Source organism: Streptomyces sp. NBC_01474, from assembly GCF_035918215.1.
GTDB classification, from domain to species: domain Bacteria; phylum Actinomycetota; class Actinomycetes; order Streptomycetales; family Streptomycetaceae; genus Streptomyces; species Streptomyces aureus.
In genome coordinates this window covers 7,091,777-7,205,536 of sequence record NZ_CP109449.1, presented here as the reverse complement: position 1 = coordinate 7,205,536, position 113,760 = coordinate 7,091,777, and the positions used below count along the sequence as shown (strand labels likewise).

Genomic DNA, 113,760 nt, shown 5'->3' with positions numbered 1-113,760 from the left:
TCGCCCGGCCTTTCCCTCACGGCCCCTCACCCGTCTTCCGGGTGGGGGGCCGTTGTCGTACAGTCGCCCCCGTACCACGAACTGACACCGCGTCAGGAATGGGAGCGGCCATGCGACTCGGACTCGCGCTCGGCTACTGGGGCCGCGGCCCCGATCCGCGCCACCTCGAACTCGCCCAGGAGGCCGAGCGGTTGGGGTACGACTCGGTGTGGACCGCCGAGTCCTGGGGCAGCGACGCGTTCACGCCGCTGACGTGGATCGCGGCGCACACCTCCCGCATCCGCCTGGGCACGGCGATCGCACAGATGGCGGCCCGCTCCCCCACGACGACCGCGATGCACGCGCTCACCCTCGACCATCTGTCCGGCGGCCGCATGATGCTGGGGCTCGGCCTGTCGGGGCCGCAGGTCGTGGAGGGCTGGTACGGACGGCCGTTCCCGAGGTCGCCGCTCACGGCGACCCGCGAGTACGTCGACGTGGTGCGGCAGGTCCTGCGGCGCGAGGGCCCGGTCGAGACGGACGGCCGCTTCCACGCGCACCCGTATCGCGGCGAGGACGCCACCGGCCTCGGCAAGCCGCTGAAGCCGATCACGCATCCCCTGCGCGCCGACCTGCCGGTCCTGCTCGGCGCCGAGGGCCCGAAGAACATCGCGCAGACGACCCGCATCGCGGACGGCTGGCTCCCGCTGTACTGGTCGCCGACGCGCACGGACGCGTACGAGGCCTCCCTCACCGACCTCCCCGAGGACTTCGTGATCGCGCCCATGGCCCGCGTCACGGTCTGCGACGACGTCGCCGAGGGGCTGCTGCCGGTGAAGGCGATGCTGGGCTTCTACATCGGCGGCATGGGCCACGCGAAGCGCAACTTCCACGCGGACCTGATGGCGCGCATGGGGTACGCGGACGAGGCCCGCCGGGTCCAGGAGCTCTTCCTCGCGGGACGGCGCGAGGAGGCCGTGCTGGCCGTGCCGGACGCCTTCGCCGACGAGATCTCGCTGGTCGGCCCGCGCGGGCGCATCGCCGAACGTCTTGAGCTGTGGCGCAAGGGCCCGGTCACCGACCTGCTCGCCCTGGCCCCGGACCCGCACACACTGCGGGTCCTGGCCGAGCTCAACTCCTAGTCGAAAAGGCTCAGTTGGCAGGGCGTTCAAAGACAGGCACTACGACCCCGAGGACAGTTCCTTGGCCGACGGCACCTTGTCCTTCACCTCGGCGCCCGCGCTCTTGCCCGCGTCCTTCACCGAGTTGATGACGTCGTCGAAGGAGTTGACGGCGGCACCGTCGCCCTTGCGCAGCTTGGACGGCAGGTCCTTCAGCTTGTCGATGCCCACGGCGAGCGGCGCGACGGCCTTGGACAGGAGCGGGTCACCCTTCGCGTTCTTCACGGCCGCCTTCAGCCTGTTGTACGCGAACGCGCCCGCGACACCGGCCTTGACTAGGGCGAGCTTGCGCCCGCCGGCGCCCTTCTTGAACTTGCCCTTGCGGTACGGCTTGATGATCCACTGATAGGTCGCGCCGGCTGCGAGCCCCGCGTTGGCGACGAAGCGCGTCTTGGCGAACTTCTGCTTCTCGGCGGAGGTGGTGGCGGTCGGCTCCGCCACAGCCGCGGCCACGGTGCTGCCCGACTTCTTGGCCTTGGTGTCGTTGCCGCCGCACGCCGTCCCGCCCACGAGGAGCGCGGAGCTGACGATGAGCGCCACGACAGCACGGCGTATGGGCAGGGTGGAACCGGTCACGACAAACCTCCAGGGCACGGTGCCTCTTCTCCCTGGCAGCGTCCCCCGGCCCCTACGACTGCGCGACCCGGGCGAGCCCGTACGGGTTTCACCCGCCGTGGAGCGGTAACCAGTGCTTCATGTCTCCCAGCCAAGCAACGCGAGGCTCCAACCAAGCCGCGACGATCGTCATGGTCGTCGCAGACATCCTGGCCGCCATCCTCGGCCTGTGGATCCTGATGTACCTGCTGGAAGCCAACCGCGGCAACGATCTCGTGCAGTTCATCCACGACGCGGCCCGCTGGCTCGCCGGCTGGTCGCACGACCTGTTCACGTTCGACGACGAATGGGCGCGGGTGGTCGCCGGCTACGGCCTGGCGGCGGTGGTGTACCTGTTCGTCGGGCACTTCGTCGCCGGCCGGCTGCGCCGCTACTGAGCGGGGCTCTCCTCGCAGCAATCCGGTTCGAAGCCCGCCGGGAGGCGGCCGCCGAACACCGAGCAGGTGGCCTCGTCGCCGCCGAGCGCGGCGACGGCGAGCAGCACCGAACCGGCCGTCCACGCGGTCAGTTCCCTCGGCCAGACGGCCCGGTCGTCGAAGACGTAGCCGGTCCAGTACAGGCCCGACTCCGGGTCGCGCAGGTGCTGGATCGACTGGAGGATCTCCAGAGCGCGGTCGGACTCGCCCACCGCCCACAGGGCGAGGGCGAGTTCGGCGCTCTCGCCGCCGGTGACCCACGGGTTGGGGACGACGCAGCGCACGCCGAGTCCGGGGACGACGAAGCGGTCCCAGGACGCCTGGATGCGCTCCTGGGCCTCTGAGCCGATGAGGGCGCCGCCGAGGACGGGGTAGTACCAGTCCATCGAGTAGCGGTCCTTGTCGAGGAACCGCTCGGGGTGGCGGCGGATCGCGTGCCGCAGGCTGCCGGCCGCCAACTCCCAGTCGGGCTGGGGCTCTTCGCGCTGTTCGGCGATCGCGAGGGCGCACCGCAGCGCGTGGTGCACGGACGAACTGCCGGTCAGGAGCGCCTCGTCGACGGGTGTCCCGTCCGGCTCGCGCTTCCAGCCGATCTGCCCGCCCGGCTGCTGGAGCCGCAGCACGAACTCCATGGCCGCGTACACGGTGGGCCATATCCGGTCGAGGAAGGCGTCGTCGCCGGTGGAGAGGTAGTGGTGCCAGGCGCCCACGGCGACATAGGCGACGAAGTTGGTCTCGCGGCCGTGGTCGGTGACGTCACCGGCGTCCCCGTCGGCGTAGGCCGCGTACCAGGAGCCGTCCTCGTTCTGATGGCGGGCGAGCCAGGTGTAGGCGCGTTCGGCGGCGTCGTGCTCGCCGGCCGCGTCGAGGGCCATGGCGGCCTCGGTGTGGTCCCACGGGTCGAGGTGGTGGCCACGGAACCAGGGTATGGCGCCGTCCTCGCGCTGCACGGCGAGGAGCCCGCGGACGGTCGCTGCGGCCTGCTCGGCGGTCAGTACGCCGGGCAGGACGAGTTGTTCGGTCTTCTCCGGGCTCGTCACGCCTCGGCCTTGGGCAGGTGCGGCTTGGTGGCGTAGGCGACGAAGCTCTTGCCGACGACCGGGTTGAGCAGCTGCTCGGTGACGCGGGTGAGCGCCGGCTTCTTCATGATGTCCCAGACCAGGAGCTTGTGGTACGCCCGCACGGGCAGCGCCTTGTCGTTGTCGACGCCGAAGGCGCACTTGAGCCACCAGTACGGCGAGTGCAGGGCGTGCGCGTGATGGGTGCCGTACGGCTTGAGGCCCGCCTCGCGCATCTTGGCGAGGAGTTCGTCCGCCTTGTAGATGCGGATGTGGCCGCCCTCGACCTCGTGGTAGGCGTCGCTGAGGGTCCAGCAGACCTTCTCGGGGCCGTAGCGGGGCACGGTCACGGCGATGCGGCCGCCCGGCTTGAGCACGCGGACCATCTCGGCGAGCACGCCCTTGTCGTCGGGGATGTGCTCCATCACCTCGGAGATGATCACGACGTCGAACGAGGCGTCCGGGAAGGGGAGGTTGAGGGCGTCGCCCTCCATGGCGGTGGCCGTGGCGCCCGCGGGGGCTTCACCGGCCTCCTTCATCGCGGCGAACCACTTGGCGACCTCGCGGATCTCCTCGCCGTTCTGGTCGAGGGCGACCACCTGGGCCCCGCGCCGGTAGCACTCGAACGCGTGCCGCCCGGCTCCGCAGCCGAGGTCGAGGACGCGGTCGCCTGCGGCGAGCGGGAAGCGGGTGAAGTCGACGGTCAGCACGTGGCCCTGCTTTCGCGGTCGGATCCTGCACGTTCGAGGGGGGTGGTGGCCGCGGCGCCGATGGTCCGGACCGCCGGGCGGGCGATGGACTCGCGGTAGAGCTCGGCGGTGCCGAGCGCCGCGCGGGCCCAGGTGAAGTTCCTCAGTACGCGCTCGCGTCCGGCGGCGCCGAGCCGCGCCCGAAGCCGCGGGTCGTCCAGGAGTCTGCTGAGCGCGGCGGCCAGCGCGCCCGCGTCGCCGGTGGGCACCGCGAGGCAGGTTTCGCCGTCGGGCCCGGCGACCTCGGGGATCGCTCCGCCGGTGGTGGCGACCAGGGGGGTGCCGGTGGCCATGGCCTCCGCCGCGGGCAGCGAGAAGCCCTCGTACAGGGAGGGCACGCAGGCGACCTCCGCCGACCGTACGAGGTCGACGAGTTCGGCGTCGGTGATGCCCTTCACGAAGGAGACGGCGCCTTCGAGGCCGTACTTCTCGATGGCCGCGGCGACGGGCCCGTCCTCGGCGCGCTTGCCCACGACGACGAGGTGGGCGGCCGGGTTCTCGGTGCGGACCTTGGCGAGGGCCTCGACGAGGAAGACGAGCCCCTTGAGGGGGACGTCGGCGCTGGACGTCGTCACGATGCGGCCGGGCACCTCGGCGACCGAGGGGTCCGGCGAGAAGAGGTCGGTGTCGGCGCCGATGTGCACGACGCTGATCCGGTCCTGGCGTACGCCGAGGTGGTCGACGATCTCCTGGCGCGAGGTCCCGGAGACGGTGAGCACGGACGGCAGGCGGCGGGCGACGCGCTTCTGCATCCGCGTGAACGCGTACCAGCGGCGTACGGAGGCGCGCCGCTTCCAGTCGGGCGCCGCGTCGATCTCCAGCTGCCGGTCGACGGTGATGGGGTGGTGGATCGTGGTGACGAGGGGGGCGCCGAGCGCGGCGTGCCCGCCCAACAGGCCGTAGCCCAGGGTCTGGTTGTCGTGCACGATGTCGAACTCGCCGCGCCGTGCCCGCAGATGGCGCCGGGCGCGCAGCGAGAAGGTGAGGGGTTCGGGGAAGCCGCCGGTCCACATGGTGCCGACCTCGAGCGCGTCCACCCAGTCGCGGTACTCGTCGCGCTTGGGGGTGCGGAACGGGTCGGGGCTGCGGTACAGGTCGAGGCTGGGCAGCTCGGTGAGCCTGAGCCCCTTCAGGTCCTCGCCCTCGTCGAGGACGGGGTAGGGCTGGGAGCCTATGACCTCGACCTGGTGCCCGAGCCGCGCGAGTTCGCGGGACAGATGGCGTACATAGACGCCCTGTCCGCCGCAGAACGGGTTCCCCTTGTACGTAAGGAGAGCGATACGCAACGGACGGTCACCGTCGGCGGAGGAACCGGCCCGGGGGCCCGCCTCCATGGCCTCAGCGGTCACTCCTGGCCCCCTTCTCGCGGCACGTTCACGCGAGACTACGCGTGGGCGGTAATCTAGAACAAGTTTCAGAGTTGCCGGCTCTTTGATCCTTCAAGGAGCACAGAATCTACCGGCAGGTAGCCTCGCTGCAACGCTCGGATCAGGTGATTCGCGCCACGACGGGCCCCGGCTGCCCTGCCATGATGAGCCTCTCGAAAGCACCGGATTACGGCTTGACAGCCACGGAACGGGACACATGACAGCGGAAGCGAAGACAGCACATCCGGCGTCGCCGCCCCTCACCGAGCGCCAGGAGGCGCGCCGCCGCCGCATCCTGCACGCGAGCGCCCAGCTGGCCAGCCGCGGCGGCTTCGACGCGGTGCAGATGCGCGAGGTCGCCGAGTCCTCGCAGGTCGCTCTCGGCACGCTGTACCGGTACTTCCCGTCCAAGGTGCATCTCCTCGTGGCCACGATGCAGGACCAGCTCCAGCACATGCACGCGACGGTCCGCAAGCGCCCGCCCTCGTCCGACCTGCCCTCGGAGCGGGTCGCGGAGACCCTGATGCGGGCCTTCCGCGCGCTCCAGCGCGAGCCGCACCTCGCCGACGCGATGGTGCGCGCCCTCACCTTCGCCGACCGGAGCGTGAGCCCCGAGGTCGACCAGGTCTCGCGGCAGACGACGGCGATCATCCTGGACGCGATGGAGCTGGACGACCCGACCCCGCAGCAGCTCTCCGCGGTCCGCGTCATCGAGCACACCTGGCACTCGGCGCTCATCACCTGGCTGTCGGGGCGCGCGTCGATCGCACAGGTGAAGATAGACATCGAGACGGTGTGCCGGCTGATCGACCTCACGACGCCGGACGCCCAGAAGTAGGCGGCACCACGGCGGGCCCCGGGGCGCGAGCGGCACCGGGGCCCGGAAGAGGGCACGGAAAAGACCTACGAGACGGGTTCCCTGCGCCGGCATGGTCCGGATCAGGTGTTAGGGGTCGCCTTCCGGCTCTGCTACTGCCTTCCGGCCTCTCAGCCCTACCGTCGACGTCGGCCATGTCGGATGCCGTTTGCATCACGCCACAGTCGGCTACTCCGGTCGGACTCCCTCACTCGCCTCATAGGCCAATACCAGGATAGACCGCATGTGTCGTGATGCAACCCACCAAAGGGGACTTTTCTTCAGTCTTCTGGCGGGAAGACCGGCTCCCCGCTGCCCAGCAGCGTGATCATGACGGCTTCCACGGGGCAGCCCTCCGCCGCCGCCAGGACCTTCTCGTTGGCGTCGGCCTCCGCCTCGACCGGCCGGGACTGCATGCCGGAGTCGAGGCGGAAGGCGTCCGGAGCGTGGTGGATGCACTGGGCCGAGCCGATGCAGACACCCCGGTCGACCTCTACGTGCCAGCGGTCCCCCATCACGCCTCCCAGCCGGCCGGCAGGTGGATCATCTTGTGCTCCAGGTAGGCGCCGTACCCCTCGGGCCCGAACTCCCGGCCGAGACCGGAGTTCTTGTAGCCGCCGAACGGGCCGAGCATGTCGAGGCTGAAGGTGTTCACGCTGTACGTGCCGGTGCGCACCTGCCGCGCGACGTCGATGCCGTGCGCGACGTCGGCCGTCCACACGCTGCCGCTGAGCCCGTAGTCGGAGTCGTTGGCGATCTTCAGCGCCTCGGCCTCGTCGCCGTACGGGAGCAGACAGATGACCGGACCGAAGATCTCCTCGCGGGCGATGCGCATCGAGTTGTCGACGCCGCCGAAGAGGGTCGGCTCCACGTACCAGCCGCGGTCGAGCCCGGCGGGACGGCCGCCGCCGGTGAGGATCTTGGCGCCTTCCTCCTGGCCGATGCGGATGTAGTCGAGGGAGCGGCGCTGCTGGCGCTCGGCGACCAGCGGGCCGACCTGGGTCGCCGGGTCGAGCGGATCGCCGACGACGAGCGCGGCCGCCGCCTCCGTGAGGGCTCCGGCGAACTCGTCGTAGCGCGAGCGGGGCAGGAGGATGCGGGTCTGGGCGACGCAGGCCTGGCCGTTGTTCATCCAGGCGGACTGGACGAGGCCGGGGACGGTCGTCGCGAGGTCCGCGTCCGGCAGGACGACGGCCGCGGACTTGCCGCCGAGTTCGAGGGTGACGTGGGTGAGGTTGCGCGAGGCGACCTCCATGACGCGCCGGCCCGCGGCCACGGATCCGGTGAAGGAGACCTTGTCGACGCCGGGGTGCCCGACGAGGTACTCGCTGACCTCGCGGTCCGCGGGAAGGATGGACAGGACCCCGTCCGGCAGCCCCGCCTCCTTCGCGATCTCGCCGAGCAGATACGCGTCGAGCGGCGATTCCGGCGACGGCTTGAGGACGACGGTGCAGCCGGCGAGCAGCGCGGGCGCCAGCTTGGCCGCGGCCACGAACTGCGGGACGTTCCAAGGGACCACGGCCGCCACGACGCCGACCGGCTCGCGCCGCACCAGGATCTTCCCGAGCGCGCCGTCGCGCGTCTCCTCGTGACGGAAGTTCTTCGCGACGGTGATCGCGGAGTCCCACACCATCATCGCGCCGAGGGCCTGCGCGAGGACGCTCCATGAGTACGGGGAGCCGTTCTCCGAGGAGATGAGGCGGGCGATCTCCTCGTGCCGTACGGCGATCGCGTCCTTGATCCGGGTGACGACCGCGATCCGCTCGTCGAGCGGGAGTCGCGGCCAGGGACCCTCGTCGAACGCCCTGCGGGCGGCGGCGACCGCGCGGTCGACATCGGCGGGCGCGGCGTGCGGCACGCGCCCGAAGACCTCGCCGGTGTGCGGGGAGATCACCTCGATGACATCCGTGCCGGACGGCTGCGTCAACTCCCCGCCGATGTAGAGCTGTCCGTGCTCCACGAACTCGTGCTCAAGCCGTTCCTCATGCCCGGTCATGACCGACCGCCTCTCGCGGGACGTTTTCTGACACTGCATCAGAACCTATGGAAACTGATACCAGTTCCAGTTCCAGGAGTCCACGGATCGGCGGGGCGACCGTCGCCCGACAAGTCGACCCGGGCGACCATTGGAACAAGTTCTATTACAGTGGCGGGAGTTCGAGGTCGTCGTACGAGAGGTGGGGCCCGATGACGCAGGTGACCGACCACGGTGGAGGCGTCCGGTCCCTTCGGGTGCCCATCCCCGACAACCCGCTCGGCTTCACCCTGGTCCACCTCCTCGACACCGACCGCGGGCCCGTCCTCATCGACACGGGCTGGGACGACCCCGAGTCGTGGGACGCGCTCACCGAGGGCCTCGCCGCCTGCGGCACGAGCGTCGGCGAGGTGACGGGAGTCCTGATCACCCATCACCACCCCGACCACCACGGCCTGTCGGCCAAGGTGCGCGAGGCGTCCGGTGCCTGGATCGCCATGCACGAGGCGGACGTCTCCGTCGTGCGCCGCACCCGCGAGAACCCGCCGGAGCGCTGGTACGCGTTCATGGCCGCCAAGCTCGCCGCGGCCGGCGCCCCCGAGGAGCACATGGCGCCGCTGATCGCCGCCCGCGACTCGGGCAGGGCCCGCAGCCTCCCGGGCCTCGCCCCCGCGCTCCCCGACCGCACCATCACCCCCGGCGACCTGCTCGACCTGCCGGGCCGCCGCCTGCGCGCGATCTGGACGCCCGGCCACACCCCGGGCCATGTCTGCCTGCACCTGGAGGAGGACCATCCAGCAGGGCTCGCGGGCAACGGCCGTCTCTTCTCCGGCGACCACCTGCTCCCCGGGATCACCCCGCACATCGGCCTCTACGAGGACCCGGACGACGCCACGGTCACGGATCCGCTCGGCGACTACCTCGACTCGCTGGAGCGCGTCGGCCGCCTGGCCCCCGCCGAGGTGCTCCCGGCCCACCAGCACACCTTCACCGACGCCCCCGCCCGCGTCCGGGAGCTGCTCGACCACCACGAGGAGCGCCTCACCGGCCTACTCACCCTGCTCGCCCCCGCCCCGCTCACCCCCTGGCAGCTCGCCGAGCGGATGGAGTGGAACCGGCCCTGGGAACAGATCCCCTACGGCTCGCGCACCATCGCGGTCTCGGAGGCCGAGGCGCACTTGCGCCGACTGGTGAAGCTGGGCCGCGCGGAGGCCGTCGCCGGGAGCGACCCGGTAACTTATGCGCCGGTCTGACCTACGCACTTGACCTGAGCTTTGCCGGCGTTGCGCGATCTTTACCGGGTGTACGAAACAGCCTGCCCGGCGGGCCTTCCGCCGCATGGTCCGCGGGTGGCAACAGGCGTAATGTCTGGCATCTCAGAACTGGACCGACAAGGGGGCGGCCACCGATGGCGCCGGACGAGGCCGTGGTCGGCTGTACGGGGAAGCTGGTCATCGCCACGCGCGGAGCCGAGGGCCCGGGCGAGGTACTGGTGCGGGTGCGGGGCGGCAGCGAGACGTTTCTCGCGTGGTCCGACGAACCCCTGAAGCGCGGGGCGACGGTCCTGGTGATCGAGTCCCGCGGCACCCGGCAGGTCGTCGTCATGGCCTGGAGCGATCCGTCGCTCGACGAATGGGCCGACGGCTCCGGCGACACGGGGGACACCCGCTAAGGAGACTGAAGGATGTTCGGATATCGCGTTCCCGCTCCCGATGAGGCGATGCTGATCTCGGGTGGCAGGCGGGGACTTGGGGGAGCGCCGTTCCGGGTCGTGACGGGCCACGGAAAATTCGTCCTGCCCATCTTCCGCAAGACCCGCTTTCTGTCGTTGGCCATGTCCGAGGCCGAGGTCGTCGAGAAGTGCGTGACCCGGCAGGGCATCGGCCTGACCGTGCGCGCCGTCATCGCCTTCAAGGTCGGCAACGACACGGAGTCCATCGTCAACGCCGGCCAGCGGTTCCTGTCCGACCAGGATCAGATGTCGGTCCTGACCGGCCGGATCTTCGCCGGTCACCTGCGCTCCATCATCGGCTCGATGACGGTCGAGGAGATCGTCACGGAGCGGCAGAAGCTCGCCGCCGAGGTGCTCGACACCTCGAAGGCCGAGATGGCGAAGATCGGGCTGATCGTGGACTCGCTCCAGATCCAGTCCATCGACGACGGGAACACCGGCTACATCGACGCGATGTCCGCCCCGCACAAGGCGGCCATCCAGCGGCAGGCCCAGATCGCGCAGGCGCAGGCCACCCAGGCCTCGACCCAGGCGCAGCAGGAGGCCCAGCGCAACCAGGCCGAGTACGCGCGGCAGACCGCCGTCGTCCAGGCCGAGTACAAGGCCGAGGTGGACCGCGCGCAGGCGGCGGCCGCCCAGGCGGGGCCGCTGGCCCAGGCGCACGCCGAGCAGGAGGTCCTCGCGGCGCGCACCGAACTGGCCGAGCGGGCCGCCGAACTGCGCCAGCAGCAGCTGGTGGCCGAGGTCGTGAAGCCCGCGGAGGCGGACGCCGAGCGGATCCGCGTGATGGCCATCGCCGAGGCCGAGCGGATGAAGATCCAGGCCGCCGCCGCGGCGTCGTACGACCGGGTCGCACTCGACCGGATGCTGATCGACCAGCTGCCGCAGATCGTGAAGGAGGCGGCCGGCGGCCTCAAGGGCGCCAACGTGAACGTGCTCAACGGCGCGGACGGCCTCGGTGAGATCGCGGCCGGACTCGTCGGCCAGGGGCTGACCATCCTGGACTCGGTCCGCCGCAACCTGGGCGCACCGGACGGCGACGCCAAGAAGAGCGGCGGCGAGATGGAGATCCAGCGGTACCTGGGGGCGGCGTCGAGCCCGGTGGACGGCCGCGACGGCGGCGACGACGGGCCGGTCGACATCCGCTGAGCCCTGCCGCCGCCGGCGGGCGCACCCGTCCCGGAGGGCCGGGGCAGGCTTCGGTCCGCCCCGGCCCTTCGGGCACCCCGGGGGAGGCCACCTACGGGCCGGTACAGTGGGCGGGTCGTCATCATGCGCGCACGGGGGGAAGCCGGTGCGAATCCGGCGCTGACCCCGCAACCGTGAACCACGTAGGTGGTGAGCCGGACTGCCCCGTGCGGCGCGTGACCGGCTCGTGTCATCGGCCCCCGCCGGTGGCCGGCACCGTCGAGGCATACGGAGCCGGAGCCGCCCGGTGCCCGCGTGTGCCGTGCCGCCCGGCTCCCCGCAGGGAGAGGCACCCGCCCCACCATGAACATTCGCCGCAGCGCCGCGCTCGTGGCGGCCACCGCCGTCATCGGCATGGCCACCGCCCCGGCCGCCCTCGCGGACGACTCCGCGCCCTCCGCGTCCCCTTCGGTGGCGATCCCCTCCGGGCTCTACGGGAAGGCCGACCCGACGTACGACGGTGTCTGGCGGCAGTCGATCGCGCTGGTCGCGCAGGACACCGTCGGTGTGAAGCCCGCCGACAAGGCCGTGGACTGGCTGACCGGGCAGCAGTGCACGAACGGCGGGTTCGCCGCCTTCCGCGCCGAGCCGGGCAAGGAGTGCGACAAGAAGACGCTCGTCGACAGCAACAGCACGGCCGCCGCGGTGCAGGCCCTCGTCGCGGTCGGCGGCCGCGAGGGCGAGGTCACCCGCGGCGTGGACTGGCTGAAGAAGGCGCAGAACGGCGACGGCGGCTGGGGCTACAACGTCGGCATGGACAGCGACGCCAATTCGACCGCCGTCGTGATCGGCGCGCTCGTCGCGGCCGGTGAGAAGCCCGCCGACGTGAAGTCGGGCCGCGGCAAGACCGGCCAGGACGCCTTGGCCGCGCTCGCGCTCCCCTGCTCGGGCGCCAAGGACGGCGGCGCGCTCGCCTATCAGCCCGACAAGAAGGGCAAGCTGGCCGCCAACGCGGACGCCACCGCGGCCGGCGTGCTCGGCGCGCTCGGGACCGGCATGGCGCCCGGCAAGGGCAAGGCCCCGGACAGCTACGTCTGCAAGGACGGCAGGACGGCCGGGGACCTCGCGCACAACGCCGCTGTCTACCTCCAGGGCCAGCTCAGCACCCGCCTGTACCTGAAGGCCGTCACCCCGGGCAGCACCAAGTCGCAGCCCGACTACGGCAACACCGCCGACGCGGTCACCTCGATCGCGGCCGCCGAGGGCGTCAAGTACACGAAGGACCCGTACGCCTGGCTGGAGAAGAACGCCGGGGACTGGGCCGAGCAGTCCGGTCCGGCCGCCTACGCCCAGCTGATCTTCGCCGCGCACGCGACGGGCAACGACCCGCGTGACTTCGGCGGCACGGACCTGGTCAAGGCCCTGAACGCGACGGGCCCCGCGCCGTCCTCCACGAAGGCCGCCACGGCCGACGAGAAGAAGAAGGACGACGGCGACGGCGGCATCAGCGTCTGGTACGTCGTCGCCGTCGCGGCCGTCGCCGGCATCGGCATCGGCTTCCTGTTCAGCGGCCGCAAGAAGCAGCAGCTGTGACCACGTACCGCCGCCGAAGCCTGGCCGTTCTCATATCGGGCGTGCTGTGTGCGCTCGTCGCGGGGGCGGGCCAGGCGCAGGCCACCGGTTACCGCTACTGGTCGTTCTGGGACCGCGACGGCTCCGCGTGGGTGTACGCCTCGCAGGGCCCGTCGACGGCCCGCCCGTCGGACGGCGACGTACAGGGGTTCCGGTTCTCCGTGAGCGAGGACTCGCAGGACTCGGCGAAGCCGCGCGGAACCGCGTCCTTCGACTCCATCTGCGCGGCCACTCCGGCGCGGGGCGGCGAGAAGCGGGTCGCGCTCGTCATCGACTTCGGCACGGCGCAGGACGCGCCGTCCGGTGAGGCGCCGCCGAAGCCGCGTACGGCGTGCGCGCGCGTCGCGGACGACGCGACCAGCGCGGAGGCGCTCGCCGCCGTCGCCAAGCCGCTGCGCTACAACAACCAGGCGCTGCTGTGCTCCATCGCCGGCTACCCGAAGACGGGCTGCGGCGAGCAGGTGTCCTCTTCCGAGGGCACCGAATCCCAGGGCACCGAGTCCAAGGACACCGAGAAGGACGGCGCGGCAGCGTCCGACGGCGGTGGCCCCTCCGTCGGCCTGATCGCGGGCGGCGCCGCCGTCGTCGTGCTCGGCGCGGCCGCGGTCTGGCAGACCCGCCGCCGGCGCGGCTGACGGACACGGACACGACGACACGATGAGCAGCACCGGCGCAGGTTCCCCGCACCCCGCCCCGCGTCCGCGCCTCGCGCGTGACCCGGGGACGGGGCCGTCCGCGCGCCGTCGTCCCCTCGCCGCGCCCCGGGCCCACCGCTCGAACGCGCTGCATCCCGGCGCCTGGTGGTTCTGGGCGCTGGGGCTCGGCACGGCAGCGTCACGGACGACGAATCCGCTGCTGCTCGCGCTGCTCATCGGGGTGTCCGGGTATGTGGTGGCCGCGCGACGCACGTCGGCGCCGTGGGCGCGCTCGTACGGGGCGTTCATGAAGCTGGGGCTCGCGGTGATCGGGATCCGGCTGCTGTTCGCGGTGTTCCTCGGGTCGCCGATCCCGGGCACACACCTGCTCCTCACGCTGCCCGAGGTGCCGCTGCCCGGATGGGCGCAGGGGGTGCGGATCGGGGGCCGGGTCACGGTCGAGGGCCTGGTGTTCGCGCTGTACGACGGCCTCAAGCTGGCCGCGCTGCTGATCTGTGTGGGCGCGGCGAACGCCCTCGCGAGCCCGGCCCGCCTCCTCAAGTCCTTGCCGGGCGCGCTGTACGAGGCCGGGGTCGCCGTCGTCGTCGCGATGACGTTCGCGCCGAACCTGATCGCCGACGTACGGCGGCTGCGGGCCGCACGCAGGCTGCGCGGCCGGCCCGACAAGGGGCTGCGGGGCCTGGCGCAGGTCGGTCTGCCGGTCCTTGAGGGCGCCCTCGAGCGGTCGGTGGCGCTGGCCGCCGCGATGGACGCGCGCGGGTACGGGCGTACGGCCGAGGTCCCGGCCGCCGTTAGCCGGGTCACCGCGGTGCTGACGCTGGGCGGTCTGGTCGGGGTGTGCGCGGGGACGTACGGGCTGCTGACCGCGGACGGCGCGCGGTACGGGCTGCCCGTGCTGCTCGCCGGGGTGGCGGCCGCGCTCGGCGGGCTCTGGCTCGGCGGGCGCCGCTCGATCCGCACCCGGTACCGGCCCGACGTGTGGGGCGTGCGGGCGTGGCTCGTCGCCGCGTCGGGGGCGGCCGTCGCCGCCGTGATGATCCGGACCGGTTCCTACGATCCCTCGGCCCTGGCGCCCGGCGTCGTGCCGCTGGCCGCGCCGACGCTGCCGCTGTGGCCCGCGGCCGGGGTGCTGCTCGGACTGGTTCCCGCATTCGTGGCGCCCGCTCCGCCGCTCGCCGAAACACCCTCGAAGGAGGCTTCATGATCCGGTTCGAGGACGTCTCGGTGACGTACGACGGGGCCGCGACACCCACGGTCTGCAACATCGAACTCGACGTGCCCGAGGGCGAGTTGGTGCTGCTCGTGGGGCCGTCCGGCGTCGGCAAGTCGACGCTGCTCGGTGCGGTGAGCGGTCTCGTGCCGCACTTCACCGGGGGCACGCTGAGCGGGCGCGTCACGGTCGCGGGGCGCGACACCCGTACGCACAAGCCGCGCGAACTCGCCGACGTGGTGGGCACGGTGGGGCAGGACCCGCTCTCCCACTTCGTCACCGACACGGTCGAGGACGAGCTCGCGTACGGCATGGAGTCGCTCGGACTCGCGCCCGACGTGATGCGGCGCCGCGTCGAGGAGACCCTCGACCTGCTGGGCCTCGCCGACCTGCGCGAGCGTCCCATCGCGACGCTGTCCGGCGGGCAGCAGCAGCGCGTCGCCATCGGCTCCGTACTCACCCCGCACCCGCGGGTCCTGGTCCTCGACGAGCCGACGTCCGCGCTCGACCCGGCCGCCGCGGAGGAGGTCCTCGCGGTGCTGCAGCGCCTCGTGCACGACCTCGGCACGACGGTCCTGATGGCCGAGCACCGGCTTGAGCGAGTCGTGCAGTACGCGGACCAGGTCGCGCTCCTCGCAGGGCCCGGTGCACCCCTGCTGCTCGGCGCCCCCGCCGAGATCATGGCCGTGTCGCCGGTGTTCCCGCCGGTCGTGGACCTGGGCCGCCTCGCGGGCTGGTCACCGCTGCCACTGACGGTGCGGGACGCGCGGCGCGGGTCCGGGGAGTTGCGGGAGCGCCTGGCGGGGCACGAGCCGCGCCAGCCTCATGAGCAGCCGCAGACCGCCGCCTCCCCCGCCTCCCGCCGATCGCTGCTGCGTTCCGGCAGGCAGCCCGAGGTGCCCGCCGTCGCCGAGGTCGCGGGGCTCGCGGTGCGGCGGGGGCGTGTCGAGGCGCTGCGTCACGTCGACCTCTCGGTCGGACCCGGTGAGATCGTCGCCCTGATGGGCCGCAACGGCGCCGGGAAGTCCACCCTCCTGTCCACCCTGGTCGGCCTGGTCCGCCCGTCGTCCGGCACGGCCCTGGTGGGCGGCGCGGTCCCGCACCGCACGGGCCCGCGCGAGCTGATCCGCCGCGTCGGCCTGGTCCCGCAGGAACCGCGTGACCTCCTGTACGCGGACACGGTGGCCGCCGAGTGCGCGGCCGCCGACCACGACGCGGGCGCGGATCCGGGCACCTGCCGCGATCTGGTCTCGCGGCTCCTGCCCGGCATCGCGGACGACACCCACCCCCGGGACCTCTCGGAGGGCCAGCGCCTCACCCTCGCCCTGGCGATCGTGCTGACGGCCCGCCCCCCGCTGCTTCTGCTCGACGAGCCGACACGCGGCCTCGACTACGCGGCGAAGGCCCGCCTTGTCACGGTCCTGCGCGGTCTCGCGGCCGACGGGCACGCCGTCGTCCTGGCCACGCACGACGTGGAACTGGCCGCCGAGCTGTCCCACCGCGTCGCCGTCCTCGCCGACGGCGAGATCGTGGCGAACGGGCCCACCCCCGAGGTGGTCGTGGCCTCCCCCGCCTTCTCCCCCCAGGTCGCCAAGGTGCTGGCCCCGGGCAAGTGGCTCACGGTGGCGCAGGTCCGCGAGGCCCTCGAGTCCGCGGGCCTCGCGGAGGACGGGGCATGAGGACCGCACCCGAGACCCGGCGACCCGACCGCCAGGTCCGCGCCGTACGCCTCGGCCCCCGCTCCGTGGTGGCCCTGCTCCTCGTCAGCGCCATAGGGGTGGCCGCCTTCGGGTGGCCACTGCTCGCGGGCCCTTCGTCGCAGGTCAGCGCGCATGCGCAGGACGCGCCCTGGCTGTTCGCGGGGCTGCTCGTCCTGCTGGTGGGCGTGGTGGCGGCCGCCGTGTCCGAGGGCGGGGTCGGGCCCAAGGCGGTGGCGATGCTCGGGGTCCTTGCCGCGACGGGCGCGGCGCTGCGGCCGATCGGGGCGGGGACCGCCGGGATCGAGCCGATGTTCTTCCTGATGGTGCTGAGCGGGCGCGTCCTAGGGCCCGGCTTCGGGTTCGTTCTGGGGTCCGTGACCATGTTCGCGTCCGCGCTGCTCACCGGCGGGGTCGGTCCGTGGATGCCGTTCCAGATGCTGTCGATGGGCTGGTTCACGATGGGCGCGGGCCTGCTCCCCGGCCCGGACCGATTGCGCGGTCGCGCCGAGGTGCTGACGCTGGCGGCGTACGGGTTCCTGGCCGCGTTCGCGTACGGCACCGTCATGAACCTGGCCGGCTGGCCGTTCCTGGACTCGCTGTCGTCGAGCGTCGCGTTCCAGGCGGGCGCCCCGCTGCACGAGAACCTGGTCCGCTTCCTCGCCTACTGCCTGGCCACGTCGCTGGGCTGGGACCTGGGCCGGGCGGCCCTGACCGTCGTCCTCACCGTCACCGCCGGCCCGGCGCTCCTGAGGGCGCTGCGGCGGGCCACGCGCCGGGCCGCGTTCGAGGCCCCCGTCACCTTCGAGGGCACCGAGCCGTAGGGCTTCACGCGCGCTGCGTCACCGGGACGTGCCCGCGCGGTGAAGCACCCCACATGACCCAGGTCACCTACGAGGTGTGGCCGTAGATGCGATCGCCTGACGCGTCCCCACCAAAACACCCTCTGACCTGGCCCATGAGAGCCAGGTCACGTGAGGTACATTTCCCTCATATGCGACCTCAACTAGTAAAAGGGGCGATTGCGGCGAGGGTGCGAGCCTGATTCTCTGGAGGAGTCGCAAGGCGCCGACGGCCCCCGCCAGGGCCCCGGCGCCTCTGTACGCCGCAGGGCGTGCGAAGCGGCCCCCTGTCCCCCACGGAAGGTTCACGCTTTGTCCGTCACCATCCTCCGCCGCATCGCCGCCCCGAAGAAGGCCCTCGCCGGTGTCGCCCTGGCCGCCGCCACCGCCGGCATGGTCATGGCCGCCGCCCCGGCGTCGAACGCCGCCGCCACCTCTTCGCCGAAGACGATCGCCCAGCAGAAGATGAGCGCCGCACAGTTCGCGTGCTTCGACAAGATCGTGTCCCACGAGAGCGGCTGGAACCCCCACGCGACGAACGCGTCGTCCGGCGCCTACGGACTGGTCCAGGCCCTGCCCGCCAACAAGATGGCCTCGGCCGGCGGCGACTGGAAGTCGAACCCCGAGACCCAGATCAAGTGGGGCCTCAACTACATGAACGAGCGCTACGGCAGCCCCTGTGACGCCTGGAGCCACTGGCAGTCCGCCGGCTCGTACTGAGCCCGGCCGGCCCACAGCCGACCCGAGAAGGCGGCATCCTCCCCCCGTGGGAGGGTGCCGCCTTCGTCATGCGTTCCGGCCCGCCCGGCGCGGACCCCCGCTACAGCCGCTGGATGATCGTGCCCGTCGCCACCGCGCCGCCCGCGCACATCGTGATGAGCGCGAACTCCTTGTCCCGGCGCTCCAGTTCGTGCAGGGCGGTGGTGATGAGCCGGGCGCCGGTGGCGCCGACGGGGTGGCCGAGGGCGATGGCCCCGCCGTTCACGTTGACCTTCTCGAGGTCCTGCTCGAAGACCTGCGCCCAGCTGAGCACGACGGACGCGAACGCCTCGTTGATCTCGACGAGGTCGATGTCCTTGAGTGACATGCCCGCCTTGCCGAGCACGGCGCGGGTGGCGTCGATCGGCCCGTCCAGATGGAAGTGAGGGTCGGCGCCGACGAGCGCCTGGGCGACGATCCGGGCGCGCGGCTTGAGCTTCAGGGCGCGCGCCATCCGCTTGGACGCCCACATGATCGCCGAGGCGCCGTCGGATATCTGCGAGGAGTTCCCCGCGGTGTGCACGGCGGTCGGCATGACCGGCTTGAGGCCGCCGAGCCCCTCCATGGTCGTGTCGCGCAGGCCCTCGTCCCGGTCCACGAGCCGCCACATACCCTGCCCGGCGGCCTGCTCGTCCTCGTTCGTGGGCACCTGCACGGCGAACGTCTCGCGTTTGAAGCGCTCCTCGGCCCAGGCGGCAGCGGCACGCTCCTGCGAGATGAGGCCGAGCGAGTCGACGTTCTCGCGGGTCAGTCCGCGGTGGCGCGCGATGCGCTCGGCGGCCTCGAACTGGTTGGGCAGGTCGACGTTCCACTCCTCGGGGAACGGCTTGCCGGGCCCGTGCTTGGAGCCGGAGCCGAGCGGCACCCGCGACATCGCCTCGACCCCGCAGCTGATGCCGATGTCGATGACACCGGCGGCGATCATGTTGGCGGTCATGTGCGCGGCCTGCTGCGAGGAGCCGCACTGACAGTCGACGGTCGTCGCCGCCGTCTCGTAGGGCAGGCCCATGGTGAGCCAGGCCGTGCGCGCCGGATTCATGGACTGTTCGCCCGCGTGGGTCACCGTGCCGCCCACGATCTGCTCGACACAGTCGGCGTGAATGCCGGTCCTGCCGAGCAGTTCCCGGTACGTCTCGCCGAGGAGATACGCGGGATGAAGATTGGCGAGCGCGCCTCCGCGCTTGCCGATGGGCGTACGTACGGCTTCGACGATGACGGGTTCCGCGGCCATGAGCTCGTCCTCTCCATACATTCCCGGACCGAACCAGAAGACGTAAGAACTAGAACGCGTACCAGTTCTCTGTGCAGTCTCGACGGTGCTACTCCGGGTACGCAAGGGTCGTGCACGTACCGCGCGCGCAATCGGACGTACCACGGGTCTTGCCACTTGTAGAACCCGTTACTACGGTGCCGACAAGCTGACGCCCCGTCAGACCGTCACCGGGAGTTGCCCATGCCGTGCCCAGCGCTGCCCGAAGGGTTCGACTTCACCGACCCCGACCTTCTCCAGCACCGCGTCCCCTTCCCCGAGTTCGCCCAGCTCCGGCAGACGGAACCGGTCCGGTGGATCGCCCAGCCGACCGGCATCTCCGGCTTCGCGGACTCGGGCTACTGGGCCGTGACCCGGCACGCGGACGTCAAGTACGTCTCCACGCGCCCGGAGCTCTTCTCCTCGAACCTCAACACCGCCGTCATCCGCTTCAACGAGTCGATCAGCCGCGACCAGATCGAGGTCCAGAAGCTGATCATGCTCAACATGGACCCGCCGGAACACACCCGGGTCCGGCAGATCGTCCAGCGCGGCTTCACGCCCCGCGCCATCCGCTCGCTCGAGGACGCCCTGCGCAACCGTGCGGGCTCCATCGTCGAGGCGGCGCTCGCGAACGCCGCGCCCGACGGCTCCTTCGACTTCGTCACCAACGTCGCCGTCGAACTCCCGCTCCAGGCCATCGCCGAGCTGATCGGCGTCCCCCAGGACGACCGCACCAAGATCTTCGACTGGTCCAACAAGATGGCCGCGTACGACGACCCGGAGTACGCGATCACCGAGGAGGTCGGCGCCGAGGCGGCCATGGAGATCGTCAGCTACGCGATGAACCTGGCCGCCGCCCGCAAGGAGTGCCCGGCCAAGGACATCGTGAGCCAGCTGGTGGCGGCCGAGGACGAGGGGAACCTCTCCTCGGACGAGTTCGGCTTCTTCGTCATCCTGCTCGCCGTGGCCGGCAACGAGACGACGCGCAACGCCATCACCCACGGCATGCACGCCTTCCTGACCAACCCCGACCAGTGGGAGCTGTTCAAGCGGGAGCGCCCGGAGACGACGGCGGAGGAGATCGTCCGCTGGGCGACCCCCGTGGTCTCCTTCCAGCGCACCGCGACCCAGGACACCGAGCTCGGCGGCGCGCAGATCAAGAAGGGCGACCGCGTCGGCATCTTCTACTCGTCGGCCAACCACGACCCCGAAGTCTTCGACCGCCCCGACGAGTTCGACATCACCCGCGACCCGAACCCGCACCTCGGATTCGGCGGCGGAGGCCCGCACTTCTGCCTCGGCAAGTCGCTGGCCACGCTCGAGATCAACCTCATCTTCAACGCCGTGGCCGACGCCATGCCCGACCTTCGCCTCACCGGTGACCCGCGCAGGCTCCGCTCGGCCTGGCTCAACGGCGTCAAGGAACTCCAGGTCAGCACCGGCTGACCGCGGGCGGCCGCACGCCGGCCCAGGGAGGCAGGGGCCATCTCCCTACGCCACGCCCCTGCCTCCCTGCACACCTGCGCCGCGCCGCTCTACGCGCCCGGCTCCGGGCACTCCGACGGCGAGGGGGACCCGCCCGGGTCGGGCGACGGGGACATCGTGTCCGTGGGGCAGTCCGTCGGCGGGGTGGGGCTACCGGGGGCGGAGGGGGTGCCAGGGTCCTGCGACGACGGGGGGTCGCTCGGTTCGGGTGACTGGGTGGGCGCGCCCGAGGGGTCACCACTCGGGTCCGGGCCTGGGCTGGGGTCCGGGCTGCCGCCGTCCGATGGCCCGGAGGGGGTCGGATCGGGCCCGATGACGATCCCTCCCCCCTCGCCCCCGCCCTTGCCGGGGCCTTTGCCGCCGCCGACCGGGCCGGTCGCCTGGGTGTCGCCGCCCGCGCCGGGGCTCTTCGGGATCACACCCTTGCCGTCGGGCACGGTGTGCACGCCCTCGCGGTAGAACTCCATCCAGTACAGGACCAGTCGGAGATAGTCGCGCGAGTAGTTGTAGCTGAGGACGGCACGTTCGAGGCTGGCCGCGCGGCCCACGTCCCGGCTGCCGGCACACAGGTAGTGGCCCGCCGCCAGCGCCGCGTCGAAGATGTTGTTGGGGTTCTTGTCCCCGTCGCCGTTGCCGTCGGCGCCCCAGCGCCGCCACGTCCCCGGCAGGAACTGCATCGGGCCGACGGCCCGGTCGTAGACCGCGTCACCGTCCCACGCCCCGCCGTCCGAGTCCCTGATCAGGGCGAACCCCTGGCCGTCGAGGGCGGGTCCGGTGATACGTCCCAGGGTCGTGCCGTGCGCGTCGACGGCGCCGCCGCGCGCCTGGCCCGACTCGACCTTGCCGATGGCGGCGAGCAGCTCCCAGGGCAGATGGCAGCCCGCGTCGGTACGGGCGATCGCCGACTCGGCCCTGCGGTACGCGGCCAGGACGGTGGCCGGGATGCCGGACTGGGCGCTGATCTGGGCGGACGGGTAGACGTGCGTGGGTGCGTCCGGGCTGTTCAGGGGCGGCAGTTCGGTGTGGTACGAGTCGTCGCCCTGCGATTTCACGTACGGCAGCGGCGCCTCGGCCGACGCGGGGCGCTCCGCGCGGACGCGGTCCTGGCCGCCACCCGACTCCTCGACGATTCCCGGGGCCTGGGACGCCGTGAGCAGGGCCACCGCGGCCGCGGCGACGGCGGTGGCGCGCAGCCCGCGGGGCAGAACCCGTTCCTGTCCGACCACTGCTACATCGGCTCGTCCTCGGACCCGATCGTGCTGCGCCCGCAGAACCTCACCCAGCCCACCTTCAAGATCGAGCGGTTCGCCGCCGACGGCACCCCCGACACGGCCGGCACGATGTCGCGGATCGCCCTGACCGGCTCCACCCAGGGCGACTCGGGCTTCGCCGTGCCGGGCGCGAGCGGCTGCGGGCTCCTCGGCCTGATCGACCTGGCCGTCAACGCCAAGACGGGCCTGCCGTCCGCCGCCGGACACAACAGCGTCACCCTGAACGACACCCGGACGTACCTGGGCGGTCTGTTCGCACCCGGCACCCACTACCCCGACGCCGGCAAGGTCCTCGCGCAGAACTGGCACACGGCGGCCGGATGACACCCGGCACGTCACCCTCGAAACGCTGACATCGATATCCCGCCATTCTCCGGATGCGGCCCTTGCGGCGGAAATCTGGACCCGCCGCTCACCGCATCGCGCACAGGCCCGGGGCGGCACGTCGAAACAGTCCAGGTGAGGGATGCGAGCACCGGAAACGCCCGGCGACACGGGCCCCTCGCCGGACCTTCCGAAACTCCCCACACCACCTGCAACATGAAGCTACTTCTCCTTCAAGTGGTGCACATCACACATGAGTTGTTCTAGCTTCGGCAGTCCCACCAGGTACGCACCTGCGGCCCGTGGGAGCGCTTCCCCCCCCACCCCACCACCCCACCCAGGGCGGCGCGTCCGCGGCCCACCCCCACCGGGCGCAGGAGAGCAAGGGGAGCGTCATGCCCTCAGCCGCACCGTCCTCGGAAGTGGAAGAACCGCTCGGCCCTCTGCCCCCGGAATTCGCCGCCATCATGCGGCCCGAACTGCCCAGCCTGATCAAGGAGATCCGGGTCGAGGTGACCCGCACCTACCCGGAGTTCGCCGGGCTGCTCAACGGCCCCAACAGCGCGGTCGTCCGGCTCGGCGTCGAGCAGAGCCTCTCCGCCTTCGTGGACCGGGTGGCCGAGCCGACCGCCCCGGCCGGCGAACGCGACGAACTGTGCCGAAGATTCGGGCGGTTCGAGGCGTACGAGGGCCGCAGCCTCGACTCCCTGCACGGCGCGTACCGCATCGGCGCCCGCATCGCGTTACGGCGTGCCAAGCGCGTCGGCCGCCAGTACAACCTCTCCCCCACCCTGATCCTGACCTTCGCCGACGCGCTCTTCGCGTACGTCGACGAGCTGGAGGCCCTGTCCCGCGAGGGCTATCTGGAGGTGCAGTCGCACTCCGCCGCCCATGTGGACTCCCTGCACCGGCGCATCCTGCATCTGCTGCTCGCCGGTCATCCGCTGCCGGGCGGCGCGCTCGCCGAACTCTGCGACCAGGCCGGCTGGCGGGTGCCCGAGCAGGTCACGCTCGTGGCGCTACGGGCTCCCGCCCCCGCGCACATCAGGGCCGGCCTCGACCCCGACGTCCTGGCCGACCTCGGGGACCCCCAGCCGCACCTGCTGATCCCGGGACCCCTCGAAGACCCGGCCGCCCCGGACGGCGATGCGCGTGCCCGCCTCGACATGCTGACGGCCGCCCTCGGCGACACCCCGTGCGTGCTCGGCGTCACCGTGCCCACCGCACGGGCCTGCGACTCGATCCGCTGGGCCCGCCGGGTCCTGGACCTCGTCGACGAACAGATCATCGCCGACGCCCCCGCGGTGCGCTGCGCCGACCATCTCACGACACTGTGGCTGCTGTCGGACCCCGCTCTCCTCGACCGGCTCGCCGCCCGCGAACTCGCCCCGTTGTCCCGACTGACCGGCAGCCGCCGGGCACGGCTGATCGACACGCTGCGGGTGTGGCTGACCACGCGGGGGACGGCCGACCACGTCGGCGACATCCTGGGTGTGCACGCCCAGACGGTCCGATACCGGCTGCGCAATCTGGACGCGCACTTCGGGGACCGGCTCACCGACCCGGAGCACCGCTTCGCCACGGAGGCGGCGCTGCGGGCCCGGCATCTTCAGGGCCACCGGCACCAGTCGGAAGACGCCTGACCCGCGCCTCAGGACCGGTTGTGTCCGGCCGGCAGCCGCACGTGGTCCGGCTCGGCCTTCGACTGCTCGGGGACGGTTGCGCCGGTGAGGCGGGCGCGCGGGCCGCTCAGCAGGTAGGTGAGTCCGAAGCCCGCGCCGACGACCGTCGCGCCGCCCACCGCGTCGAGCACCCAGTGGTTACCGGTCGCGATGATCGCGGAGATGGTGAACAGGGGATGCAGCAGCGCGATCGCCTTCATCCACCACTTCGGGGCGAGGATCGCGATGACGAGCCCGCACCACAGGGACCAGCCGAAGTGCAGTGAGGGCATGGCCGCGTACTGGTTGGTGAGCGCGGTCAGTGTGCCGTAGTCCGGCTTGGAGAAGTCCTGGACGCCATGCACCGTGTCGATGAACCCGAGCGCGGGCATCAGACGCGGCGGCGCCAGCGGGTAGAACCAGAAACCGATCAGGGCGAGCACCGTGGCGAAGCCGAGCGCCGAGCGGGCCCAGCGGTACTGGGCGGGCCTGCGGACGTAGAGGATGGCGAGGACGCTCAGCGGCACGATGAAGTGGAACGACTCGTAGTAGAAGTTGAAGAACGACTTGAGCCACGGGACCTGCGCCACCGCGTGGTTGACCCAGTGCTCGATGTCGATGTGGAGGAACTTCTCCAGGGAGTGGACCTGCGTGCCGTGCGCCTCGGCGGTGGCCCGGCCCCCGGAGTTCGTACCGCCCGTCGCGGCGAGCCTGACCTGCTGGTACGCGTAGTAGCCGACACGGATCAGGAGCATTTCGAGCAGCAGGTTCGGGCGGGTCAGGACCCGGCGCCAGAACGGCAGGAGCGGGACCCGCGACCAGCGAGCAGGGACGGGCTTCGCGTACTCGGTGGGGACGGGCGCCCGGTACTCGGGCGCGGTGCGGGACAGGAAAGGGACGAACGTGGCCGCGGCGACCGCGGCGATCAGCACGACGTTGTCGCGCAGCGGATCGGCGAGCGCCGTGCCCGGCAGCAGCATCCTCGCGGGGAGCGTCATCACGAGGACGACCGCGACCGGCCACACGTACCGGTCGGACGCCTTCCTGCCGACGCGGCCGACCACGGCGAGCAGCACCCACAGGAGCTGGTGCTGCCAGGTCGTCGGCGACACGGCGACGGCGACGCAGCCGGTGAGGGCGACGGCGAGCAGGAGCTGTCCGTCCTGCGCGTAGCGCACCGCGCGCCGCAGTCCGAGCACCGTGACGGCGGAGCCCAGGACGAGGAAGAGCCCGATCTCCAGGGGGCCCTCCAGGCCGAAGCGCAGGAGCGCGCCGTGCAGCGACTGGTTGGCGAGCCCGTCGGGGCTCGAGCCGAGTCCCGCTCCCGCGACGTGGTGCACCCAGTACGTCCACGAGTCGTGCGGCATCGCGGCCCACGCGAGGAGCGTGCACGCCGCGAACGTGACGCCCGAGGACACGGCGGCGCGACGTCGCCCGGTGAACCACAGGAGCGGCGCGAAGAGGAGGACGGTCGGCTGGAGTGCGGCGCCGATGCCGATGAGCAGGCCCGAGCTCTTCTCGCCGCGGGCGGCGAAGCAGCCGAGCAGGACGAGAAGGACCGGGATGATGCTGGTCTGGCCGAGATGGAGGGTGTTGCGCACCGGCAGCGACAGCATCAGGAGGCTGATCGCGACGGGGGCGGCGAGCAGCGAGGTGCGCCGGGTGACGGGCCTGGGCAGGGCACGGGCGACGACGAGACCGAGGACGACGACGAGGCCGAGTGTGCCGAAGGTCCAGGCCCAGCCGAGCGCCTGTTCGGCGCCCCGGGCCAGAGGCTTCAGCACCAGTCCCCCGAACGGGGTACCGGTGAACCGGTCGGCGTCGTAGAGGGAGCCCGTCACGTGGAGGACACCTTCAGGACCGATCCAGGTCTCCAGGTCCGTGAGCCGCTCACCGCTGGGGGTGCTCAGGACGGCCACGACCTGCCGCACCGCGAGCACCGCGGCGATCAGCCAGAGGCCCGCCCGGACCATGCCCAACCGCGCTGTCGCGGCCCCCGCCACCAAGGCTTTGCCCGGTCCATGCTCCACGTTCGCCACGCGCCGTCGGCCCTCCCGCCATGCGTACTGTCCCAAGAGGCTCGCACCACCCCCGGGGTGAGACGCAGGCAACCCCTGCTTCACCTGTCTGTCCACCGGTATTTGACCGGATGACGATGATGCGGGGTCTGCGTGGTTGCGGTCGAGGGCCGCGACATAGGTCACAGATTTGTCCGTTTGCGCCGCGCCGGAACCGAGGCGTCATGCCTGGCCGGACCCGCTTTTCCCACGCTGTGCGACGCAGCGCACACTACCCGTAATGATCGCGGATGCACCTATGGTCGATTTCTGGCCGCCCCGCCGTGGGCGGCTTCGTCCGTCCCCACGCGGACATGTCCTTGTCCCCTTCGAAAGCAGGCGAGCAGACCCTTGTCGAGTGCTCTAAACGTCGCACCCAGGCCCACCGCCCCCGCGAAGGGCGCCTCCCCCGACGTCACCGTCACCGATCCAGCGCTGGTCAAGCGCGCGGTCAAGGCGGCGGCGCTCGGCAATGCGATGGAGTGGTTCGACTTCGGTGTCTACAGCTACATCGCCGTCACCCTCGGCAAGGTCTTCTTCCCGTCGGGCAACCCCACGGCCCAGCTCCTGGCGACGTTCGGCGCCTTCGCCGCGGCGTTCCTCGTCCGTCCGATCGGCGGCATGGTCTTCGGACCGCTCGGCGACCGCGTCGGCCGGCAGAAGGTCCTCGCCGTCACCATGATCATGATGGCGGCGGGCACGTTCGCGATCGGCCTGATCCCGTCGTACGCGACGATCGGCGTCTGGGCGCCGATCCTGCTGCTCCTGGCCCGTCTGGTGCAGGGCTTCTCGACCGGCGGTGAGTACGGCGGCGCGTCCACCTTCATCGCCGAGTACGCGCCCGACAAGAAGCGCGGCTTCTTCGGCAGCTGGCTGGAATTCGGCACCCTCGCCGGATACATCGGCGGCGCGGGCCTCGTCACCCTGATGACGGCGCTGCTCTCCTCCGACGACCTGCTCTCCTGGGGCTGGCGCATCCCGTTCCTGATCGCGGGCCCGATGGGCATCATCGGCCTCTATCTGCGGATGCGGCTCGAAGAGACCCCGGCGTTCGCGGCCGAGCTGAAGAACGCGCACGAGTCGGAGAAGGCCCGGCCCAAGGTGAAGGTGCGCGACATGATCGCCGGCCAGTGGAAAGCGCTGCTCCTGTGCGTCGGCCTGGTCCTCGTCTTCAACGTCACCGACTACATGCTGCTGTCGTACATGCCGAGCTACCTCACCAGTGAGCTCCACTACGACGAGACGCACGGCCTCCTCGTGGTCCTCGGCGTGATGGCGCTGATGATGATCGTCCAGCCGTTCGCGGGCGCGCTCTCCGACCGTGTCGGCCGCCGCCCGGTGATCGCCGCGGGCTGCGTCGGCTTCTTCGCGCTGTCCGTCCCGGCCCTGCTCCTCATCCGTGACGGCTCCCTGTGGGCCATCGCCCTCGGCATGGGCGCGCTCGGCCTGCTCCTGGTCTGCTTCACCTCGGCGATGCCGTCCGCGCTGCCCGCGCTCTTCCCGACCCGGGTGCGCTACGGCTCCCTGTCGATCGGCTTCAACATCTCCGTCTCGCTCTTCGGCGGCACGACCCCGCTGGTCGTCACCGCCCTCATCGGGGCGACCGGGAACATGATGATGCCCGCGTACTACATGATGGCCGCGGCCGTCATCGGCGGTATCGCGGTGTGGTTCATGACCGAGTCGGCGCGCCGCCCGCTGCCGGGCTCGCTGCCCGCGGTCGAGCCCGGCGACCTGCCGCGGACCGCGACGGCAACAGCCGCGTAACACCAGGAACCGCGCTCCCCCGCGCCCCGTCTGCTCCTTCGCCGCACACGGCACGGACAGACAGGGCGCGACATCGGGGGCCGGCATGAGAACCGCACAACCACTGACCATGAGGGCCAGGGCGCTGTTGACCGCCCTGGCCCTCATGGCGTTCCAGGTCGCCGCGCTCGTCTCACCGGCGTACGCGTGCGGATGCGGGGCGATGGTGCCGCACGCGGGCACGGACCTCACCGTGTACGACGAGACGTCCGCGGTGCGCTGGGACGGGCGCAGCGAGCAGATCGTGATGAGCCTGTCGGTGAGCGGCAACGTGCGCGACGCCGCCTGGATCATGCCCGTGCCGCACCGCGCGTCCGTCGAGCTCGGCGACCCGGGGCTCTTCTCGCAGCTGAGCGAGGTGACGGCGCCCGTCGAGCGGACCCGGCACCACTTCTGGCCCGGCGCCGACGACTGGCCCTTCGACGGCGGGAACGGCGACGGCGCCTCGGCCGCTGCCCCCGCACCCGGCGGCCCGGTCGAGGTGGTGGGCCGCGAGCACCTCGGGCCGTTCGACGTCGCCCGCCTCACCGCGACCGACCCCGACGCACTCGCCGACTGGCTCGACGAGAACGGCTTCCAGCTCCCCGACCGCCTCGACACCGCGCTGCGCCCGTACGTCGACAAGGGCTGGGAGTACGTGGCGATCCGCCTCGCGCCCGCCGACGGCGACAGCGTGCTCGGCGGCGCCCTCGACCCGCTCCACCTCACCTTCGCCAGCGACCGCCTCATCTACCCGATGCGGCTGTCGAAGCTCGCCCGCACCGAACAGCATCTGCGCCTGTACGTGCTCGCCGCCCACCGCATGGAGCCGCGCTCCACGATCGGCGGCGACACACCGAAGGTCACGTACGCGGGCCGGATACCGGCGAAGTCCGGCGGGCCGCTGCCCGAATTCGCGGGCGGCGAGCGGTACTTGACCGCGCTCACCCAGGACTTCCCACAGCCGTCGCGCATCTACGACGACCATGAACTGCGGCGCACCGCGAGCGACGCCACGCACCGCACCGTCGTGTGGGACGACGAACTCCTCACCGCCGGGGGCGTCCCGGTGTGGCTGCTCACCGTTCCGCTGCCCCCGGCCCTGCTCCTGATGGCGGCCGCCGTCCTGTGGTTCCGCCGGCGCTCCCGCCGGCCGGTGCCGCCCCCGCCGCCCGTGCACACCCCGCCGCCGTTGGGCTGAATCCCGCCCGGGCCGCCGCCGCGTGAGCCCATGATGGGGCCATGGCTGAGCACGCACCCGAAGACCAGTGGACCGCCGTCGACGACTACCTGACCGGCCTCCTCGCCCCCGGCGACGAGGCCCTGACCGCGGCCCTCGCGGACAGCGAGGCGGCGGGCCTCCCGCCCATCGCCGTCGCCCCGAACCAGGGCAAGTTCCTCCACCTGATCGCACAGATCCAGGGCGCCCGCCGCGTCCTGGAGATCGGCACGCTCGGCGGGTACAGCACGATCTGGCTGGCCCGCGCCCTCCCCGCCGACGGCGTCCTCGTCACCCTCGAGTACGACCCCCGGCACGCCGAGGTGGCCCGCGGCAACCTCGCCCGCGCCGGCCTCGACAAGATCGCCGAGGTGCGGGTCGGCCCCGCCCTCGACTCGCTGCCCGGCGTCGCGGCCGACCACCCCGACCCCTTCGACCTCGTCTTCATCGACGCCGACAAGGCCAACAACCCGCACTACGTCGAGTGGGCGCTGCGCCTGACCCGCCCCGGCAGCGTGATCATCGTCGACAACGTGGTGCGCGGCGGCCACGTGACGGACGACTCCGGCGCGGCCCCCGACATCCGCGGCACCCGCGCCGCGCTCCAGATGATCGCCGACCACCCGAAGCTGGACGGGACGGCGGTCCAGACGGTGGGCGCCAAGGGCTACGACGGCTTCGCGCTGGCCCGCGTACTCCCGTAGTGCCCCTGCCCGGCGTTGCCTGATGGACCGTCACAACTCGTGGTAGAAGCCCACGTTCACGCTGCGGGGCTCATTGCGGTCCAGGACCACGACCTCGCCGGACGCGCCCGGCGCGAGAGCCGCGGCCCCTCCGTACACGAGCGGCTGCGGCTCCCCGCCGGTCAGCGTGAGACGCACCTCGGACGAGGGCTCGTCGTGCGAGCCGCGCAGCCAGAAGACGGACCAGACGCCGTCCTGTCCGCACCGGAATTCGAGATGGACGCGCGAGACGAACAGCCAGTCGTCGGGCGTTGCCAGCCGGCACACGTTCCGGTCGCGCCCCACGCGCAGCACGGCTCCCGGCTCACTCGGCGCGTCGGCCATCAGCATCCCGGCCGTCGCACCCGAGTCCGCCCCCGTGACGGAGGCCATGGTCAGCTCCAGCACCCGCACAGCTCCTTCGGTCTTCGGCGGGCCCTTCGGCACCGGGTCCCCCGACGCCGCATCCTAAGTTGTCCCCTCCCTGTGCGGTATGCCCTCTGGGACAATGGCCCCATGACCGAACGCAAGCCACCCGACGTCAGCTTCGAGTCATGGGTCGACAAGCAGATCCGCGACGCGGAGCGCGCAGGAGACTTCTCCCACCTCGCCGGAGCCGGCAAGCCGCTGCCGAGCACGGCCGACACGACGTACGACGAGAACTGGTGGATCAAGCAGAAGATGGCCCGTGAGGGCTTCTCCGTGCTACCCCCGTCACTCGCCCTGCGCAAGGAGGCCGAGGACGCCCTCGCCGAGGCGGCGCAGGCCCCTTCCGAACGGATCGTCCGCAAAATCGTCACCGAGATCAACGTCAAGATCCGCGACATGATGTTCAAGCCCCCGCCGGGCCCGCCCCTCGGCCTGAAGCCGTACGACGTCGAGGAGATCGTCCGCGACTGGCACGAGCGACGCGGGACGCAGGGGACCTGACGCCGATCTCACGCGATGGTGAGCGAGGATGGGCGCCATGAGCATCGTGAAGATCAATGTCCTGACCGTCCCGGCCGAACAGCGCGAGATCCTGGAGAAGCGCTTCGCCTCGCGCGCGGGCGCGGTGGAGAACTCGGACGGCTTCGAGTGGTTCGAGCTGCTGCGCCCGGTCGAGGGCACGGACGACTACCTGGTGTACACGCGGTGGCGTGACGAGGCGTCGTTCACCGCGTGGATGGAGGGCTCCATGAAGGAGGCCCACCAAGGCGGCGCGGACCGCCCGAAGCCTGCGGCCAGCGGGTCCTCGGTGTGGTCGTTCGAGGTCGTCCAGCAGGCTTCGCCCAAGTCGTAGTGGAGTAGTGGAGTAGTGGACTAGAGGCGATCCGCCTCGCCGCCCTCGGTGAGCACCAACCAGCGCCGCCCGTCGATGAGTTCACGGGCGGCGTCCAGGTGCCCTGCGTGGCAGGCGGTCTCCGTGATGACGTGCAGCAGGACGTCCCGGTGGCTGTGCAGGTGCGGCGGCCCGAAGAGGTGGTGCGGCCACCAGGCCAGGGGCGCGCCCGCGGGCGTGGCGGCGATGATCGCGTCCGCGCGGTCCGTCTCGCGGCGGTACCGCTCCAGGATGTCGGCCGCCGGCAGCTCCGGGTCGGTCTGCCAGGCGTCCTCAATGGCGTCGAGGCTGTCGATGACGACCTGATCACCCGTCAGAACCGCCTGGAACCAGAAGCGTTCGACGTCGAGCGCCAGGTGCTGGACCAGTCCCAGACACGTCCAGCCGGACGGCAGCACGGGCCGCCGCAGCGCGTCGGGGCCGAGCCCTTCGATGATGCCCAGGATGTGGCGGCGCTGCCCGCGCAGGGCGTCGAGCAGCGCCTTGATCTCACCGGTCTCGGGGCTGGTTCCGGCACCGGTCTCGGCACCGGTCCCGTCGGTCACGGATACGTCGGTCACAGGTACCGAGGATGTCCGAACCCCGGGTTCCTGTACAGGTCGAAACCACTTGCGCCCGGCGCCGCCCCTTCGCCGACAATGCCCCCATGACTTCGTCGTGGACCGTCACCCCCGAGCCGTTCGACTCCGCCGTCTCCGCGGAGCTGTGGCGCGCGTACTACACGGAGGTCAGCGACCGCTGGTACCTGCTGCACGAGGGGCGCACCACCGACCCCGACGAGCTGGAACGCGAGGTCGCCGCCGACACGGGTGCCTATCTCGCGGCGCCGGGCGGGGTGTTGCTGGTCGCGCGGTATCGGGGCGAGCCCGCCGGGACCGCGGGCGTGCGGATGATCGATGCCTCGACCGGCGAGCTGAAACGCGTCTTCGTACGGCCCGGAATGCGCGGGAAGGGCGGCGGCTCCGTGCTGCTCGCGCAGGTGGAGAGCGCCGCGCGGGATCTCGGCGCCGAGCGGATCGTCCTCGACACCCGGGGCGACCTGGTGGAGGCCCGGATGCTGTACGCGCGGCACGGCTACCAGGAGACGGCGCCGCACAACGACGAGGAGTACGCCGAGCACTGGTTCACCAAGAAGCTCGTGCGGGACACGTGAGAGGCGTCAGGCGCCGGCCGCCAGTCCGTCGTGCGGGCGCTCCGCGTCGGACCCGCACAGCTCCGCGTTGAGCTCCTCCACGAGTTTCACCAGGTCCGTCGGCCGGTCCGGGCCCCACCAGTCGCCCAGCAGTTCGGCGAGCGACTCCTCGCGGGACGCGGACAGCCGGTCGGCGACCTCGCGGCCCTCGTCGGTGAGGACGAGGTCGAGGCCCACGCGCGCGGCGAGGCGCCGCCCCTCCACCTGCCGGGACGCGGCGATGATCACGGGCAGCGGTACGGCACTGTGTTCGGCGAGCGCCGACGGCTCCGCCCACCCGTAGCGCTTCATGCGCAGCAGGAGCCAGCTCGAGGCGGGCAGCAGGTCGTAGCCGGCCCGTTCGGTGATCTTCTCGTAGATCTCGCGGCGCCCCTCCCGGGTGCCGAGCACCGACAGGGCCCGCGCCACCTCGTCGCGCGATGAACGCTGTACGGGGTTGCTGGCCAGGGTCTCCGTCCCGTCCGGCGCTGTGACCGAGCCGCGCAGCTTGTCCTCGCGCAGGAACCAGGCCAGTACGAAGGCGACGAGGGCGACCGGGGCGGCGTAGAGGAAGACGTCCGTGATGGACGACGCGAAGGCGTGCAGGACCGGTCCGCGGGCGACGGGCGGCAGCTCGCCGATGCCTCTCGGGTCCGACTGGAGCGCGTTCACATCGACGCCTGGAGGCAGGCTGCGGCCGGCGAGGGCGTCCGTGAGTTTGTCGCCGAGGCGGCTCGCGAAGACCGTGCCGAAGATAGCGACGCCGAAGGAGGCACCGATGGAGCGGAAGAACGTCGCGCCGGAGGTGGCGACGCCCAGGTCCTCGTACGAGACGGCGTTCTGCACTATCAGGACGAGGACCTGCATGACGAGGCCGAGGCCCAGGCCGAAGACGAAGAAGTAGGCGCTCATCTCGCCGGTCGAGCTGTTCTCGTCGAGCTGGTGCAGGAGAAGCAGGCCGATGGCGGTGACGCCGGTGCCGACGATGGGGAAGACCTTCCAGCGGCCGGTACGGCTGACGATCTGGCCGGACGCCGTCGAGGAGAGCAGCAGTCCGATGACCATCGGCAGCATGTGCACGCCCGACATCGTCGGCGAGACGCCGTGGACGACCTGGAGGAACGTCGGCAGATACGTCATCGCGCCGAACATGGCGAAACCGACGACGAAGCTGATCACCGCGGAGAGCGTGAACGTACGGATGCGGAACAGCTTCAGCGGCAGGACCGGCTCGGCGGCCCGCCGCTCCACCTGGACGAACACGACCGCGAGGACGACGCCCAGTACCGCGAGGCCGATGATCTGCGCCGAGTCCCAGTCCCAGGTCGTCCCGCCGAGCGAGGCGACGAGGACCAGGCAGGTCGCCACGGAGGCGATCAGGAACGTGCCGAGGTAGTCGATCGTGTGCTTGGCGGAGCGTACGGGGATGTGCAGCGTGGTCGCGATGACGGCGAGCGCGACGACGCCGATCGGCAGGTTGATGTAGAAGACCCAGCGCCAGCTGAGGTGTTCGGTGAACAGCCCGCCGAGCAGCGGGCCCAGCACGCTCGTCGCGCCGAAGACCGCGCCGAACAGACCCTGGTACCGGCCCCGGTCACGCGGCGGCACGATGTCGCCGACAATCGCCATGGACAGGACCATCAGGCCGCCGCCGCCCACTCCCTGGAGTGCGCGGAAGCCGATCAGCTGCGGCATGTTCTGTGCCATGCCGCACAGCGCCGAGCTGATCAGGAAGATCACGATGGCGATCTGGAAGAGCTTCTTGCGGCCGTACTGGTCGCCGAGCTTGCCCCACAGGGGCGTGGCGGCCGTCGATGCCAGCAGGTACGCGGTCACGACCCAGGACAGGTGTTCAAGGCCGCCGAGGTCGCTCACGATGGTCGGCAGCGCCGTCGAGACGATCGTCTGGTCGAGCGCCGCGAGGAGCATGCCGAGCAGCAGCGCACCGATCGAGACCATCACGCTGCGGGGCGCGTGGCCGCCGCCGATCGTGGATCCGGTGCGGTCAAGGCCTGGGTCTGCCGTCAGGTCCGTACGGGGAAGGCCCCCGCTAGCGTCCTGGGTCATGGACACCTCCTGAGACACCACGCCGGACACGGCCGGCGGGGGCTCTGCCATCTACCAGAATGGTGGGTGCGTCCCGGTTTGGCCTGTTGAGGCCGGGGGCTCAGGAGGGATACGGCGGCACGGGCCCGGGGGGATGGTGCGGTGCCGGGCCCCGGCGGATGGTGCGGTGCCCGGCCCCGGCGGACGGGTGGGGGCGCAGGCCTCGGCGGACAGTGGGGCACGGGCCCGGCGGACGGTGCGGCGCAGGCCCCGGCGGACGGTACGGCGCCAGGCTCGCCGATTCAGGGCTGCGGGACTCGCCGATACAGGGGTTGGGGACTCGCCTGTGCAGGGGTGCGGGTCAGCCGATGTGCAGCAGGATCTCGCCGGCTGCGCCCGCTTCGACCCGTACCTGCGTCAGGTCGTCCACGACCACCGTGGGGCCGTGCGCGCCCGCGCGGGGGCCGACGCCGACGACGCGCATCCCGGCGGCGCGGCCGGCCGCGATCCCGGCCCCCGAGTCCTCGAAGACGACGCAGTCCGCGGGGTCGATACCGAGCTCGGCGGCGCCCTTGAGGAACCCCTCGGGGTCGGGCTTGCTGGCGCCGACGCTCTCGGCGGTGATGCGCAGGTCCGGCTGGGCGAGGCCGGCGGCGGCCATGCGGCGGGTGGACAGGGCCACGTCGGCCGAGGTCACCAGGGCGTGCGCGAGGCCGCCGTCGCGCAGGGAGGCCATGAATGCGGCGGCACCCGGCACGGGGACGACGCCGTCGATGTCGGCGGTCTCCTCGGCGAGCATGCGCGCGTTCTCGGCGTGGTTCTCGGCCATGGGGCGGTCGGGCAGGAGGAGCGCCATGGACGCGTAGCCCTGGCGACCGTGGACGACCTTCATGACCTCGACGGCGTCGAGCCCGTGGAGGGCCGCCCAGCGCTGCCAGCAGCGTTCGACCACCGCGTCGGAGTTGACCAGCGTGCCGTCCATGTCGAGCAGAAGGGCGCGGGCGGACAGAACAGTGGTGGCCGTCATCGGCAGGGTCCTCCAGGCGTAGGAACAAGGTGACCCCGCCCACCGGTCAGGGTGAGTGGGCGGGAGCCACTTTGTTCCTCAACTGTACAAAACGGGGTGGCGACTACGCCAGCGGCCCTGGTCAGGGCCGAATCCACGGCTTACGCCACCGCTTCGTAGAGGCTCCAGACGCCCATGCCGAGCATCAGGACCGCGGCGATCTTCGTGATGAGCGCCAGCGGCACCCGCTTCATCAGGGCCTTGCCGCCGACGATGCCGAGACCCCCGACGGCCCACAGAGCGAGGACGGCGCCGAGGCCGACGGAGAGCGGGTCGTCGTAGCGGGCGGCGAGGTTCGCGGTCATGATCTGCGTCAGATCGCCGAACTCCGCGACCAGGATGAGCATGAAGCCCGCGCCGGAGACCTTCCAGAAGCTCTGGTCCTTGGGCTTGCGGACCTCTTCCTCCTCCTCGTCCTTCTTCATCAGGAGGACGGCCGCGCCGCCGAGGAACAGCACACCGGTCAGGGCGTGCACGAGCTGCTGCGGCAGCAGGGTCAGGACGCTGCCCGCCGCGACGGCGAGCGCGACATGGACGGCGAAGGCGGCGGCGACACCGGTGAAGACGTACGAGGCGCGGTAGCGGGTTCCGAGGACGAGTCCGGCGAGCGCGGTCTTGTCGGGGAGTTCGGCCAGGAAGACGATGCCGAAGACAACCGCCATCACGCTGATGCTGATCAAGATTCCTCAATCGGTCGGGCTGCCCCGCCGAGAGTTCCGTAAGTCCTGTACGACACCTCGGCACGGCAGCGCTCAGGTGCGTACACGGGTGTGCACGCAGGTGAATCACTGCTTTGCCGAAGGTCTCGCTGGCCGGACCGGGTGTACGGGTCCTGCCTCCGGGCGCCGGCTCAGAACGAGCTGAGCAGTATGTCGACGGTCCGGCGAAGAGCTACTCCCCTTCTGCGCCGCCCATCGTACGCGAACTGCTGAGCGAATCGGCATGACCCGCGTCACGCCCGGACGCGCCACCCCGGTACCACCGGCCCGCACCCGAAGTCCCGCCCGCTCCACCAGAAGTCACGTCCGCCCCCTTGATGTGTACGCGTCGTTGACGCGACCCTGTCACTCGGCGCACATCTCCCGGAAACCCCGGGGCGCCAGCATGGCCGGGCCCGCTCGGCCAACTTCCCCCCACTTCAAGGGAGTTCACATGCGCATGTTCTACGCGCGTCGACGCGTCGCCGCACTCGGCGCCGTCACCGCCGTCGTCTCCGCCCTCACTCTGCTGAACGGCCCGGCCGCGCAGGCCTCTCCCCCCACCCCGGTCAGCGGGGCCACCGCCCGCACGTACCTCTCCGAGCTCACGGTCAAGGCCGAGGGCTCCTCCGACGGCTACAGCCGCGACCTCTTCCCGCACTGGATCACCCAGTCCGGCGCCTGCAACACCCGCGAGGTCGTCCTCAAGCGCGACGGCACGAACGTCTCGCAGGACTCCAGCTGCGCGGCCACGTCCGGCAGTTGGTACTCGGAGTACGACGGCGCTACCTGGAGCGCGGCGGCCGACGTCGACATCGACCACATCGTCCCGCTCTCCGAGGCCTGGAAGTCCGGCGCCAACGCCTGGACGACCGCCCAGCGCCAGGGCTTCGCCAACGACCTGACGCGACCCCAGCTCATCGCCGTCACTGACAACGTCAACCAGTCCAAGGGCGACCAGGACCCGGCCAAGTGGATGCCGTCGCGTGCCGCGTACAAGTGCACCTATGTCCGCATTTGGGTGCAGGTGAAGCACTACTACAACCTCACGGTGGACTCCGCCGAGAAGAGCGCGCTGACGTCCTACCTCAGCGGCTGCTGAACTCTCGTGCCGCGGATCTGAATCCCGGCCTGCCGGAACCTCCCCGCCGGCCTCCGTCGTTCCGTACCGTACGGGGCGACTGAGGAGGCTGATCAGGTGGCACGGCTGCGACTTGGACCGCTGCTGAGATACGTGGACGAGTCGTCGGCGACCGTCTGGGTCGAGGCGAGCCGTCCGTGCACCGCCGAAGTGCGCTGCGCGGACGGCTCGTCAGGCCGTGCCCGCACGTTCCAGATCTGCGGCCACCACTACGCGCTGGTCGCGGTGACGGGCCTCACGCCGGGCAGCGCGACGGCCTACGAGGTGCTGCTCGACGGCGCCCCGGTCTGGCCGCTCGCCGACTCGCCCTTTCCGCCGAGCACGATCCGCACACCCGCGTACGACGACGCGGCCCGCCCTGTCCGTATCGCGTTCGGCTCGTGCCGGTGGGCCGCGGCGCCCGCCGACGGCCACGATCCCGTCGGCCCCGACGCCCTGGACACGCTGGCCACCGAGCTCGCCTCCGCACCTGATGCCGAGCGCCCCGATGTACTGCTCCTGCTCGGCGACCAGGTCTACGCGGACGAGACCTCACCGGCCACCCGCCGCTATCTCGCCGCCCGCCGCGACCTGCGCGACGCCCCGGGCGACCAGGTCGCGGACTACGAGGAGTACACCCGGCTCTACTACGAGTCCTGGCTCGACCCCGATGTGCGCTGGCTGCTGTCCACGGTCCCCAGCTGCATGATCTTCGACGACCACGACGTCATAGACGACTGGAACACCAGCGCCTCCTGGCTCACGGAGATACGGGCCACCGACTGGTGGAACGAGCGGATTCTCAGCGGTCTCATGTCGTACTGGGTCCATCAGACCTTGGCAATCTGACACCCGCCGAACTGGCCGCCGACCCCGTGTACGCGGCGGTGCGCGCGGACCCCGACGGGACGGACACACTCAGGGGGTTCGCCGCCCGCGCCGACGCCGACGCGACCTCCGTCCGCTGGAGCTACCGGCGCGACTTCGGCCGCGTACGGCTCCTGATGGTCGACACACGGGCCGCCCGCGTCCTGGCCGAGACGGACCGGTCGATGCTCGACCCGTCGGAGGCGGCGTGGCTGCGGGAGCAGGCGCTGGAGGGGACTGGGGCGCCATCGGACGGCACCTCAGAGGCGTACGACCACCTCCTGATAGGGACCTCGCTGCCCTGGCTGCTGCCGCATCTCGTGCACGACGCCGAGGGGTGGAACGCCGCACTGTGCCGGGGTGAGCGCGGTGCGCGCTGGGCCCGGTTCGGCGAAAAGCTGCGCAGGCGGGCCGACTTGGAGCACTGGGCCGCGTTCCCCGCGTCGTTCGACGCGCTGACGGCGCTGATCGCCGAGGCGGGCGGCGGCGAGGGCGCACCGGCGACGGTGTGCGTACTCTCCGGCGACGTCCACCACGCATACGTAGCCGAACCCGCCTGGCCCGACCGCGCAGCGGCCCCGGCCGCGCGCGTCCTCCAGCTGACCTGCTCACCGGTGCACAACTCGATCCCCGGCTCGATAAAGATCGGATTCCGCTTCGGCTGGAGCCGCTTCGGCCGCGCTCTCGGACGGCGCTTCGCCCGACACGGCCGCCTCGCCGCTCCCCCGGTCTCCTGGCGCAAGACGGGCGGACCCTGGTTCGGCAACCAGCTGATGACACTGACCCTGCGCGGGCGCACGGCACGCCTGCGCCTCCAGCAGGCGCAGGCGGCGCCGGGCGGAAAGGCCGGACTGCGGGAGGCGGCGGACGCCGTGCTGAGTGAATGACCGTACTGAGTGAATGATGTGAATGACCGTGCGTGACCAGGGCTGTCGCCCACGGGGCCGCCCGGTGAAGATACGGCGCACACCCGGACTCCGCTCTTCCCTTGACAGGGCGACCCGGCATGATGAGCGGACGTTCCGCTTCCAGCAGCCCCCCATGCCCCTGGAGTCCCTCCTTGTCCGCAGTGTGCTCGGCGCCGGCCGCAGCGATAGTCGGCGCGGGCCCGCGCGGGACCAGCGTCCTCGAACGACTCTGCGCCTCCGCCGGCGAGCTCCTGCCGCCCGGCGCCCGCCTCACCGTCCACGTCGTCGATCCGGCGCCGCCGGGAGCCGGCAGCGTCTGGCGGACCTCGCAGGCGCCCGAACTCCTGATGAACACCGTCGCCTCACAGGTCACGTTGTTCACCGACGACAGCGTGGACTGCTCGGGCCCGGTACTCCGGGGGCCGAGCCTGCACGAGTGGGCCCAGCGCCAGGGCCTCACCCTCGGCCCCGACGACTACCCGACCCGTGCCCTCTACGGCCGGTACCTGGAGTGGGTGTTCGCCGAAACCGTGGGCTGCGCACCCGACGCCGTACGCGTCGAGGTCCATCGCGCGCGAGCCGTGCGCCTCGACGACGCGGACGACGGCCGCCAGACCCTCGTACTCGACAACGGGCGCGAACTGACCGGCCTGTCCGCCGTCGTCCTCGCCCAGGGCCATCTGCCCACCGCCGCGAGCCCCGCCCAGACGCGCCTCACCGAGTACGCGCGGCAGCACGGCCTGCGCCACATCCAGCCCGCGAACCCGGCCGACCTGGACCTCTCCCCCATCTCCCCGGGCGAACCCGTCCTGCTGAGGGGCCTCGGCCTCAACTTCTTCGACCACATGGCGCTGCTCACCGAGGGCCGCGGCGGACGCTACCGCCGCACATCCTCGGGGGAGTTGCGGTACAAGCCCTCGGGCCGCGAGCCGCGCCTGTACGCCGGTTCGCGCCGCGGCATCCCGTACCAGGCGCGCGGTGACAACGCCAAGGGCCCGTACGGGCGCCACGAACCCGCCGTCCTCACCCCCGAGGTCATCGCCCGCTTCCGCGAGCGCGCGGACTCCGGGGACGCGCCGGACTTCCTGGGCGAGATCTGGCCACTCGTCGCGAAGGAGGTGGAGACCGTCTATTACGAGACCCTGCTGCGCCGCGCGGGAGCGGGGGACGCCGGTTTCCGCGAAGGTTTCCTCGCCGCGCCGCACCAGAGCTCCGAAGAGGCCGACGTCCTGTACGAGTTCGGGATTCCGGAGGTTCTGCGCTGGTCCTGGGACCATGTCTCCCGGCCGCACGCGGAGCTCTCGTTCGGCTCGCCCGCCGAGTGGCGGACCTGGCTCCTGACCCATCTGCGCGAGGACGCGGCGCACGCCGCGCTCGGCAACACGGACGGTCCCGTGAAGGCCGCCCTGGACGTGCTGCGCGACCTGCGCAACGAACTGCGCCTGGCCGTCGACCACGGCGGGATCGGCGGCGCGTCGCGCCGCGACCACCTCGACCGCTGGTACACCCCGCTCAACGCCTTCCTGTCGATCGGCCCGCCCCGGCGGCGCATCGAGGAGATGAGCGCGCTCATCGAGTCCGGCGTCCTGACCGTGGTCGGGCCGCGCCTGGACGTGCGGACCGAGGACGGCGCGTTCGTCGCGCACTCGCCCGAAGTGCCCGGATCATCCGTGAGAGCCACCACACTCGTCGAGGCGCGACTGCCGGAGACGGACGTGGCGCGCACCGGCGACCAACTGCTCGCCGGGCTCCTGAAGACGGGGCACGTCCGGCCGCACACGCTCGACGGTTACGCGACGGGCGGGGTGGACGTAACACCACGCCCGTATCGCCTGATCGACCGTCAAGGCAGGCCGCACGCACGGCGGTTCGCGGTCGGCGTGCCCACGGAGGGGGTGCACTGGGTGACCGCGGCGGGGGCCCGGCCGGGGGTCGATTCGGTGACCCTCTCGGACGCGGACGCGGTCGCACGAGCGGCTCTGCGGACGGCTTCCGGGGAGCGCGCGGAACCCGGCACGGAGCAGCACTCCCGGCCAAATGTTGAACTTGCAAGCGTTGATTAGGGTCCCCTAACCTGTGGCCTCCATCGGTTCGTCCCCAACCGACACAAGGAGTCCCCCCATGACTGGACGTCTCAACAGCGCCCAGCCTTACGCCCTCGGCCTGTTCCGCATCATCGTGGGCCTGCTCTTCGCCTGCCACGGCGCCGCCTCGCTCTTCGGCGTCCTCGGCGGAGCGATGGGCGGCGGCACCGTCCCCGCCGGCACCTGGCCCGGCTGGTACGCGGCCGTCATCCAGCTCGTCGGCGGCACCCTCGTCACCCTCGGCCTCGGCACCCGCGCCGCGGCCTTCATAGCCTCCGGCTCAATGGCCTACGCGTACTTCAAGGTCCACCAGCCGGAGGCCCTGTGGCCGCTCCAGAACGGCGGCGAACCGTCCGCGATGTTCTGCTGGGCCATGCTGCTCCTGGTCTTCACCGGCTCCGGCGCGCTCGGCCTCGACCGGCTCTTCGCCGCCCGCGGCGAGAGCAAGGCGGAGCACCCGGCCGCCTCGGCGTCCGCCGCGGAGCGGGAGCCCGCCGCGGCTTGATGTGGTGACTGCTTGATGGGGGGGTACCGGTGCGCGCCGCGTGCCGGTGCCCCCTCCCCGCCGCTCACCTCCCCCGGTGAACCGGCGACTTGACCGGCACCGGCTCGACCGACACCCGCCCGAACGGCATCGACTCGACCGCCGCCGGTTCGAACGCCACCGTGAAGCACGCGATCCGGGCGCCCGCTCCGCCCGGCATCCCGTGCAGCACGACGGACCGCGCCTCGCCAGACCTCAACTCCCGGCTCTGCCGCACGCTCGCCGCCCCCGCACCGTGCGCGTCCGTGGTGAACCCGAGCCAGACCTCGCTCTCCGGGTTCGCACAGGCCGGGTCCATCGACGGCTGCACCGGATCCTCGCGGTGCTGGTAGTGCCCGCCCGCCGCGGCCGGATCCCCGCCACACTCCCCCCTGGTGCACATGCGCGCCGTACGCGCGCCCCGCGGCCAGCCCCTCGACCCGCACGCTCACGCTCACGCGACCGTGCCCGCCGCGCTGAACGACCTCGATCCGCGCCCCGGCGGGCACCAGGTTCATGTCGTACGTCAGCGCGCGCGACGCCACGAAGGCGTTCGGGGGCGAGAACCGCGCCGCCTCGCGCGCCCCATACCCACCCGGATCCACCGTCGCGCTGCCGGCACTCCCACCGCCCTCGGCCCCGCCGTCCGCCATCCCCCTGCCATGAGTCCCGCTGCCGGCCGTCCCGCCGCGAGCACGGCCGCCGCCACGGCTCCCGCCACGATTCCCGCCACCATCGTCCGCTCCTCCAGCTTTCGCTCACCCGCTCCGGGCCGGCTCTCCCGCCCCGTCGTTCGTATGGGGATACCGGGGCGTACCGCGCGTGCGACGCGGCACCCGGGTGAACGTGACCTGGAGAACACCTGAGCCCCTGGTGACCCTCCAGCCACAACCGAGGCGTACGCTGTACAGCTGTCATCAGCCGCCCCTGCCGCTCCCCACGACACCGCGGCGTCAGTCGCCGACCGGGGAATTCACGAACACGGATCACGGGGAGTCGCGGTGCTGGAGAGTGTGGGGTCGCTGACCGGCGGTCCGTGGATCTACGCGGTGGTGGCCCTCTCGGTACTGCTCGACGTGTTCCTGCCCGTCCTGCCGAGCGGCGTCCTGATCATCACCGCGGCCACCGCCACGGCGGCCGGCACGGGGGCGGCGGCCGGGCAGGTGACGCACGAGGTGCCGTCCATCCTGGCGCTGACCCTCTCCGCGGCCACGGCGTCGGTACTGGGTGACCTGGTCGCGTACCGCATCGCCTGGCGCGGCGGCGAACGCCTCGACCGCGCGATCGCCCGCTCCCGCCGCCTGACCAGCGCGCAGGAACGTCTCGGCGGGGCGCTGGCGCGCTCCAGCGGCGGCATCCTCGTGGTCATCGCCCGCTTCGCCCCGGCGGGCCGCTCGATCGTCTCGTTCGCGGCGGGCACGGCTCACCGCCGGGTCCGCGAGTTCCTCCCGTGGTCCGCCCTCGCGGGCGTGGCCTGGGCGGGCTACAGCGTGGCCCTCGGCTACTTCGGCGGCCAGTGGCTCGGCGCGAGCTGGCTGGCCACCGGGGTGTCACTGCTCGCACTGTTCGCGGCGGGAGCAGGGGCGGCGTTCCTCATGCGGCGGCCGGCGGAACGGGCGAGCTGACCCACCCAGGCCCACGCCGGACCCGGCCCGTCCCCTAGACCGCGGACTCCGGGGCCAACTGGCGCCCCTGGCCACGGATTTCGAGCCCGTCGAGCAGCTCGGCGGTCGCCTGGGCGACGACGTCGACGGCCCGGTCGAACACCTCCCTGTTGTGCGCGGCGGGCGCCCGGAAGCCGGACACCTTGCGCACGTACTGCAGGGCTGCGGCCCGGATCTCCTCCTCGGTGGCCTCTTCCGGGAGGACGGGCGGGCGAAGGGTCTTGATGCTGCGGCACATGCCTCCAGTCTCGCGCGCATCCCCGCCCTCGCGCACGCCTTCGGAAAGAACGTACGTTCGAAACACACGTACGAATGAACACGCCCCTCATCGCTCGCCTCAAGAAATCGAACAGGCGTAGCATTGCCGCGTGGCAGCGACCTATGACTTCCCGAGTGACCTCCTGGCGGGCCAGGAGGAGCTGCACCAGGTCAGGGCGGAGCTCCTGACCCTCCTGAAGCGGCTTCCCTGGTCGGTGGACCCTCTCGACGGGTTCAGCGACGACCACGGCTGGCGCAAGCGCGAGCGCCCCGCATCCCCCGGCTGGACACCGGACGAACAGGCCGAGGTCGAAAAGCTCCGCCGGCGGGAGCGCGAGCTGGCGGTCTTCGTGACGTGCCACCGCTACTGGAAGGACGTATCGGGCCCGGACACGGTGGACGCCCGCATGCACCTCAAGCGGGCCCACGAGACGGACATCCCCACCCCGGAGTAACCGAACCCGGCGCCGACCCCCTCACCCGGGACGGCGCTCGAGCGGGGTGCCGGTCAAGCGGCCTCACGCATGGCGGCGGCCCACTCGACCACGAGCGCCTCATACTCCACCCGTTCCTCCGCGCTCAACCGCCCTCCGGCACGAAGCCAAAGGGCACGTATCTGCTCGTTCACCTCGGCGGCAGGCCGCACGGTCGCGGATTCGGAAGTCGTGGCCATAACGTGAAGCCTACGTCCACTCTCGTGAAGGCCGCGTGAAACCCCCACAGAGTGACGGAAGTTACGACGTCAAGCACGCCGCCCGCCGACAACACACCCACCCCACACGGACATTCCGCCCCCCCCTGGGCTCACATAACGGAAGACTCCTTCACGTTCTCTTCACATGACACATAATGCCCTTTCTGTACACGCACCATCCCAGGGGGACTACGACATGGGCACGCGCACGACCGTCGCCGCACTCGCCGGCACCGCACTTCTCGCACTCACGGGCTGCGGAGCCACAACGGTCAGTGACAAACCGGCGGCACCTCGGACCACGCCCGGAACGCCCACCACCGCCACCCCCAGCAAGGCCACCGCCACCGAGACGGCAAGCCTGCCGAGCATGACCGGCAAGGGCCTCCAGTACGCCCAGGACCAGGCACAGGCCGCGGGTTTCTACGGACTCACGTCCCACGACGCCCTCGGCCGAGGCCGTATGCAGGCGTTCGACCGCAACTGGAAGGTGTGCTCGCAGACCCCGGCGGCCGGGAAGCACACCACGGACACCAAGATCGACTTCGCCACGGTCAAGCTGGAGGAGGAATGCCCGTCGAAGGACGCGGGCACGCCGCAGGCGGCCGGGGCCACGATGCCCGACTTCAAGGGCAAGTCGGTGAAGGCGGCCCGCGAGGCCCTCGACAGCGGCTACAGCATCACGGTGAACGACGCGACCGGACAGAACCGCATCGTGTTCATGGAGTCCAACTGGCAGATCTGCACCCAGAACCCGACGCCAGGCACCAAACTCGACGGCCGGCCGGTGAAGTTCGACGCCGTGAAGTTCAACGAGCCCTGCTGACACGGACCCCGGCCGCCGGGGTCCGTTCAGTCCAGGCGGTAGGAGCATCCGTCCTTGTCCGTACGGGAAACCCTCGCACCACGAACGGCCAAGGCAGCTTCCTCCCTGACGGTGCGTCTACTGCCATCGAGACGAGTCGAATTGAGTACGGATGCTCACGCCGGAGTCATGGTCCGCCAGGAGCATGGGGAGCATCACGTCTCCGGGGGGAAATCGATGAATGCTCGTACCCTGTCGCGTCTGACCTTTGACGGGATACCGAAACCGTCAACATCGTTGGCCGAAGCTCAGGACGATCGTGCTGCGCAGTAAGGCCGGGGATGCGCATCGCGCCATGTACTCGCGGATGACGTCCCCCCGTTGCCCGCATGCACGCAGCGCACCGCCGGGCGCGGCCGGCCGGGGCGCAGACGCGCCGTCCAGGACACGCAGCGCGGGGCGGTCCGCCACGTGGACCGGCTGCTCAGGAGACGGCTCGACGGTGAGAGACCATGGGCGTCGTCTACTCCGGCTGTAGCTGCAGCCCAGGTGAACGGCGCATCTCGACTGCGCCGAGCCGTCGTTGACCGTGGTTGCCTGCACGATGTGGCACGGGTATGGCACGTGACCTTCTGATCCGTAGCTCTAGCCGGATCGGTCAGCGGTGGTCATTCCGGTCACTACGAGGTCCCAAGGACGCTACTGGACGGGCGTTCGCTGCCATGCAGCTTGCTTCGCGCGCTGTTGGGTGTGTTCGGCGGAAGATTCGACGTACAGGGGCCGGGATCACAGCCGGGCTGCGTGTTCCGCCCAGGAACACCGCCCGAGCAATTCAGCACGTTCACGCCAGCCTGACAGTCACCCTTGGGCGTGTTCGACGGAAGATTCGACGTACAAGGCCCGGGATCACAGCCGGGCTGCGTGTTCCGCCCAGGAACACCGCCCGAGCAATTCAGCACGTTCACGCCAGCCTGACAGCCACCCTTGGGCGTGTTCGACGGAACATTCGACGTACAAGGCCCGGGATCACAGCTGGGCTGCGTGCTCCGCCCAGGAACACCGCCCGAGCAATTCAGCACGTTCACGCCAGCCTGACAGTCGCTGTTGGGCGCCACTAGCGCCGATACCGTCGTGGTCGGCGCCGTTGCGTGAGGCGCTGCTTCAGCGCTTGAAACGCCTATTGCTACAGCGAGCATCGCAGTAAAGAACGTCGCGCCGGTCATGCAGAGGATGCGTTTCAGGGTACCTGCCGTCATACCGATCACCTCTTTTTCCGCGGCCGGGGCAGTTTTCGCCCCACAAAACACGAGCGTTCCGCCGTAACCATGGGGGTGATTCAGCATGACCCCCGGTGACACGGCTCGGCGCCGGACGTGGGTCAAAATCGCTGGTTGAGCGAGCATCGCAGACAAAATTGGAACACTGCCGGGGCAGTGCCGATTTTCTACTCTACTGTCCTATTCCCTACTGCCCTATTGGGAGTTCGGCATCTACGGCGCTGGAACACCTTCATCAAGCGCTTCGTCTCTTCGAGCATTATCAGCGCAGGTGCTCACGCTGTCAGGGTGGCGGCTTTGGGCGGGAGGTGAGAGGGGGCGAGCAATCGCCCCCTCTCAACCCGCCACTCGCCCCGCTCCCATCCCGTCCGTCTTCGGCCCACACACTGTGGAGCGGGCGTGGTTCAGGGCGTCAAGGTGGAGCGCGCCACTGTACGAACGGCCTTGACGCCTGATGTCCGTCGCTTCCTCAATCGACTGGAGCGAGAGGCGACCGCGACAACTGCCAAGGAGTCTCACAAGGTTCTGCGCTCGGCCCTGTCGGCGGCCTGCCGCGAGGAACTGATCACGCGCAACGTCGTCTCGCTCGTCGAACCGCCCCAGGTCGAGTCGCGGGACCTGTCGCCATGGTCGCTGGATGAAACCCTCGACTTCCTCACCACGGCGCGCAAGGACCCGCTCTACGCGGCGTTCATGCTCGCCATCGCACTCGGCTTCCGTCGGGGCGAGATCGTGTGTCTCCGATGGCAGGACGTCGACCTCGAGAAGCGCGTCATCCGGGTTCGGAAGCAACGACAGCGCGTCGGCGGGGAAGCGTACGACGATGATCCGAAGGGACGGCGCCGCAAGCAGGCCTTGCCGCTTCCCGTGATCTGCGTCGCCCCTCTTCGTTGGCAGCGGCTGCATCAGGCGGCCTTGCGCGAGCGTGCCGGGGACCGGTGGGCGGAGAGCGACTACGTCTTCACGACACGCACCGGTCAGCCATCGAGCCGCGGAATGTGTATCGCTCTTTCACCCGCGTCGCCGGGCACGCCGGGCTGCGTGTGATCCGGCTGCATGACGCTCGGCACGACACCGCGACTCTGCTCGCCGCCGCCGGCGTGGCGCCCCGCGTCGTGATGGAGATCCTTGGGCACAGTCAGATCGCGGTCACCATGAACGTCTACACGCACGTCGTCCAGGACACGCAGCGCGAGGCTGTCAGCCACATGGACCGGCTGCTCAGGAGGCGGCTCGACCGCGAGTGACCATGGGCGTTGATGTCAGCCCTGGATGTCAAAGACCCCCGGCCGAGAACGGCCGGGGGTCTTCTCCCAGGTGGGCGCGGACGGTTTCGAACCGCCGACATCTGCCTTGTAAGGGCAGCGCTCTACCACTGAGCTACGCGCCCGGGATGATTCGACAGCCTACCTTGCCCGTGGTGGTACCCCGCAAACCCGTATCGTCCGGCAAAGTCCCAGGGCCCAGAGCGAACTATCCGGCCCGTGTGTTCGTCATTAACCGGTGGGAGAATGACAGCGGGCAGGGCGGATGAGTGCACGGGCGAGGGCAGCACGGGAGAGGGTAGTGACGGCGACACCACCGATGCGGCCGTATGCGTCGTCCATGCGACCGCGCGCCGCGCTTCGCGATCTGCTCGGGCTCGTCCTGCTTCCGCTGCCGCTCATCGCCGTAGCCGTCGCTGCGGCGCCGGCCGCGTTCGCCGGGGGCGGTACCCGGCGCTGGTTCGGGCGCGGGGAGGACCAGCGGGCGGAGGCGCAGGCCGCCAAGGACGCCGCCGCTGCTGCGTTCTACGAACTCGACACAGCCCAGCGCGATCTGCGGATCTCCATCGAGACCATCACGGCCGTCGACGACTCGCCCGCCGCGCGCCGCACCGTTTCCGACTTCGAGGCTCTCGGCCGGCGGATCGACGAAGCCAGCCTGCAGTACATCACCGCCGTGGACGCGCACGACCTCGACCGGGACGACCTGGAGGCGTCGGTCGCTTCGCGGGCACGCGCCGAGCTGAGCCGGGCCAAGGACGAGCTGACCAAGGTGAAGCTCGACCTCGACCGGTTCTCGCAGGGCCTCGGGCCGTTGCTCGGGAAGGCCGAGACGCAGCTGGCGCGGCTGGCCCCCGCCGTCGAGCGGGCACGGCAGGCGCTCCTCGCGGCGAGCAACTCCCTGGACGCCGTGCGCGGCGCCGGGCTCAAGGCCGACGATCTCGCCGCCCGTCTCGCAGCCCTCGGGCCCGAGCTCACCCGGCTCAACCAGGGCGCGGGCCAGCATGGTGTGCCGGAGACCCTGGAGCGCGCCGAGCGGGTCGCCCGGGATGCCGAGGCCGTGCGGGCCGAGGCCCAGCGGCTGCCGGAGCGCGCCTCCGAGATCGACCGCCGCCTCGTGTCGCTACGGACGCGCGCGCAGGCCCTGACCACGCGGGCCGGGCAGGTCGAGCCCATCCTGAGCGAACTGCGCAGACGGTTCACGGCCCCGTGCTGGCAGGACCTCCAGCATGTGCCGGAGCGCGCCGCGGAGAACGTACGGCAGGCGGAGCTGAAGCTCGGCGAGGCGCGTGCGGCGCGGGACGAGCAGCGCTGGCCGGACGCGACGTCGCGCCTGTCGACGGTCCGGGCCCTGCTGAACACGACGGACGAGGACGTGTCCGCCGCGTCCGACCGGCTCCAGCGGCTGAACGCCGTGGCGAAGGACCCGCAGCAGGAGATCGACCGGACCCGGTTCGCCATCCGGGACGCGCAGCGGCTCGCCATGTCGGGGCGCAGCACGCCCGAGCCGCGGCACGCCCGCCCCCTCGACGACTCCGTGGGCCGCCTCGACCGCGCCGTCGCCGCTCTCGAGGGGCGCCACCCCGATTACTGGCACTTCCTCACGGAGACGGAGGCCGTCCGGCAGACGGTCGCCCGAGTCGTCGCCCAGATCAGGGAGGAGCGGGGGGCCCACTCCTGAGCGGCACCCTCTTGAGCCGCGCGCACCTGAGCCGCCCGTCCTGAGCCGCACTCTCCCGAGCCGCCCGTTCTGAGCCGGCTCCTGAGCTGCCCGCCCCTACCTGGCCGCCGAGACGTCCCTGTTGGCGCCATCGGGGCAACGGGCGGATCCTTGAGGTACGTATGTGCAGGGAGGCGGTCATGGCCACGCATGCGCCCCAAGTCCGCCCGGCCCGGTTCCGGCATCAGCGCGTCGTCCTCGACGATCATCTGCCCGTCGACCACGGGCTCAGCAAGGTCTACCGGATAGGCGCGGGCCTCATGGGGCTCGTGCTGGTCGCCTTCGGCATTCTGGGGCTCATCGATCACATCGGATTCTTCGACACCGGCGGCGACAAGGTCGCCGGCCTGAACACCAACGGCGCCCTCAGCGTCCTGTCGATCTGCGTCGGTCTGATCCTTTTCGCGGGCATGGTCATCGGACGGAACGTCGCCTCGACGATCAACATGACCTTCGGCATCCTGTTCATCCTCAGCGGCTTCGTGAACCTCGCCCTTCTCCAGACCGACTACAACTTCCTCGCGTTCCAGATCCAGAACGTACTGTTCAGCTTCGTGGTCGGCGTGATGCTCATGGCCTTCGGGATGTACGGGCGCGTCAGCGGAACGCTGCCGCACGACAACCCGTACTGGCGTGCGCGCCACCCGGAAGCCGCCGCCCGCGAGGATCGCGCACGCGCCGGCCGGCGGCCGCACCCCACCCTCGAGGCCGCCGCAGCCCGGGTCAGCGGCGCCACCGAGACCACCAAAATCACTGACGGGCCTGGACCGCCGAGAATAATTGATAAATAACCGGCTCTGGTGCGAGGCCGCCCCCCATGACGCGCAAGGACAGGGGCAGCCCGCGCACGGACAGCCCGAGCCGTGACGGCGCGCCGGGGGTCGCGTACACCGGACGCGGCGTCCACCGGATCGCCGTGGAGGCGCTCGCGCGGCGGATCTTCGACGGGACGTACGCGGAGGGGGATCTCCTCGATCTTCCGGGGCTCATGGCCGAACTGGACGTCAGTCAGACCGTGCTGCGCGAGGCGATCAAGGTGCTGCCACCAAAGGCCTGCTGGACGCCCGGCAGAAGCGGGGGACCCTCCTACGCCCGCGCGACGACTGGAACCTCCTCGACAGCGACGTACTGCGCTGGACCATCGACTCCGGCGCGCCCGGCGGCTTCTTCACCGACCTCCTTGAGCTCCGCCGCGCCGTCGAGCCCGCCGCGGCCGCGCTCGCCGCGCTGCACCGCACGGACGCGGATCTCTCCGCCCTCGACGCAGCACTGAGCGCGATGGCCGCCGCCGAGCAGACGCCCGTCATGACCGACGCCGTCATGACCGAAGGCGACCCCGTTCTCGCCGTGCGCGCCGACGCCTCCTTCCACACGGCGCTCCTCACCGCCTCCGGCAACCCCTTCTTCGCGCAGATGCGGCGCGTCATCATCCCGGCCCTGGCCGTACGGGACCGGCTCGTGCACGCCGGACGGCACGAGCACCCGCTGCCCGCCCACGCCCGGGTCGCCGAACTCGTCCGCGCCCGGGACCAGGACGGCGCTTTCGCCGCGATGCTCGACGTGATCGAACTGTCCCGGCGCGGACATCCCTGACAACGGCCCCGCCCCACCCCCGTGACACCCCGAGAGGAACCCGTACGCGACGATCGCCCGCATCGAGACCTTCCTCGCCCCGCCCCGCTGGATGTTCGTCCGCGTGGAGACCGGCGAAGGGGTCGTCGGCTGGGGTGAGCCCGTCGTCGAGGGGCGCGCGGAGCCGGTGCGGGCCGCCGTCGAGGTGCTCGCCGAATATCTGGTCGGCCAGGACCCACTGCGCATCGAGGACCACTGGCGGGTCATGACCAAGGGCGGCTTCTACCGCGGCGGGCCGGTCCTGTCGTCCGCCGTCGCCGGGCTCGACCAGGCACTGTGGGACATCAAGGGCAAGACGCACGGGCAGCCGGTGCACGAGTTGCTCGGCGGGCCGGTGCGCGAGCGGATCCGCGCGTACGCCTGGGTGGTCGGTGACGAGTCGAGCGAGGTCAGGGACGCGGTGAGCGCACAGGTCGAGGCCGGGTTCACGGCGGTGAAGATGAACGGCAGCGGGCGCATGACACCGCTCGCCACGCGCGAGGAGGTCCGCGCGTGCCTGTTGCGCGCGGAGACGGCACGTGAAGTCCTCGGCGACGAACGGGACTTCGCGCTCGACTTCCACGGCCGCGTCTCCCCCGCGAACGCCCGCCGGCTGCTCCCGCTGCTCGCCGAGTACGCGCCCCTGTTCGTCGAGGAGCCCGTCCTCTCCGAACACATGCACGCCGTCCCCGACCTGGTGAACGCCTCCAACATCCCGATCGCGCTCGGCGAACGGCTCTTCACCCGACGGGAGTTCCTCGCCCCGCTCCAGGCCGGCGTCGCCGTGGTGCAGCCCGACATCTCGCACGCGGGCGGCATCTCCGAGCTGCGCCGCATCGCCGCGCTCGCCGAGATGTACGGGGCCCACATCATGTACGGGGCCCACATCGCGCCGCACTGCCCGCTCGGCCCCGTGGCCCTCGCCGCGAGCCTCCAAGTCGCCTTCACCACACCGAACTTCCTGATTCAGGAGCAGTCGATCGGCATCACTACAACGAGGACGCCGAACTCCTCGACTACGTCGCCGACCGCGAGCCGTTCCGCTTCGTCGGGGGATCACTGCTGCGCACCGAACGGCCCGGCCTCGGCGTGGACATCGACGAGGCGGCCGTACGCGCCGCCGACGCCAGGGGTCACGCCTGGCGCAACCCCGTGTGGCGGCACGAGGACGGCTCGTTCGCCGAGTGGTGACCCGAGCCGAGTGTCTAAGCTTTATAAAACGCCCTTAAACGCCCCGAAACTCCCCTTGAGGAACCGAGGAAGAGCACCATGGACTTCACTACCGCACTGCGCACCGATCGCCTCGTGGCGATCGTCCGGGGAAGCGATCCCGACGCGTCGTTCCGTACGGTCATGGCCCTGACCGAGGCCGGGATCCCGCTGGTGGAGGTGTCGCTCAGCGGCCGTGACGCCCTCACGGTGATCCGCAGGGCGCGGGACGAGCTCGGCGACGACGTCTGGCTGGGCGCGGGCACGGTCCTGACCGCCGAGGACGCCCGCGAAGCGGCCGCGGCCGGGGCGAACCTCATCGTGACGCCAGGGCTCGGCCCCGGGGTCGACGAGTCCCTGCGGCAGGGCCTGCCCGTGCTCGCCGGGGTGCTCACCCCGACCGACGTCATCGCGGCCGAGGCGTCCGGGGCGACGGCCCTGAAGATCTTCCCGGCGTCGGCGATGGGCGGCCCGTCGTATCTGAAGGCGCTGAGGGGGCCCTTCCCCCGAACGCCGTTCGTACCGGTGGGCGGGGTCGACGCGGCGGCGGCGACCGCGTATCTGGAGAGCGGCGCCATCGCGGTCGGGGTCGGCTCGCCGCTCATCGGCGACGCGGCGGACGGCGGGGACCTGGGTCAGCTGCGAAAGCGGGCGGCCGAGTTCAAGGCGGTGTGCGGATGACGGCGCCGGGACCGGCTTAGGGGTCGAGCCCTTTCCCGGCCGTCTCCCCCGTCGCCTCCCCCCTCACGTCCCCCGTCGACTCCCCCGTCGACGTGCTCACCTTCGGCGAGACCATGGTCGCGCTGCGCGGCCACGGACCGTTCAAGCTGGGCGGCTCGATGGACCTGTCCGTCGCGGGCGCCGAGTCGAACGTCGCCATCGGGGCCGCGCACCTCGACCGCGCCGTGACGACGGGCGCCTTCGCCGTCGCGCAGCCGGGCGACCGGGAGGGAGCCCCCCCCACGCGGGCGGAACTCGTGCTGCTCGGGGCAGGCCAGGGGACCGTCGTGCGCTGACGTCCGCCGGGCGTGGCCGCTAACCTGTGCCTATGCCACGCTACGAGTACCGCTGCCGGACCTGCGGCGACACGTTCGAACTGAGCCGCCCCATGGCCGAGTCCTCGGCCCCCGCGGACTGCCCCGCGGGCCACGACGACACGGTGAAGCTGCTGTCGACGGTCGCCGTGGGCGGCACCGCGTCGAGCTCCGCCCCGGCCCGCCCCACGGGCGGCGGGGGCGGAGGCGGGGGCTGCTGCGGCGGGGGCTGCTGCGGATGACCTCCGGCAGGTAGGTGCACGGAGGGCGAGCGCATGGGGCCTCACCCGAACGTGCGGCGTGCGGCGTGCGGCGTGCGGGTGGCCCCTACGGGGACGGGGACGTGCGGGGGTTCCGGACCTCCCCGATCAGCTCCCGCAGGATCGTCTCGCCCGCCGCGACGCCCCGGTCCTCCAGGGCCGTGACGTGCGGCGCCGTCCACCCCGCGTCCGCCAGCTCGCCGTGGCCGGGGCGCCAGGCGTGGTCGGCCGCGAGGAGCAGGTCCGCGTCGAGCAGGGAGTCGCCGGCCGCCAGCATCAGGTCGGCGCCCGAGCGGCGGGCCACCTCACGCATGGCCGCGCTCTTGGTGAGCGGCTTCGGGACGGCGTAGATCTTGCGGCCCTGGAGGGAGACCGTCCAGCCGCGGCTCTCCGCCCACACGGCGAGTTCCTTGACCCAGCCCTCCGGGAGCAGGGACCGCTCGACCACGAGATACGCGAAGAGGTCCTCGGCGACGCGTTCCTTCAGGAGCCACGCCGGATCGGCCGTCCGCACCAGATGTGCCCGCACCTCGTCGAGCGGCGCGCACTCGGCGGCGAGCCGCTCGTCCACAGCGGCACGCCAGTCCGGGTCGGACACCCCGTCCACCAGCAGGTGCCCGCCGTTGGCGCAGATCGCGAACTGCGGGGCGGGGCCCGGGAGGTGGATGCGTCCGTACTGCTCGCGGGTGCGGGTCGTGGTCGGGACGAAGAGTGCGCTGCGGCCGAGTTCGCCGAGCAGCGCGGCCGCGTCCTCGGTGACGTAGGAGAGGGGCTTGCCCTCGTAGACCTCGACGCACAGCAGGCGCGGTGCCTGGGCGTCGGGCACGGTCAGGCCGAGGGCTGCGGCGGAGTAGATCAGGGTGCGGTCGAGGTCGCTGGCGACCAGGGTGACGGGCGTCGCGCTCACTTCGCGCCCACCGCCTTGCCGTCCGCGCCGGTGGCGCCCCGCGTGTACTTCGGGTGGATCAACCCGACGCAGGTGTAAGGGAGTTCGGCGACCTCCTCGACGGGCACCCCGCGCTGCTCGGCCAGCAGGCGTACGTGGTCGAGGTCCGCGCCGGCGCCCGTGCGGGCGAGTATCTTCCACGGGACGCGGCGCAGCAGCACGCGGGTCGTCTCGCCGACGCCGGGCTTCACGAGGTTCACGTCGTGGATCTCGTACTCCTCGCTGATCCGCTCGACGGCCGCCCAGCCCTCCCAGGTGGGCGCGCGGTCGGCGGAGAGCATCTCCTTGACCTGGGCGTCCACGGCGTCGGCGACCTCGTCGAAGCGGGCCTCGATCGTGTCGAGGAAGTGCGTGGAGACGTCCGCCTCGGCGAGCTCGCGGTAGAACTTTCCGCCGTGGAAGTCGTTCGGCCCGACGAGATCGGCACGCAGCACCGTACGCGATATCAGGCCGGAGACCGTCGAGTTGAGGCACGCGGACGGGATGAGGAAGTCCTCACGGGTGCCGTAGGTGCGCACGCAGGAAGCGGGGTCGGCGAGCACCGCGATCTCGGGGTCGAAGCCCGGGAACTCCTTGAGCGCTTCCGCCAGTTCGCGGGTGATCGCGCCCTTGCCGGTCCAGCCGTCGACGAAGACGACGTCGGCCGGGTCGTGGTGGGCGGCGAGCCAGCGCAGCGCGTTCGCGTCGATGCCGCGACCGCGCACGATCGAGACGGCGTAGTGCGGCAGGTCGAGGCCGCGCCGCGCCTGCGCCCATCGGCGCATCAGCACGCCGACGGGCGTCCCGGCGCGGGCGAGCGAGACGAGTACGGGGCGCGGGGACCGCTCCGCGAGCACGGTCTCGGTCACGACGCCGACGGCCTGCGCGATCCGCGCGGCGGAGACCTCCAGGGCGGACTGGAACAGTGCCTGGTACTCGGCGCTCGGCTGGTACTCGACGGGCAGCGACTCGGCGTAGTGCGCGCCACCGCCCTGTATCGCCTCCTCCCGCTCCTCGGTCGGGGCCTCCAGCTCGACGTCCGAGAGGTCCTGGAGCAGCCAGCCGACCTCGTCGGGCGCGTACGAGGAGAAGGCGGGGCCGCGGAGGGGCTCGGGGAGCGTGGGGGACACGAGGGGCCTTTCGGGGACGGCCTTTGCGGGGGCAGTCCTCTCGGGGACGTACGAGGGCACGACGGCGAGCAGCACGCGCGGGGTGTGCTCGGCGAGGCGCGCCAACAGGCCGTCTGGGGAGTGCAGTTGAGGCGTGTCCGCGGTGGAGTCGACGACGGCGACGATCGCGTCGAAGTCACCGCCCGCGACGTTGTACGCGTAGCGCTCGCCCGGTCCGTCGGCCGGGTCGTCGTGGGCGGGGAAGACGAGGCGGGTGCGGATCGCGTAGCCGGGGTCGTCGACGGCGAGGACCGGCGAACGCGTCGTGGTCGAGTAGCGCACCTGCGCCTGCGTGCCCTTCTCGACCTCGCGGGCCAGGGCGAGCGGCGCGTACATCAGCTCCTCGAAGCCGAGGACGAGTACGCGGCGGGCGTCCCCCAACGGCGCGGCGAGGCGGGCGGCCATGGCGGGCAGCGCCGCGTCGAGCGCCGCGCGGTGCTCCGGCGTGAAGCCGTGCCGGCCCCCGTCGGGCACCGACGCGGGCCAGTCGAGGTCCACACGCGTCACGCTGCCGGGCTCGGCGCACGGCTCGCTGCCCGGCTCGGTGCGCGCCGTCGGGGCCTCGACGAGGGACTCGTGGTGGGCGACCAGGGCCTGGCCCTTGGCGAGGACGTCGTCGGGGAGCTTGACGGTGCCGGAGGCGGACGCGACCAGGTCGACGCGGGCGCCGATCTCACTGGCGAAGTCGGCCAGGCGGTCCCGGTCGCCGGGCGAGCGCATGTCGACGAGGGCGACGATGACGTAGTGCTCGCGCGGGTAGCGCTCGTGCAGGGCGCGGATCGTGTTCAGGACCGTATTGCCCGTGGAGAACTCGTCGTCGACGAGGACGAGCGCCCCGTCGCCCGCGAGGAGCCGGGGGTCCTCGGGCAGCAGCAGATGCGAGGTGGCGTGCGAGTGGGACTCCTCGAAGCCGCCCGCGCGCGCCACCCCGTCGACGGGGCGCCGCGTCGAGTGCAGATAGGGCGCGAGGCCCAGGCCGTCGGCCACGGAGTGCCCGAGGCCCGTCGCCGTCTCGGCGTATCCGAGCACGACGGCCCGCCGCGCCCCGCCGTCGCCGAGCAGCTCGCGCACCCGCAGACCGAGGTCGTACCCGGCGCGCCAGACCACGTCCGGAGACTGCGGCACATGCTTGCCCAGGACGTTCGACACGAGCAGATGGGCCCGTTTGGGATTGCGGCGCAGGGCAAGGCCCAGCAGCCCGGATATCTCCTCGTCACCGACGAGCTCGACCCCGAGCCGCTGTGCGACCCATGTCCCCGACCAGACCACTTCGCCCCTTTTCGTTGCTTTCATCATGACTCGCGCGCTCGTCACGCGGGCAAGCCGGCGTTGAGCAGCTCCACGAAGCCGACGTCCTCATGGGCGACGCCGAAGACCTCCGCCCGCTGGAGAGTCCGCTCGGCCCAGGCCCGGTGCGGCTTCACTTCATTCATCTTGTTCGTGTACGCGGATCTGAGGACGCCGCCACCGCCCCGCTCGGGCCGCAGGATGTCCTGGGCGTCCCCGTACTCCTCGTGACTGACCACGGACAGCGCGTGCACGGGCATCACGTGCGAGGGATGGATGCAGGTCTTGCCGAGCAGGCCGTTGGCCCGGTCCAGCTCGATCTCGCGCAGCAGGCCGTCCATGTCGTGCTCGATGAGCGCCTGGCGCAGCTCGACGGCCCGGCCCTCCAGGAAGGGGCTGCGGCGCAGCTGCGGCTTGAACATCCGCTCCTGATGCCGGAAGTACTCCCAGACAGGGCCGGTCACGGTGAAGCCGGTGCCGTCGGCGCGGCCGAGCAGATTGACCACGTCCCCGATCACGGAGGCCACGACCTGGACGTCGTACGCGGTCATGTCCGGCGGCCTGCGCAGCCCGTACGCGGAGCAGAAGTCGGTCACGCCGAGGCGCAGGGCCAGGACGCGGTCGCGGTACTTGTCGACGGTGCGGGCGATCCCGGCGAGGGTGTCACCCCGCGTCTCCAGATGCAGGAGCTCGGGCGACTCCAGGACGGGCATCGCGAAGAGGCGCCGCCCGGTGGCCGCCTCCGCGGTGGAGAGCGCCTCCAGGAACGGCCCGCCCCGCTCCTCGGTGAATTTCGGCAGTACGAATCCGGACAGCAGCCGCACGGCGGGGCCGAGGCGGCGCACGAGGTCGGTGATCTGCCCGGCGGCGCGGACGCGGATGAACAGCAGCGGAGGCCGCGCGTCCGTCCGGGCCGCGAGGTCGGCGAACTGCCTGACCAGATTCCCCTCGGCGTCCGCCACCTCGGCGTCGTCGATCGAGTCCTCCAGGCACAGCACCATCGAGACGACGCCCCGGGCCGCCTGCTTGAGGACGTCATCGGCGAGGCGCGGCCGCGTGGCCGGGCTGTAGAGCGTGGCCCCGAGGGCCGCCGCGAGCAAGCGGGGCGACGAGTCCGCGGTGAAGTCGCCGGGCTCCCGATAGAACAGACGCTGTCGCACCTCAGGGGCGATATGCCCGAAATGACGCATGAAACTCCCCCGTCGTGCCGATCAGGCCCGAATTTAAGTGGCCGGTAATAGTACGTAGGGACCCATGTCAAGGGTTCCCACCGGGCATGAAATTCAGGTAACCCACCCATGTCGAGTATGTCGCTCGGCCCCGCGATCTCGGGCCCCCGCGTTGTCCTGGCCAGGACAGGGAAGGCAGGATGACCGCATGACGCACGCGATGCTGAAGGGGTCGAACGTCCCTCTCGAAGCCACGGCGGTACGCGCCGTGCTGCGCTGGACCAGCGGCCAGGGCGTGCCCGACGTCGACGCCTCGGCCCTGCTCCTCGGCCCTGACGGTCGCGTACGGTCCGACGAGGACTTCGTCTTCTACAACCAGCCCCGGCACCCCTCGGGCAAGGTCTGGCGGCTCGGCAAGAAGCGAGTCACCGACGGACTCACCGACACGATCCAGTCGGACCTGGCGGGCCTCGGCCCCGAGGTCGGCCGCGTCCTCCTCGTGGCCTCGGCGGACGACGTCCCCTTCGACCGCGTACCCGCCCTGCGGATCCTCCTGTACGACGCCGCGGCCGGCGAGGGCGAGCCCCTCGCCCACTTCGACGTGAAGCCGGAGACGGGCGCCGAGACGGCACTGATCTGCGGCGAGCTGTACCGGCGCGGCGAGGGCTGGAAGTTCCGGGCCCTGGGCGAGGGCTACTCGAACGGCCTGGTCGGTCTGGCCACGGACTTCGGCATCTCGGTGGACGAGTCGGAGCCGGCGACGGATCTTCCGTCGTCCCCGCCGGGCCCGATGCCGGCCGCCGAACCGTCGTTCCCTCCCCCGGCCCCCGACACCTCGTTCACGGGATCGGGATCGGCGTCGGGGTCAGGATCGGGGTCTGGGCCAGGGACAGGAGCAGGAGCAGGAGCAGGTTGGGGATCCGGGTCGGGTTCGGGTTACGGGTATCCGCAGGCGCCGGCGCCGCAGCCCCTCGCCGCGTCGCTCCCCCAGACCGCGGCCCAGCCCGCCTCTCAGCCGTCGTACGGATATCCGCCGGCGGCGCCCACGCAGCCCGCGCCGCTCGCCATGCCGGTGCCGACGACGCAGCCCGCGTACGGCTATCCGCAGCCGGTGCAGCCGCTGCCCGACCCGAACTTCGCGCTGCCGCCGCAGGGCCCGCAGTTCATCTCCCGCTGAGACCGCGACCGGCCCCGGGTGACTCGGGGCCGGACAGGGCCGCACAGAGGCCGGAGAGGGCCGCGGGGCAGAGGCCCCAGCACCGGGCCTAGCGCTCCCCGACCTTGGACTTGTACCCCCGGCCCCACTGAAGTCCCCACCCGTACAGCCGGTCCAGCTCGGCCTGGAACCCGTACACGAACTTCACCTCGCGTCGCACGATCAGCTCGCCCTTGACGTTCTCGATCGTGACGACGGCGCAGGAGCGGGCCTGTGGGGCGCGCTCGTCGAGGCTGATCTCGACGCGTGGTCCGTTGCTCGGGTAGAGCGTGACGTGGGCGTGCGTACGGTCGAACGCCGGGGTCTGGTCGTAGATGTAGACGAAGACAAGCAGTCGCTTGATGGACTCGCGGTGATCGAGATTGACGTAGATCGTCTCACCCGACGCCGAGCCGAACCGGTCGTCCCCGCTGAGCTTCACGTACGGCGGCGCGTTGAGCGCACCGAAGAAGCTGCCGAGCGGCTGCACCACGCCCTTCTCCCCGTCGGTCAGTTCGTAGAGACAGCCGAGGTCGAGGTCCACATTGACCATGCTCTGCGTATGGGCCTGCACCACATCGGGCTTGAACAGCTTGAAGGGGTGCCGCAGCAGGCTCTCGCGCTCGGGGCCGCCGATGTCCGAGGTCCGCATCCGCCAGGACAGGTTGATGCGCAGATTTCCGGTGGCCGCCCCCTGTTTGGTGAGCGAGACAACCGGGTGCCGCTTGGTGAGTTCGATGGAGTTCGATGCGGCGCTGCCCGACTCGAAGTCCGCCGCACGCCCCCGCCACAGTCCGTCCCAGAAGGACATTTCGCCCCCAAGTGCCCATGTTTCATGGTCCAGTTACGCCGACGGGGCGGCCGGTGAGGAGTTCTCCTCGCAGACCGCCCCGCTCACAGCGTTCCAGGATCAGAGCCCGGACGAAACCTCAGCCTTCTCGCCCGGGTCCGTCGCTTTTCCCTCGGCGGCCGCGAGCTTCTTGTTGCGGCGCACGGATGAGAGGAACGACCAGGCGATCAGCACGACGCCGACGAGGCCGGTGATGACCTCGTTGATCTCGTACTGGATCGTGACCAGGAGGATCACGGCAAGGGCGCCGATCGCGTAGTGCGCGCCGTGCTCCAGGTACACGTAGTCGTCCAAGGTGCCCTGGCGGACCAGGTAGACCGTGAGCGAACGGACGTACATGGCGCCGATACCGAGGCCGAGCGCCATCAGCACGATGTCGTTGGTGATGGCGAAGGCGCCGATGACACCGTCGAAGGAGAACGACGCGTCCAGGACCTCGAGGTACAGGAACATGAAGAACGCGGCCTTGCCCGCCAGGACGACGGCCGTGGGCTTCTTGCCGGACCGCTTGGCCTCCTCCTCAGCCTCGTGCTCGCGCTCCTCCTCTTCCTCGAGACGGTTCTCGAAGAAGCCCGAGAGGCCACCGACGATCAAGTACGTGATCAGGCCGGCGACGCCGGAGAGCAGAACGGTCGCCGCCTTGTCGACGTGCACACCACCGTGCTGGTGGGCTTGCGTCGCGACGGTCACCGAAGCGATCAGCAGCGCGATGAGGGCGACGCAGACCGAGAGCATGTCGACCTTGCCGAGCTTGGCCAGCGGCCGCTCGATCCAGCGCAGCCACTGGATGTCGCGCTCCTCGAAGACGAAGTCGAGGAAGATCATCAGGAGGAACATGCCGCCGAAGGAGGCGATCGAGGGATGCGCGTCCGTGACCAGCTGCTGGTAACGGTCGGGCTGGTTGAACGCGAGGTCCACCGCCTCGATGGGGCCGAGCTTCGCGCTGATCGCGACGATGACGACGGGGAAGACCAGCCGCATACCGAAGACGGCGATCAGCACACCGACCGTGAGGAAGATCTTCTGCCAGAAGGCATTCATCTTCTTCAGGATTCCGGCGTTGACCACCGCGTTGTCGAAGGACAGCGAGATCTCGAGGACGGCAAGGATCGCGACGACCCCGAATGCTGTCCATCCGTCGTAGAACACCGCCGCGACCAAGCCGAGCGCAGTAATTGCGAACGACCAGCCGAAGGTTTTCAAAACCACTGGCTACCCCATCAAGTGAGTACGGGTCTCCCCCGCGCCGGTAGGACGGGGCTCCCCCGCTCCGCGCACGGCTTTACGAAACATTGACCCCGAAGTCTAGAGCGATGCCGCGGAGGCCCGACGCGTACCCCTGCCCGACGGCGCGGAACTTCCATTCGCCGCCGTACCGGTACACCTCGCCGAAGATCATCGCGGTCTCCGTGGACGCGTCCTCGCTCAGGTCGTAGCGGGCGAGTTCCTGACCGTCCGCCTGGTTGACCACGCGGATGAACGCGTTGCTGACCTGGCCGAACGTCTGTCCTCGGTTGTCCGCGTCATGGATCGAGACCGGAAAGACGATCTTGTCGCAGAACGCCGGCACCTTGGACAGGTCGATCAGGATCGACTCGTCGTCGCCCTCACCCTCACCGGTGAGGTTGTCGCCGGTGTGCTCGACGGAGCCGTCCGGGCTGGTGAGCTGGTTGTAGAAGATGAACCACTCGTCGCCGAGCACCCGGCCGTCCTTGCACAGCAGTGCACTGGCGTCGAGGTCGAAGTCGGCTCCGGTGGTGGAACGCGCGTCCCAGCCGAGTCCGATCAGCACCTGCGTGAGGTTCGGTGCGGCCTTGGAGAGGGAGACATTGCCCCCCTTGGCGAGCGTGACGCCCATGATCGTGGTCCTCCCCGGTGTGATGTCGCTTGAGTTGTCGAGCGCGTCCGGCGCCGCACTCGTGTGCGGCGCCGGACGGTCATGCGGTCGTGCTCGGCTCAGACGTTGACGCCGAAGTCCTGCGCGATGCCGCGCAGACCCGAGGCGTAGCCCTGGCCGATGGCGCGGAACTTCCACTCCGCGCCGTTCCTGTACAGCTCGCCGAAGACCATGGCGGTCTCCGTCGAGGCGTCCTCGGAGAGGTCGTAGCGGGCGATTTCCGCGCCGCCCGCCTGGTTCACGACGCGGATGAACGCGTTGCGCACCTGACCGAACGACTGCTGGCGGTTCTCGGCGTCGTAGATCGAGACCGGGAACACGATCTTGTCCACATCGGCCGGGACGCCGGCGAGGTTGACCTTGAGCTGCTCATCGTCACCCTCGCCTTCACCCGTGGTGTTGTCGCCGGTGTGCTCGACCGAGCCGTCCGGGCTCTTCAGGTTGTTGAAGAACACGAAGTTGGCGTCACTGCTGACCTTGCCCTCCGTGTTCGTCAGGATGGCGCTGGCGTCAAGGTCGAAGTCCGTACCGGTGGTGGTACGGACGTCCCACCCGAGACCGATGATGACCGCGGTCAGGCCAGGAGCCTCCTTGGTCAGCGATACGTTGCCGCCCTTGCTGAGGCTGACTCCCACGAGTCCTCCCAATGGTGTCGGGGGCGGGGAGCCCCGTCGTGCGTTGGTATCGGATCAACGTCTGGATCCTAGTGACCGGTTCCCGGCAGCCACAGGCTCCGCACCCGAAGAATCCCAGGGTGTCATCCCCGGGACGTCCCCGAGAGATGCGCGACACACACCCTGTGCCCCCTGAGGGGTCAGAGGGTGTCGATCGCCTTGACGTATTCGTTGAGGTCGCGGGCGTCCGGCAGGCCGTTGACGACGGTCCAGCGGACCACGCCCTCCTTGTCGATGATGAAGGTGCCGCGCACCGCGCAGCCCTTCTCCTCGTCGAAGACGCCGTACGCGCGCGAGGCCTCGCCGTGCGGCCAGAAGTCCGACAGGAGCGGGTACTCGAGGCCCTCCTGCTCGGCGAAGACGCGCAGGCTGAACGGCGAGTCGTTCGATACGGCGAGCAGCTGGACGTCGTCGTTGACGAACTTCGGCAGCTCGTCGCGCAGGGCGCACAGCTCGCCGGTGCAGACGCCGGTGAAGGCGAACGGGTAGAAGAGCAGCACCACGTTCTTCTCACCCCGGAAGTCCGAGAGCCGCACGGTCTCGCCGTGCTGCGTCTTGAGCTCGAAATCCGGAGCCTTCGTGCCGACCTCGATCGTCATGGTCAAGCTTTCCTTCCGTGGAGCCGTTCGGGTGAGGCCCAGCCTAGGCGCCGAGGGCGGTGCTCCCGCGTGGGGCCCCGCGTGTCGCCGGGCAAGCGTGCGGCCCCCGTCGACGCGTCATGGCGTCGGCGGGGGCCGCACGGAGTGTCTGCTGGGGTCTTTCGTCGGCTAGCGCTTCTTGGCGGCCGCCTTCGGCGTGACGAGGCGGCTGCCCGCCCAGTCCTTGCCCGCGTTGATGCTCTTGGTCTGCGAGAGACCCGCGGTCTGCGCGGCTTCGTTGATGTCGCTCGGCTCGACATAGCCGTCGCGGCCGGTCTTCGGGGTCAGCAGCCAGACAGGGGCACCGTCGTCGACCAGCTGGCTGGCGTCTACCAACGCGTCCGTCAGATCGCCGTCGTCCTCGCGGAACCACAGCACCACCGCGTCAGCGACGTCGTCGTAGTCCTCGTCGACGAGCTCGCTGCCGATGACTTCCTCAATGGACTCGCGGAGCTCCTGGTCGGCGTCGTCGTCGAAGCCGATCTCCTGGACCACCTGCTCGGGCTGGAAACCCAGCCTCGCGGCAGGGTTGGTCCGCTCCTCCGCGTGGTCCGCGGTCGCGCTCACGGTTTGCCTCCTGATCATGTTTACGAAGTTGTCTGCGGCTTCGCGCGTGCGCGAAGCGTTGGCGGTAGTCCACACGGGCGGGACGGATCGCGCAAGTACCCGGCCCCCGAGACCGCCGAAACGGTGACGTTCCAGGCGGTGTCACCGCATCTTCAGTCAAGGATCCCCGCAGGCCGGTGATGTATGCCACACCGTTCTGCCGGATTTGCCCACCCTGTGGATGACGGTCGTCCGCCTCGGCCGAACGGCCTCACGAAACTGGTGAACCACATGAGCGTATCGTTGCGATTAGGCCGCACCCGTCCGGGGAGCCCCGGGGAATCACCCCGAATTACCCCGCGGTAGAGATGACGATTGTGCCCCCGAGGTACACGATGGGGAGCGGCGCAGCCCCATTGCACCCCAATTGCACATCTCGACCGACAGTGAAGGAACAGCGTGGTTTCCGGATCCGATCGCAATCCGATCATCATTGGCGGCCTCCCCAGCCAGGTCCCGGACTTCGATCCCGAAGAGACCCGGGAATGGCTCGACTCCCTCGACGCCGCCGTCGACGAGCGCGGGCGCGAGCGGGCCCGCTACCTGATGCTCCGGCTGATCGAGCGCGCCCGCGAGAAGCGTGTGGCCGTGCCCGAGATGCGCAGCACGGACTACATCAACACGATCGCGACCAAGGACGAGCCCTTCTTCCCCGGCAACGAGGAGATCGAGCGCAAGGTCCTGAACGCGACCCGCTGGAACGCCGCGGTGATGGTCTCCCGCGCCCAGCGCCCCGGCATCGGGGTGGGTGGCCACATCGCCACCTTCGCCTCCTCCGCCTCGCTCTACGACGTGGGCTTCAACCACTTCTTCCGCGGCAAGGACGACGGCAAGGGCGGCGACCAGATCTTCTTCCAGGGCCACGCGTCGCCGGGCATCTACGCCCGCGCGTATCTCCTGGACCGCCTCACCGAGGGCCAGCTCGACTCCTTCCGCCAGGAGAAGTCGAAGGCTCCGTACGGCCTGTCGTCGTACCCGCACCCCCGACTGATGCCGGACTTCTGGGAGTTCCCCACCGTCTCCATGGGCCTCGGCCCGCTGGGCGCGATCTTCCAGGCGCGGATGAACCGCTACATGCAGGCCCGCGACATCGCCGACACATCCGCGTCGCACGTCTGGGCGTTCCTCGGCGACGGCGAGATGGACGAGCCCGAGTCGCTCGGCCAGCTGTCGATCGCGGCCCGCGAGGGCCTCGACAACCTGACCTTCGTGGTGAACTGCAACCTGCAGCGCCTCGACGGTCCGGTGCGCGGCAATGGCAAGATCATCCAGGAGCTGGAATCGCAGTTCCGCGGCGCCGGCTGGAACGTCATCAAGCTGGTCTGGGACCGCAGTTGGGACCCGCTGCTCGCGCAGGACCGCGACGGCGTCCTGGTGAACAAGCTGAACACCACGCCCGACGGCCAGTTCCAGACGTATGCCACCGAGCCCGGCTCGTACATCCGCGACCACTTCTTCGGTGGCGACCACCGGCTGCGCGCGATGGTCGAGAACATGACCGACGACCAGATCCTGCACCTGGGGCGCGGCGGGCACGACCACAAGAAGATCTTCGCGGCCTTCCAGGCGGCCAAGCAGCACAAGGGCCAGCCGACGGTCATCCTCGCGCAGACGGTCAAGGGCTGGACCCTCGGCCCCAACTTCGAGGGCCGCAACGCGACCCACCAGATGAAGAAGCTGACGGTCGACGACCTCAAGGGCTTCCGCGACCGTCTGCACCTGCCGATCACCGACAAGCAGCTCGAGGACGGCGCCCCGCCGTACTACCACCCGGGCCGCGAATCGGAGGAGATCCAGTACATGCACGACCGCCGGCACGGGCTCGGCGGCTATGTGCCGACCCGCATCGTACGGTCCAAGCCGCTGGCGCTCCCCGACGACAAGGCGTACGCGAGTGTGAAGAAGGGCTCCGGCCAGCAGTCGATCGCCACCACCATGGCATTCGTCCGGCTGCTCAAGGACCTCATGCGGGACAAGGAGATTGGCCGCCGCTTCGTACTGATCGCGCCGGACGAGTACCGCACGTTCGGCATGGACTCGTTCTTCCCGAGCGCGAAGATCTACAACCCGCTCGGCCAGCAGTACGAGTCCGTGGACCGCGAGCTGCTGCTCGCGTACAAGGAGTCGCCGACGGGCCAGATGCTGCACGACGGCATCTCCGAGGCGGGTTGCACGGCCTCGCTGATCGCCGCGGGATCGGCGTACGCGACGCATGGTGAGCCGCTGATCCCGGTCTATGTCTTCTACTCGATGTTCGGTTTCCAGCGCACCGGCGACCAGTTCTGGCAGATGGCCGACCAGCTGGCGCGCGGTTTCGTACTGGGTGCGACCGCCGGCCGGACGACCCTGACCGGCGAGGGTCTGCAGCACGCGGACGGTCACTCGCAGCTGCTCGCCTCGACCAACCCGGCCTGTGTCGCCTACGACCCGGCCTTCGGCTTCGAGATCGCGCACATCGTGCAGGACGGTCTGCAGCGGATGTACGGCGCCACCGCCGAGCACCCGCACGGCGAGGACATCTTCTACTACCTCACCGTCTACAACGAGCCGCTGCAGCACCCGGCCGAGCCCGCCGATGTCGACGTGGAGGGCATCCTCAAGGGCATCCACCGCTTCAGCCCGGGCACTTCGGGCACCATCCCGGCGCAGATCCTCGCCTCGGGTGTCGCGGTGCCGTGGGCCATGGAGGCGCAGCAGATCCTCGCCGCGGAGTGGAACGTCAGGGCGGACGTCTGGTCGGCGACCTCCTGGAACGAACTGCGCCGCGAAGCCGTCGAGGTGGAACGGCACAATCTGCTGCACCCCGACGAGGACCAGCGCGTCCCCTATGTCACACAGAAGCTGTCCGGCTCGGAGGGCCCGTTCGTCGCGGTCTCCGACTGGATGCGGTCCGTGCCCGACCAGATCTCCCGCTGGGTGCCGGGCACGTACCAGTCGCTCGGCGCGGACGGCTTCGGCTTCGCGGACACGCGCGGCGCGGCCCGGCGCTTCTTCCACATCGACGCCCAGTCGATCGTGGTGGGCGTGCTCACGGAGCTGGCCCGGGAGGGCAAGGTCGACCGTTCGGTCCTGAAGCAGGCGATCGACCGCTACCAGCTTCTCGACGTCACGGCGGCCGACCCCGGCCCTGCGGGCGGCGACGCGTAGGGACCTGGTCCCGACTGTCGTAGAGGTTCGAGGTGCGGTGCGGCGACGGGGGCCGCACCGCACCTCGCTTTCTTTCATCTCAGCGCTCCCAGACCTTGAACGCCCGTACCCGGTAAGGGGATTGGGGCGCCCATGTCCCACTCCCGGGATAGGTCTGGAACTCCCCTGTCTCGGCGCACGCGGCGGACTGGTAGGCCGTGACCGGACGTCCGGTGCGATTGGCGAGAGCCTGCGCGCTGCTCCCCTCCGGCAGCGCGACGCAGCTCTCGATGTCGATCCCGGACAGCTCGTACGCCTGCCGGTGCCCCTTGAACTCCGGCTTCTCCCACAGGCACAGCTCCCCCGCCGCGCAGTCCCCCGATGTCGGCGGGGCGGCGGCGCCCGCATGAACCGGTGTCAGCAGGACGGCCGCCAGCGCGGCCGCGGCCGTCATCGGAAGCGTCGTGCCCATCGCGGCGCGCATCCTCGTACCCATATCGATCAACCCCCGTGTCGTGCCGGTCACTTGTCTGCACTCTGAACCGGTGGGCGATCGGACGGGAAGAGCTGACGGATCAGATCACTCGGATAAGCGAAATGCCCCCAGGATTTCCCTGAGGGCACTTCGGGGTGCGTGCGGGGGTGGTTCGGTGGTGGTCTACGGGTTTCCCCCGAGGGGCGGTCTTCCCGATGGGTTCCGCCCTCCGACGAGGGCGTTCTCCGAGAGGCGCTTCCCCCCGATGCGCGCTAGATGTGTACGGCCCCCGCGCCCGCCTCCGCACTCGCCCCACGCTTGGTCAGCAGCGCGACGAAGATGGCCACGACGGCGACGCCCGCGGCGACCAGGCAAGCCAGGCTCATGCCGGAGATGAAGGTGTCGTGCGCGACCGAGGTGATCTTCTCGGCGAGCGCCGCCGGGGTGCCCTTCGGGACCGGGCCCACGCCGACCTGGACCGCCTCGGACGCCTGGTCCAGCTGGGCGGGCGTGAGCGGCGGAAGCTTGGCGTCCGTCCAGTTGCCCGCGAGGTCGTTGTCCACCTTCGAGGCCATCACGGCGCCGAGCACGGCGGTGCCGAGGCTTCCGCCGATCTGCATGGCGGCCTGCTGGAGGCCGCCCGCGACGCCGGAGAGCTCCATCGGGGCGTTGCCCACGATGACCTCGGTGGCGCCCACCATGACGGGAGCGAGGCCCAGGCCGAGGAGGGCGAACCACAGCGACATCGCGCCGCTGCCCGTGCCCGACTCCAGCGTGGACATGCCGTACATGGCGACGGCGGTGAGCAGCATGCCGCCCGCGAGCGGGATACGCGGACCCACTTTCGTGATCATCGCGCCCGCCAGCGGCGAGCCCACGATCATCATTCCGGTCAGCGGCAGGAGGTGCAGACCGGAGTCGACAGGGCTCATGCCGTGCACGTTCTGCAGGTAGAAGGTGACGAAGAAGAGCCCGCCCATGAAGGCGATGGCCATGAGCACCATCAGGACCACACCGGCCGACAGCGGCACCGAGCGGAACAGAGCCAGCGGGATCAGCGGCTCCTTGACGCGCGTCTCCCAGATGGCGAAGAGCGCGAAGCACAGCACGGAGGCCGCCAGGAACGTCCAGGTCAGGCCGTCGCCCCAGCCCCATGTCGGGGCCTTGATGAGCGCCCAGACCAGGCAGAACATCGCGCCGGAGAGCAGCACGATGCCGAGGATGTCGAAGGATCGCGGCGCGTTCTCGGCGCGGTGGTCCTTGAGGATCAGGAGCCCGAGGACGAGGGCGATGACGCCGACGGGGACGTTGATGAAGAAGACGGACTGCCAGCTGACGTGCTGGACGAGCAGCCCACCGAGGATCGGGCCGCCCGCGGTCGAGGCGCCGATCACCATGCCCCAGATGCCGATCGCCATGTTCAGCTTCTCGGCGGGGAAGGTGGCCCGCAGGAGGCCGAGCGCGGCCGGCATGAGGAGCGCGCCGAACAGGCCCTGGAACACCCGGAAGGTGACCACCAGGGCGATGCTGTCCGACAGGCCGATGGCCCCCGAGGCCGTGGCGAATCCGATCACGCCGACGAGGAAGGTCTGCCGGTGACCGAACCGGTCGCCGAGCTTGCCGGCAGTGATCAGCGTGACCGCGAGGGCGAGGAAGTAGCCGTTGGTGATCCACTGGACGTCGGAGAAGCTCGCGCCGAGGTCCTTCTGGATGGCCGGGTTGGCGATGGCCACGATGGTGCCGTCGAGGGCGACCATCATCACGCCGATCGCGACGGAGAACAGCGTCAGCCAGGGGTGGCCGCGAAGCCCCTTGGCCGGGGCCGGAACGGACACGGGCTCCGGAGCCTTGTCCGCCTTGTCGACGGTGGTCTGACTAGTCATGCGTTCGAGGCTAATGACAGCGACTGACAGTTGACAAACCAATTCACAAGTCGGTAACTGTCACGTCGCTCACAGGTAAGCTGAGCTGGGCAAACAGACGCAAAGAGGGGCGCGAGTGAAGACGCAGGAAGCGCATCCAGGACTACGGGAACGCAAGAAGCAGCGCACCCGCGACGCCCTGCTGCGCTCCGCGCTGGAACTCTTCACCACAAAGGGGTACGACCACACGACGGTTGACGAAATCGCGGAGGCCGTCGACGTCTCGCAGCGCACCTTCTTCCGGTACTTCACCAGCAAGGAGGAGACCGCGTTCGCGGTCCAGGACATGGTGGAGTCCCGCTTCGTCACCCTCCTGCGCGAACGCCCCGCGGCCGACAGTCCGTTCGAGGCCCTGCGTGGTGCCGTGCTCGACGCCTGGGACACCCTCGGCGAACCCATCGAGGAAGTCGTTCCGGTCGAACTCCACATGCGCACCTACCAGATGATCGAATCCACTCCCTCCCTGATCGCCGTCCACCTGCGCCGCTCCACGGAGCTGGAGGAGGAGATCGCGCGAGTGATCGCCGAGCGCGAGGATCTCGACGTGGAGGCGGATCTGCGCCCCCGCGTGACAGTGGCCGCGTTCAGTGGCGTCATGCGCATGGCCGGGCGGCTGTGGGGCGCCGGCGAGGACATCAGCGTCGAGTCGATCCGCGAGGTCACGGAGTCATATCTCGACCAGCTGGGGCCGGTGTTGGCGGGGAAGTGGCGCACAGAGTGACCGAGCGTGCACTCCCGTGCGCGAGGGGCGCAAGCGGCACCTACAGAGTGTGATGACACCACCTGAGCTAGGACCGTTTTGTCCTAATTGCCCTACCGAAAACGTGATCTGCCTCACCGATTTCGCAGGTTGGTCCGCGGTTCTCCTAGGGTGTCCCGCAGTGACTTCCTTCGACTCATCCCCGCAACTCAGCGTCTGGCGCGCACTGCTCGCTCTGGCCGTCGTGTTCGTCATGCTGGCGACCACCGGCTGGACCGCCGTGCGCCACAAGGGCGTCACCTCGCCGGTCAACGCCGCCATCACGGCGTGGGAACACGGCCACCTCAACGGGAACGTCCTGCCGGACCCGGACGGCTCGCCCGCCCGCCTCGCGCAGTTCTTCGCCTCACTCACCAGCCAGCAGCGCACCCGGCTCGTCACCCACTACCCGCTCGCCGTCGGCAACATGAACGGCGCGCCGGTGGAACTGCGCTACCGCGCCAACCGCATCGCCCTCGACCAGGCACGCGAGGCGGCGCGGAAGAGCACGCACGACAACCGGCTCTCCACCGCGGGACAGCACGACGCCGCCCAGCGCATGGACCGGTACGCGTCGCTGATGCGCCCCGACCGCAAGATCCTCGCCTTCGATCCCCTGGGCACCGGCCGCGTCGCCGAGGTCTTCGGGGACCTCGACAAGGCCCAGCGCGTCTCGGTCGTGGTTCCCGGAGTCGACACCAACCTCCTCACGTTCCAGCGGACCTTCCGCAAGTACTCGGCGCCCGTCGGCATGGCTCGCTCCCTGTACAACGCGGAGCGCGCCGCCGGACCCGGCACACGGACCGCTGTGATCGCCTGGGCCGACTACACGACGCCCGCGGGTCTCGGCGTCGACGCGGCCACCGCGATGCGCGCGGAGGAGGGCGCCACCCGGCTCAACGCCCTGGTGCGCGCTCTGCCGGGCCGCACCCCCGTGGCCCTGTACTGCCACAGTTACGGCTCCGTGGTGTGCGGTGTCGCCGCACACAAGCTGCCGTCCCGGGTGAGCGACATAGCGGTGGCCGGCAGCCCCGGCATGCGCGCCGGGAAAGCCTCGAAACTGGGTACCCACGCGCGCGTGTGGGCGATGCGGGACCGCGACGACTGGATCCAGGACGTGCCGTACCTGGAGGTCGGCGGGATCGGCCACGGCGCCGACCCCGTCTCCAGGGGATTCGGCGCCCGGGTCCTGTCAGCAGCCGGCGCACATGGGCACACCGGCTATTTCGAGCCCGGTACGGAGAGTCTCAGCAACTTCGCCGACATCGGCGTCGGTTCGTACCGCACCCTGCGGTGCGCGAGCGGGCATGACACCTGTCGTGACGGATCTTCCGGCGCCGCGTCAGCCTGACGCGCGTAGAAATCGGTGAAACAGGGGCACGACGCAACAGGGGACGGAGGCGCGCGTGCCGCATACGATGAGCCGCATGGGTGATGTACTGGCCGGATTTCATGCCGCCTGGGAGTTCGAGTCCGACTCCGTGCTCATCCGCTTCGAACGGGGAATCCGCACGCCGAAGCTGCTGAATGCACTCGGTGAGCGCCGCATCCCCTATGAAGCGATCGCGGCGGTGACGCTCACTCCCGGCAAGCGCGGGACCGTCGTCCTGCGCGTCGCGCCGAGACCGGGCGCCGATCCACTGATGGACGCGGCCGCGGGACAGCTCAAGGAGGGGTGTGACCCCTATCGACTCGTCCTGCCCGCCGAGCGCGAGACACTCGCCGAGTACTACGCGGACGAGCTGCGCGGCGTGCTGACCCTGGACGACGGCGCACCAGCGGGCCGCTATCTGGTGGCGGCACCCGAGGCGCCGCTGCACTTCAAGGCCTACGACGGCAAGGCCTCCTTCGACGGCAGGTCCGTGGCTTTCCGGTGGTTCTGGACCGGGGCGTCGTCCGCGAAGTGGAAGGCGGGCGACAAGAGCTTTCCCGTCTCGGATCTGAGCGGGGTCGAATGGCGCTCGCCCGAGGTCTTCGAGGGCCATCTGCGACTCTTGCGCCGTGACACGTCCGAGCAGCCTGCCCAGGCCGACCAGGACCCGGCCGCCGTGATCTTCGGTCTCGGGTACGGGCCCGTGCACGAGTCGCTGCCCTTCGCTGCGTCCATCCTCGCCGCGGTACGGGCCGGGGGCTCGGCCGTGCCCGCCTCCGGCGCCTCCCCTGGCCGGCGTGACCCCGCGGACATCGCCGACCGCATCCGTCACCTGGGTGAGCTGCACCAGGCCGGCCTCGTCACCGACGCCGAGTTCTCGACGAAGAAGGCCGAGCTGCTGGCGGAGCTGTAGGGCGGCCTCGGTGCGCGACCCCGGCATGGGGGCATGGGGTGCGGCTCCGGGTGCGGCCGGGCGCAGGTGGCCTCGTCGAGGTTCGGCCTCCGTCGACGGACCCCTCATGTCATACCTGGGTACGGGGGCCGGTGAGCTCCTCGGTATGACGGCGCCGCGGGTGGTTGTTGCCTACGCTGAGCAGGCCATGAGCACCACATCGACTGCACCTGACCAGGATCCCCGCCCGCCGGACGGCAAGGCCGCACCGCCGGGGGGCCTGCGTCGCGTGTTCGCCACCGTCCTCGGCGGTCTGCGGGCGGCCGGGGCATCGCTCGCCGCTCCCGCGGGACCGGCCGAGCCTCTGCTCGGCCGGTCGTCGAATCGTTGGGTGCGGCTGGTCCCCTATGTGATCGCGTTGGGATTCGTCGCCACACTGATCCCGGTCACCACCCAGGTCCTGTCGAACGACTACGGGGTCCCCGGTGGTCTCGCCGGCGCCCTGGCGGTCGCACAGGCCGCTCCCCTGGTGCTCGCCGTCAGTCGGCCGCTGCTCGCGTGGGGCATCGTGATCGTCGCGGACATCGTCGGGGCGATCGTCATCCAGGGTTCGGCCTCCCATCACGCCGCGCCGTGGACCCCCATGGTCATCGTGGGATATCTGGCTCTCTGCTTCGTCCTGTCCCTGCGGGAGGGCAGACGCACGGTCCTGGGAGTCTGGCTGGTCACAGTGGTGTCCGGACTCGTCCTCGACATGTTCCGTCCCTCGGACAGCCAGGCCACGAGCGTGCTGATGATCGTGCTGAGCGGTGGGGTGCTGCTGTTCGGGGCGTTGCTGCGCGAGCGCGGGGAAGCCCAGCGCAGACTCGTCGAGCAGGAGACGATCAACGAGGCCGAGCGTTCCCGGCGCACCCTTCTTGAGGAACGTGCGCGTATCGCACGGGAGTTGCACGACGTGGTGGCTCATCACATGTCGGTGATCACGGTGCAGGCGGACTCCGCTCCGTACCGGCTCCAGGGCCTGACGCCCGAGGCGTGCGAGGAGTTCGGCTCGATAGCGGCGGGTGCCAGGGAGTCGCTCGGTGAGATGCGGCGGCTCCTCGCGGTGCTGCGCAGCGAGGACGCGTCGGGTGGTGAGCGGGCGCCCCAGCCGGGTCTCGGCCGGCTTCAGCAACTGGTGGAGGCCACGGTACGGGGCGGCGTCCCGGCCGAGTTGTCGATGCCCGAGCTGACCCTGATCGGGGAGTTGGCCGATGTACCGCCCGCGGTGGACCTCTCGGCATACCGCATCGTGCAGGAGGCCCTGGCCAATGTCGTGCGGCATGCTCCCGGTGCCCGTACGCAGATCTCCGTCTCCAAGGATGAGGACGCCCTGCTGGTGATCGTGGTCAACGGCCCGGCGGGCGAGCACGCGTCGCCCGTGGAGACGACCGGCACGGGACACGGTCTCATCGGGATGCACGAGCGCGTACGGTTGGTCGGCGGCACACTCGACGTGGGCCCGCTGCCCGGGGGAGGCTTCCGCGTCGCGGCCCGACTCCCGCTGGCCGAGTCCGACTCCCCCTCGTCGTAAAGGAATTCGGCACCGCATGACCATCCGCGTGATCATTGTCGACGACCAGGCCATGGTGCGAGCGGGGTTCGCCGCGCTGCTGGCCGCTCAGAGCGACATCGACGTCGTGGGCGAGGCTCCGGACGGCAAGCAGGGTGTCGAGGTCAGCCGGACGACACATCCCGATGTCGTCCTCATGGACGTGCGGATGCCCGAGATGGACGGGATCGCCGCGACCCGCGCGCTCCTCGACCCTCCACCGGGCGTGATCCACCGCCCCAAGGTCCTGATGCTCACCACGTTCGACGTGGACGACTACGTGTACGAGGCCCTGCGCGCCGGCGCTTCGGGTTTCCTCCTCAAGGACGCCCCGCCGGCCGATCTCATCGCGGCGGTGCGTGTGGTGGCCGCCGGAGAGGCGCTGCTCGCCCCGACGGTCACACGCCGGCTCATCGAGGACATCGCGAGGCAGCGCCCGTCCGGCCGCAGGGACCGTTCGCCGGAGCTGAACTGCCTGACGCCACGCGAGACCGAGGTCCTCGAACTCATCGCCCGGGGCCTGTCCAACCAGGAGATCGCGGAGAAGCTGGTGCTCGCGGAGCAGACCGTGAAGACCCATATCGGCCGCGTGCTCGCGAAGTTGGGGCTGCGAGACCGGGCGCAGGCCGTGATTTTCGCCTACGAGACCGGTCTCGTCACGCCCGGCGACCAATAGGCCCAGGCTCCGGTATCACCCGCCGAACCCAGGTCAGCGCGGGCCTTCACGGCGCACCCCCTACCTGAGTAGCACCTCCGAATACCCGGGTATCACCCGAGAGTTGGCTCCCCGGTGTGACGTGGAGCCGGGCGTCGTCTCCCTACCTTCCCCTCGTCACGCCACCGGACGGAGGGGAGACGGGCGATGCGCCTGCGCTCATGGAAACAACGCGGCCGTAGGACACTGGTCGCCGCCGCGCTCACGACGACTGTCGTGGCGGGCACGACGGGCTGGGCCGTCGGCAGCGAGCAGAGCCCCCTCACCGGGCCGCCGCCCGGCGCGGCATCGTGGCGTGCGGACCGTGCACTCGGTGTCGGGCTGCCCGATCCGGCGACCGCGAAGCCGGCCCAGGTGACAGCGTTCTTCCGAGGGTTGGACGACGTCGAGCGACAGGAGCTGGTCGAGCGGCATCCGACCGTCGTCGGCAATCTGGACGGCGCTCCGGCGGACCTTCGCTACGAGGCCAACACTCGTGCGCTGAAAGCCGAGCGCGACCGAGTCCGGGTGCGTGCGGAGGACGCGTCGCTCACATCTCAGGACCACGCGCAAGCTCGCTTCCTGGTCACGCGATACACCGAACTCCTGGAGCACGGACGGCAGATACTGGCCTTCGATCCGCGAGGCCGCGGCCAAGTAGCCGAAGTGTTCGGGGACTTGGCGGTCGCCGAGCATGTTTCTGTCGTCGTGCCCGGCTCGGACATCGACCTGAGCTCGTTCGACCGTGCCAAGGATCCGTACGGCACCCCGGCGGGGATGGCCCGCTCGCTGTACGAGGCGTCGGGCGGCCACACTGCGGTCGTGGCGTGGGTGGGATACACGACACCTGTCGGCCTGGGACCCGACGCCGCCACCGGCCGGCTCGCCGAGGCGGGCGCGCCGAGGCTGACCCGCTTCGTCCAGGGCCTGACGGCCTCGGGCGCGCCGCGTCCCGCAGTGTTCTGCCACAGCTACGGATCGGTGGTCTGCGGGCTCTCCGCCGCCCGGCTACCCGCGTCCGACCTCGTGGTGCTCGGCTCCCCGGGTCTGCGCGCGGCCACGGTGGCCGATCTGCGCACCAAGGCCCGCGTCTGGGCCGCGCGGGACGACAGCGACTGGATCGGCCGCGTGCCGAACGTCGAGCTGTTCGGCCTGGGCCACGGCACCGACCCCACCGACCCTTCCTTCGGCGCCCGCCGTATTCCGGCCCACCACGCCGAGGGCCACACCGGCTACTTCGCACCCGGCGCGGACTCGCTGCGCGCCTTCACCCGCATCGCCACCGGAGCCACGTCATGAGTATCGCGACCCTGCGCAGGACCGCGTCCGCCATCGACGCGAAGACACCGGCCCACCGGGACCGGGCGATAGACGGACTGCGCGCGCTCGCGCTGCTCGCCGTGCCCATGGGCCACTGGCTCCTCGGCGGCTTCTCCCTCGACGGTGAGGGCGCGCTGCACAACTCGAGCCCGCTGTCCTCCTTCGGATTCCTCGCCCCGATCAGCTGGATACTGCAGATGCTCGGCATCTTCTTCCTGGTGGGGGGCTACGCATCCGATCTGTCGTACCGGCGGACGCTGGAGGCGAGCGGGTCGACGGGCGCCTGGCTGCGTGGCCGGCTGGCTCGCCTGGGCCGCCCGGTCCTCGGGGTGACGGCGGTATGTGCCGCGCTGATCCCCGCGTTGTACGCGCTCGGGGTGCCGGAGAAGACCCTCCACACAGGATCGACGCTGGTCATCCAGCCGCTGTGGTTCGTGGGCGTCTACACGGTGATCACCGCGCTCACGCCGTACTGCGTAAGCGCCGCCCGAAAACTGGGGGCGTGGGCGGCGGCACCGCTGCTCGGGTCCGTAGCCGTGATCGACTTCCTGCGCTACGGGCCGTACGCGGACGCCACGCCGTCCTGGCTGAGCCTGCTCAATCTGCTCCCGGGGGGGATGTTCGCCTACCAACTGGGCGTCTGCTGGTACGAGAAGAGGATCGGCAGGCGTGGCGCGTGGGCGCTGCTGATCGGCGGCGCCGCCCTGTTCGCGACGCTGCTCCTCGCGTTCCACTACCCGGAGTCGATGGTGGGCGTGCCGGGCGAGGCGCGGACGAACTCCCATCCGCCGTCCTTGCTGGTGCTCGCACTGGCGGCCGCGCAGAGCGGTGCGGCGATGCTCCTGCGGGACCGGATCGGCAGGCTGCTGCGACGGCCCGCGCTGTGGGCACCGGTCGTCGTCATCAACCTCTCGGCGATGACGATCCTTTGCTGGCATCAGACGGCGCTGCTGACAGCGGCGATACCCGGATCCTTCGTCGGCGCGATACCTGGACTGACGACGAGTCCGGACTCGCTGGGCTGGATAGCGGCGAGGATCGCGTGGCTTCCGGTCTTCACGGGGCTGCTCGTGCTGATCGGTAGGTACACGCGAGGCTTCGAGGCTCCCTGGAAGCGGGCGACTCATGTGCGGCGCGCGGTGGCCGGGCTGCTGGCAGCGGGGTTCGCCGTGTTCGCCCTGGGGCTCGCGTGAGGTGCCGGCCGGTCGCCGCCGGGGCAGGAGATGCCCCCGGCGACGGACCGGGCAGCTGGCTCCGGGGTGTTACTCGCGCCCCGCCGAGGTGAAGGTCATGTCGGCGTAGCGGTTGCCCGCGACCTGGGAAGCGATGGGGGCGACCAGGGCGAGTTCGTCGTCGGTGAGGGTGATGCGGGTGGCCGCGGCGTTCTCCTCGATGCGGCTTCGCTTGCGGGTGCCGGGGATCGGGACGACAGGGAGTCCGAAGGCCTGCGACTGCTGCTGCACCCAGGCCAGGGCGATCTGGCCGAGGGAGGCACCATGAGCCTCGGCGACCTGGCGCACCGGCTCGAGCAGAACCGCGTTGGCGGCGGCGTTGTCGCCGGTGAAGCGGGGCTGCTGGCGGCGGAAGTCGTCCGGATCGAGCTCCTTGTCGGCGCTGACGAAGGAGCCGGTGAGGAAGCCGCGCCCGAGCGGCGAGTACGGCACGAGGGCCACGCCCAGTTCGGCGGCGGTCGGCACGACCTCCTTCTCGATGTCGCGGCTGAACAGCGACCACTCGGACTGGAGGGCGGCGATCGGGTGGACTGCCTGGGCGGCTCGCAGTTCGCCACCGGTGACCTCGCTGAGGCCGAGGTGCTTGACCTTGCCGGCGGCGACGAGTTCGGCCATCACGCCGACGGTCTCCTCGATCGGCACGTTCACATCGCGGCGGTGCATGTAGTAGAGGTCGATGGTGTCGACGCCGAGACGCTGGAGGCTGGCGTCGATACAGGCGCGGATGTACGCGGGATCGTTGTTGATGAGGCGCTTCGTGGGGTCGCTCGGGTCCACGCCCAGGGCGAACTTGGTGGCCAGCACCACCTCGTCACGGTGCGCCTTGAGGAAGGGGGCAAGGAACTTCTCGTTCTCGCCGGCGGCATAGGCGTCGGCGGTGTCGTACAAGGTGACGCCAAGTTCCAGGCCCCGCTCCAGGGTGGCCCGCGCCTCGTCGGCATCTGTCGGACCGTAGGCCCAGCTCATGCCCATGCAGCCGAGGCCCTGCACGCCCACCAAGGGCCCGTTGTTTCCCAACTCCACAGTGGAAATCCGCTGCGGCTCCCCCGTGTGCTGCGTCTGCTCCGTGCTGCTCATGCGGTTCAGGCCCTCTCCGACGCCCGCCGGGCGCCCGTATAGAAGTCGATCTTGAAATCGAGTACGGACAAGGTGTCCTGGAGTTCGGCGATCCGGGACAGCACGTCCCTGCGCGTCGATTCGAGGAGCTCGCGGCGCTCCTCGAACGTGTCCTCACCGACCCGCACGAGTTCGGCGTAGCGCACCATGTGTGCCACCGGCATCCCGGTCAGCCGCAGCTTGCCGACGAAGGCGAGCCAGTCGAGATCGCGGTTGCTGTAGCGGCGCTGGCCCGTGTGCGAGCGGTCGATGTGGGGCATGAGCCCGATTCGCTCGTACCAGCGCAGCGTGTGGGCGGTCAGTCCGGTGACGGCCACGACCTCGCTGATCGTGTAGCGGTCCTGGCCGTCCGGGCGCGGGTGAGCGGTGGGGCCCGATGCGCAGACGTCGGCCTTGCTGGGTGCGGGGGTGGTCTCCATCACCGTCATGCCCCCACGCTAGAACGTTGAAGTGCACTCCAAGCAAGCGCATCGGGGAGGAATTCCGGACGGCGTCCGCCGATGCGATTCGGCCCGCGCGACGGTTCGGCCCGGCCCGTGGGCGTAGGAGGGTGTCCTCGCGGGGCCCGTTAGGCTCGTGGCCATGCAGAGCCTTGCGATGATCGAGAACTGGCCGGTACCGACCGCCGCCGCAGCCGTCGTCCGCGCGGACGGCACGGTCCTCGGGGCACACGGCCCGACGGCCGATCGTTTCCCGCTGGCCTCGGTCACCAAGCCGCTCGCCGCCTACGCGGCCCTCGTCGCCTACGAAGAGGGCGCGATCGAGTTCGACGACCCAGCCGGACCCGAGGGTTCCACGGTGCGCCACCTCCTCGCGCACACCTCCGGTCTCGCCTTCGACGAGCACCGGGCGACATCGGCGCCCGGCACACGGCGGCTGTACTCGAATGCGGGGTTCGAGGTGCTCGGGGACCACATCGCGAAGACGACGGAGATCCCGTTCGCGGAGTATCTCCACCAAGCGGTTCTCGAACCTCTCGGGATGAGCTCGACCACTCTGGAGGGCTCGCCCGCCAAGGACGGGGTGTCGACGGTGGACGACCTGGCACGGTTCGCCGCCGAGGTGCAGGCTCCCCGGCTGCTCGATCCGCGCACCGTCGCCGAGGCGATGACCGTGCAGTACCCGGGCCTCAAGGGCGTACTGCCGGGGTACGGGCACCAGAACCCGAACGACTGGGGGCTCGGGTTCGAGATCAGGGACTCCAAGTCGCCGCACTGGACGGGCAGTTCGTCGTCGCCTCGGACGTTCGGGCACTTCGGTCAGTCGGGCACGTTCCTGTGGGTCGACCCCGACGCGGGTGTCGCGTGTGTGGCGCTGACCGATCGGGCCTTCGGGCCGTGGGCGGCCGAGGTGTGGCCCCCCTTCACGGACGCGGTGCTCGCCGAGGTGTGAGGCGCCGGGCGTGAGGGATCGCGCCTGAGGGGCACGCGGCCGTTCGCAAGGGAGACCTCAGCGGGCGGCCATCTCCCACAGCAGCAGTTCCGCCGGTCCTGACGCCACGGCCTCGAGTCCGGATTCCCCGGCGATCCTGACCGAGTCGCCCGGGCCCAACTCCTCGCCACCGAGCACCACTTCACCGTGGACGACATGGACGTACACCTGGGCCGCGTCCGGGACGGCGGCTCGCTCCCCCGGTCCGAGGCGGCGCACATGCAGCAGGGAGCCGGCCTCGGGCACGTCGTAGGGGGTGGAGTCGGCGATGCCGTGCACGACCTCGTAGACCGGGTCGCCACCCGGCTCCAGAGGGGCGAGCCACATCTGGACGAAGACGAGCGGGTCGGGGCCGTCGTTGCGCTCGACATGGCGCACTCCGCCGCCCGCGCTGAGGCGCTGCACATCGCCGGGTGCGACCACGGACTCATGCCCCGTCGAATCGCGGTGGGTGAGCCGGCCCGAGACGACCCAGGTGACGATCTCGGTGTGGCTGTGCGGATGCTCGTCGAAGCCCGCGCCCGGCGCGAGGTGCTCCTCGTTGCAGGCCAGGATCGATCCGAAGCGCAGGTTGTCGGGGTCGTAGTGGGGCCCGAAGGAAAAGGCGTGGAACGACTCGATTCCGGTGTCCGGCTCGCCGCCGGGGTACCGGTCGCCGGAGCGACGTACATCCATCACGCCGTACACGGTAGACCCCCGGACGGGGACGTCCGCGCGGCCACCTTGCACCCTCCACTCCGCTGAGCCGTCCCGATAAGGCAGTCTTGTCCCCGTGCCCGAACCCTCAGCGAACGAAGCCCCGGACCATCGCGACCGCCGTGCGAACCCCCACCCGCACTCCGCGACCCTGAAGCGCCTGGAGAAGTCGTCCGGGAGCCTCGCCGCGCAGGCCATCACGCGCATGGACGAGACGCTGCCGTGGTACCGGGCGATGCCACCGGAGAACCGCTCCTGGATCGGGCTGGTCGCGCAGGCCGGTATCGCGGCCTTCACCGAGTGGTTCCGGCACCCGGACGCCCCCCAGGCGATCTCGACCGACGTGTTCGGCACCGCGCCCCGCGAGCTGACCCGGGCCATCACACTGCGCCAGACCGTGGAGATGGTCCGCACGACCATCGAGGTCATGGAGTCCGCGATCGACGAGGTGGCGGCGCCCGGCGACGAGTCGATCCTGCGTGAGGCACTGCTCGTCTACGCACGGGAGATCGCCTTCGCGACCGCCCAGGTCTACGCGCAGGCGGCTGAGGCGCGAGGCGCGTGGGACGCCCGCCTGGAGTCCCTGGTGGTCAACGCGGTCCTCTCGGGCGAGGCCGACGAGGGTGCCGTCAGCAGGGCCGCGGCGCTCGGGTGGAACTCGCCGGAGCACGTGTGCGTGGTGCTCGGCACCGCTCCCGAAGGGGACAGCGAGCTGACGGTCGAGGCGATCCGGCGGGCCGCCCGGCACGCCAAGCTCCAGGTCCTGACCGGGGTGCTCGGGGACCGTCTCGTCGTCATCGCGGGCGGCAACAACAATCCGCTCCAGGTCGCGAAGTCGCTGATCGGCCCGTACGCGGCGGGTCCTGTGGTGGCCGGGCCCGTGGTGCCGGACCTGCTCGCCGCCACCAGGTCGGCGCAGGCCGCGGCCGCCGGGCTCAAGGCGTGCGGGGCGTGGCAGGACGCTCCGCGCCCCGTTCTGGCGGATGATCTCCTTCCGGAGCGGGCGATCGCGAGCGACCCTGCCGCGCGCGAGCAGTTGGTGGAGGAGATCTACAGACCGCTCGAGGAGGCCGGCTCGGCTCTCCTCGAGACACTCAGCGTCTATCTGGAACAGGCGAGCAGCCTCGAAGGAGCGGCCCGGATGCTCTTCGTCCACCCGAACACCGTCCGCTACCGGCTCCGACGTGTGACAGACGTCACCGGCTGGTCACCCTCCGATGTCAGGTCGGCGTTCACGCTGCGGATCGCGCTGATCCTGGGGCGCTTGGCCGACGCAGATCCTCAGTCATAGCCTTTTGTCGGGGGCCTACAATTCCCCCTTCGGTTCTTCGTCCCTGTCCCCACGGGCGGCCGTGGCCGTCCACAAGAGAGAGTGTGAGAGTGCTCGTACTCGTCGCTCCCGGCCAAGGCGCTCAGACGCCCGGCTTCCTGACTCCCTGGCTCGACCTCCCCGGTGCCGCAGACCGCGTCGCCGCGTGGTCTGACGCCATCGGGCTCGACCTTGCCCACTACGGCACGCAGGCCGACGCGGACGCGATCCGTGACACGGCCGTCGCTCAGCCTCTGCTCGTCGCGGCCGGACTCCTGTCGGCCGCTGCACTCGGCGACATCGCTCCTGACGCCGTAGCGGGCCACAGCGTCGGCGAGATCACCGCAGCGGCCTTCGCCGGGGTTCTCGACGACACCGCCGCCCTCCAGCTCGTGCGCAAGCGCGGTCTGGCCATGGCCGATGCGGCCGCCGTGACCAAGACCGGTATGTCCGCCCTGCTCGGCGGCGACCCGGAGGTCACCGTCGCGCACCTGGAGAAGCTGGGTCTGACCCCGGCGAACGTGAACGGCGCCGGCCAGATCGTGGCCGCGGGCACCCTTGAGGAACTCGCCGCGCTCGAGGCCGACAAGCCCGAGGGCGTGCGCCGGGTCGTGCCGCTGACGGTGGCCGGCGCGTTCCACACCCGCCACATGGCTCCCGCGGTGGCGAAGCTGGAAGAGGCCGCCCAGGCCCTGACGCCCGCCGACCCCACGGTCGCGTACGTGTCGAACAAGGACGGCCGGACGGTCGCCACCGGTGCCGAGGTCGTCTCGCGCCTGGTCGGCCAGGTGGCCAACCCGGTCCGCTGGGACCTGTGCATGGAGACCTTCAAGGGGCTCGGCGTGACCGCGCTCGTCGAGGTGTGCCCGGGTGGCACCCTCACCGGTCTCGCCAAGCGCGCCCTGCCGGGTGTGAAGACCCTGGCCCTCAAGACCCCCGACGACCTCGACGCAGCCCGCGCCCTGATCGCCGAGCACTCCTCCGCCGCGGCGGACACGCAGACGGCCTGACAAGGAGCCCCGAGAGCATGTCGAAGATCAAGCCCAGTCAGGGCGCCCCGTACGCGCGCATCATGGGCGTCGGCGGTTACCGGCCGACGCGGGTCGTGCCGAACGAGGTGATCCTCGAGACGATCGACTCGTCCGACGAGTGGATCCGCTCCCGTTCGGGCATCGCGACGCGCCACTGGGCCTCCGACTCGGAGACCGTGGCCGCGATGTCGATCGAGGCCTCCGGCAAGGCCATCGCGGACGCCGGGATCAGCGCGGAGCAGATCGGCGCCGTGGTCGTGTCGACCGTGTCACACTTCAAGCAGACCCCGGCCATCGCCACCGAGATCGCGGACAAGCTCGGCACCGCCAAGGCGGCCGCGTTCGACATCTCCGCCGGGTGCGCAGGCTTCGGCTACGGCCTGACCCTCGCCAAGGGCATGGTCGTCGAGGGCAGCGCCGAGTACGTGCTGGTGATCGGCGTGGAGCGGCTGAGCGACCTGACCGACCTGGAGGACCGCGCGACGGCCTTCCTTTTCGGTGACGGCGCCGGCGCCGTCGTCGTGGGCCCCTCGCAGGAGCCGCACATCGGTCCCACCGTCTGGGGTTCCGAGGGCGACAAGTCCGAGACGATCAAGCAGACCGTGCCGTGGGACGAGTTCCGCGTCGGTGATGTGTCGAAGCTGCCGCTCGACAGCAAGGGCGACATCAAGTTCCCTGCGATCACGCAGGAGGGCCAGGCGGTGTTCCGCTGGGCCGTGTTCGAGATGGCGAAGGTCGCCCAGCAGGCGCTGGACGCGGCCGGGATCAGCGCGGACGACCTGGACGTCTTCATTCCGCACCAGGCAAACATGCGGATCATCGACTCGATGGTGAAGACTCTGAAACTGCCGGAGCATGTCACGGTCGCCCGTGACATCGAGACCACCGGCAACACCTCGGCCGCCTCGATTCCGCTCGCGATGGAGCGGCTTCTGGCGACCGGGAAGGCGAAGAGCGGCGACACCGCCCTCGTCATCGGCTTCGGGGCGGGTCTCGTCTACGCCGCCACGGTCGTTACCCTCCCCTAGGCAGACCGTCCGGATCGCTCCGGGCGGAAACGCCGCCACACCCTCTGGATACATAAGAAGGAGCGCCAACATGGCCGCCACTCAGGAAGAGATCGTCGCCGGTCTCGCGGAGATCGTGAACGAGATCGCCGGCATCCCGGTCGAGGACGTCCAGCTGGACAAGTCCTTCACCGACGACCTGGACGTCGACTCGCTGTCCATGGTCGAGGTCGTCGTCGCCGCCGAAGAGCGCTTCGACGTCAAGATCCCGGACGACGACGTCAAGAACCTCAAGACCGTCGGTGACGCCACCGACTACATCGTCAAGCACCAGGCCTGATCAACAGCTCGCCTAGTGCTGCCGCTCCGCCACCCGGCGGTGGCGCCGCTGAATCCCTCGCATCCGTTGGAGAAAGAATTCCTGTGAGCCCGACCAATCGCACCGTGGTCGTCACCGGTATCGGCGCAACCACACCGCTGGGTGGCGACGCGACGTCCACCTGGGAGGGTCTGGTCGCCGGTCGTTCCGGTGTCCGTCCCCTCGAACAGGAGTGGGCCGCCGACCAGGCGGTTCGCATCGCGGCGCAGATCGCCGTGGAACCGAGCGAGATCATCCCGCGCCCGCAGGCCCGTCGCCTGGACCGCTCGGCGCAGTTCGCGCTGATCGCGGCCAAGGAGGCCTGGGCCGACGCCGGTTACACCGACAAGGCCGGTGAGGACCCCGCCGTCGCCCCCGACCGGCTCGGCGCGGTCATCGCCTCCGGCATCGGCGGCGTGACGACGCTCCTCGACCAGTACGACGTGCTGAAGGAGAAGGGCGTACGCCGCGTCTCCCCGCACACCGTCCCGATGCTCATGCCGAACGGCCCCTCGGCCAACGTCGGCCTGGCCGTGAACGCCCGCGCGGGTGTGCACACCCCGGTCTCCGCCTGCGCGTCCGGCGCCGAGGCCATCGGCTACGCGATCGAGATGATCCGCACGGGCCGTGCGGACGTCGTGGTCGCCGGTGGCACCGAGGCCGCCATCCACCCGCTGCCCATCGCCGCCTTCGGCAACATGATGGCGATGTCCAAGAACAACGACGACCCGCAGGGCGCCTCGCGTCCCTACGACGTCGGCCGGGACGGCTTCGTCCTCGGCGAGGGCGCCGGTGTCCTGGTCCTCGAGTCCGCCGAGCACGCCGCCAAGCGCGGTGCCCGCGTCTACGCGGAGGCGGTCGGCCAGGGCATCTCCGCCGACAGCCACGACATCGTCCAGCCGGAGCCGGGCGGCCGCGGCATCTCACAAGCCCTGCAGAACCTGCTCGACAACACCGACCTGGACCCGGCCGAGATCGTGCACGTGAACGCGCACGCGACCTCGACGCCGGCCGGTGACGTGGCCGAGCTCAAGGCGCTGCGCAAGGTCTTCGGCGACGACACCGACCACATGGCGGTCTCCGCCACCAAGTCGATGACGGGCCACCTCCTCGGCGGCGCCGGCGGTATCGAGTCGGTCGCGTCGGTGCTCGCCCTGTACCACCGGGTGGCTCCGCCGACGATCAACGTCGAGAACCTCGACCCGGAGGCGGAGGCTGCCGCCGACATCGTCCGCGGTGAGGCTCGCAAGCTGCCCGTCGAGGGCCGCATCGCCGCGCTGAACGACTCGTTCGGCTTCGGCGGACACAACGTCGTGCTGGCGTTCCGCTCGGTCTGACCCCCGCGTACACGTACGTAGCCGAAGGGCCCCCACCGTGATGGTGGGGGCCCTTCGGCAACTGCGAACCACTACGTCTGAATGCCTCACACCACCTGGTGCAGCCACCGCACCGGGGCGCCCTCGCCCGCGTAGCGGAAGGATTCCAGTTCGTCGTCCCAGGGCTTGCCGAGGAGCTTGGCGAGCTCGGCCTCCAGGTCCGTCTCGCCGCCCTTGGAGCGCGCGAGCGCGGCGCGCAGCCGGTCCTCGGGGATGAGGATGTCGCCGTGGATGCCGGTGACGGCGTGGAAGATGCCCAGTTCGGGGGTGGCGCTGTAGCGCTCGCCCTCGGCCGTCGCGCAGGGTTCCGCCGTCACCTCGAAGCGCAGGAGCTGCCAGCCGCGCAGCGCGGACGCCAGTTTGGAGGCGGTGCCCGCCTCACCGCGCCAGGAGAACTCGGATCTCCACGTTCCCGGCGCCGCCGGCTGGCGGATCCAGTCGAGGTTGATGCGCGCGCCGAGCACGCCCGCGACTGCCCATTCGACGTGCGGGCACAGCGCGCGCGGTGCGGAGTGCACGTACAGAACTCCACGTGTCGTCACCGGGACCTCCAGTGTGGGACGAGGTTCGCCTTCCCCGGCGGCCTCGCGCCCGTGCCGAGCAGGTTTCCCCAAAGACCGGTTGAACCAGGGGAACCAGGAAAAAAGGGACAGATGTGACGTGATGTAATTTAGCGGAAGCTGCGCTGCGGGGCTTTACCGGGTCGGCCGACCGCCCTGTCGCTACCGCGACAGCAGTGGCCGGGCCGCCACGGGGCGAGGCTACCGTGTGGCGGCGCAAGGAGTGTGACGTACCGTCGGTCCCGGTGCCCTCAAACGCCGACGTTTCACCCGCGGGGACTCAACCGCGGCGGGGTGCACGGCGTCACGTTCGACGGCAGAGGCGCCGGCAGCGGCCGGAAGCGGTGAGAGAGGACAACGGGATGCGGATCCGAAGCCACCGGTCGGCTGCCGTCCGGGCCGCCGTCGCCGGTGTGACGGCGGTTCTGCTCGGCGCCGCGGGCCTCGCCGCGTGCGACGCGATCGGCGGCAACTCCCCGGGGCCGAAGGGCAGTACGGCCGGTACGAAGCCGTCCGCGAAGCCCACCCCCACGTGGGACACGAGCCCGCGCTCCGTTGCCGCCGTGGGCGACTCCATCACGCGGGGCTTCGACGCCTGCTCGGTCCTCACGGACTGCCCGGAGGTGTCGTGGGCGACCGGTTCCGACACCGGGGTGCGCAGTCTCGCGGTCCGGCTCCTGGGGAAGGATCGAGCGGCCACGCACAGTTGGAACTACGCGCGCACCGGCGCCCGGATGGCTGACCTTCCCGCGCAGATGGAGCAGGCGGCCGCGGTGTCGCCGGGCCTGGTGACGGTGATGGCGGGGGCCAACGACGCGTGCCGGCCGACTCCCGCCTCGATGACGCCGGTCGACACGTTCCGCGCCGACTTCGAGGACGCGATGCGCACGCTGCGGCGCGAGGTGCCCAAGGCACAGGTGTATGTGTCGAGCGTGCCGGACCTCAAGCGCCTGTGGTCGGCGGGCCGGACGAACCCGCTGGGCAAGCAGGTGTGGAAGCTCGGCATCTGTTCGTCGATGCTGGCCGACCCGGACGACCTCGCCGCGGCTGCGACGCGGCGCCGGGCGTCGGTGCAGGACCGAGTGGTGGCGTACAACGAGGTGCTCCAGGACGTGTGCGCGAAGGACCGGCGGTGCCGGTACGACGGCGGGGCGGTCTTCGACTACCGGTTCGACGGGCGGCAGCTGAGTCACTGGGACTGGTTCCACCCCAGCAAGGACGGCCAGTCGCGGCTCGCGGCGATGGCGTACCGCCGGGTGACGGCGAAGGAGCCCATCACCTGAGCCGGGGGCTCCCGGGCGTAGGGTCTCGATCATGCGCAGCGAACTCTTCGGCACGCTCCCCGATGGCACGCCCGTCCACCGCTGGACCCTCGAACGCGACGGGGTGCGGGTGCGCGTCCTGACGTACGGCGGGATCGTGCAGTCGGCGGAGGTTCCCGACCGGTCCGGTGCCACGGCGGATGTGGCACTCGGGTTTCCCTCACTGGACGGGTACCTCGCCCACCCGGGTCCTTTCCTCGGCGCGTTGGTCGGCCGGTACGCGAACCGGATCGCGGGCGGCCGCTTCCCGCTCGACGGCCGGATCTACCACCTGGCCCAGAACAACGGGACGAACGCGCTGCACGGCGGCGAGCGCGGCTTCGACAAGCGCGTGTGGGACGCGGACCCGCTGGAGCACGGTGTGCGCCTGCACCGGGTGAGTCCGCACGGCGAGGAGGGCTTCCCGGGGCGCATGGAGGTCTCGGCGACGTACACGCTCGACGAGGGCGGGGCGCTGCGGATCGCGTACGAGGCGGTGACCGACGCGCCGACCGTCGTGAACCTGACGAACCACTCGTACTGGAATCTGGGCGGCGCGGGCTCGGGTGACGCGGCGGGCGGGCACGAGGTGCGGATCGCGGCCTCGCGGTTCACCGCGTCGGACGGGGATCTGATCCCGACCGGGGAGTTCACCGAGGTGGCGGGGACGCCCTTCGACTTCCGGGAGCCGCGGAAGCCGGGGCTCGGCCACGACCGCAACTATGTGCTCGACAAGGGGGTCACCGAGGCGCCGGTGGAGGTCGCCGAGCTGCACGACCCGGCGTCGGGGCGGACGCTGGCCGTCGCGACGACCGAGCCGGGACTCCAGCTGTACACAGCCGACCACTTCGACGAGACGCTGCCGTTCGCACCCGGCGCCGGGATCGCCCTGGAGACCCAGCACTTCCCGGACTCCCCCAACCGGCCCCGGTTCCCGCCGACAGAACTGAGGCCGGGTCAGGTGTTCCGGTCGGAGACGGTGTACGGGTTCGGCACCCGCGCCTGAACCGCAGGATCCTGAACCGCCGGAGCCGGGAGCGAAACCGGAACCCGTACCCCCGCCGGCCCTGGCACCCGCACAAGCACCCACACCCGCCCCGCCTCAGCCCGCTTCCCGCTCCTGCCCCGGCCCCGGCCCCGGCCCCGGCGAATCCGCTCAGACCTTGACCCTCGCGCTCACGCGGCGGTCCGCGACCGAGCGGCCCGCCTCGACCTCGTACGCGCCCGGCTGGTGGGCCCACGCGTCGGCGTTCTCGTCCCAGATCTCGAAGGCCCGGCGCGGCAGCGGGACGGTGACCTCGACGCTCTCGCCGGGTGCCGCCTCGACGCCCGCGAAGCCGGCCAGCCAGCGGGCCGGGCGGGCGGGGTCGGCCTGTTCGGGCGCCAGATAGACCTGGACCACCTCGCGACCGGACCGCTCACCGGAGTTGCGCACCCGGACCACGGCCGTCGCGCCCCCGTCCCGCACCTCGATCGCCTCGTACGTCCAGTCGGTGTAGCCGAGACCGTGACCGAAGGCGTACGACGGGGTGGCGCCCGACCGCTCCCAGGCGCGGTAGCCGATGAACACGCCCTCGGTGTAGGCCAGCCGGCCGTCAGTGGGGGCGACCTCGGTGACGGGCGCGTCATCGAACGTGCCCCAGGTGGTGGGCAGCCGGCCGCCGGGCTCCTCGGCGCCGGTGAGGACGTCGGCGAGGGCGTCGCCGCCCTCCTGGCCGGGGAACCAGCTCAGGAGCACGGCCGCGACGTCCTCGCGCCACGGGAGTTCCACCGGGGAGCCGGAGTTCACGACCACGACGGTGTTCGGGTTGGCGGCGGCGACGGCGCGCACGAGGTCGTCCTGGCGGCCCGGCAGGCGCAGGTCCTTGCGGTCGAAGCCCTCGGACTCGACGCGTTCGGTGGTGGCCACCACGACGACCGCGGTGTCGGCGGAGCGCGCGGCCTCGACGGCCTCGGCGATCAGCTCGTCGGGATCGCGCTGCGGCTCGCGGTGGACCAGCGAGAACGCGATGGCCTGGAGCGGGGCGCCCTCGGGCTTGAAGACGACGTAGCGCAGGGACACGTCGACGGGTTCGCCGGAGACGAGGTCGACGTCCCCGCGGCCGACGGGGCTGCCGAAGAACGCCGCGAACGGGTCGGCGGCGGAGGCCAGCGGCTGCTCCCCGTCGAAGAGGACCTGTCCGGCGACGGTGAGGGTGAAGCCGCCGATGCCCTGGGTGCCGAAGGTGTGCGGCCCGGAGACGCGCGGGGTGAAGGTGCCGGTGAACTCGACGGTGTGCAGGGTGTCGTGGGTGACTCCGTCGGGCAGGTCGGCGCCGATCCACTGGATGCGGCCGCCGGGCACGGAGGCGGTGCCGATGATGTCGCCGGCGGCGTCCAGGCAGCGGGCGCGCAGCTCGAACCCGGCGCCCGCGGCGGCGAGTTCCTCGTTCGGGTCGGCGCCGATCGCGTAGGTGAGCGTGCCCTCGGGGAGCGCGGCGGTCAGTCCGTCGAGCGGGGAGACGACGTGGATGGGGAAGACGGTGGCGGAGCCGCCGCCGAGGACGCGGGCGTCGCGTGCGGCGGCGCCGATGAGGGCGACACTGCCGCCCGAACGCAGCGGAAGCGCACCGGAGTTGCGTACGAGGACGAAGGCGCGGCGAGCGATCTCGCGGGCGAGTGCCTCGCCGTCGATCTCGGCGGGCATCTCGGTGTCGGTGACCTCGGGGGCGGCGCCTTCGAGGATGCCGACGCGGGCGGCGAGGCGCAGCACGTTGCGCACGGCCTCGTCGACGGTGGACTCCTCGACCTCTCCGGCACGGACGGCGGCGGCGAGCGCGGGCCCGTACACCGTCTCCGGGCCGGGCATGGCCACGTCCAGGCCGCCCATGATGTCGCCGGTGGTGGAGCGGGCGGCCATCCAGTCGGAGACGTTGAAGCCGTCGAAGCCCCATTCGCCGCGGAGCACCTCGTTCACGAGGTAGCGGTGTTCGGTCATCGTCGTGCCGTTGACCGTGTTGTAGGCGGTCATGATGCCCCAGGGGTGCGCGTTCTCGACGATCGCCTCGAAGGGGGCGAGGTAGAGCTCGCGCAGGGCGCGGGCGCTGACCACGTTGTCCACGGTGAAGCGGTCCGTCTCGGCGTCGTTGGCGACGAAGTGCTTGACGGTGGTGCCGACTCCGCCGGACTGCACGCCGCGTACGTAGCCGGTGCCGATCGCGCCGGTCAGGTACGGGTCCTCGCTGTACGCCTCGAAGTGCCGGCCCCCGACGGGCGTGCGGTGCAGGTTGACGGTCGGGGCGAGCAGCACGTGCACGCCCTTGCGCCGGGCCTCCTGGGCGAGCAACTGCCCTGCTCTGCAAGCAAGTTCGGGGTCCCAGGTGGCGGCGAGCGCGGTCGGCGACGGAAGGGCGATCGAGGGGTCGTCGGCGGTCCAGCGGATGCCGCGGACGCCGATCGGGCCGTCCGACATCACGAGGGACGCGAGGCCGATGCCGGGCACGGCGGGCAGGGACCACATGTCCTGCCCGGCGAGGAGGCCCGCCTTGGTGTCGAGGTCGAGCTTGCCGAGTGCGGCCTCGACGACCGCCTCGCGTACCTGGTCCTGCTGGTTGTCCGCCACGACGGCGCCTCCTCGTTGAAGTCCGACCCTTGTCCGTCATCCTGCACCCGTTATCTGTAGATCAGTAGGTTTCGTTATCTTGCCGTTATGAACGATGTCGTACGGTGACGGCATGGGTACGAGAACCGCCAGGAGCGAGGAACGGCGCGCGGAGATCCTCCGTGCCGCCCTGGAGGTGATCGCCGAGCGCGGGTACCGCGGCGCGACACTGGGGGCGGTGGCCGAGCGCGTCGGGCTCACGCAGCAGGGGTTGCTGCACTACTTCCGCACCAAGGAGGCGCTGCTCGTCGCGGTCCTGGAGGAGCGCGACCAGTGGGACGCGGTGCCGGACGGCCGGTGGCGCCTCGACCTGCTCGCCTCGCTGGTCGAGTACAACGCGATGCGTCCCGGCATCGTGCAGACGTTCTCCGCGCTGCTCGGCGAGAGCGTCACGGAGGACCACCCGGCGCGGCCCTACTTCACACAGCGGTACGGGAACGTGCGGGAGAGCATGGCCTCCGTGCTGCGCACCGAGTACGGGGCGCGGCTGCCCGGGGGCCTCACACCCGAGCGGGCGGCGCCGCTGCTCGTGGCGGTGATGGACGGGCTGCAGTACCAGTGGCTGCTGGACCCCGAGTCGGTGGACATGCCGGGCGCGTTCCGCGACTTCCTGACACTCATCGAAGGCGACCCGGGTGACAGGGGCGCCCCGGGCGACGCGGGGGACGCAGAACCCGGGTGAACTCCCGTGTGCGCGGCGGCTACTGGCGCCAGGCGACCGCGAGCGTCTTGCTCACCGCGCACACCAGGACGTAGGCGATGGCCCAGCCGACGTCCCCGGCGAGCAGGAGCGCGGCCGCGCCCGCCCCGAACCACACCAGCTCGAAGGCGACCCGGCCCGCGCCCCGCGTCTTGTACGACGCCTTCTGGGACCCGAACAGCGCCCACAGCGTGATCATCACGGCGATGACCCCGAGGCCGAGCAGCCAGGCGAGCGGGGCCGAGACGTCGCGGGTGAACCCCCAGCGCCCGACGGCCCCGAGTGCCGCCAGCTCGATCAGGAAGAGCACACCCAGGTTCGCCGTCTTCATGGGCGCAGTATGACAAGGCCTACCGCTCGCGGATACGGGTGACGGCCCGCGCGATGTCCTCATGGGTGAGGGACGGGTCCGCCGCGGCCTCCTTGAAGTGACCCAACACGGCTTCCATCGCGGGGAGTTCGGTGGTCCCGGTGGCCAGGGCGATGTCCTTGACGGCGAGGTCCGAGCCGAAGTGCACGCCCTCGGCGAAGGCGCGGGCGACGGCTCCGCCGAGGGGGCCCGCGGCGAGGGCGCCCTTCGCGACGTCCTCGGGCAGGCCGAGCGCGTCCGCGAGCGCCATGGCCTCGGCGACCAGGCCGACGCCGCCGATGACTGCGGTGTTGACGACGAGTTTGAGTGCGGCGCCGGAGCCGGGCGCGCCCGTGCGGGTGACCGTACCGAGGTGGGCGAGTACGCCTTCGATCCGGTCCGCGTCGCCGCCCGCGAGGATGCCGAGCTCGCCCGACTCGGCCTTGTCGGTGCTGCCCATGACCGGGGCGTCGACGAGGGTCACCCCGTCACCGAGGCGGGCCGCCAGCTGCCGTACGGCCTCGGGACCGATGGTCGACATCTCCGCCCAGCAGGTGCCGGGCCGCAGCTCGGGCGTGATGGCGTCGGCGACCTCGGACACGGCGTCCGGGGTGGCGAGCATCGTGATGACCACATCCGCGTCGCGCACGGCGTCGGCGGGGCTGTCGGCGAGCGCGGCACCCCGTTCGACGAGCGGGGCGGCTTTCGCCGGGGTGCGGTTCCAGACGGTCAGTGGGTGTCCGGCGTCGAGGAGATGGCGGGCCATGGGCGCGCCCATGTGACCGAGGCCGAGGAAGGCGATCTTTTCCATGCTCCGACGCTAGCCCGTGCCCGCGGCCCCCGGCGTCAGTGCGTGGCCGGTTCCCCGGGCTCCGGGGCCGGTTCCGGGGCCGTCTCGCCGAGCAGGTCACGGGCCATCAGCGTCGCGCCCGCCACCGCGCCCGGCATCAGGAACACGGCGACGAATGGCACCAGGAACGCGACCGCGAGCGGCGTGCCGAAGCCCCAGGCGAGGCCCTTGCGGGAGCGCAACAGGGCGAGGCGCTCTCGGAGTTCGACGCCGCGGCGCTGGAGCGCGACCGCGGCGAGTTCCTCCGTGAGGAAGAAGCCGGTGACGAAGAAGCCGATCACCGGGACGACGGTCTGGCCGACGAGCGGGACGAAGCCGAGGGCGAAGAGCAGGATGGCCCAATCGGCGGCGCGCACCAGGGTGCGCAGGCTGTCGCGGGCCGAGATCCACAGTTCGCGCCAGAGCGGGAGCCCCGACTCGGGGGCGTGGCCGCCCTCGGCGAGGTCGACCTGTTCCGACAGGGACTCGTAGAAGGGCTGGCCGATCAGGAGGGTGACGGCGGTGAAGGTGAGGACGGCGAGGAGCAGGGCCAGGGCGAAGAGCACGGCCGTCAGGAAGCCGCGGAACAGGCCGGCCCACGGCGAGGTCCAGTCGTCGGCGAAGGGGGTCGCCCAGGTGACGAAGTCGTCGCCCCACCGGGTCAGGCAGACCAGCGCGGCCGCGTACAGGACCAGGGTGATCAGGCCGGGCAGGAGCCCCATGCCGAACTGCTTGCCGTGCTGGTTGACCCAGCGCTGGCCCTTCACCAAGTAGCCGAAGCCCGCCCCGAGATCATGCATGGGGACACCCTATGGGGACCGGCCCGCACCCCTTGCGCGGGGTACGGGCCGGGGCCGGGTCGCATCGGTCACACGGAGAGCGTGACCGTGATGTTGCCGCGGGTGGCCTTGGAGTACGGGCACACCTGGTGGGCCTTCTCGACCAGGGACTTGGCGGTGGCCTCGTCCACGTTCGGGATCTTGGCGGAGATCTCGACGATGAGGCCGAAGCCCTCGTCGTTCTTGCCGATACCCACGTGCGCGGTGACGGTCGAGCCGGAGATGTCGGCGTTCTCCTGGCGGGCGACCACGGCGAGCGCGCCCTGGAAGCAGGCGCTGTAGCCGGCGGCGAACAGCTGCTCCGGGTTGGTGCCGGCGCCGCTGCCGCCCTGCTCCTTGGGCGGGTTCACGACGACGTCGAGCTTGCCGTCGTCCGTGGAGACGCGGCCGTCACGGCCGTTCTCCGCGGTGGCCACGGCGGTGTAGACGACGTCCGACTGCTGGATGGGCATCCCGTACTCCCTCATTCGATCCGGTAGGCGGAAAGAGATTACCGAATCACGGAAGAAACGAGCGTGACCGGGGTCACTCACCCAGCTTGACGACCATCTTTCCGATGTTGTCGCCGCGCAGAACCCCGAGGAACGCCTCCAGGTTGTTCTCGATGCCCTCGACGACGGTCTCGCGGTACTTGAGCTCGCCGGAGCGGATCCAGGCGCCGACCTGCTGCACGAACTGCGGCTGGAGGTCGTAGTGGTCGCCGACGAGGAAGCCCTCGATGCGGCCGCGGGTCTGGATCAGGCGGGACAGGTTGCGCGGGCCGGGGGCGGCCTCGGTGTTGTTGTAGACCGAGATCGCGCCGCAGATCGCGATGCGCCCGTCCCGGTTGAGCTGGCCGATCGCCGCTTCGAGGTGGTCGCCGCCGACGTTGTCGAAGTAGACGTCGATGCCGTCGGGGGCCGCCTGCTTGAGCTGCTCGAAGACGGAGCCGTCCTTGTAGTTGAACGCCGCGTCGAAGCCGTACTCCCCGATGAGCAGCTTGACCTTCTCGGCCGAGCCCGCCGAGCCGACGACGCGGCCGGCACCGAGGAGCTTGGCGATCTGGCCGACCTGGCTGCCGACGGCACCGGCCGCGCCGGAGACGAAGACCGTGTCGCCCTCCTTGAAGGAGAGGGTGCGCAGGAGACCCGCGTACGCGGTCAGGCCCGTCATGCCGAGGACACCGAGGTACGCCGACAGGGGCGCGGCCTCCGGGTCGACCTTCACGGCCTGCTTGGCGTCGAACGTGGCGTACTCGCGCCAGCCGTTGAAGTGCAGCACGTGGTCACCGACGGCCACGCCCTCGTCGTTCGAGGCGACGACCACGCCGACCGCGCCGCCCTGCATCGCCTTGCCGAGCTCGTACGGGGCGACGTACGACTTGGCGGCGCTCATGCGGCCGCGCATGTACGGGTCCACGGACACGTACAGGTTCTTGACGAGCACCTGGCCGGGGCCGGGCTGGGCGATCTCCACCTCGGCGAGCTGGAAGTCCTCGGGCTTGGGCCAGCCGACCGGGCGGCCGGTCAGGTGCCACTCGCGGCTGGTGGCGGGGATCTGAGGGGTGTCGACAGACATGGCGGGGCGCCTCCTGATTGCTTCACTTACTGAAACAACCATGCTCCTCGATATTTCATAGTGTCAAGTAAATGGGTACTCTGGAGTACATGGCCGCAAGCAGCTCCGCCCCGAAACCCGTGACGGGCGACCCCGTGACACCCGATCCCGCGACAGCCGACCCGGTGACCGCCGACCTGGTCGAGCTGATCGGCACGCTGGTCTCACGCCACTACAAGGAGTACGAGCAGGCCGCCGGGGGTCAGGGGCTCACCACGGCGCAGGCGCGGGTCCTCGACCTGCTCTCCCGCGAGCCGATGCCCATGCGGCGCATAGCCCAGCAGGTGAACTGCGAGCCGTCGAACATCACCGGGCTCATCGACCGCCTGGAAGGGCGCGGCCTCGTCGAGCGCCGCCCCGACCCGGCCGACCGGCGCGTGAAACTGGCCGCGCCGACGGAAGAGGGCGTGCGGATGGCGCGCGGCGTGCAGGGGAACCTGGGCTTCGCTCGCGGGGCCATCGCCTCGCTGACCGGCGAGGAGCGGGACTCACTGCGCAGGCTCCTCGCCAAGATGATGGACGCCGACACCACGGCCTGACGCCGGCCGTGTCTTCCGGCGACAAGCCGCGGCTTCCGCCAGGAGCCCGTCCGTCGCGGTACCGGCCGCAAGGCGCAACCCTTAGGTGCACCACCACAGGAAGCGGTCGCACGTCTTCGTCGGGGTGGGCTGCGGCGGGGGCGGTGTCGTGGTGGGCCCGGGGGCGGGCGTGCCGGGGCCGGCCGGGGTGTCCGGGGTCGGGGTGGCGGCGGGCACCGAGGTGGCGCGCCCCCCGGTCCCCTCCTGCGTCTCCCCCGCCTTCTTGTCCTTGTCGTCCTTCGCGTCCGTGGACTCCGACGCGGACGGGGAGGGGGACGCCGAGGCGCTCGACGCCTGCGGGTCCGCCTCGGCCGCTGCGGCGCCGGTCGGGGTGGCGGCCGCCGAGGACGCGGCGGCCTCGGCCTCCTGGTCGGCGGCCTCCTCGGCCGACGTGGACGAGCCACGCCCGTCGCCGTCCGCCGACGACTCGGTGCCGAGTTCCGCGAAGCTGAGGCCGCCCGCGGCGAGCGCGAGCCCCGCGGCGGCGATCACGATCTTGTTGCGCCGGCGCCGGTGGGCCCTGCGGGCGCCGCGCTCACGGCGTTCTCTGCGCGAGCGGCGGGTGTGCGTGGGTTCGTCGGCGTGAGAGGCGCCGGCGTTCTCGGCCGACTCCTGCGCCGCGAGCGCCTCCGCGTGCTCGCGGCAGGCTTCGGCGGGCGTGCCGCACCCAGGGCAGGCGAGGGCGCCGTTGAGGTGCCTTCGGCACGGGTGGCAGTAATCCATGACGCATGGAGGCTAGGCGCCGCGCCGGTAACGGAAAAAGCCGGTGCTGTGAATGTTCTGTGCGGAACCGCGTGTTTCGAAGAATTGACCCTGCATACGGCTTCTGTGCACGACGCGGCGGGCAATGCGCTGCGCGAACCATTGACACCCCGCACGCACCTCCTTACTGTCACGCCAGGATTTCGAACGCATGACGAAATATCGAACGTCGCAGGGGGCAACTGCCGTGCGCATCACGGGAATCAGCACGCATGTGGTCGGGACGCCTTGGCGCAACCTGACCTACGTCCAGGTGCACACCGACGAGGGGATCACAGGGGTCGGCGAGACCCGGATGCTGGGTCACACCGACGCGCTCATCGGCTACCTGAAGGAGGCTCAGGCCAACCACATCGTCGGCTCGGACCCCTTCGCGACCGAGGATCTCGTACGGCGCATGAAGTACGGGGACTACGGGCGGGCCGGGGAGATCGTGATGTCCGGCATCGCGGTCGTCGAGATGGCCTGCTGGGACATCAAGGGCAAGGCGCTCGGCGTCCCGGTGTGGCAGCTTCTCGGCGGCAAGGTGACGGACCGGGTCAAGGCGTACGCGAACGGCTGGTACACCACCGAGCGCACCCCCGAGGCGTACCACAAGGCGGCGCGGGCGGTGATGGAGCGCGGGTACAAGGCGCTGAAGATCGACCCCTTCGGAACCGGGCACTACGAGCTCGACCACGAACAGAGCCTGTACGCCGTGTCGTTGATCGAGGCGGTGCGCGACGCGATCGGGCCCGACGCCGAGCTGATGCTGGAGATGCACGGCCGGTTCTCGCCCTCCACCGCCATCCGTCTGGCGCGCGATCTCGCTCCCTTCAAACCCGCGTGGCTGGAGGAGCCGGTGCCGCCGGAGAACCTCAAGGCGCTGGAGAAGGTGGCCGCGAAGGTGGACATCCCGGTCGCCACCGGTGAGCGGATCCACGACCGGATCGAGTTCCGCGAACTGTTCGAGAGCCAGGCCGCGGACATCATCCAGCCGGACGTCGGCCACATCGGCGGCATCTGGGAGACGCGGAAGCTGGCGGCGACGGCGGAGTCCCACTATGTGCTGGTCGCGCCGCACAACGTGGGCGGTCCCGTCCTGACCGCGGCGTCGCTCCAGGTCGGCTTCACCACACCGAACTTCAAGGTCCTTGAGCACTTCAACGACTTCGCGGACGCGGACATCAAGAAGGTCGTGAAGGGCGCGCCGCAGGTCGACCCGGAGACCGGCTGCTTCGAGCTGTCGCACGAGCCGGGACTCGGGGTCGAGCTCGACGTGGACGCGGCGGCCGAATTCCCGCAGCAGCAGGCACGGTTCGACCTGTGGGCCGAGGGCTGGGAGAAGCGAGCGCCGAAGGGCGGCGAGCAGTGAACTCCGCCGTCGTCATCGACGCGCCGGGCGAGCACCGGATCGTCCCGCACGAGCCGGTGCCGCCCGCGGCGGGTGAGGCGCTGGTCCGCGTCCACGCCGTGGGCATCTGCGGCAGCGACCGCGAGGTCCACCAGGGCAACCGGCCCGAGGGGTACGTGCGGTACCCGCTCACGCCGGGGCACGAGTGGTCCGGCACCGTCGAGGCCGTCGGGCCGGGCGCCCCGGATTCGCTCGTCGGCAGGAAGGTCGTCGGCGAGGGCTTCCGCAGCTGCCAGGTCTGCGACCGGTGCCACGCCGGCGAGACCACGCTGTGCACGTCGGGGTACGAGGAGACCGGGTTCACGCAGCCCGGCGCCATGGCCACCACACTGACCCTGCCGGCCCGTCTCCTGCACGTCCTGCCGGACGACGCCGACCTGACGGCGGCCGCGCTGCTCGAACCCGCGGCCTGTGTCGCCGCGGCCGCGCTCAAGGCGGACGCGCGGCCGGGCGAGCGCGTCGCCGTCGTCGGCGCGGGCACCCTCGGCATGCTCGCCGTGCAGTTCCTCGCGGCGAGCTCCCCCGCCGAGCTCCTCACCGTCGACACCCGGCCCGAACGGGGCTCCCTGGCAAAGACGTTCGGCGCGACGGACTTCCGTACGCCCGGCCAGGAGCTGCCCGGCGACTTCGATGTGGTGATCGAGACCGCCGGGTCCGCGGACTCGGCCCGTACCGCGGCGTCGCTGCTGCGGCGCGGGGGGCGGCTCGTCCTCACCGGGCTCCCGGCGTCCGGCGCGGCGGGGCTCGACCCGACCGGACTCGTCGTGCGGCAGCTGGAGGTGCGGACCGTGTTCGGGGCTCCGTCGGCGGCCTGGGCGCACGCCGTGCGGGTCTTCGGCGCGGGGCTCCTGGATCCACTGCCGCTGGTGACGCACGAGCTGCCGCTGGATCAGTTCCCGTACGCCATCGAGCTGGTGGGATCCGGTGACCCCAAGGTGGGCAAGGTCCTGCTGCTCCCCTAGCTCCTGCCGCCCGGCACGTCCCGGGCGGGCCCGCACCGACCGATCCGAACCTCGTTCGAAATACCGAACAACACCGAACGTGAAGGACTGCCCGTGACCGACTCCTCCTCTCCCCGCCGCCCCGGCGAACCCGCCCTCGCGGCCCTGGGCCTGTCCGCCCCCGCCACCGCCGACGCCGACACCTCCCCGCACGCCTTCCCCGACGGCGGCACCTGGCGCACCGAGATCCCCTCCGTCGAGGGGCCCGAGGCGCTGGCCGTCGTCCTCAAGGAGTCCTCGCGCCTCGACGTGCCGATCCACCGGATCAGCCAGGGCAGCGGCGTCTGGATGCTCTCCGACACCGAGATCGTCGAGATGGCCGAGGCGACCGCCGAACGGGACATCGAGCTGTGCCTGTTCACCGGACCGCGCGGCACCTGGGACACGGGCGCCTCGGTGCGCACCGACTCGCACGGCGCGGGCCTGCGCGCCCGCGGTCACGACGCCGTCGCCGGATGCGTGGAAGACGCCGTCCGGGCCACCGAGCTGGGCGTGAAGTGCCTGCTCGTGGCCGACGAGGGCGTGCTGTGGACGCTGCACCGGGCGCGCGAGCAAGGCGTGATCCCCCGGGACACCACGCTCAAGGTCTCCGCGCTCATCGGGCCGGTCAACCCGGCCTCCTACGCCGTCTTCGAGCGGCTCGGCGCCGACTCGCTCAACGTGCCGAGCGACCTCACCCTGGCCCACCTCACCGAGATCCGCCGGGTGTCCGCCGCGCCCATGGACCTGTACGTCGAGGCGCCCGACGACCTCGGCGGCTATGTGCGGATGTACGAGATCGCGGAGCTGATCCGCCGCGGGGCGCCGCTGTACCTGAAGTTCGGACTCGCGAAGGCGCCCGGCATCTACCCGTACGGCGGCCACCTGCGCGATCTCACCCTGGACACCGCCCGTGAGCGCGTGCGCCGCGGCCGGCTCGCCCTCGACCTGCTGGCCCGGCACGGCGCGGACGGCGGCATGTCGCCGCTCGGCTCCCGGCTGCCGGGCACCCTCGACCGTTTCTCCCTGACCGTACCGGCTCCCCTCGACGCGACCGACAAGGACTGATGACCATGCGCAACCGCAGAAGTGCAGTGACCGCAGTGGCGGGAGCCGCCGCTCTCGCCCTCACCCTGACCGCCTGCGGGCAGAGCAGTGAGGGAGGCAGCAAGGAGTCGAAGGACAAGAAGGAGATGACCGTCGGCATCGCCATGCCGACCAAGTCGTCCGAGCGCTGGATAGCCGACGGCAAGAACATGGTCACCACGCTGCACAACGCCGGCTACAAGACGACCCTCCAGTACGGCGAGGACGACGTCGACCAGCAGGTCCAGCAGCTCGAAGGCATGATCACGCAGGGCGTGGACGCGCTGGTCATCGCCGCGATCAACGGCGACGCGCTCTCCAACGTCCTCAAGGAGGCCCATGACGCGCACATCCCCGTCATCTCCTACGACCGCCTCCTGCTCAACTCCCCCTACGTCGACTACTACGCCTCCTTCGACAACGAGAAGGTCGGCCGGCTCCAGGGCACGTACATCACCGAGAAGCTGGGTCTGAAGGACGGATCCAAGAAGGGGCCCTTCAACATCGAGCTGTTCGCGGGCTCGAACGACGACAACAACACCAAGTACTTCTTCAACGGTGCGATGAAGGTGCTCCAGCCCTACATCGACAAGAAGCAGCTCGTGGTCAGGTCCGGCCAGACGGCGCTCAACAAGGTCACGACGCTGCGCTGGGACGGCGGCACCGCGCAGAAGCGCATGGACGACCTGCTCACCTCGTCGTACTCCTCGGCCAAGGTGGACGCCGTCCTCTCCCCGTACGACGGCATCTCGATCGGCATCCTGTCCGCGCTCAAGTCCGACGACTACGGCTCCGCGAGCAAGCCGCTGCCCGTCGTCACCGGGCAGGACGCCGAGGTCGCCTCGGTGAAGTCGATCGTCGCGGGCCAGCAGACCCAGACCGTCTACAAGGACACCCGGCAGCTGGCCAAGGTCGCTTCCAGCATGGTCGACGCGGTGCTGAAGGGGAAGAAGCCGCAGGTCAACGACACGACGTCGTACAACAACGGCAAGAAGGTCGTGCCGTCCTATCTGCTCCAGCCGGTGAGCGTCGACAAGAGCAACTACCAGAAGGAGCTCATCGACACCGGCTACATCAAGGCGAGCGACCTCAAGTAGCCCGCCCACACCACCGGTTCACACGGAGCAGAAAGGCACGACCATGGCGGGACCCGTCCTGGAAATGCGGTCGATCGTCAAGACCTTTCCCGGCGTCAAGGCGCTCGCGGACGTCTCTCTGAGCGTGCGCGCGGGCGAGGTCCACGCCGTCTGCGGGGAGAACGGCGCCGGGAAGTCGACGCTGATGAAGGTCCTCAGCGGCGTCCACCCGCACGGCAGTTACGAGGGGGAGATCCTCTTCGAGGGCGAGCCGTGCCGGTTCAAGGACATCGGGGCGAGCGAGAAGCGCGGCATCGTGATCATCCACCAGGAGCTCGCCCTGGTGCCGTACCTCTCGCTCGCCGAGAACATCTTCCTCGGCAACGAGCACGCCACGCGGGGCGTGATCAGCTGGGGCGAGACCCTCAAGCACGCCACGGACCTGCTGCGGCGGGTCGGTCTGAACGAGCACCCGCAGACCCGCGTCGCCGACATCGGCGTCGGGAAGCAGCAGCTGGTCGAGATCGCCAAGGCCCTGTCGAAGGAGGTGAAGCTGCTGATCCTCGACGAGCCGACGGCCGCGCTCAACGACGAGGACAGCGGCAAACTCCTCGATCTGATCCTGGAGTTGAAGGGCCAGGGCATCACCTCGATCATCATCTCGCACAAGCTCAACGAGATCGCCCGGGTCGCGGACTCCGTGACGGTCATCCGCGACGGGCACTCGATCGAGACGCTCGACGTGAAGGCCGAGGAGACGACCGAGGAGCGGATCATCCGCGCCATGGTCGGCCGCGACCTCGACCACCGCTTCCCCGAGCGCACCCCGCACCCGCAGGACCTCGCCGCGGCGCCGGCCCTCGAGATCCGCGACTGGACCGTCTTCCACCCCATCGACCAGCAGCGCAAGGTCGTCGACTCGGTGTCCCTGAACGTGCGCCGCGGGGAGATCGTCGGCATCGCGGGGCTGATGGGCGCGGGCCGCACGGAACTCGCGATGAGCGTGTTCGGGCGGGCCTACGGGAAGTACGCGGGCGGCAGTGTCCTCAAGGACGGCACCGAGATCCGCACCCGCACCGTCCCCGAGGCGGTCGGGCACGGCATCGCGTACGTCACCGAGGACCGCAAGCACTACGGCCTCAACCTCATCGACTCCATCAACCGCAACATCTCGCTGAGCGCGCTGCGCAAGGTCGCCCGGCGCGGGGTCGTCGACGAGCACGAGGAGCGGAAGGTCTCCGAGGGCTTCCGCAAGTCCATGAACATCAAGGCACCCAACGTCTCCGAGCCCGTGGGCCGGCTCTCCGGCGGCAACCAGCAGAAGGTCGTCCTCAGCAAGTGGATCTTCGCGGGGCCCGATGTGCTGATCCTCGACGAGCCGACCCGCGGCATCGACGTGGGAGCGAAGTACGAGATCTACACGGTGATCGACCAACTGGCCGCCGAGGGCAAGGCCGTTGTCTTCATCTCCTCCGAACTGCCCGAGCTGCTCGGCATGTGCGACCGGATCTACACGATGTCGGCCGGACGGCTCACCGGTGAGGTCCCGCGAGCGGAGGCCACCCAGGAAGTGCTGATGCGGCACATGACCAAGGACAAGAGGTAGGACCGATGAGCACGAACCTGAAGGCCGGGTCGCCGGCCGGCGCCGCGGCCCCGAAGGAATCCGGGGACGGCGGCCTCGGCCGGCTGATCGTCGACGGCATGCGCCGCAACATGCGGCAGTACGGGATGCTCTTCGCCCTCGGCCTGATCGTGATCCTTTTCGAGGTCTGGACGGGCGGCGACCTGCTGCTGCCGCGCAACGTCTCGAACCTGGTGCTGCAGAACAGCTACATCCTGATCCTGGCGATCGGCATGATGATCGTCATCATCGCGGGCCACATCGACCTGTCGGTCGGCTCCATCACCGCGTTCACGGGGGCGCTCGCCGCGGTGCTCATGGTCACGCACCACTGGTCGTGGCCGGTGGCCGCCCTCGTGGTCCTCGCCGTCGGCGCGGTCGCGGGGGCCATGCAGGGCTTCTTCATCGCCTACCTCGGCATACCGTCGTTCATCGTGACCCTGGCGGGCATGCTGCTCTTCCGCGGTCTGACGGAGATCTTCCTCAAGGGGCAGACGCTCGGCCCGTTCCCCGAAGGGCTGCAGAAGGTCGCCAACGGCTTCCTGCCCGAGGTCGGCCCCGACACCAACTACCACAACCTCACCCTGCTCCTCGGCCTGGGACTCATCGCCCTCGTCGTGTGGCAGGAGGTGCGCGACCGCAAGCGCCAGCAGGAGTACGCGCTCGACGTGCTGCCCGCGAAGCTGTTCGCGCTGAAGCTCACCGCGCTGGTCGCCGCCGTTCTCGTCTTCACCCTGCTGCTCGCCAGCTACAAGGGCGCGCCCGTGGTGCTGATCGTCCTGGCCGTCCTCCTCGTCGCCTTCGGCTACGTGATGCGCAACGCGGTGATCGGCCGCCATGTGTACGCGATCGGCGGCAACCTGCCGGCGGCGAAGCTCTCCGGCGTCCGGGACAAGAAGGTCACCTTCGCGGTCTTCCTCAACATGGGGATGCTGGCGGCGCTCGCGGGCCTGGTCTTCGCGGCCCGCTTCAACGCCGCGTCGCCGAAGGCGGGCGTCAACTTCGAACTCGAGGCGATCGCCGCCTCGTTCATCGGCGGCGCGTCGATGAGCGGCGGCGTCGGCACGGTGCTCGGCGCGATCATCGGCGGCACCGTCCTCGGCGTCCTGAACAACGGCATGAACCTCGTCGGCGTCGGCACCGACTGGCAGCAGGTCATCAAGGGCCTGGTACTGCTCGCGGCGGTCGGCTTCGACGTGTGGAACAAGCGCAAGGTCGGTTCGTAAGTCAGCTCGGCCCCGCCGGCCCAAGCCCGGCGGGGCCCACCCTTTGAGGGAGCCGCACATGGAACTGAGCAGACGCACTCTCCTCGCATCGGCCGCCGCTGCCGGTGCGGCAGCCACCGCGCTGGGCGGAACAGCCCACGCCTCGGCCTCCGCCTCGGGAAGCAGGAGGCCCGAGAAGGAGCTCTTCGGCAAGCTCGCCGACGGTACGAGGATCTACCGCTGGTCCCTGGAGAACGGCGGCACCCGCCTGAAGGTCCTCTCCTACGGCGGCATCATCCAGTCCCTGGAGATACCGGACCGCCACGGCCGGTACGTGAACGTCTCCCTCGGCTACGACACCATCGAGGACTACGTCGCCGGGACCACCTTCTTCGGTGCCACGATCGGCCGCTACGGCAACCGCATCGCGAACGGCCGGTTCACCCTCGACGGCACGACGTACCAGCTCTCCGTGAACGACGGGGCCAACTCCCTGCACGGCGGGGCGAAGGGCTTCAACACGCGGGTGTGGGACGTCGAGGACTTCACCTCCGGCTCCGACGTCGGCCTGAAGCTGCACTACACGTCGGTCGACGGCGAGATGGGCTACCCGGGCACGCTCAAGGTGACGGTCACCTACACCCTCGGGGCGAGCGGCGACTGGCGCATCGACTACGAGGCGACGACGAACAAGGCGACCGTCGTGAACCTGACGAACCACACGTACTACAACCTCGCGGGCGAGGGCAGTGGCGGCATCTACGACCACGAACTCACCCTCGCCGCCTCCCGCTACACGCCCACCGACGCGGGGCTCATCCCGACCGGTGAGCGGGCGAAGGTCGCGGGCACCCCGTTCGACTTCCGCTCCGCGAAGCCGATCGGCCGTGACATCCGCACCGCGCACCCGCAGCTGGTCACGGCCAAGGGCTTCGACCACAACTGGGTCCTCGACAAGGGGATCACGGCGCGGCCCGTGCACTTCGCGACGCTGCGCGACCCGTCCTCCGGCCGCACTCTGGAGATCGCCACGGATCAGCCGGGCGTCCAGTTCTACTCGGGCAACTTCCTCGACGGCACGCTCACCGGCCCCTCCGGGCGCACCTACCGGCAGGGCGACGGCCTGTGCCTGGAGACGCAGCACTTCCCGGACTCGCCGAACCGCCCGGCGTTCCCGTCGACGGTGCTGCGCCCGGGCGAGACGTACCGGACGACGACGGTGCACTCGTTCGGCGCCTGACCGACCCCCACCCCCATCCCCCGGCCCCGCCCGTGACCACCACGGGCGAGGCCGGTGTCATTCCTCCACCCCGTCGCACTTACCTCACCGAGCCCTATGGAGACGTCAGTTGCCACTCAGCAGACGTACGTTCACTGCGCTCACCGCCACGGCCGCGGCGAGCCTCTCCCTGCCGCTGTCGACAGCGGTCGCAGCCACTCCCGACGACGCGACCACCCCCGTCCCCGCACCCGAGGCCGACGGGCGGACGCACACCGTCGCCTTCGACAAGTACTCGCTGCTCGTGGACGGCAGCCGCGTCGTCCTGTGGTCGGGCGAGGTGCACCCGTTCCGGCTGCCGAGCCCGTCGTTGTGGCGTGACGTGCTGCAGAAGCTGCGCGCGCACGGCTACAACGCCATCAGCATCTACGTCGCGTGGAACTTCCACTCCCCGGCCCCCGGCGTCTACGACTTCACGGGCGTGCGCGACCTCGGCCGCTTCCTGGAGACGGCCGCCGAGGAGGGTCTCTACGTCATCGCGCGCCCCGGCCCTTACATCAACGCGGAGGTCGACGCGGGCGGATTCCCCGGCTGGCTGACGGCCACCAAGGGCACGGCCCGTACCTCCGATCCCACCTATCTGGCGTACGTGGACGAGTACTTGACGGCCGTGAACGAGATCATCGCCCGGTACCAGTACACGCGCGGCAAGGGCACGGTCGTCCTCTACGAGCTGGAGAACGAGTACGCCTCGAACGTGACCAGCCCGGCCGGCAAGGACTACATGGCGCACCTGTACGCGAAGGTCCGCGCCGACGGCATCGACGTCCCACTGTTCCACAACGACAAGGGCCGCAACGGCTACTGGACTCCGGGCTCGTTCAGCACGGGTGACGAGTCCGGCCGCTACCTCTACGGATTCGACGGCTACCCGTCGCCGTCGGGCAACCCGCCGGACTGGGGCTACTTCGGCGTGGGCGGCGCCAAGGGCGGGTCGACGGCGAGCCCCGACACCCCTGGCCTGATGGCCGAGTTCGGGGGCGGCTGGTTCGACCCGTGGGGCGGCGCCGTGTTCGCCGGCAAGGGCTACGAGGAGTCGCGGCGCACCCGCGACGCGGCGTACGAGCGTCGCTTCTACCTCACCAACCTCGCCAACGGCATCAAGATCCACAACGTCTACATGACGTTCGGCGGCACCAGCTGGGGCTGGCTCCCCGCGCCGGTCGTCTACACGTCGTACGACTACGGTGCGGCCCTCGACGAGGCGCGCAATGTCACGTCCAAGCTGACGCCCATGCACCAGATCGGCCAACTGCTCCGTTCCGTGCCGGACCTGGCGAAGCTGGACCGGGCGCAGGACACGGCGGCCGCCGACCCAGCCCTGAAGGTCTACCACCTGACGAATCCCGACACGGGCGCGCACGTCTACGTCCTGCGCAACGACACGTCGGCGTCGATCACATCGACGCTGCCACTGGGCTCGGCGAGCGCGGAGGTCACGGTCGGCGCGAAGGACGCGAAGCTCGTCCTGGCCGAGGCCGCTCTGGGGAAGCGGGAGCTGGCGTACTCGACGGTCCAGCCGATGATCCAGCTGAGCGCGGGGCGCCGGGACGTCGCGGTGTTCGCGGGCCTGTCGGGAGAGCCGGCCGAGGCGGCCTTCGCGTACGAGGAGGAGCCGGAGGTCACGGTCCTCGACGGGCCGGCAACCGCGACGTACGAGGACGGAATCCTGCGCATCTCCACCCACCTGGACGGCCTGGTGCGGGTCGTGGTGGGCGGCACGCTCCTCGTCCTGTTCGCGGACGACGAGACGTCCGCCCGGCTGTGGCGCTACGACACGCCTTCGGGCCCGGTCCTCGTCCGCGGTCCCGCGCTGCTGCGCCGGGCCGAACTCCACGGCGCCACTCTCCACTTGACGGGCGACACGATCGAGGAGGCCGACCTGGAGGTGTGGGCACCGCGTGGCGTGCAGCTGGTCACGTGGAACAACGGCCCGGTCCATGTGCGCACCACCCCTTCCGGAAGCTTCACCGCCGGGCGGACACTCCCGGGCGTCCCGGACGTACAGCTGCCCGCGCTCACCGGCTGGCGGCAACGGCCCGAGAACCCGGAGTCGGAGCAGGACTTCGACGACACGGACTGGACCGTCGCCGACAAGGCGACCTCGTACTCGACGACGCCCGTGCCCGCCGGCCGGCCCGTCCTCTTCGCCGACGACTACGGCTTCCACTACGGCGACGTCTGGTACCGGGGTTCGTTCGACGACGCGAGCGGCGCCGAGTCGGTGGACCTGGCGTACTCCACCGGCACCCAGGGCCTGCTGATGGCGTGGCTCGACGGACGCCCCCTCGGCACGCACCGGATGCCGGTGCCGACGTCGGCCCAGTCCACCCAGGGCACGTGGACGGCGACGGCGGCCTTCGCCCTGCCCGCCGACCTGCGCACCGCCGGCGGCCATGTCCTCTCGGTCCTCGTCCGCCGCATGCAGCACGACGAGGACGGCGGTGCCCGGGACTCGCACAAGTCGGCGCGCGGCCTGACCGGGGTGGCGTTCACGGGCGCGGATCCGGCCGTGACCTGGCGCATCCAGGGCGCTTCGGGCCCGGACCCGGTGCGCGGCCCGCTCAACACGGGCGGCCTGTACGGGGAGCGGCACGGCTGGCACCTGCCGGGGCTCGATCTCGACGCGGACGGCGGCTGGGAGCGGGCCGCGTTCCCGGTCGACGGCCCGGCACGCCAAGGAGTCTCCTGGTACCGCACCACGTTCCGGCTGGCCGTCGACCACGACGTGGACGCCTCGATCGGCCTCACGTTCACGGACGACGCGGCCCACGCCTACCGCGTCCAGCTCTACGTCAACGGCTGGAACATGGGCCAGTACATCAACGACGTGGGCCCCCAGCACACGTTCGCCGTCCCGAACGGCATCCTGCGCACCCGCGGCGCCAACACCCTCGCCCTGGCCGTCCTCGCCGACGGCACGACCCCGGCGGGCCCGGGAGACGTACAGCTGAAGCTCCTCGGGAGCGCGGCGGGCGGGGTGGAGGTGCGGGCGGTTCCGTCGCCCGGCGTGTGACCACCCCCTGAGTGGCACTGAGCGGCCGGAGGGCGACTTCCCCTCCGGCCGCTCAGTGGCAGACGCCGTGGATCAGCCGAGCCGGATCACATTCCACGACAGCGGCTCAAGGGTCGCCTTGAGCGTGCCGTCCTCAAGCGTCGCGCCCGTACCCGCGTGCGGCGCGACGCGCTCCGGCTCGGCGAGGGTGTTGCGGGCGTCCGGGTCGGCGTCGGCGAGCACCGAGTGTTCGACGACCTCACCCAACTCCATTCCATGGAGGGCCACTTCGAGGGGCAGGGACTCCGTCTGACTGCGGTTGACCGCGAAGACGGTGACCGATCCGTCGTCCGCCCGGACCGCCGTCGCGTGCAGCAGGTCCGCGGTGCCGTGGCGCCGCGTGTCGTACGTCGGCCCGGACACGCGGACGTCGAGGACCTCGCCCCTCCCGTACCTGGCGGCCTGGGCGAACGGGAAGAACGTCGTCTGACGCCAGGCCGGGCCGCCGGGCTCGGTCATGATCGGGGCGATGACGTTGACGAGTTGGGCCAGGCAGGCCACCGTGACGCGGTCCGCGTGGCGGAGCAGGGCGATCAGGAGCGAACCGAAGACGACCGCGTCGGTGACCGAGTAGACGTCCTCCAGGAGGCGGGGGGCCTCCGGCCAGTCGAGCGCCGAGACCTCGGCGTCCGTGCGCGACATGTACCAGACGTTCCACTCGTCGAAGGAGAGGTTGATCTTCTTCTTCGACTTGAGGCGCGCGCCCACGTGGTCGCACGTCGCGACGACGTTCTCGATGAACGACTCCATGTCGACCGCCGACGCGAGGAAGGAGTCCCGGTCGCCGTCGTGCTCCTCGTAGTACGCGTGGAGCGAGATGTAGTCGACCAGGTCGTAGGTCTCCTGCAGGACCTTCGCCTCCCACTCGGCGAACGTGTCCATGCCCTGGCCCGAACTGCCGCAGGCGACCAGCTCGACGTCCTTGTCGATCTGGCGCATCGCACGCGCCGTCTCGGCGGCGAGCCGCCCGTACTCCTCGGCCGTCTTGTGGCCGGTCTGCCACGGCCCGTCCATCTCATTGCCCAGGCACCAGAGCCTGATGCCGAAGGGGTCCTTGTCGCCGTGGGCGATGCGGCGGTCCGACAGCTCCGTGCCCGCCGGGTGATTGGCGTACTCCTGGAGTTCGATGGCCTCGGCGACGCCGCGCGTGCCGAGGTTCACCGCCATCATCGGCTCGGCCTGCGGGCCGACCTTCTTCAGGAACGCGATGTACTCGGACAGGCCGAAGCGGTTCGACTCCGTCGTGCGCCAGGCCAGGTCGAGGCGGCGCGGGCGCTCCTCGGCGGGGCCGACCGAGTCCTCCCACTTGTAGCCGGAGACGAAGTTGCCACCTGGATAGCGGATGGCGGTGACGCCGAGCTCGCGGACCAGTTCCAGGACGTCCTGGCGCAGGCCCGCCTCATCGGCGGTGGGGTGGTCCGGCTCGAAGATGCCGGTGTAGACACAGCGGCCCAGGTGCTCCACGAAGGAGCCGAAGAGCCGGGGGTCGACCGTGCCGACCGTGAAGGCGGGGTCGAGGGCGAAGCGTGCGGTGCGGGTCATGTCTCCCTCAGGGTTCGGGATTACGTACGTTGATCGAGTCAGCGGACGGTCGGCCAGCCGTCCTTGCCCCAGCTCAGCTCGTTGAGGCCGAGCTTGGGGGTGCCGGAGTCGCCGGCGTCGTAGTAGTGGTACGCGAGTACGTCACGCCCCTTGTCGCGGAAGACGGACTCGCCCCCCGTGCCGACGAACCGGCCGTGCCCGGCGAGGAGCAGCGTGCCGCCGCCCTCCAGGAGCGGGGTGCCGTCCTCGTCCACGTACGGGCCCGTGACCGACGTCGAGCGGCCGACCCGGATCTTGTACGTGGAGTTCACGCCGGAGCAGCACGCGTCGTACGAGGCGAAGAGGTAGTAGTAGCGGCCGTGGTGGACGACGGCCGGGCCCTCGACCGCGTGCGGGGCGTCGGGGCGGGTCGCCAGGTGGTGGACGGTCGCGCCCTCGATCGCCTTGCCGGTCCGCGGGTTCAGCTCGACCATGCGGATGCCGGACCAGTACGAGCCGAAGCTCATCCAGAGTTTCCCGTCGGCCCGGACGATCGCCGGGTCGATGGCGTTCCAGGTGTCGGTGGTCCCGGAGCTGAACACCTTGCCGTGGTCCGTCCACGTACCCGGGAGACCCGATGCGGAGGTGGCGACGCCGATCGCCGAGTGGTTCGTGCCCCAGGACGAGACCGCGTAGTAGAGCCAGTACGTGCCGTCGCGGTAGGAGATGTCGGGGGCCCCACGGGTCGCCGGTGTCGTTGTACTCGTACCACCAGCTCGGCGGCGCGGCGAAGGCGTTGCCCTCGTCGGTCCAGTGGACGCGGTCCTTCGAGAGACGGGCGCCGATGACGCCGCCGGTCGAGTAGGCGACGTACTGACCTGACGTGAGCTTGATGACGGTCGGGTCGTGGACGATCTGCTGGCCGGTGATCGCCTGCGGGTCCGGGTAGGCGGCGTCGGCCTGCGCCATCGTGGGGAGCAGGGCGAGAAGGGCGGCGGCCGCCACGGCCGCGAGGGGTCTGCCCACTGTGCGCGCGGTCACTGTCCCGCCAGTCCCGTGTGGGCCACGCCCGCCACGATCTGGCGCTGGAAGAAGACGAAGACGACGATCAGGGGCAGGCCCGCCATCAGGCCGCCGGCCATCAGCTGGGCCCACTGGATCCCGTACGAGTTCATGACGGTCGCGATGCCGTTCGGCATGGTCATCAGGTCGGGGTTGTTGGTGACCATGTACGGCCACAGGAAGTTGTTCCACGACGCGATGAAGGTGAAGATGCCCACCGCCGCGAGCGAGGGGCGGGCGAGCGGCACGACGATGGTGAAGAAGACCCGCCAGCGTCCGGCGCCGTCGATGAAGGCGGCCTCCTCCAGATCCTTGGGGATGCCCTGGAAGAACTTGTAGAGGATGTAGACCATCGCGGCCGGCGCGCACTGCGGCAGGATCATGCCCCAGTACGTGTCGACCATCCCCATCTGCTGGACCGTGGTGAACAGCGGGACGCCGAGGACGGCGGGCGAGACCATCAGGCCCGCCATCACCACGCCCATCAGGACCGCCTTGCCCTTGAACTCGGTGCGGGCGAAGCCGTATCCGGCGAGCGCGCTCACGAGCAGCACCACGGCGGTCACACACACCGAGACGACGAGCGAGTTCACGAACCAGTTGGTGATGTTGCCGGTGTCGAAGAGGGCCTTCCACGCCTGGCCCGTCCAGTCCTTCGGCAGCCAGTGCGTCGGTACCTCGACGGCCTCGGTCTCCGACTTGAGGGAGGTGAACAGGGCCCAGGCGAGGGGCGCCAGGAAGACGGCGGAGACGGCGACGCCGATGAGGGTGAGCACGACCTGGCTCGGCGACCAGCCCGTGCGCGTACGGGACTTGATACGTATCTGCGCGGCGTCGGTGGTCATCGGCCGCCCTCCTCACGGTTGCGCAGCAGCCACATCCGCGCGAGGGCGACGGCCGCGATGATCACGAAGAAGATGATGGAGATGGCGGAGGCGTAGCCCACGCGGTAGCTGGTGAAGCCCTCTTCGAGGGTGTACTGCACGAAGGTGCGGGTCGATCCCTCCGGCCCCGGGCCGAAGTCCTGGATCACGACGGCCTGGTCGAAGACCTGGAGCGAGGCGAGGATCTGGAGCGCGATCACGAGACCCGTGATGTTGCGCAGCATGGGCAGCGTGATGTGGACCATGCGGTGCCAGGCGTTCGCGCCGTCCAGCTTGGCGGCCTCGTAGAGGTGCGCGGGGATGCCCTGGAGCGCGGCGAGGTAGAGCAGGAAACTGAAGCCGACCGTCCACCACAGGGTGGTGATGACGACGGCGAGCATCGCGTACGACTTGTCGGTCAGCCACGGCGTCTCGATGCCGAAGAGGTAATTGACCATGCCCGTACCGGGGTTGAACAGCCACTGCCACAGGTTGCCCGCCACGGTGGAGGGCAGCAGGAACGGCATGAAGAAGCACAGCCGCCACAGCCACTTGCCGCGCTCGATGTGGTGGGCCAGCATCGCGAGGAGGAAGGCGAGGACCGTGATGCACGGAACGACCAGGAGCGTGAAGTAGGCGCTGTGGCCGAGCGAGTCCCACATCAACTGGTCGTGCAGGGCCTCACGGTAGTTGTCGAGGCCGATGAAGCCCGCGCCGTCGCCGGAGATGTTGGCGTCCGTGAAGCTGAGGTAGACGCCGCGCAGCAGCGGCCAGATCACGAAGAGCGCGAACAGGACCAGGAAGGGGGCGACGAACCAGCCCCCGTGCTGGAAGCCCTGCTTGCGGCGGGCCGTGGCGCTGTCGGCGGCGGTTCTCGCGCGGGTGGGCGCGAGGACGGTCTGCGGGCTGGTCGTCGTCATGCGACCGCACCTCCCTGCGCTGCGGTCTTGCCGTCCATGGGGTTTTTCGAGGCGAGCAGCTCGGTGAGCATGCCCTTCATGCGGCGGGCGGCGGCCTCCGGCTTGGCGGAGCCCAGCATCGAGGACACCACGATCGGGCCGACACGCTGGGCAAGGATGCCGGTGGAGCCCGCGAACCACACCTTCGGCTCGGTCGCCTGGTGGTCCATCGCGGAGACGTACTCGTTCTGCGGGCTGAGCTTCTTGTACGCGGCCGTGGACAGCGTCGGCGTGTAGGCGGGGATGTGTCCGCCGGCCGCCCACTGCCGGGCGTGTCTGACGACGTACGCGGCGAGCTGGTGGGCACCCTCGTTCGCGGCGCCACCACGCTCCGCCTGGTGCGGCAGCACGAAGGAGTGCGACTCGGCGTGCGTGGCCTGCTTGCCGAAGACGGGCGGCAGCGGGGTCGCGCCGTATTCGACCTTCGCCCCGGAGAACACCGGCACCGACCAGTTGCCTTCCCAGCAGAACGGGGAGCCGTTGATGAACTGTTCGGCGCCGGCGCCGCCCGCGAAGCCCGGGTTGGAGTACCCGTCGGTGATGTGCCGGCGCATGAACTCCAGGACCTGGGTGGCCTTGTCGGTGTCGAAGGTGACGTCGGTGTTGCCGGCGTTGAACCAGGTGCCGCCGAGCTGGGTGTAGAAGGCGACGAAGAACCACCACTGGAAGTTCTGGTCGCTGGCCCACATCCCGATGGTCTGCAGGCCTTTCTTGGTGGCCTTCTTCGCCTTCTTGAGCACGTCGAACCACTCGTCGGTGGACGTGACCGGCACGATCCGCCCGTCGTCGCCGAGCAGGCCGGCCCTCTTGAGTACGTCCTTGCGGTAGAAGCAGAGCTGGACGTGGATGTCGAGCGGGAGGGCGTAGAGCTTGCCGTCGATGACGGCGCGCTTCCACAGCGCGGGGTTGAAGTCGGCTTCCTTCACCCCGTACTTGGCGAGCAGGCCGACGTCCCACGGGTCCAGGAGGCGGCCGGGCGAGAACCCGGTGACCCGGCCCAGGTGCATGACGCCGAGGTCCGGTGCGCGGCTGCCCGCCGCCGCCATGGCGAGCTTGGTGTAGAAGGGGCTGCCCCACTGGAGGGTCGAGTCCTTCACGTCGATGCCGGGGTGCTCCTTACGGAAGGAGTCCAGCATCGCGATCATGTTGTAGCCGTCGCCGCCGCTGAAGAGGTTCC

The 113,760-nt window shown here is 70.7% G+C and carries 103 protein-coding genes, 1 tRNA gene, 5 pseudogenes and 1 riboswitch (1 of these 110 running past the window's edge); of the genes and pseudogenes, 64 read left to right on the top strand and 45 right to left on the bottom strand.

Annotated elements, in window-relative coordinates; all coding sequences use genetic code 11:
• The first annotated feature begins 110 nt into the window (after positions 1-110).
• Complete coding sequence (locus OG758_RS32835) at positions 111-1,121, top strand: LLM class F420-dependent oxidoreductase (RefSeq protein ID WP_326713232.1); 1,011 nt, start codon at positions 111-113, stop codon at positions 1,119-1,121.
• 39 nt (positions 1,122-1,160) lie between these two features.
• Here OG758_RS32835 and OG758_RS32830 read toward each other — a convergent pair whose 3' ends face one another.
• Positions 1,161-1,736, bottom strand: a complete 576-nt coding sequence (locus OG758_RS32830; RefSeq protein ID WP_326713231.1) for a hypothetical protein — start codon at positions 1,734-1,736, stop codon at positions 1,161-1,163.
• Between the two features lie 119 nt (positions 1,737-1,855).
• Between OG758_RS32830 and OG758_RS32825 the strand changes: the two genes are divergently transcribed.
• On the top strand, positions 1,856-2,152 hold the full coding sequence (locus OG758_RS32825) for a hypothetical protein (RefSeq protein ID WP_326713230.1): 297 nt from the start codon (positions 1,856-1,858) through the stop codon (positions 2,150-2,152).
• On the opposite strand, the gene OG758_RS32820 is transcribed toward OG758_RS32825, so the two are convergent.
• From OG758_RS32820 to OG758_RS32810, 3 genes are read right to left on the bottom strand one after another with little or no spacing between them, the layout of a single operon-like run.
• Positions 2,146-3,231 (bottom strand): prenyltransferase/squalene oxidase repeat-containing protein, encoded by a 1,086-nt coding sequence (locus tag OG758_RS32820; protein ID WP_326713229.1) that lies wholly within the window; start codon positions 3,229-3,231, stop codon positions 2,146-2,148. The two genes, OG758_RS32825 and OG758_RS32820, sit on opposite strands and share 7 nt — an antisense overlap.
• Complete coding sequence (locus OG758_RS32815) at positions 3,228-3,959, bottom strand: class I SAM-dependent methyltransferase (protein WP_266564762.1); 732 nt, start codon at positions 3,957-3,959, stop codon at positions 3,228-3,230. Before OG758_RS32815 ends, OG758_RS32820 begins: the two co-directional genes overlap by 4 nt.
• Positions 3,953-5,347, bottom strand: a complete 1,395-nt coding sequence (locus OG758_RS32810; protein WP_326713228.1) for a glycosyltransferase family 4 protein — start codon at positions 5,345-5,347, stop codon at positions 3,953-3,955. Before OG758_RS32810 ends, OG758_RS32815 begins: the two co-directional genes overlap by 7 nt.
• A gap of 235 nt (positions 5,348-5,582) precedes the next feature.
• Between OG758_RS32810 and OG758_RS32805 the strand changes: the two genes are divergently transcribed.
• Positions 5,583-6,203, top strand: coding sequence for a TetR family transcriptional regulator (locus OG758_RS32805; protein ID WP_326713227.1), 621 nt, complete (start codon positions 5,583-5,585; stop codon positions 6,201-6,203).
• A gap of 299 nt (positions 6,204-6,502) precedes the next feature.
• Here OG758_RS32805 and OG758_RS32800 read toward each other — a convergent pair whose 3' ends face one another.
• Both OG758_RS32800 and OG758_RS32795 read right to left on the bottom strand, forming a co-directional pair.
• The gene (locus OG758_RS32800; RefSeq protein ID WP_326713226.1) at positions 6,503-6,736 is read right to left on the bottom strand and encodes a ferredoxin; all 234 of its coding nucleotides are present in this window, start codon (positions 6,734-6,736) and stop codon (positions 6,503-6,505) included.
• Positions 6,736-8,217 carry an aldehyde dehydrogenase gene (locus OG758_RS32795; protein WP_326713225.1) on the bottom strand — a complete coding sequence of 494 codons (1,482 nt, stop codon included), beginning with the start codon at positions 8,215-8,217 and terminating at the stop codon, positions 6,736-6,738. The genes OG758_RS32800 and OG758_RS32795 overlap by 1 nt, the downstream gene beginning before the upstream one ends.
• 191 nt (positions 8,218-8,408) lie before the next feature.
• On the opposite strand from OG758_RS32795, the gene OG758_RS32790 reads away from it, so the two are divergent.
• The 9 genes from OG758_RS32790 (at position 8,409) to OG758_RS32750 (ending at position 17,813) form a co-directional block, all read left to right on the top strand.
• Entirely contained in the window at positions 8,409-9,449 is a 1,041-nt protein-coding gene (locus OG758_RS32790; protein WP_326713224.1) for an MBL fold metallo-hydrolase, read from the top strand.
• 155 nt (positions 9,450-9,604) lie between these two features.
• On the top strand, positions 9,605-9,868 hold the full coding sequence (locus tag OG758_RS32785) for a hypothetical protein (RefSeq protein ID WP_326713223.1): 264 nt from the start codon (positions 9,605-9,607) through the stop codon (positions 9,866-9,868).
• 12 nt (positions 9,869-9,880) lie between these two features.
• Entirely contained in the window at positions 9,881-11,077 is a 1,197-nt protein-coding gene (locus tag OG758_RS32780; RefSeq protein ID WP_326713222.1) for an SPFH domain-containing protein, read from the top strand.
• Positions 11,078-11,213: 136 nt separating this feature from the next.
• Positions 11,214-11,298, top strand: a riboswitch (cobalamin riboswitch).
• 121 nt (positions 11,299-11,419) lie between these two features.
• Positions 11,420-12,649 (top strand): prenyltransferase/squalene oxidase repeat-containing protein, encoded by a 1,230-nt coding sequence (locus OG758_RS32775; RefSeq protein ID WP_326713221.1) that lies wholly within the window; start codon positions 11,420-11,422, stop codon positions 12,647-12,649.
• Positions 12,646-13,323 (top strand): SCO2322 family protein, encoded by a 678-nt coding sequence (locus OG758_RS32770; RefSeq protein WP_326713220.1) that lies wholly within the window; start codon positions 12,646-12,648, stop codon positions 13,321-13,323. Before OG758_RS32775 ends, OG758_RS32770 begins: the two co-directional genes overlap by 4 nt.
• A gap of 22 nt (positions 13,324-13,345) precedes the next feature.
• Positions 13,346-14,548, top strand: coding sequence for an energy-coupling factor transporter transmembrane component T (locus OG758_RS32765; protein WP_326713219.1), 1,203 nt, complete (start codon positions 13,346-13,348; stop codon positions 14,546-14,548).
• A complete protein-coding gene (locus OG758_RS32760) occupies positions 14,545-16,233 on the top strand; it encodes an ABC transporter ATP-binding protein (protein WP_326713218.1) in 1,689 nt (562 codons plus the stop codon). The genes OG758_RS32765 and OG758_RS32760 overlap by 4 nt, the downstream gene beginning before the upstream one ends.
• Entirely contained in the window at positions 16,230-17,075 is an 846-nt protein-coding gene (locus OG758_RS32755; protein WP_326713217.1) for an ECF transporter S component, read from the top strand. The genes OG758_RS32760 and OG758_RS32755 overlap by 4 nt, the downstream gene beginning before the upstream one ends.
• A gap of 330 nt (positions 17,076-17,405) precedes the next feature.
• Positions 17,406-17,813 carry a transglycosylase SLT domain-containing protein gene (locus OG758_RS32750; RefSeq protein WP_326713216.1) on the top strand — a complete coding sequence of 136 codons (408 nt, stop codon included), beginning with the start codon at positions 17,406-17,408 and terminating at the stop codon, positions 17,811-17,813.
• Between the two features lie 100 nt (positions 17,814-17,913).
• On the opposite strand, the gene OG758_RS32745 is transcribed toward OG758_RS32750, so the two are convergent.
• Positions 17,914-19,083 (bottom strand): steroid 3-ketoacyl-CoA thiolase, encoded by a 1,170-nt coding sequence (locus OG758_RS32745; protein WP_326713215.1) that lies wholly within the window; start codon positions 19,081-19,083, stop codon positions 17,914-17,916.
• Between the two features lie 222 nt (positions 19,084-19,305).
• On the opposite strand from OG758_RS32745, the gene OG758_RS32740 reads away from it, so the two are divergent.
• The gene (locus OG758_RS32740) at positions 19,306-20,550 is read left to right on the top strand and encodes a cytochrome P450 (protein ID WP_326713214.1); all 1,245 of its coding nucleotides are present in this window, start codon (positions 19,306-19,308) and stop codon (positions 20,548-20,550) included.
• Positions 20,551-20,639: 89 nt separating this feature from the next.
• Here OG758_RS32740 and OG758_RS32735 read toward each other — a convergent pair whose 3' ends face one another.
• Positions 20,640-21,815 carry a lytic transglycosylase domain-containing protein gene (locus OG758_RS32735; protein ID WP_326713213.1) on the bottom strand — a complete coding sequence of 392 codons (1,176 nt, stop codon included), beginning with the start codon at positions 21,813-21,815 and terminating at the stop codon, positions 20,640-20,642.
• Here OG758_RS32735 and OG758_RS32730 point away from each other — a divergent pair.
• A pseudogene (locus tag OG758_RS32730) lies at positions 21,792-22,184 on the top strand (hypothetical protein); the annotation flags it as partial. The gene OG758_RS32735 and the pseudogene OG758_RS32730 overlap by 24 nt on opposite strands.
• Before the next feature lie 395 nt (positions 22,185-22,579).
• A complete protein-coding gene (locus OG758_RS32725) occupies positions 22,580-23,827 on the top strand; it encodes a helix-turn-helix domain-containing protein (RefSeq protein ID WP_326713212.1) in 1,248 nt (415 codons plus the stop codon).
• An 8-nt stretch (positions 23,828-23,835) separates the two neighbouring features.
• Here the strand turns inward: OG758_RS32725 and OG758_RS32720 are convergent, their stop codons facing one another.
• The gene (locus OG758_RS32720) at positions 23,836-25,884 is read right to left on the bottom strand and encodes a bifunctional glycosyltransferase 87/phosphatase PAP2 family protein (protein ID WP_382060574.1); all 2,049 of its coding nucleotides are present in this window, start codon (positions 25,882-25,884) and stop codon (positions 23,836-23,838) included.
• A gap of 369 nt (positions 25,885-26,253) precedes the next feature.
• On the opposite strand from OG758_RS32720, the gene proP reads away from it, so the two are divergent.
• The 3 genes from proP to OG758_RS32705 all read left to right on the top strand — a co-directional run bounded on the left by proP (position 26,254) and on the right by OG758_RS32705 (position 29,610).
• The gene (proP, locus tag OG758_RS32715; RefSeq protein WP_326713211.1) at positions 26,254-27,669 is read left to right on the top strand and encodes a glycine betaine/L-proline transporter ProP; all 1,416 of its coding nucleotides are present in this window, start codon (positions 26,254-26,256) and stop codon (positions 27,667-27,669) included.
• An 85-nt stretch (positions 27,670-27,754) separates the two neighbouring features.
• Positions 27,755-28,888, top strand: a complete 1,134-nt coding sequence (locus OG758_RS32710) for a DUF2330 domain-containing protein (protein WP_326713210.1) — start codon at positions 27,755-27,757, stop codon at positions 28,886-28,888.
• 41 nt (positions 28,889-28,929) lie between these two features.
• Positions 28,930-29,610, top strand: coding sequence for an O-methyltransferase (locus OG758_RS32705; protein WP_326713209.1), 681 nt, complete (start codon positions 28,930-28,932; stop codon positions 29,608-29,610).
• 30 nt (positions 29,611-29,640) lie between these two features.
• On the opposite strand, the gene OG758_RS32700 is transcribed toward OG758_RS32705, so the two are convergent.
• A complete protein-coding gene (locus tag OG758_RS32700) occupies positions 29,641-30,036 on the bottom strand; it encodes a hypothetical protein (RefSeq protein WP_326713208.1) in 396 nt (131 codons plus the stop codon).
• Positions 30,037-30,144: 108 nt separating this feature from the next.
• On the opposite strand from OG758_RS32700, the gene OG758_RS32695 reads away from it, so the two are divergent.
• The gene (locus OG758_RS32695) at positions 30,145-30,558 is read left to right on the top strand and encodes a J-domain-containing protein (RefSeq protein ID WP_326713207.1); all 414 of its coding nucleotides are present in this window, start codon (positions 30,145-30,147) and stop codon (positions 30,556-30,558) included.
• Between the two features lie 37 nt (positions 30,559-30,595).
• A complete protein-coding gene (locus OG758_RS32690; RefSeq protein WP_326713206.1) occupies positions 30,596-30,910 on the top strand; it encodes an antibiotic biosynthesis monooxygenase family protein in 315 nt (104 codons plus the stop codon).
• A 20-nt stretch (positions 30,911-30,930) separates the two neighbouring features.
• On the opposite strand, the gene OG758_RS32685 is transcribed toward OG758_RS32690, so the two are convergent.
• Complete coding sequence (locus OG758_RS32685; RefSeq protein WP_326713205.1) at positions 30,931-31,509, bottom strand: DinB family protein; 579 nt, start codon at positions 31,507-31,509, stop codon at positions 30,931-30,933.
• An 86-nt stretch (positions 31,510-31,595) separates the two neighbouring features.
• On the opposite strand from OG758_RS32685, the gene OG758_RS32680 reads away from it, so the two are divergent.
• On the top strand, positions 31,596-32,102 hold the full coding sequence (locus OG758_RS32680) for a GNAT family N-acetyltransferase (protein ID WP_326713204.1): 507 nt from the start codon (positions 31,596-31,598) through the stop codon (positions 32,100-32,102).
• Positions 32,103-32,108: 6 nt separating this feature from the next.
• On the opposite strand, the gene OG758_RS32675 is transcribed toward OG758_RS32680, so the two are convergent.
• The 3 genes from OG758_RS32675 to OG758_RS32665 form a co-directional block, all read right to left on the bottom strand.
• Positions 32,109-34,187 (bottom strand): MDR family MFS transporter, encoded by a 2,079-nt coding sequence (locus OG758_RS32675; RefSeq protein WP_382060573.1) that lies wholly within the window; start codon positions 34,185-34,187, stop codon positions 32,109-32,111.
• 340 nt (positions 34,188-34,527) lie between these two features.
• Positions 34,528-35,199 (bottom strand): HAD-IA family hydrolase, encoded by a 672-nt coding sequence (locus OG758_RS32670; RefSeq protein ID WP_326716109.1) that lies wholly within the window; start codon positions 35,197-35,199, stop codon positions 34,528-34,530.
• Positions 35,200-35,333: 134 nt separating this feature from the next.
• On the bottom strand, positions 35,334-35,912 hold the full coding sequence (locus OG758_RS32665; RefSeq protein WP_326713203.1) for a TMEM165/GDT1 family protein: 579 nt from the start codon (positions 35,910-35,912) through the stop codon (positions 35,334-35,336).
• 472 nt (positions 35,913-36,384) lie between these two features.
• Here OG758_RS32665 and OG758_RS32660 point away from each other — a divergent pair, with 472 nt between their 5' ends.
• The 4 genes and pseudogenes from OG758_RS32660 (at position 36,385) to OG758_RS32645 (ending at position 41,414) form a co-directional block, all read left to right on the top strand.
• Complete coding sequence (locus OG758_RS32660) at positions 36,385-37,032, top strand: HNH endonuclease family protein (RefSeq protein ID WP_326713202.1); 648 nt, start codon at positions 36,385-36,387, stop codon at positions 37,030-37,032.
• A 96-nt stretch (positions 37,033-37,128) separates the two neighbouring features.
• Positions 37,129-38,804, top strand: a pseudogene (locus tag OG758_RS32655) (alkaline phosphatase D family protein).
• A 122-nt stretch (positions 38,805-38,926) separates the two neighbouring features.
• Positions 38,927-40,888, top strand: a complete 1,962-nt coding sequence (locus tag OG758_RS32650) for an FAD/NAD(P)-binding protein (protein ID WP_326716108.1) — start codon at positions 38,927-38,929, stop codon at positions 40,886-40,888.
• A gap of 58 nt (positions 40,889-40,946) precedes the next feature.
• On the top strand, positions 40,947-41,414 hold the full coding sequence (locus tag OG758_RS32645; protein ID WP_326713201.1) for a DoxX family protein: 468 nt from the start codon (positions 40,947-40,949) through the stop codon (positions 41,412-41,414).
• A gap of 64 nt (positions 41,415-41,478) precedes the next feature.
• On the opposite strand, the gene OG758_RS32640 is transcribed toward OG758_RS32645, so the two are convergent.
• On the bottom strand, positions 41,479-41,835 hold the full coding sequence (locus OG758_RS32640; RefSeq protein WP_326713200.1) for a hypothetical protein: 357 nt from the start codon (positions 41,833-41,835) through the stop codon (positions 41,479-41,481).
• 598 nt (positions 41,836-42,433) lie between these two features.
• On the opposite strand from OG758_RS32640, the gene OG758_RS32635 reads away from it, so the two are divergent.
• Positions 42,434-43,057: a DedA family protein gene (locus tag OG758_RS32635; RefSeq protein WP_266564683.1), complete on the top strand. Its 624-nt coding sequence runs from the start codon at positions 42,434-42,436 to the stop codon at positions 43,055-43,057.
• Between the two features lie 34 nt (positions 43,058-43,091).
• On the opposite strand, the gene OG758_RS32630 is transcribed toward OG758_RS32635, so the two are convergent.
• The gene (locus OG758_RS32630; RefSeq protein WP_326713199.1) at positions 43,092-43,334 is read right to left on the bottom strand and encodes a DUF2277 domain-containing protein; all 243 of its coding nucleotides are present in this window, start codon (positions 43,332-43,334) and stop codon (positions 43,092-43,094) included.
• Positions 43,335-43,464: 130 nt separating this feature from the next.
• Here OG758_RS32630 and OG758_RS32625 point away from each other — a divergent pair, with 130 nt between their 5' ends.
• Complete coding sequence (locus tag OG758_RS32625) at positions 43,465-43,809, top strand: hypothetical protein (RefSeq protein ID WP_326713198.1); 345 nt, start codon at positions 43,465-43,467, stop codon at positions 43,807-43,809.
• A 53-nt stretch (positions 43,810-43,862) separates the two neighbouring features.
• Here the strand turns inward: OG758_RS32625 and OG758_RS32620 are convergent, their stop codons facing one another.
• Positions 43,863-44,027, bottom strand: a complete 165-nt coding sequence (locus tag OG758_RS32620) for a hypothetical protein (RefSeq protein ID WP_326713197.1) — start codon at positions 44,025-44,027, stop codon at positions 43,863-43,865.
• A 217-nt stretch (positions 44,028-44,244) separates the two neighbouring features.
• Between OG758_RS32620 and OG758_RS32615 the strand changes: the two genes are divergently transcribed.
• Both OG758_RS32615 and OG758_RS32610 read left to right on the top strand, forming a co-directional pair.
• Entirely contained in the window at positions 44,245-44,874 is a 630-nt protein-coding gene (locus OG758_RS32615) for a PASTA domain-containing protein (RefSeq protein WP_326713196.1), read from the top strand.
• A gap of 1,709 nt (positions 44,875-46,583) precedes the next feature.
• A pseudogene (locus OG758_RS32610) lies at positions 46,584-47,377 on the top strand (tyrosine-type recombinase/integrase); the annotation flags it as partial.
• Between the two features lie 71 nt (positions 47,378-47,448).
• Here the strand turns inward: OG758_RS32610 and OG758_RS32605 are convergent.
• Positions 47,449-47,520: transfer RNA gene (locus tag OG758_RS32605), tRNA-Val, on the bottom strand.
• Between the two features lie 215 nt (positions 47,521-47,735).
• On the opposite strand from OG758_RS32605, the gene OG758_RS32600 reads away from it, so the two are divergent.
• The 8 genes and pseudogenes from OG758_RS32600 (at position 47,736) to OG758_RS32565 (ending at position 53,211) form a co-directional block, all read left to right on the top strand.
• Positions 47,736-49,076: a hypothetical protein gene (locus OG758_RS32600; protein ID WP_326713195.1), complete on the top strand. Its 1,341-nt coding sequence runs from the start codon at positions 47,736-47,738 to the stop codon at positions 49,074-49,076.
• 179 nt (positions 49,077-49,255) lie between these two features.
• On the top strand, positions 49,256-49,906 hold the full coding sequence (locus tag OG758_RS32595) for a DUF4383 domain-containing protein (protein WP_326713194.1): 651 nt from the start codon (positions 49,256-49,258) through the stop codon (positions 49,904-49,906).
• A 26-nt stretch (positions 49,907-49,932) separates the two neighbouring features.
• Positions 49,933-50,388 carry a hypothetical protein gene (locus OG758_RS32590; RefSeq protein WP_326713193.1) on the top strand — a complete coding sequence of 152 codons (456 nt, stop codon included), beginning with the start codon at positions 49,933-49,935 and terminating at the stop codon, positions 50,386-50,388.
• Positions 50,343-50,708 carry an FCD domain-containing protein gene (locus tag OG758_RS32585; protein ID WP_326716107.1) on the top strand — a complete coding sequence of 122 codons (366 nt, stop codon included), beginning with the start codon at positions 50,343-50,345 and terminating at the stop codon, positions 50,706-50,708. The genes OG758_RS32590 and OG758_RS32585 overlap by 46 nt, the downstream gene beginning before the upstream one ends.
• A gap of 91 nt (positions 50,709-50,799) precedes the next feature.
• Positions 50,800-51,917: pseudogene (gene dgoD, locus OG758_RS32580) on the top strand (galactonate dehydratase).
• Positions 51,918-51,995: 78 nt separating this feature from the next.
• Positions 51,996-52,616, top strand: a complete 621-nt coding sequence (locus OG758_RS32575; RefSeq protein ID WP_326713192.1) for a bifunctional 4-hydroxy-2-oxoglutarate aldolase/2-dehydro-3-deoxy-phosphogluconate aldolase — start codon at positions 51,996-51,998, stop codon at positions 52,614-52,616.
• Between the two features lie 92 nt (positions 52,617-52,708).
• A complete protein-coding gene (locus tag OG758_RS49125; RefSeq protein ID WP_442810362.1) occupies positions 52,709-52,951 on the top strand; it encodes a hypothetical protein in 243 nt (80 codons plus the stop codon).
• 32 nt (positions 52,952-52,983) lie between these two features.
• On the top strand, positions 52,984-53,211 hold the full coding sequence (locus OG758_RS32565) for an FmdB family zinc ribbon protein (protein WP_326713191.1): 228 nt from the start codon (positions 52,984-52,986) through the stop codon (positions 53,209-53,211).
• A gap of 85 nt (positions 53,212-53,296) precedes the next feature.
• Here OG758_RS32565 and OG758_RS32560 read toward each other — a convergent pair whose 3' ends face one another.
• Genes OG758_RS32560 through OG758_RS32550 form a run of 3 tightly spaced genes read right to left on the bottom strand, consistent with a single transcriptional unit; the run spans position 53,297 to position 57,800 of the window.
• Entirely contained in the window at positions 53,297-54,136 is an 840-nt protein-coding gene (locus OG758_RS32560; protein ID WP_326713190.1) for an HAD family hydrolase, read from the bottom strand.
• Positions 54,133-56,619 carry a phosphoribosyltransferase gene (locus tag OG758_RS32555; protein ID WP_326713189.1) on the bottom strand — a complete coding sequence of 829 codons (2,487 nt, stop codon included), beginning with the start codon at positions 56,617-56,619 and terminating at the stop codon, positions 54,133-54,135. The genes OG758_RS32560 and OG758_RS32555 overlap by 4 nt, the downstream gene beginning before the upstream one ends.
• A 14-nt stretch (positions 56,620-56,633) precedes the next feature.
• Entirely contained in the window at positions 56,634-57,800 is a 1,167-nt protein-coding gene (locus OG758_RS32550; protein WP_326713188.1) for an HpcH/HpaI aldolase/citrate lyase family protein, read from the bottom strand.
• Positions 57,801-57,987: 187 nt separating this feature from the next.
• Here OG758_RS32550 and OG758_RS32545 point away from each other — a divergent pair, with 187 nt between their 5' ends.
• Positions 57,988-58,956: a TerD family protein gene (locus OG758_RS32545; RefSeq protein WP_326713187.1), complete on the top strand. Its 969-nt coding sequence runs from the start codon at positions 57,988-57,990 to the stop codon at positions 58,954-58,956.
• Positions 58,957-59,044: 88 nt separating this feature from the next.
• On the opposite strand, the gene OG758_RS32540 is transcribed toward OG758_RS32545, so the two are convergent.
• From OG758_RS32540 to OG758_RS32515, 6 genes are all read right to left on the bottom strand, one after another.
• Positions 59,045-59,785, bottom strand: a complete 741-nt coding sequence (locus OG758_RS32540) for a TerD family protein (protein ID WP_100591942.1) — start codon at positions 59,783-59,785, stop codon at positions 59,045-59,047.
• 99 nt (positions 59,786-59,884) lie between these two features.
• A complete protein-coding gene (locus OG758_RS32535) occupies positions 59,885-61,033 on the bottom strand; it encodes a DUF475 domain-containing protein (protein WP_326713186.1) in 1,149 nt (382 codons plus the stop codon).
• 73 nt (positions 61,034-61,106) lie between these two features.
• Positions 61,107-61,682 (bottom strand): TerD family protein, encoded by a 576-nt coding sequence (locus OG758_RS32530; protein WP_100591940.1) that lies wholly within the window; start codon positions 61,680-61,682, stop codon positions 61,107-61,109.
• 98 nt (positions 61,683-61,780) lie between these two features.
• Positions 61,781-62,356 carry a TerD family protein gene (locus tag OG758_RS32525; RefSeq protein WP_100591939.1) on the bottom strand — a complete coding sequence of 192 codons (576 nt, stop codon included), beginning with the start codon at positions 62,354-62,356 and terminating at the stop codon, positions 61,781-61,783.
• A gap of 179 nt (positions 62,357-62,535) precedes the next feature.
• Positions 62,536-62,994, bottom strand: coding sequence for a peroxiredoxin (locus tag OG758_RS32520; RefSeq protein ID WP_100591938.1), 459 nt, complete (start codon positions 62,992-62,994; stop codon positions 62,536-62,538).
• Between the two features lie 168 nt (positions 62,995-63,162).
• Positions 63,163-63,600 carry a DUF3052 domain-containing protein gene (locus OG758_RS32515; RefSeq protein ID WP_266564628.1) on the bottom strand — a complete coding sequence of 146 codons (438 nt, stop codon included), beginning with the start codon at positions 63,598-63,600 and terminating at the stop codon, positions 63,163-63,165.
• Between the two features lie 438 nt (positions 63,601-64,038).
• Between OG758_RS32515 and aceE the strand changes: the two genes are divergently transcribed.
• Positions 64,039-66,786: a pyruvate dehydrogenase (acetyl-transferring), homodimeric type gene (aceE, locus tag OG758_RS32510; RefSeq protein WP_326713185.1), complete on the top strand. Its 2,748-nt coding sequence runs from the start codon at positions 64,039-64,041 to the stop codon at positions 66,784-66,786.
• Positions 66,787-66,865: 79 nt separating this feature from the next.
• On the opposite strand, the gene OG758_RS32505 is transcribed toward aceE, so the two are convergent.
• Entirely contained in the window at positions 66,866-67,237 is a 372-nt protein-coding gene (locus OG758_RS32505; protein WP_326713184.1) for a peptidase inhibitor family I36 protein, read from the bottom strand.
• 275 nt (positions 67,238-67,512) lie between these two features.
• Positions 67,513-69,123, bottom strand: a complete 1,611-nt coding sequence (locus OG758_RS32500) for a DHA2 family efflux MFS transporter permease subunit (RefSeq protein WP_326713183.1) — start codon at positions 69,121-69,123, stop codon at positions 67,513-67,515.
• Between the two features lie 115 nt (positions 69,124-69,238).
• Between OG758_RS32500 and OG758_RS32495 the strand changes: the two genes are divergently transcribed.
• From OG758_RS32495 to OG758_RS32465, 7 genes are all read left to right on the top strand, one after another.
• Entirely contained in the window at positions 69,239-69,883 is a 645-nt protein-coding gene (locus tag OG758_RS32495) for a TetR family transcriptional regulator (RefSeq protein WP_326713182.1), read from the top strand.
• A gap of 160 nt (positions 69,884-70,043) precedes the next feature.
• Complete coding sequence (locus tag OG758_RS32490) at positions 70,044-71,252, top strand: alpha/beta hydrolase (RefSeq protein WP_326713181.1); 1,209 nt, start codon at positions 70,044-70,046, stop codon at positions 71,250-71,252.
• A gap of 67 nt (positions 71,253-71,319) precedes the next feature.
• A complete protein-coding gene (locus OG758_RS32485) occupies positions 71,320-72,186 on the top strand; it encodes a DUF4429 domain-containing protein (protein WP_326716106.1) in 867 nt (288 codons plus the stop codon).
• Positions 72,187-72,373: 187 nt separating this feature from the next.
• Positions 72,374-73,738 carry a sensor histidine kinase gene (locus tag OG758_RS32480; RefSeq protein WP_326713180.1) on the top strand — a complete coding sequence of 455 codons (1,365 nt, stop codon included), beginning with the start codon at positions 72,374-72,376 and terminating at the stop codon, positions 73,736-73,738.
• A gap of 16 nt (positions 73,739-73,754) precedes the next feature.
• The gene (locus OG758_RS32475) at positions 73,755-74,432 is read left to right on the top strand and encodes a response regulator (RefSeq protein WP_116502281.1); all 678 of its coding nucleotides are present in this window, start codon (positions 73,755-73,757) and stop codon (positions 74,430-74,432) included.
• A 186-nt stretch (positions 74,433-74,618) separates the two neighbouring features.
• Positions 74,619-75,749 (top strand): alpha/beta hydrolase, encoded by a 1,131-nt coding sequence (locus OG758_RS32470; RefSeq protein WP_326713179.1) that lies wholly within the window; start codon positions 74,619-74,621, stop codon positions 75,747-75,749.
• Positions 75,746-76,963 carry an acyltransferase family protein gene (locus OG758_RS32465; RefSeq protein ID WP_326713178.1) on the top strand — a complete coding sequence of 406 codons (1,218 nt, stop codon included), beginning with the start codon at positions 75,746-75,748 and terminating at the stop codon, positions 76,961-76,963. Before OG758_RS32470 ends, OG758_RS32465 begins: the two co-directional genes overlap by 4 nt.
• A 69-nt stretch (positions 76,964-77,032) precedes the next feature.
• Here OG758_RS32465 and OG758_RS32460 read toward each other — a convergent pair whose 3' ends face one another.
• Complete coding sequence (locus OG758_RS32460) at positions 77,033-78,079, bottom strand: aldo/keto reductase (RefSeq protein ID WP_326713177.1); 1,047 nt, start codon at positions 78,077-78,079, stop codon at positions 77,033-77,035.
• Between the two features lie 5 nt (positions 78,080-78,084).
• Positions 78,085-78,546 carry a MerR family transcriptional regulator gene (locus tag OG758_RS32455; protein ID WP_326713176.1) on the bottom strand — a complete coding sequence of 154 codons (462 nt, stop codon included), beginning with the start codon at positions 78,544-78,546 and terminating at the stop codon, positions 78,085-78,087.
• A gap of 154 nt (positions 78,547-78,700) precedes the next feature.
• On the opposite strand from OG758_RS32455, the gene OG758_RS32450 reads away from it, so the two are divergent.
• Positions 78,701-79,510: a serine hydrolase domain-containing protein gene (locus tag OG758_RS32450; protein WP_326713175.1), complete on the top strand. Its 810-nt coding sequence runs from the start codon at positions 78,701-78,703 to the stop codon at positions 79,508-79,510.
• Positions 79,511-79,567: 57 nt separating this feature from the next.
• Here OG758_RS32450 and OG758_RS32445 read toward each other — a convergent pair whose 3' ends face one another.
• Positions 79,568-80,224, bottom strand: coding sequence for a pirin family protein (locus OG758_RS32445; protein ID WP_326716105.1), 657 nt, complete (start codon positions 80,222-80,224; stop codon positions 79,568-79,570).
• 97 nt (positions 80,225-80,321) lie between these two features.
• Here OG758_RS32445 and OG758_RS32440 point away from each other — a divergent pair, with 97 nt between their 5' ends.
• The 5 genes from OG758_RS32440 to OG758_RS32420 all read left to right on the top strand — a co-directional run bounded on the left by OG758_RS32440 (position 80,322) and on the right by OG758_RS32420 (position 85,287).
• Complete coding sequence (locus OG758_RS32440) at positions 80,322-81,536, top strand: PucR family transcriptional regulator (protein ID WP_116502275.1); 1,215 nt, start codon at positions 80,322-80,324, stop codon at positions 81,534-81,536.
• A gap of 89 nt (positions 81,537-81,625) precedes the next feature.
• Positions 81,626-82,564: an ACP S-malonyltransferase gene (locus OG758_RS32435; RefSeq protein ID WP_326713174.1), complete on the top strand. Its 939-nt coding sequence runs from the start codon at positions 81,626-81,628 to the stop codon at positions 82,562-82,564.
• A gap of 17 nt (positions 82,565-82,581) precedes the next feature.
• Positions 82,582-83,613 (top strand): ketoacyl-ACP synthase III, encoded by a 1,032-nt coding sequence (locus OG758_RS32430; protein ID WP_266564598.1) that lies wholly within the window; start codon positions 82,582-82,584, stop codon positions 83,611-83,613.
• A 70-nt stretch (positions 83,614-83,683) separates the two neighbouring features.
• A complete protein-coding gene (locus tag OG758_RS32425) occupies positions 83,684-83,932 on the top strand; it encodes an acyl carrier protein (RefSeq protein ID WP_100591921.1) in 249 nt (82 codons plus the stop codon).
• An 83-nt stretch (positions 83,933-84,015) separates the two neighbouring features.
• Complete coding sequence (locus OG758_RS32420; protein ID WP_116502272.1) at positions 84,016-85,287, top strand: beta-ketoacyl-[acyl-carrier-protein] synthase family protein; 1,272 nt, start codon at positions 84,016-84,018, stop codon at positions 85,285-85,287.
• Positions 85,288-85,373: 86 nt separating this feature from the next.
• Here OG758_RS32420 and OG758_RS32415 read toward each other — a convergent pair whose 3' ends face one another.
• On the bottom strand, positions 85,374-85,868 hold the full coding sequence (locus OG758_RS32415; protein WP_116502271.1) for a DUF3145 domain-containing protein: 495 nt from the start codon (positions 85,866-85,868) through the stop codon (positions 85,374-85,376).
• Between the two features lie 380 nt (positions 85,869-86,248).
• Here OG758_RS32415 and OG758_RS32410 point away from each other — a divergent pair, with 380 nt between their 5' ends.
• Together OG758_RS32410 and OG758_RS32405 are read left to right on the top strand one after the other, a co-directional pair.
• A complete protein-coding gene (locus OG758_RS32410) occupies positions 86,249-87,169 on the top strand; it encodes an SGNH/GDSL hydrolase family protein (RefSeq protein WP_326713173.1) in 921 nt (306 codons plus the stop codon).
• A gap of 31 nt (positions 87,170-87,200) precedes the next feature.
• Positions 87,201-88,193 (top strand): aldose epimerase family protein, encoded by a 993-nt coding sequence (locus OG758_RS32405; RefSeq protein ID WP_326713172.1) that lies wholly within the window; start codon positions 87,201-87,203, stop codon positions 88,191-88,193.
• Positions 88,194-88,343: 150 nt separating this feature from the next.
• Here the strand turns inward: OG758_RS32405 and OG758_RS32400 are convergent, their stop codons facing one another.
• Positions 88,344-90,788, bottom strand: coding sequence for a beta-glucosidase (locus OG758_RS32400; protein ID WP_326713171.1), 2,445 nt, complete (start codon positions 90,786-90,788; stop codon positions 88,344-88,346).
• Positions 90,789-90,882: 94 nt separating this feature from the next.
• Here OG758_RS32400 and OG758_RS32395 point away from each other — a divergent pair, with 94 nt between their 5' ends.
• Complete coding sequence (locus OG758_RS32395) at positions 90,883-91,509, top strand: TetR/AcrR family transcriptional regulator (protein ID WP_326713170.1); 627 nt, start codon at positions 90,883-90,885, stop codon at positions 91,507-91,509.
• A 19-nt stretch (positions 91,510-91,528) separates the two neighbouring features.
• Here OG758_RS32395 and OG758_RS32390 read toward each other — a convergent pair whose 3' ends face one another.
• The 5 genes from OG758_RS32390 to OG758_RS32370 form a co-directional block, all read right to left on the bottom strand.
• Positions 91,529-91,858 (bottom strand): YrdB family protein, encoded by a 330-nt coding sequence (locus tag OG758_RS32390; protein WP_326713169.1) that lies wholly within the window; start codon positions 91,856-91,858, stop codon positions 91,529-91,531.
• A gap of 19 nt (positions 91,859-91,877) precedes the next feature.
• Positions 91,878-92,687: an NAD(P)-dependent oxidoreductase gene (locus tag OG758_RS32385; protein WP_326713168.1), complete on the bottom strand. Its 810-nt coding sequence runs from the start codon at positions 92,685-92,687 to the stop codon at positions 91,878-91,880.
• 35 nt (positions 92,688-92,722) lie between these two features.
• Entirely contained in the window at positions 92,723-93,505 is a 783-nt protein-coding gene (locus OG758_RS32380; RefSeq protein ID WP_326713167.1) for an EI24 domain-containing protein, read from the bottom strand.
• Between the two features lie 68 nt (positions 93,506-93,573).
• Positions 93,574-93,996, bottom strand: a complete 423-nt coding sequence (locus OG758_RS32375; protein ID WP_266564579.1) for an organic hydroperoxide resistance protein — start codon at positions 93,994-93,996, stop codon at positions 93,574-93,576.
• 73 nt (positions 93,997-94,069) lie between these two features.
• Positions 94,070-95,101 carry an NADP-dependent oxidoreductase gene (locus OG758_RS32370; protein WP_326713166.1) on the bottom strand — a complete coding sequence of 344 codons (1,032 nt, stop codon included), beginning with the start codon at positions 95,099-95,101 and terminating at the stop codon, positions 94,070-94,072.
• A 71-nt stretch (positions 95,102-95,172) separates the two neighbouring features.
• Here OG758_RS32370 and OG758_RS32365 point away from each other — a divergent pair, with 71 nt between their 5' ends.
• Positions 95,173-95,679: a MarR family winged helix-turn-helix transcriptional regulator gene (locus OG758_RS32365; protein ID WP_326713165.1), complete on the top strand. Its 507-nt coding sequence runs from the start codon at positions 95,173-95,175 to the stop codon at positions 95,677-95,679.
• Positions 95,680-95,760: 81 nt separating this feature from the next.
• On the opposite strand, the gene OG758_RS32360 is transcribed toward OG758_RS32365, so the two are convergent.
• The gene (locus OG758_RS32360) at positions 95,761-96,441 is read right to left on the bottom strand and encodes an SCO2400 family protein (RefSeq protein WP_326713164.1); all 681 of its coding nucleotides are present in this window, start codon (positions 96,439-96,441) and stop codon (positions 95,761-95,763) included.
• 226 nt (positions 96,442-96,667) lie between these two features.
• Between OG758_RS32360 and OG758_RS32355 the strand changes: the two genes are divergently transcribed.
• From OG758_RS32355 to OG758_RS32320, 8 genes are all read left to right on the top strand, one after another.
• Complete coding sequence (locus OG758_RS32355) at positions 96,668-97,834, top strand: mandelate racemase/muconate lactonizing enzyme family protein (RefSeq protein WP_326713163.1); 1,167 nt, start codon at positions 96,668-96,670, stop codon at positions 97,832-97,834.
• Positions 97,831-98,835, top strand: coding sequence for a zinc-dependent alcohol dehydrogenase (locus tag OG758_RS32350; RefSeq protein WP_326713162.1), 1,005 nt, complete (start codon positions 97,831-97,833; stop codon positions 98,833-98,835). The genes OG758_RS32355 and OG758_RS32350 overlap by 4 nt, the downstream gene beginning before the upstream one ends.
• Positions 98,836-98,928: 93 nt before the next feature.
• On the top strand, positions 98,929-99,921 hold the full coding sequence (locus OG758_RS32345) for a hypothetical protein (RefSeq protein WP_326713161.1): 993 nt from the start codon (positions 98,929-98,931) through the stop codon (positions 99,919-99,921).
• Between the two features lie 5 nt (positions 99,922-99,926).
• A complete protein-coding gene (chvE, locus tag OG758_RS32340) occupies positions 99,927-101,036 on the top strand; it encodes a multiple monosaccharide ABC transporter substrate-binding protein (protein WP_266564568.1) in 1,110 nt (369 codons plus the stop codon).
• Positions 101,037-101,094: 58 nt separating this feature from the next.
• A complete protein-coding gene (gene mmsA, locus OG758_RS32335) occupies positions 101,095-102,621 on the top strand; it encodes a multiple monosaccharide ABC transporter ATP-binding protein (RefSeq protein WP_405656590.1) in 1,527 nt (508 codons plus the stop codon).
• 5 nt (positions 102,622-102,626) lie between these two features.
• A complete protein-coding gene (mmsB, locus tag OG758_RS32330; RefSeq protein ID WP_326713159.1) occupies positions 102,627-103,865 on the top strand; it encodes a multiple monosaccharide ABC transporter permease in 1,239 nt (412 codons plus the stop codon).
• A gap of 58 nt (positions 103,866-103,923) precedes the next feature.
• A complete protein-coding gene (locus OG758_RS32325; RefSeq protein ID WP_326713158.1) occupies positions 103,924-105,084 on the top strand; it encodes an aldose epimerase family protein in 1,161 nt (386 codons plus the stop codon).
• Between the two features lie 109 nt (positions 105,085-105,193).
• On the top strand, positions 105,194-108,139 hold the full coding sequence (locus OG758_RS32320; RefSeq protein ID WP_326713157.1) for a beta-galactosidase: 2,946 nt from the start codon (positions 105,194-105,196) through the stop codon (positions 108,137-108,139).
• 72 nt (positions 108,140-108,211) lie between these two features.
• On the opposite strand, the gene arfA is transcribed toward OG758_RS32320, so the two are convergent.
• From arfA to OG758_RS32295, 5 genes and pseudogenes are all read right to left on the bottom strand, one after another.
• Entirely contained in the window at positions 108,212-109,720 is a 1,509-nt protein-coding gene (arfA, locus tag OG758_RS32315; protein ID WP_326713156.1) for an arabinosylfuranosidase ArfA, read from the bottom strand.
• Positions 109,721-109,758: 38 nt separating this feature from the next.
• Positions 109,759-110,668 (bottom strand): annotated as a pseudogene (locus tag OG758_RS32310) (arabinan endo-1,5-alpha-L-arabinosidase).
• A gap of 68 nt (positions 110,669-110,736) precedes the next feature.
• Positions 110,737-111,606 carry a carbohydrate ABC transporter permease gene (locus tag OG758_RS32305; protein WP_326713155.1) on the bottom strand — a complete coding sequence of 290 codons (870 nt, stop codon included), beginning with the start codon at positions 111,604-111,606 and terminating at the stop codon, positions 110,737-110,739.
• Positions 111,603-112,544, bottom strand: a complete 942-nt coding sequence (locus OG758_RS32300) for a carbohydrate ABC transporter permease (protein WP_326713154.1) — start codon at positions 112,542-112,544, stop codon at positions 111,603-111,605. Before OG758_RS32300 ends, OG758_RS32305 begins: the two co-directional genes overlap by 4 nt.
• Positions 112,541-113,760: the 3' portion of an extracellular solute-binding protein gene (locus tag OG758_RS32295; RefSeq protein ID WP_326713153.1), read on the bottom strand. It continues 139 nt past the right edge of the window; the window shows 1,220 of its 1,359 coding nt (coding positions 140-1,359); its start codon lies off the right edge, out of view; it ends in the stop codon at positions 112,541-112,543. Before OG758_RS32295 ends, OG758_RS32300 begins: the two co-directional genes overlap by 4 nt.

Coding starts and splice junctions, on each gene's coding strand:
- OG758_RS32500 (WP_326713183.1), bottom strand. CDS start 69,123: ATGACTAGTCAGACCACCGTCGACAAGGCGGACAAGGCTCCGGAGCCC.
- OG758_RS32470 (WP_326713179.1), top strand. CDS start 74,619: ATGCGCCTGCGCTCATGGAAACAACGCGGCCGTAGGACACTGGTCGCC.
- OG758_RS32445 (WP_326716105.1), bottom strand. CDS start 80,224: ATGGATGTACGTCGCTCCGGCGACCGGTACCCCGGCGGCGAGCCGGAC.
- OG758_RS32540 (WP_100591942.1), bottom strand. CDS start 59,785: ATGTCCTTCTGGGACGGACTGTGGCGGGGGCGTGCGGCGGACTTCGAG.
- arfA (WP_326713156.1), bottom strand. CDS start 109,720: ATGACCCGCACCGCACGCTTCGCCCTCGACCCCGCCTTCACGGTCGGC.
- OG758_RS32725 (WP_326713212.1), top strand. CDS start 22,580: ATGCCCTCAGCCGCACCGTCCTCGGAAGTGGAAGAACCGCTCGGCCCT.
- OG758_RS32530 (WP_100591940.1), bottom strand. CDS start 61,682: ATGGGCGTCACGCTCGCCAAGGGGGGCAATGTCTCCCTCTCCAAGGCC.
- mmsB (WP_326713159.1), top strand. CDS start 102,627: ATGAGCACGAACCTGAAGGCCGGGTCGCCGGCCGGCGCCGCGGCCCCG.
- OG758_RS32460 (WP_326713177.1), bottom strand. CDS start 78,079: ATGAGCAGCACGGAGCAGACGCAGCACACGGGGGAGCCGCAGCGGATT.
- OG758_RS32695 (WP_326713207.1), top strand. CDS start 30,145: ATGACCGAACGCAAGCCACCCGACGTCAGCTTCGAGTCATGGGTCGAC.
- OG758_RS32465 (WP_326713178.1), top strand. CDS start 75,746: ATGAGTATCGCGACCCTGCGCAGGACCGCGTCCGCCATCGACGCGAAG.
- OG758_RS32745 (WP_326713215.1), bottom strand. CDS start 19,083: ATGGCCGCGGAACCCGTCATCGTCGAAGCCGTACGTACGCCCATCGGC.
- OG758_RS32640 (WP_326713200.1), bottom strand. CDS start 41,835: ATGTGCACCAGGGGGGAGTGTGGCGGGGATCCGGCCGCGGCGGGCGGG.
- OG758_RS32410 (WP_326713173.1), top strand. CDS start 86,249: ATGCGGATCCGAAGCCACCGGTCGGCTGCCGTCCGGGCCGCCGTCGCC.
- OG758_RS32360 (WP_326713164.1), bottom strand. CDS start 96,441: ATGGATTACTGCCACCCGTGCCGAAGGCACCTCAACGGCGCCCTCGCC.
- OG758_RS32475 (WP_116502281.1), top strand. CDS start 73,755: ATGACCATCCGCGTGATCATTGTCGACGACCAGGCCATGGTGCGAGCG.
- OG758_RS32755 (WP_326713217.1), top strand. CDS start 16,230: ATGAGGACCGCACCCGAGACCCGGCGACCCGACCGCCAGGTCCGCGCC.
- OG758_RS32780 (WP_326713222.1), top strand. CDS start 9,881: ATGTTCGGATATCGCGTTCCCGCTCCCGATGAGGCGATGCTGATCTCG.
- OG758_RS32545 (WP_326713187.1), top strand. CDS start 57,988: ATGACGCACGCGATGCTGAAGGGGTCGAACGTCCCTCTCGAAGCCACG.
- OG758_RS32785 (WP_326713223.1), top strand. CDS start 9,605: ATGGCGCCGGACGAGGCCGTGGTCGGCTGTACGGGGAAGCTGGTCATC.
- OG758_RS32575 (WP_326713192.1), top strand. CDS start 51,996: ATGGACTTCACTACCGCACTGCGCACCGATCGCCTCGTGGCGATCGTC.
- OG758_RS32800 (WP_326713226.1), bottom strand. CDS start 6,736: ATGGGGGACCGCTGGCACGTAGAGGTCGACCGGGGTGTCTGCATCGGC.
- OG758_RS32805 (WP_326713227.1), top strand. CDS start 5,583: ATGACAGCGGAAGCGAAGACAGCACATCCGGCGTCGCCGCCCCTCACC.
- OG758_RS32565 (WP_326713191.1), top strand. CDS start 52,984: ATGCCACGCTACGAGTACCGCTGCCGGACCTGCGGCGACACGTTCGAA.
- OG758_RS32300 (WP_326713154.1), bottom strand. CDS start 112,544: ATGACGACGACCAGCCCGCAGACCGTCCTCGCGCCCACCCGCGCGAGA.
- OG758_RS32450 (WP_326713175.1), top strand. CDS start 78,701: ATGCAGAGCCTTGCGATGATCGAGAACTGGCCGGTACCGACCGCCGCC.
- OG758_RS32405 (WP_326713172.1), top strand. CDS start 87,201: ATGCGCAGCGAACTCTTCGGCACGCTCCCCGATGGCACGCCCGTCCAC.
- OG758_RS32705 (WP_326713209.1), top strand. CDS start 28,930: ATGGCTGAGCACGCACCCGAAGACCAGTGGACCGCCGTCGACGACTAC.
- OG758_RS32425 (WP_100591921.1), top strand. CDS start 83,684: ATGGCCGCCACTCAGGAAGAGATCGTCGCCGGTCTCGCGGAGATCGTG.
- OG758_RS32620 (WP_326713197.1), bottom strand. CDS start 44,027: ATGGCCACGACTTCCGAATCCGCGACCGTGCGGCCTGCCGCCGAGGTG.
- OG758_RS32375 (WP_266564579.1), bottom strand. CDS start 93,996: ATGCCCATCCAGCAGTCGGACGTCGTCTACACCGCCGTGGCCACCGCG.
- OG758_RS32550 (WP_326713188.1), bottom strand. CDS start 57,800: ATGCGTCATTTCGGGCATATCGCCCCTGAGGTGCGACAGCGTCTGTTC.
- OG758_RS32660 (WP_326713202.1), top strand. CDS start 36,385: ATGCGCATGTTCTACGCGCGTCGACGCGTCGCCGCACTCGGCGCCGTC.
- OG758_RS32370 (WP_326713166.1), bottom strand. CDS start 95,101: ATGTCTGTCGACACCCCTCAGATCCCCGCCACCAGCCGCGAGTGGCAC.
- OG758_RS32835 (WP_326713232.1), top strand. CDS start 111: ATGCGACTCGGACTCGCGCTCGGCTACTGGGGCCGCGGCCCCGATCCG.
- OG758_RS32825 (WP_326713230.1), top strand. CDS start 1,856: ATGTCTCCCAGCCAAGCAACGCGAGGCTCCAACCAAGCCGCGACGATC.
- OG758_RS32680 (WP_326713204.1), top strand. CDS start 31,596: ATGACTTCGTCGTGGACCGTCACCCCCGAGCCGTTCGACTCCGCCGTC.
- OG758_RS32630 (WP_326713199.1), bottom strand. CDS start 43,334: ATGTGCCGCAGCATCAAGACCCTTCGCCCGCCCGTCCTCCCGGAAGAG.
- OG758_RS32645 (WP_326713201.1), top strand. CDS start 40,947: ATGACTGGACGTCTCAACAGCGCCCAGCCTTACGCCCTCGGCCTGTTC.
- OG758_RS32385 (WP_326713168.1), bottom strand. CDS start 92,687: ATGGAAAAGATCGCCTTCCTCGGCCTCGGTCACATGGGCGCGCCCATG.
- OG758_RS32485 (WP_326716106.1), top strand. CDS start 71,320: ATGAGCCGCATGGGTGATGTACTGGCCGGATTTCATGCCGCCTGGGAG.
- OG758_RS32555 (WP_326713189.1), bottom strand. CDS start 56,619: ATGATGAAAGCAACGAAAAGGGGCGAAGTGGTCTGGTCGGGGACATGG.
- OG758_RS32380 (WP_326713167.1), bottom strand. CDS start 93,505: ATGCATGATCTCGGGGCGGGCTTCGGCTACTTGGTGAAGGGCCAGCGC.
- chvE (WP_266564568.1), top strand. CDS start 99,927: ATGCGCAACCGCAGAAGTGCAGTGACCGCAGTGGCGGGAGCCGCCGCT.
- OG758_RS32395 (WP_326713170.1), top strand. CDS start 90,883: ATGTCGTACGGTGACGGCATGGGTACGAGAACCGCCAGGAGCGAGGAA.
- OG758_RS32600 (WP_326713195.1), top strand. CDS start 47,736: ATGCGACCGCGCGCCGCGCTTCGCGATCTGCTCGGGCTCGTCCTGCTT.
- OG758_RS32675 (WP_382060573.1), bottom strand. CDS start 34,187: ATGACCCAGGACGCTAGCGGGGGCCTTCCCCGTACGGACCTGACGGCA.
- OG758_RS32765 (WP_326713219.1), top strand. CDS start 13,346: ATGAGCAGCACCGGCGCAGGTTCCCCGCACCCCGCCCCGCGTCCGCGC.
- OG758_RS32390 (WP_326713169.1), bottom strand. CDS start 91,858: ATGAAGACGGCGAACCTGGGTGTGCTCTTCCTGATCGAGCTGGCGGCA.
- OG758_RS32455 (WP_326713176.1), bottom strand. CDS start 78,546: ATGACGGTGATGGAGACCACCCCCGCACCCAGCAAGGCCGACGTCTGC.
- OG758_RS32775 (WP_326713221.1), top strand. CDS start 11,420: ATGAACATTCGCCGCAGCGCCGCGCTCGTGGCGGCCACCGCCGTCATC.
- OG758_RS32615 (WP_326713196.1), top strand. CDS start 44,245: ATGGGCACGCGCACGACCGTCGCCGCACTCGCCGGCACCGCACTTCTC.
- OG758_RS32760 (WP_326713218.1), top strand. CDS start 14,545: ATGATCCGGTTCGAGGACGTCTCGGTGACGTACGACGGGGCCGCGACA.
- OG758_RS32590 (WP_326713193.1), top strand. CDS start 49,933: ATGACGCGCAAGGACAGGGGCAGCCCGCGCACGGACAGCCCGAGCCGT.
- OG758_RS32325 (WP_326713158.1), top strand. CDS start 103,924: ATGGAACTGAGCAGACGCACTCTCCTCGCATCGGCCGCCGCTGCCGGT.
- OG758_RS32795 (WP_326713225.1), bottom strand. CDS start 8,217: ATGACCGGGCATGAGGAACGGCTTGAGCACGAGTTCGTGGAGCACGGA.
- OG758_RS32480 (WP_326713180.1), top strand. CDS start 72,374: ATGAGCACCACATCGACTGCACCTGACCAGGATCCCCGCCCGCCGGAC.
- OG758_RS32505 (WP_326713184.1), bottom strand. CDS start 67,237: ATGGGCACGACGCTTCCGATGACGGCCGCGGCCGCGCTGGCGGCCGTC.
- OG758_RS32650 (WP_326716108.1), top strand. CDS start 38,927: ATGAGCGGACGTTCCGCTTCCAGCAGCCCCCCATGCCCCTGGAGTCCC.
- OG758_RS32790 (WP_326713224.1), top strand. CDS start 8,409: ATGACGCAGGTGACCGACCACGGTGGAGGCGTCCGGTCCCTTCGGGTG.
- OG758_RS32430 (WP_266564598.1), top strand. CDS start 82,582: ATGTCGAAGATCAAGCCCAGTCAGGGCGCCCCGTACGCGCGCATCATG.
- OG758_RS32710 (WP_326713210.1), top strand. CDS start 27,755: ATGAGAACCGCACAACCACTGACCATGAGGGCCAGGGCGCTGTTGACC.
- OG758_RS32740 (WP_326713214.1), top strand. CDS start 19,306: ATGCCGTGCCCAGCGCTGCCCGAAGGGTTCGACTTCACCGACCCCGAC.
- OG758_RS32690 (WP_326713206.1), top strand. CDS start 30,596: ATGAGCATCGTGAAGATCAATGTCCTGACCGTCCCGGCCGAACAGCGC.
- OG758_RS32520 (WP_100591938.1), bottom strand. CDS start 62,994: ATGACGATCGAGGTCGGCACGAAGGCTCCGGATTTCGAGCTCAAGACG.
- OG758_RS32305 (WP_326713155.1), bottom strand. CDS start 111,606: ATGACCACCGACGCCGCGCAGATACGTATCAAGTCCCGTACGCGCACG.
- OG758_RS32365 (WP_326713165.1), top strand. CDS start 95,173: ATGGGTACTCTGGAGTACATGGCCGCAAGCAGCTCCGCCCCGAAACCC.
- OG758_RS32595 (WP_326713194.1), top strand. CDS start 49,256: ATGGCCACGCATGCGCCCCAAGTCCGCCCGGCCCGGTTCCGGCATCAG.